Genomic DNA, 111,463 nt, shown 5'->3' on the forward strand with positions numbered 1-111,463 from the left:
TACGGCCGGGAGCCCGACTACAACGCGTACCAGCAGTCCGAACCTCCGGACCAGCAGCGATCCCGGCCGCCGCAGGGGCCGGAGGTCAACATCGGCATGTTCACCGGCGGTGTGATCGCGGCGGCGGTGGTGACCGCGCTGGCGGCCTGGCTGTGCGCCTGGATCATCGAAATCATCGCCACCAGGGTGAGCGAGAGCGGCAATTTCGGGGTGTGGAACCCGATGGCCCAGGACGCGTACTGGTTCGCGGTGGTGGCCTTCATCTGCGCGCTGCTCGGCGGGGTGCTCTGGTATCTGCTTCGCCTGGGCACTCCGTCACCGGAACTGTTCTTCAGCTGGATCGTGGGAATCCTCACCGCCGCGGCGGTGATCATTCCACTGGCCCTGTCCAGCGACCTGTGGGTGGGTATCTCGACGGGGATCGAGCATTTGGTGATCGGGCTGCCCATCTTCAGCCTGGTGCGCATGGTGGGCGCGAAGAGCATCGTGTATCCGTGACGAACGAACCGGCAGCGTAGGCGCAACCACGACGTTCCGCCGTTCCCAACAGGCATCGATGCGGTTGACGGGCCGATCAGTTCGCGGTGCCGGGCAGGCGCACGGTGAATTCGGTGTGGCCGGGTTCGCTGGCCACCGAGATGTCACCGCCGTGCGCCTTGACGACGGCCGCGGCGATCGCCAGACCGAGGCCGGTGCTGCCCGCCCGCCGAGAGCGCGAGGGGTCGCCGCGCGCGAAACGGTGAAAAACCTTGGGCTGCAATGCTTCCGGTATGCCCGGGGCCGTCGTCGGTCACCCGTAACACGGCTCCTCCGTCGCCGTGGAAGTTCAGCCGAAGCGGCTGACGACGATCACGGTGACCTGGCCGTCGGCGAGTTCGCTGCGAGCCAGAGCCGTATCGACGATGTCCTCGATCCGCCCGAGTCCCGGCACCTCGCCGATCGCGAAGTTCTCACCGTCGATGTCGTCGAAGGCCGAAACCCGCACGGGTTGCGGCGCACTGAGCGCACCGAGGGTGAACGAGTAGTCGTCGAGTCGGCGGGATCCGTCCGGATCGCGCGCCCGCAGTCGAACGGCCGCTTGCCGTGCGGTGAGATCCGGCCGAGCGGAAAGGAATCGAGTCACCTGGTTCGGCTGATCGACCGACACCAGGCGGAACCGGGTGGAATCCGGCGCGGTCAGCAGGATGACATTCGCGTGGAAATCAACGATTCCCAGACGCTCTCGCACCGCGGTGATCGCCGCTTCCGTCAGCCCGTTCACCAGTCCGCCGCCCCGCGCCCGCAAATCCTGTTCGAAGTCGCCGCGGTCGACCGCCCCGATACATCCACCGGCGCTCAGCACGACCAGACACAGTGCGGCCCTCAGCCACCTCCGACGGCCCATACCGGAGTGCTAAACGCCTACTGGTCATACGCGACGTCGATCCGGCCACCCGCACCTCATCGGCGATCCGAGCGAAGCCGTCTCGCCTCGGCTCACAAGGTGAATCGGCGTCCCTTCGCGGCCCATTCGCCTCGCCCGCGCTGCGTGATGGTCCAGCGACCGCGGTGGCGGCAGTCCATGATCAAACCGCGCGACTGCAGCCGCAGCAATGCGCTGCGTACCGACCATGCGGTCAGTCGCGCCTGCTGAGCCAGTTGCTCGACGGTGAGCAATCCGCCTGGCGCCAGCACACCCAGCACCGCGAAATCGGCGGCAGTCCTGGGTCGTCTAATCATGTCGGAGCCCTTTCCCTAGGGGGAGAAAGGCAGCCCGGGATCGACGCCGGCGCCGTGGCCCCGAGTTGCCGAATCGACGGTAGAAGCCATAGCGGTACCGCCGCCACGACTTTGCGCGACTTTGCGAAGTGCGTTGACCCGCAGAGCCTCCGGTAGGGACGATTGCACGACATCGTCCGCCAGCTCTCGCAAAGGATCAGCTATGAACCTGCGACTTCTCGGATCCGGATCCGATCATGGAGCTTGTCCCGCCGTGTACGCGAGCGACACCGGCGTGCTCGTGGTGCAGGGCGATGCCACCGACCGCACCGGGACGGTCCTGGTGCCGCACCAGCTGCTGGACTGGCTGGAGCCGGGAATGTGGCTACGGGTGGAGGCGAGCGGAACCTGTGGGTCGGTGCTGGTGGCCGGGGAACCGGTCACCGATCCCGAGTTGCTCGCCCAGCTGACTCTCGAATGTCACGAAACCGCCGTGGTGGTGCGCTGATGCTGCACGTCGTCGGCGACCGCTGCTACGAGCCGCTGTTCCGGGCGGCTCGGTTCCGCGCGTTCCATCTGGAGGTTCGGGATCAGTACCTGATGGACGACGAGCAGGAGGCGTTGCGCCGCTTCGATGCCGGAGTAGCGTACGAGCGAGAGGAACAGCCCGAGTCGTGGAAAGCCTGGGATGGCCTGATGGTCGAGTCAGCCGGTCGCGGGGTCGCGCTCGAACGACTACGTGTCGTGACGGTGCCGCACACGGACTACACCCGGTGGCTGTTGTCGGCGACCGACGACAACATCGCCACCGGCGAGGCGGTGCGCTGGCTACCGCGACATCTGGTCGATCCCGCCGATCTGCCCTACGACGATTACTGGCTTTTCGACACGAACACGGTCGCCTTCAACACCTTCGCCGAGGACGGGGCGTTCACGGGGTTGTCGATCACTACCGACCCGGCGCTGGTGGCCCGCTACTCACGGGTGCGGGAGCGGCTGTGGCCCAAGGGCATCGACCATCAACGATATTGCGAGAGTGAGCACGTAGGCGAGTGAACGGTGTGTCGGACGCACGCGAGGTGCTGGGCGCGCGCCTGCGTGAACTACGTCGCGCCGCCCACCTCACCGGCTTGGAACTGGCCGCGAGGTGCGGCTGGCATTCGAGCAAGGTCTCCCGGATCGAGGGCGGCAAGCAGACGCCTTCGGAGGCGGACCTCGCCGCGTGGTGCGAGGCGTGCGGCAATACAGCGGTGCTCGACGATCTGGTGGCCAATGCGCGCAATCTGCAGTCGATGTACCTGGAGTGGCAGCGCACCGTCGCCTCCGGACACGCTCGCAGGCAACGACAGTCGATCGACCTGGAGGCGCAGACCACGCAGATCCGCTGGTACGCGCCGGACACGTTGCCGGGACTGCTGCAAACCGAGGGCTACGCGCGGGCGATCCTGACCGCCTGCATCGCCGTCACCGGCGGACGCGACGACCTGGAGGACGCGGTGGCCGCGCGCATGGCCCGCAAGCAAGTGCTCTTCCGGGCCAAACACCGGTTCCACTTCGTGGTCAACCAGGCCGCGCTGTGGCGCACGGTCGGCGACGCCGCCACCATGACCGAGCAACTCACCCACCTGCTCGCGGTGATGGCCAATCCGAGGGTCCGGCTGGGCATCATCCCGATCTGTGCGGACTACCGCGCCCCCGCGACGAACTTCGTCATCTACGACCGGGCGCAGGTGCTCACCGAGACGGTCTCGGCCGAACTGACCATCACCCGGCCGTCGGAGATCGCCCTGCACGAGCGAACCTTCGCGATCCTCGCCGACCAAGCCGAGTACGGCGATCGCGCCAGGGCCTTGATCGCGAAGGCCCTGGAACGCAGGCGCGGCCCCTGAGCGCACCGAAGCGCGGAAACGGCAATGCCGCCGCTGTCGCCCAGCGACGGCATCGCAGTGGCCGAGGCTCGTCAGCGGACGAATGTCGCCGCCTGATCGGCGAGGTCGAGCAGCGGCTGCGGGAACACACCGAGCGCGAACGTGACCGCCGCGGTGATCGCCACGATCGTCGTCGTCATCGGCGGGGTGACCAGCACCGGAGCGTCGGCGGGCGGGTCGGTGAAGAACATCAGCACGATGACCCGCAGATAGAAGAACGCCGCGATGGCACTGCAGATCACGCCGATGACGACCAGCGCTGCCGCGCCGCCCGACGCGGCGGCCTCGAACACGGCGAACTTGCTGACGAAACCGCTGGTGAGCGGCAAACCGGCGAAGGAAAGCAGGAACAGCGCGAAAACCGTGGCCAGCCACGGGGAGCGGCGGCCGAGCCCCGCCCACCGGGGCAGGCCGGTGGCTTCGTCGCCGTCCGGTTCGCGAACCAGGCTGACCACGGCGAACGCGCCGAGCGTGCCGATACCGTAGGCCGCCAGGTAGAACAGCACCGCCGCGACACCGCGGTCGTTCGCCGCCACCGGGCCGGTGAGCAGGAAACCGGCATGTGCCACCGAGGAATACGCGAGCATTCGCTTGACGTCGGTCTGCGTGATCGCCATGATCGCGCCCACGGCCATGGTGGCGATCGCGACAGCCGCGACGATCGGCCGCCAGTCGTCGCGCAGGCCGGGCACCGCGACCTGCAGCACCCGCACCAGCGCGCCGACCGCCGCGATCTTGGTGGCCGCCGCCATGAAACCGGTGATCGCGGTGGGAGCGCCCTGGTACACGTCGGGCACCCAGGACTGGAACGGCACCGCGCCGATCTTGAACAGCAGACCGACGGCGAGCATCGCGACTCCGAGCACCGCCAGCGTCGCATTGTCCGGATGCTGGGCGATGGCGTCCGCGATGCCGCCGAGCCGCACCGTGCCCGCCTGGCCGTACAACAGCGCGACACCGTAGAGGAAGAACGCCGAGGAGAACGCGCCGAGCAGGAAGTACTTCAGCGACGCCTCCTGCGACAGCAACCGCTTGCGCCGGGCCAGTCCGCACAGCAGATACAACGGCAGCGAGAGCACTTCGAGCGCGACGAACATGGTCAGCAGATCGTTGGATGCCGGGAACAGCATCAGCCCGCCGACGGCGAGCAGCGTCAAGGGGAACACCTCGGTGGTCGCCACACCCGCGCGCAGCGCCGCCGTTTCGGCCGCGCTGCCGGGCACCGCCGAAGCCTGTGGCGTGAACGCGTCCACACCGCGCTCGCGGGTGGCGGCGGCCCGGCTCCAGGTTCCCGGCCCGGACCGCGCCTGCTGACGAGGCTCGGCGCCGCGCTCGGCGATGAGCAGGATGGCGAGGATCGACACGACCAGGATCGTGCCCTGCAGGAACAGCGTCACACCGTCGATCGCGACCGCACCGGCGACGGCGGTGGATTCGGTGCCCGCCAACGCCACCACGGCGATCAGTGCGGCGGCCAAGGCCGCCACGCTCAGCACCAGGTGAACGGTATAGCGGTAGCCGCGGGCGACGAACGCTTCGGCCAGTACGCCGAGCACGGCGGCGCCGAACACGATGAGCATGGGAGACAAGGCGCCGTATTCGATGCTCGGCGCGGGGACGCTCGCGGCGAGTGTCGTAGCGGAGGCGAGGTCGTTCATTTGTGGGCACCTCCGGGATGGTGGGCCGAGCCCGCTTCGGGCGGTGGGGGCGTCGAGGGCGCGGGATCGTTGCGGCCGATGGTGGTGAGGGTCTGGCTCACCGCGGGATTGATGAAGTCGGTGAGGACTTTCGGATAGATGCCGAGGAACAGCAGCGCGGCGATCAGCGGGACCACCACGACGACTTCGCGCGGCGCCAGATCATAGATCCGCTCGTTGCCCTCCTTCACCGGTCCGGTCATCATCCGCTGGTAGAGCCACAGCACATAGAGGGCCGCGAGTACCAGCGCACTGGCGGCGATCACGGCGGCGAACCCGTAGCGGGTGAATGTCCCGATCAGCACCAGGAATTCGCTGACGAACGGGGCGAGCCCGGGGAGCGACAGCGTCGCCAGACCGGCGATGAAGAACGTCCCTGCCAGCACCGGGGCCACCTTCTGCACCCCGCCGTACTCGGCGATGAGCCGGGTCCCCCGCCGCGAGACCAGGAATCCGGCCACCAGGAACAGCGCGGCGGTGGAGATGCCGTGGTTGACCATGTACAGCGTGGCGCCGGTCTGGCCTTGGCTGGTCATGGCGAAGACACCCAGGATGATGAAGCCGAAGTGGGAAATCGAGGTGTAGGCGATCAGCCGCATCACGTCGGTCTGCCCGATGGCGAGCAGCGCGCCGTACACGATGCCGATCACCGCGAGCGTGATCACCAGCGGCGCATAGGTGTCGGACGCGTCGGGGAACAGCAGCAGGCAGTAGCGCAACATACCGAAGGTGCCCACCTTGTCCACCACCGCCATCATCAGCACCGCGCTGGACGGCGTGGCCGCGACGGCGGCGTCGGGCAGCCAGGTGTGCAGCGGCCACAGCGGCGCCTTGACCGCGAAGGCGAACATGAAGCCGAGGAACAGGGCGTTGAGCACCGCGGGTCCGGCGCCGAGTTGCCCGGCGTTGGCGGCGGCGACCACCGTGCGGAAGTCGAACGTGCCCGACGAACCCTCACCCAGGCCTTCCCGGGCGGTGAGCACGTACAGCCCGATGACCGCGGCCAGCATGATCAGCCCGCCGAACAGGTTGTAGAGCAGGAATTTCACCGCCGCGCGGGAGCGCTGCCTGCGCAGCAGCGCGTCCCCGGTGCGCGGCCCGAACCCGCCGATGAGGAAGTACATCGGGATGAGCATCGCCTCGAAGAACACGTAGAACAGCAGGATGTCCAGGGCGACGAAGGAGATCAGCACCATCGCCTCGACGAGCAGGGTGAGCGCGACGTAGGTGTGGGCCACCCGTCTACCGCTGCCGACTTCGCGATCGTCGTGCCAGCCCGCCAGGATCAGCAATGGCACCAGCGCCGCGGTCAGCAGCACCAATACCAGCGCGATGCCGTCCAGCCCGAGGGTGTACCCCGCGCCGAACGCCGGGATCCACCGATGGGATTCGACGAACTGGTACTGCGCGCCGGCGGTGTCGAAGCGCACGGCGAGCGCGATGCCGATTCCCAGCACCAGCACCGAGAAGCCCAGCGCCACCGCACGAGCGAGGGTGCGCCGCGCGGCGGGCAGCGCGAGCACGATCGCCGCACCGACGACCGGGACCAGCCACAGCGTCGTCAACCAGGGAAACTCGTTCACCACAACCTCACCGCCAGCAGGGCGGCGGCCACCAGGGCCGCGCCGGTGAACATGGACAGGGCATAGGAGCGCACGAATCCGGACTGCACTCGCCGGGCCCGCGCGGACAACCCGCCGATCAGCGCCGCCGTGCCGTTGACGACGCCGTCGATGCCGCGGTTGTCGAGGAAGACCAGCGCCCGGGTCAGGTGCTGTCCGGGCCGCATGAACCCGGCTTCGTTGATCGTGTCGCCGTACAGATCGCGCCGCGCCGCGACGGTCAGCGCGGAGACGGATTCGGGCGCGGTCTCGGGAACCTCGCGCTGCGCGTACTGCGAGTAGGCGACCGCGACCCCGACGGCGACCACGCCGAGCGCGAGAATCGTGACCAGCGCCGCCGGAACGGTTTCGGTGCCGTGGTGGGCGCCGACGACCGGTTCGAGCCAATTCTGCAGCGAGGAGCCGAAGACGAACACCGCACCGGCTCCGATCGAGCCGAGGGCGAGCAGGATCATCGGACCGGTCATCACCGCGGGGGATTCGTGCGGGTGGGTGTCCGGTTTCCAGCGGCGCTCGCCGAAGAACGTCATCAGCATGACCCGCGTCATGTAGAACGCGGTGAGCCCCGCGCCGAGCAGCGCCGCCAGTCCCAGCGCGATCCCGCCCGGGCCGCCTTGGTTGAACGCCGCCTCGATGATCCGGTCCTTGGAGAAGAACCCGGCGAACGGCGGCACCCCGATGATGGCGAGGTAGCCGAGGCCGAAGGTGACATAGGTGATCGGCAGCAGAGTGCGCAGTCCGCCGTAGCGGCGCATGTCGGTTTCGTCGTCCATCGCGTGCATCACCGAACCGGCGCCGAGGAACAGCCCGGCTTTGAAGAACCCGTGGGTGAGCAGATGCATGATGGCGAAGGCGTATCCGGCGGGCCCGAGCCCGGCCGCCAGCACCATGTAGCCGATCTGGCTCATCGTGGAGGCGGCGAGCGCCTTCTTGATGTCGTCCTTGGCGCAGCCGATGATCGCGCCGAACAGCAGGGTGACCGCGCCGACCAGCACCACGCCGAGGCGCGCGTTCGGTGCGAGATCGAAGATCGCGTTGGAGCGCGTGATCAGGTAGACGCCCGCGGTGACCATGGTGGCCGCGTGGATGAGCGCCGACACCGGGGTGGGGCCCTCCATCGCGTCGCCGAGCCAGGACTGCAGCGGCACCTGGGCGGACTTGCCGCACGCGGCCAGCAGCAGCAACAGGCCGATCGCGGTGAGCGTGCCCTCGCTCGCACTGGGCGCGGCGCCGAACACGACGCCGAAGTCGACCGACCCGAAGGTCGCGAACATCACCATCATCGCGATCGCCAAGCCCATGTCACCGACCCGGTTGACGACGAACGCCTTCTTGGCGGCCGTTGCCGCCGAAGGCTTTTCGTGCCAGAACCCGATGAGCAGGTAGGAGGCCAGGCCGACGCCCTCCCAGCCGAGGTAGAGCACGAGGTAGTTGTTCGCCAGGACCAGCAGCAGCATGGCCGCGAGGAACAGGTTCAAGTAGGCGAAGAACCGCCGCCGTGCCGGATCGTGGCTCATGTAGCCGATCGAGTAGACGTGGATCAGCGAACCGACGCCGGTGATCAGCAGCGCGAAGCACATCGACAGCTGGTCCAGCTGCAGCGCGAAATCGACCTGGAGGCCGGTCACCGGGACCCAGCTGAACAGGTCCTCGCGCACCGCGCGGTCGGCGGTGTCGCGCCCGAGCATGTCGGCGAACGCGAACACCGCGACCCCGAACGAGGCCAGCGCCATGACGGTGCCGAGCAGATGACCCCACTTGTCGGCGTAGCGTCCGGTCAGCAGCAGGACGATCGCGCCCGCCAGCGGGAGGGCGGGCAGCAGCCACAGCGTTGCGGTGTCCACGTCAGAACTTCAGCAGGTTGGCGTCGTCGACCGAGGTCGAGCGGCGGGTGCGGAAGATGGTCATGATGATGGCCAGGCCGACGACGACCTCGGCCGCGGCGACCACCATCGTGAAGAACGCGAACACCTGACCGTCCAGGTCGGCGTGCATCCGGGCGAAGGTGACGAACGCGAGGTTCACCGCGTTGAGCATGAGTTCGATGCACATGAACACGACGATGGCGTTGCGCCGCAGCAGCACTCCGGCCGCGCCGATCGTGAACAGCAGGGCGGACAGGAACAGGTAGTTCTCGGGATTCACCGGTTGCCTTCCTCGTCGCTGGGGTTGTCGGTCCCGTCCGATGCGGGCGTGGTGCCGACCGAGATGACGGCCGCTTCGGTGAGCGCCCTGGTGCGGCGGTGCCGCAGGATGGTGCTGACCGACAGTTCCTCGAACGACCCGTCGGGCAGCCGCGCGGGGACGTCCACCGCGTTGTGCCTGGCGTAGACGCCGGGAGTGGGCAGCGGGGTCGCGCGGTGCCCTTTCTCGCGGAACCGGCGGCGCGACAACTCACGTTGATCGGTACGGGGCCCGAACTGCTCGCGGTGGGCCAGCACCATGGCGCCGATGGTGGCGGTGATCAGCAGGGCGCCGGTGAGCTCGAAGGCCCACACATAGCGCAGGAAGATCAGCTCGGCCAGTTCGGCGATCACGTTGCGGCCGGGGAATCCGTTGGCGGGAAAGGTGATTCCGGATTCGCGCACGCCGTGGGCGATTCCACCGCTGAGCAGCAACCCGAAGCCGACGCCGACCGCGGCGGCGGCGAGCCGCTGTCCGCGGATCGTTTCTCGCAGCGATTCGGCGGAGTCGACGCCGACGAGCATCAGCACGAACAGGAACAGCATCATGACCGCGCCGGTGTAGACCACGATCTGCACGACGCCGAGGAACAGCGCGTCCTGGGCGATGTAGAACGCGGCCAGCGCGATCATCGTGGCCGCCAGGCACAGCGCGGAGTGCACCGCTCTGGGGGCGAACACCATGCCGAGCGCGCCGAGCACCGCCACCGGGGCGAGGATCCAGAAGTGGACGGTCTCGCCGGTGGAGGCGCGGGTCAACGGCTCCGCCGCCAGGATCAAGTCGGTCACCGTGTCGCTCCTTCCGCGGCCGCGGCGGCGGGTTGCCGCGGCGCCTCGCCCGGGTGGGGGACCGCCGTGGCACCGTTGGTGGCCGGTGCGTCGCCGGGTACCCGGCCGAGGTAGTAGTCCGCTTCGTCGGCGCCGGGGTGCATGGCGTGCGGTGGCGCGGTCATCCCGGGCTCCAGCGGCGCCAGCAACCGATCCTTCTCGTAGATCAGGTCGGCCCGGTTGTCGTCGGTCATCTCGTAGTCGTTGGTCATCGTGAGCGCCCGGGTGGGGCAGGCCTCGATGCACAATCCGCAGCCGATGCAGCGCAGGTAGTTGATCTGATAGACCCGCCCGTACCGTTCACCGGGCGAGAACCGCTCGGTCTCGGTGTTGTCGGCGCCTTCGACGTAGATCGCGTCGGCGGGGCAGGCCCACGCGCACAGCTCGCAGCCGATGCACTTCTCCAAGCCGTCGGGATGCCGGTTGAGCTGATGCCTGCCGTGGTAGCGCGGCGCGGTCGGCGTCTTCTGCTCCGGATAGAACTCGGTGTTCGGCTTCTTGAACATGGTCGCGGCGGTGACCGCGAACCCGGCCAGCGGCTCGAACAAACCGGCCTTGGTGCGGGTGGCGTCGCGCGCGTGGGCGTCGGCGGGCAGCGGCGGCACCGGGAACCCGAGGAATACCGTCGAATCGGTGGCTTCCGCGGCCGCGGGTTCCTCGACCTGCGGCGGTGTTCCCATGGCCCGGCCCGCCCGCAGGAACTGCAGCACCAGCAAGCCGGTGACCACCAAGCCGCCGATCACCAGGATCGGAGTCTGCACCGGGTAGCCCTCGGCCTGCAGCACCCGTGCGGTGGCCACCACCATGACCCAGGCCAGCGAGGTCGGGATCAGCAGTTTCCAGCCGAGATTCATGAACTGGTCGTAGCGCAGCCGGGGCAGTGTGCCGCGCAGCCAGATGAATACGAACAGGAATGTCCAGACCTTGGCGGTGAACCACAGCACCGGCCACCAGCCGGAGTTCGCGCCGTCCCACATGTTCAGCGGCCACGGTGCGTGCCACCCGCCCAGGAACAGGGTGGTGGCCAGCGCGGAAACCGTTCCCATGTTGACGTATTCGGCCAGCATGAACATGGCGAACTTGAGCGAGGAGTACTCGGTGTGGAAGCCGCCGACCAGCTCGCCCTCGGCCTCGGGCAGGTCGAACGGCGCCCGGTTGGTCTCGCCGACCATCGAGACGCAGTAGATCAGGAACGACGGCAGCAGCAGGAACACATACCAGGTGCCCTCCTGCGCGGACACGATGCCGGAGGTGGCCATGGTGCCGCCGAGCAGGAACACGGTCGCGAAGCACAGCGCCATCGCGATCTCGTAGGAGATCACCTGCGCGGTCGAGCGCAACCCGCCCAGCAGCGGATAGGTGGAGCCCGACGACCAGCCGGCCAGCACGATGCCGTAGACGCCGATGGAGGTGATCGCGAGGATGTACAGCACCGCCACCGGCAGATCGGTGAGCTGCAGCGGGGTGGTGACGCCGAAGACCGACACCTCGGGTCCGAGCGGGATCACCGCGAACGCCATGAACGCCGGCACCACCGCGATGACCGGCGCCAAGATGTAGATCGGCTTGTCCACGATCGCCGGGACGATGTCCTCCTTGAGGGCCATCTTCACGCCATCGGCGATGCTTTGCAGCGACCCGAAGGGGCCGGTCCGGTTCGGGCCGATCCGCATCTGCATGCGTGCCACGATCTTGCGCTCCGCGAGCACCGCGATCAGCGGAATCAACATCAGATAGACGAAGATGGCCACGGCCTTGGCGATCACCAGCCACAGCGGGTCGTGTCCGAAGCCAGCGGGGGTGTACGGATCGGAGGCAGCGGCGTGCGTGACCGCCGACGCGGTGACGAGCGTGGCGAGCTCACTCATGACGGTGCTCCTTCATCCTCTCGTCGGCGTGCCGCAGATGCACGATCGCGCCGGGCTGAACGGCGAGCTGCTCGGCGATGGAGCAGCCGGGCGAGTGCTGCGGCAGCCACACCACGCGGTCGGGCAGGTCGCTGATCATCAGGGGGAGCGTGACCTCCCCGCGGCTGGTGGCGACGGTGACCGGATCGTCGGGCTGTACGCCGAGTTCGGCGGCGGTGACGGCCGACAGGCGCACCATCGGCGGCCGGGCGATGCCCGCCAGGTTCGGTTCGCCGTCCTGCATGCGTCCCGCGTCCAGCAGCATGCGCCAACTGGCGAGCACCGCGGTGCCGGGCTCGGGCCGCGGCAGCGGATGCGGCTGGTGGGTGGGCGCCGTGACGGGCGCGCCGTCCCACGCGCCGAGTTCGTCGAGTTCGGCGCGGGCGGACTCGACGTCGGGCAGGCCCAGCCGCACCGACATCTCCTCGGCGATGGCGTGCAGCACCCGTTGATCCGACAGCGGCGCGGACCGGCGGCGCACCATGTCCTCGCCGAGCGCGGCGGCGAACGGGCGCGGCCTGCCCTCCCAGGTGCGGAAGGTGCCGGATTTCTCCATGGCCGCGGCCACCGGGAACACCACGTCGGCGCGTTCGGTGACCGGGCTGCGGCGCAGTTCCAGGCTCACCACGAACCTGGCCGCGTCGATCGCGGCCAGCGCGGCGGCCGGGTCGGGCAGGTCGGCGACGTCGACCCCACCGATGACCAGTGCGCCGAGGCCGGACGCGGCCTCCAGGATGGCCGTCGTGTCGCGACCCGCGCCGACAGGCAGTTCCGGCACGTTCCAGACGGCTCGAACCTGTTGGCGGGCACGGGGATCGGCCACCGGCCTGCCGCCGGGGAGCAGGCCGGGCAGGGTGCCCGCTTCGACTGCACCGCGTTCGCCCGCCCGGCGCGGCACCCAGGCGAGGGCGGCTCCGGTTTCGTCGGCGAGGCGCACGGCGGCCGACAATGCGCCCACGACCCCCGCCATCCGCTCACCGACCATGATCACCGCACCGGGTTCGCGCAGCAGCCGGGCCAGATCGGCGAGCTGGGCGGGATCCGCTCCGGGCGTGGTGATCTCGCCGGCTCGGATGGCGTCGAGCAGATGCGGTTCGGCGCCGGGCACGGCGCGCATCAGCCGTCCGGACATGCGCTCGAGCCCGCGCGAGGAGTACGGCGCCAGCGAGTAGATCGGCAGGCGGCGCTTGCGCGCGGCCTTGCGCAATCGGAGGTAGACGATCGGCGACTCTTCTTCGGGTTCGAATCCGACGAGCAGGACGACCGGTGCGGCCTCCATGCTGTCGTAGGTCACCGTGGCGGACCGGCCCGCGACGCGGGCGGCGAGGAAGTCGGCCTCTTCCGCCGAATGCGCGCGGGAACGGAAGTCGATGTCGTTGGTGCCGAGGGCGACTCGCGCGAACTTGCCGTAGGCGTAGGCGTCCTCTTCGGTGACCCGGCCGCCGACGAGCACGCCGGCGTTGCCGAACGACGCGGCCAGTCCCTCGGCGGCCGCGGCCAGCGCCTCCGACCAGGAGGCCGGTGCGAGTTCGCCGTCCCAGCCGCGCACCAGCGGGGTGGTGAGCCGATCGGGTTCGGTGGCGTAGGCGAACGCCCAGCGGCCTTTGTCGCAGTTCCACTCCTCGTTGACCTGCGGGTCGTCCCCGGCCAGCCGGCGCAGCACCTTGCCGCGCCGGTGGTCGGTGCGCTGCGCGCAACCGGAGGCGCAGTGCTCGCAGACGTTCGGGCTGGACACCAGGTCGAACGGACGCGCGCGGAATCGGTAGGCGGTGCCGGTGAGCGCGCCCACCGGGCAGATCTGCACGGTGTTGCCGGAGAAGTAGGAGTCCAGGGGTTCGGCCTGCGCGGTCCCGACCTGTTGCAGCGCACCGCGGTCCATCAGCTCGATGAACGGATCCCCGGCGATCTGCTGGGAGAAACGGGTGCAGCGGGCACACAGCACGCAGCGTTCGCGGTCCAGCAGCACGGCTGTCGACAGCGGAATCGGTTTCGGATAGGTGCGTTTGCGTCCGTCGAACCGGGATTCGGCGCGGCCGGTGGACATCGCCTGGTTCTGCAGCGGGCACTCACCGCCCTTGTCGCATACCGGGCAATCGAGCGGATGGTTGATCAGCAGCAGCTCCATCACGCCCTCCTGCGCCTTGTCGGCCGCGGGAGAGGTGAGCTGGGTGCGCACCACCATGCCGTCGGTGACGGCCATGGTGCAGGAGGCGACCGGTTTGCGCTGTCCCTCGACCTCGACCAGGCATTGACGGCAGGCGCCGACCGGGTCCAGCAGCGGATGGTCGCAGAAGCGGGGGATCTGGATGCCGATCAGTTCGGCGGCCCGGATCAGCAGCGTGCCGGGCGGCACGCTGACGGCGGTGTCGTCGATGGTCACGGTCACCAGATCGGCGGGCGCGGGACCGCCGGTGCGGTCACCCACCGTGGCAGGCCCACTCGTCGCCCGACCGCCACCCCTGATCGAATCGCTGCGCGATACCGGTTTCATCGGACCTCTTCTCCTGACTCGGCCCACGCGGTGGAGCGCGCCGGGTCGAATGGGCATCCGCCGAGCCGCAGGTGTTCGGCGTACTCCTCGCGGAAGTACTTCAGCGAGGAGATGATCGGGCTGGCCGCGCCGTCGCCGAGGGCGCAGAACGACTTGCCGTTGATGGTGTCGCTGATGTCGAGCAGCTTGTCCAGGTCGGCGGTGACGCCCGCGCCCGCTTCGATCCGTTGCAGCAGCTGCACCAGCCAGTAGGTGCCCTCCCGGCACGGGGTGCACTTGCCGCAGGATTCGTGCGCGTAGAACTCCGTCCAGCGCAGCACGGCGCGCACCACGCAGGTGGTGTCGTCGAAGATCTGCAGGGCCTTGGTGCCGAGCATGGATCCCGCGCCCGCGACGCCTTCGTAGTCCAGCGGCACGTCGAGGTGTTCCTCGGTGAACAGCGGCGTGGACGAACCGCCCGGGGTCCAGAACTTCACCCGGTGCCCGGCGCGCACGCCGCCCGCGTAGCCGAGCAGTTCGCGCAGCGTGACGCCCAGCGGCGCCTCGTACTGCCCCGGCCGGGCCACGTGCCCGGAAAGCGAGTAGAGGGTGAATCCGGGTGACCTCTCGCTGCCCATCGAGCGGAACCACGCGATGCCGTTGCGGATGATGGGCGGCACGCTGGCGATGGATTCGACGTTGTTGACCACGGTCGGGCAGGCGTAGAGACCGGCGACGGCGGGAAACGGCGGGCGCAGGCGAGGCTGGCCGCGGCGGCCTTCCAGCGAGTCCAGCAGCGCGGTCTCCTCGCCGCAGATGTAGGCGCCCGCGCCGGCGTGCACGATCAGCTCGAGGTCGTAGCCGGAGCCGAGGATGTCGTGCCCGAGGAAGCCCGCCTCGTAGGCCTGGGCCACCGCGGCCTGCAACCGTCGCAGAACCGGCACCACCTCGCCGCGCACGTAGATGAACGCGTGCGCCGCGCGGATGGCGTAGGCGGCGATGACGACGCCCTCGATCAGCGTGTGCGGCGAGGCGAGCATGAGCGGAATGTCTTTGCAGGTGCCGGGTTCCGACTCGTCGGCGTTCACCACCAGGTAGTGCGGTTTGGTGACGCCGTCGGGCCCGGGGCCCTGCGGGATGAAGCTCCACTTCATGCCGGTGGGGAAGCCCGCGCCGCCGCGGCCACGCAGGCCCGCGTCCTTGACGGTCTGGATGATCTGGTCCGGTTCCATCCGCAGGGCGGTGCGCAGCGCCTGGTAGCCGTCGTGGCGCAGGTAGGCGTCCATCGTCCAGGACCGCGGATCGTCCCAGTGGGTGGTCAATACCGGCGTGAGCGTCATCGCGGGCCCTCCGGATCCTCTTGCGGCGCAGGGGCTTGCATGCCCTGTTCGCGGGCGATCCGCAGACCGGCGAGCGTGGCCGAGCCCGCGGCGCCGTCGAGCACGCCGGGGCGCTCGTCCGGGAACCCGGCCAGGATGCGCGCGGTCTGCTTGAACGTGCACAGCGGCGCGCCCCTGGTGGGGGTGACCTGCTGTCCGGCGCGCAGCGCGTCCACCAGGGCGCGCGCGGATTCGGGGGTCTGGTTGTCGAAGAACTCCCAGTTGACCATCACCACCGGCGCGAAATCGCAGGCCGCGTTGCACTCGACGTGCTCGAGCGTGATCGATCCGTCCGCCGTGGTCTCGCCGTGCCCGATACCGAGATGGTGCTCGAGCGTGGCGAGGATGGCATCGCCGCCCATCACCGCGCAGAGCGTGTTGGTGCACACTCCGACGTGGTAGTCGCCGGTGGGGGTGCGCCGGAACATCGAGTAGAAGGTGGCCACCGCGGTGACTTCGGCGCCGGTCAGGCCCAACTGCTCGGCACAGAACTCGATCCCGGTTCCGGTGACGTAGCCCTCCTCGGACTGCACCAGGTGCAGCAGGGGCAGCAGCGCCGAGCGCGGATGCGGATAGCGCGCGATGATCTCCTTGGCGTCGGTCTCGAGTCGCTCCCGCACGAAGGGCTGATAGGGCTCGGGCCGGGTGCCGAGCTTCAGCAGGACTCGCGTCCCATCCGGCACGCGGCCACCGCCGTCGGTGGATTCGCTGTGCGATGTCGGGTTCATCGGTCCACTCCGCCCATGACCGGGTCGATACTGGCGACCGAGGCGATGACGTCGGCGACCATGCCGCCCTCGCACATCGCCGCGACCGCTTGCAGATTGGTGAACGAGGGGTCGCGATAGTGCACCCGGTAGGGGCGGGTGCCGCCGTCGCTGACCATGTGCACGCCCAGCTCGCCGCGCGGCGACTCCACCGCCGTGTACACCTGGCCCGCGGGGACGCGGATGCCTTCGGTGACCAGCTTGAAGTGGTGGATCAGCCCCTCCATGGAGGTGCCCATGATCTTGCCGATGTGCCGCGGCGAGTTGCCGAGGCCGTCCGCGCCGACCTGGAGGTCGGCAGGCCAGGCGATCTTCTTGTCATCGATCATGACCGGGCCGGGCCGCAGCCGGTCCAGGCACTGCTCGACGATCTTCAGCGACTCCTTCATCTCCTCCACCCGGATGACGTAGCGGCCGTAGCAGTCGCACCCGCTGGTGGTGGGGACGTCGAATTCGTAGTTCTCGTAGCCGCAGTAGGGCTGCGCTTTGCGGAGGTCGTGCGGCAGGCCGGTGGCGCGCAGCACCGGGCCGGTGATGCCGAGGGCCATGCACCCCTGCAGGTCGAGATAGCCGATGTTCTGGGTGCGCGCCTTCCAGATCGGGTTGGCGGTGAGCAGGTGTTCCATGTCGCGCAGCCGTTTGGGCAGCAGTGCGAGCAGTTCGCGTACCTTGGTGACCCCGTTGTCGGGCAGGTCCTGGGCCAGGCCGCCGGGGCGGATGTACGCGTGGTTCATGCGCAGTCCGGTGATCGTCTCGAACACGTCGAGGATCAGCTCGCGTTCGCGGAAGCCGAACAGCATCGGCGTCAGCGCGCCGAGTTCCATGCCGCCGGTGGCCAGGGCGACCAGATGCGAGGAGATGCGGTTGAGTTCCATCAGCAGCACGCGGACGATCGTGGCGCGCTCCGGGATCTGCTCGGTGATGTCGAGCAGTTTCTCCACGCCCAGGCAGTAGGCCGTCTCGTTGTAGAACGGCGACAGGTAGTCCATGCGGGTGACGAAGGTGACGCCCTGGGTCCAGTTGCGGAATTCGAGATTCTTCTCGATCCCGGTGTGCAGGTAGCCGATCCCGCAGCGGGCCTCGGTGACCGTTTCGCCTTCGATCTCCAGGATCAGGCGCAGCACACCGTGCGTGGACGGGTGCTGCGGGCCCATGTTGACGACGATGCGTTCCTCGCCCGCGCCTGTCAGAGTGTCGGCCACCTGGTCCCAGTCCTGCCCGGCCACGGTGACCGTGACGGGCTCGGGTGCGACGCCCGCGGCGACGCCGGGCGCGGTGTCGGTGTCGTTCATCAGCTGTAAGCCCTCCGCTCGTCGGGCGGCGGGATGCGCGCGCCCTTGTATTCGACCGGGATCCCGCCGAGCGGGTAGTCCTTGCGCTGGGGGTGCCCGCGCCAGTCGTCCGGCATGGTGATCCGGGTCAGCGAGGGGTGCCCGTCGAACAGGATGCCGAAGAAGTCGTAGGTCTCGCGCTCGTGCCAGTCGGTGGTCGGGTACACCTCGTAGAGCGAGGGAATATGCGGGTCCGCGTCCGGTGCGGAGACCTCCACGCGCACGCGGCGGTTGTGCGTGATCGACATGAGGTGATAGACGGCGTGCAGTTCACGGCCGGAATCCTCCGGGTAGTGCACCCCGTTGACGCCGAGGCAGAGTTCGAAACGCAGGGCGGGATCGTCGCGCAGCGCGCGCGCCACCGGCAGCAGCTGCTCCCGGTGCACGTGCAGGGTGAGCTCGCCGCGGAAGACGATCACCTTCTCCAGCGCCGCGTCCGGGGGAGTGCCTGCGGCGGTTAAGGCGGCGCGCAGCGCGTCGACCACTTGGTCGAAGTACCCGCCGTAGGGGGCGGGCGTGCTGCCGGGCAGAGTGACCGGGCGGACCAGGCCGCCGTAACCGGAGGTGTCACCGGTGCCGGTGACGCCGAACATGCCGCGGCGCACCCCGATCACGTCGGCTCCGCTCTGCGCGGAATCCTCCTCCGGCAGGGTGCCTTCGGGGCCCGCTGTGGCCGCGGCGTCGATCGCGTCGTGCGCGGGCGGGATGTCGGTGTCGTCGGGGGTGTCGAAGGTCATCGCAGCAGACCCTCCATCCGGATGGTCGGCGTCGAGGCGAGCGCGGCCTGTTCGGCGGCGCGGATGGCCTCTTCGCGGTTGACGCCGAGCGGCATCTGCTGAATCTTGGCGTGCAGTGCGAGGATCGCGTTCAGCAGCATCTCCGGCCGGGGCGGGCAGCCGGGCAGGTAGATGTCGACCGGCACCACATGATCGACACCCTGCACGATGGCGTAGTTGTTGAACATCCCGCCCGACGAGGCGCAGACGCCCATCGCCAGCACCCATTTCGGTTCGGTCATCTGGTCGTAGACCTGGCGCAGGACCGGGGCCATCTTCTGGCTCACCCGGCCCGCGACGATCATCAGATCCGCCTGCCGCGGCGAGGCACGGAATGCCTCCATGCCGAAGCGTGCGATATCGAAGCGGCCCCCGCCGGTGGCCATCATTTCGATGGCGCAGCAGGCCAGCCCGAAGGTGGCCGGCCATAGGGAGCCCTTGCGCAGGTATCCGGCGAAATCCTCGACCGTGCTCAGCAGGAAGCCGCTGGGCAGTTTTTCCTCGAGACCCATGTTCTACTGACTCGCTTCCACTCGTCTGCTACGAATTCGGTTGCGCGGCAATCAGTCCCAACTGAGACCGCCGCGCTTCCACTCGTAGGCGTAGGCCACCGAGACGTTGACGACGAACAACGCCATCGCGGCGAGACCGAAGAGACCGAGCGCATCGAAGTGGACTGCCCACGGGTAGAGGAACACGATCTCGATGTCGAAGATGATGAACAACATCGCGGTGAGGTAGTACTTCACCGGGAAGCGTTGTCCCGTAACGTTTCCCGGACCCCCGGCCACGGCATGCGGGGTGGGTTCGATCCCGCATTCGTACGGTTCCAGCTTCGCCCGATTGCGCCGCTTCGGCCCGACCAGGGCCGATAGGGCGATGGAGAACAGCGCGAACGCCGCCGCGATCGCGCCGAGTACGAGCGTCGGCACCTCGATATTCACGACTGCACTTCCCCTCTTGCGAGCTGCAGCTGATAACAGCGTCCGAGGCGGGCTGACGTCGGTGTCCGCCTCGGACGGACTCGCCCCTCGGCTCCACACGGAACCGGTCATTCCTGGATCCGGTTCCATGTGAGGTAGGGCACAGCCTACAACCGAACGGTCGCTCCGCAGCGGGTTTGGGGCCGCCGTTTGATCGAATTCAGTACAAGCATTTATGACCGAAACGGTGGTAATCCGCGCGGACGCTCGCGACGTTGGGTGAACGGTCAGTTGGCTGGTGGCCGACAGCGGATATCGCGACGTCGAATGTGGTCCCGAGCGGGATCAGAGTCGGCAACGGCACTGGATGTAGGGCGCCCGTGAGGGCTACCGAGGGAAGGCCGGGAACGGGGTTTCTCCGCGCCGAAGTGCGGTCGAGGGACGGCCGCGACTAATTCATGATCGCTATGAATGGCCGAGCAGGGGCCCGGTGATCAAGCCGCGGGACGGCTGCGCAGCAGCGCCACAACGGCCTGGGTGAGCCGGAGCGGATCGATCGGATGCGCCACCGCGGCCTCCGCGCGGGACCAGCTCGCCAGCCATGCGTCGTCCGGCCGCCCGGTCAGCACCAGAAGCGGCGGGCACGCGTCCACTTCGTCCTTCAACTGCTTGGCGATACCGAGTCCACCGGTCGGGCTCGCCTCACCGTCCAGAACGGCCAGGTCTATGCCACCGGCATCCATCTGCGCGATCACCACCGGACCGGTGGCGACCTCGAGGTACTCGAACTCCGGTAACTCCGGGCTGGGACGCTTGCCCAAGGCCTGGATCACCTGGCGCCTGGTGTCGGCGTCGTTGCTGTACACGAGAACCCGCAGAGGGGTGGAACGAGGGGAATCGGCCACGAACGGCATGGTACGTCCGCGAGGGCGGACCGCGTGGCAGGTTCGGCGCAGTTGGTTCGCGCGCGTCGTGCGCCGGCAGCGGCATCATCGGCCGAAAGCCGATGGCAAGCAGTTGATAAGAATCTGCCGGTAGAGTCCGGCCAATGCGGGGAGATATCACCCAGGCCCTCGTCGACACCGACGTATGGACCGATGAAATGCTGGGCAGCGCCGGGATTCCGGTGATCGACGTGCCGTTCGTAACCATCGGCAGCGGAATCGGATCGTTCGTCACCTACGACACGCTCCGGATCTTCGGCGTGCCCGCCGAGGCGATGGCGGTGCTCGGCCCGCAGGAGCACCCCTGGGCCTCCTACGAGTACCTGACCCGGGTCTCGCAGATTCCGCGCGGCGAGCGCCTGCGCAGCGACTCGGCCTCGATGCCGGACAACATGTGGGGCTTCCCCTCGTACGCGGTGCGGGAGGCCGTCGCGGACAAGTCGATCAAACCGCTGTGGAACGTCTTCGTCGAGCCCATCTTCGCCAACTACTACACCCCGCGCGCGGGCCAGGCGTTCGCCGCCATGGAGCGGGAGTTCCACCGCATCGGCTACGCCCGGTCCCTGCATCGCGGCCAGGTACGCATGGTGCGCAAGCGCCAGGGCGGCGGATACTTCACCATCCTCACCCCGCCGGCGGGTGCGGCGCCGACCAAGCGGGTCGCCTTCCGCAGCACGTATGTCCATGTGGCGGTGGGGTATCCGGGCCTGAAGCTGCTGCCGGACCTGCAGGAGTATCGCGAGACCCATCGTGACCCGACACGGGTGGTCAACGCCTACGAGCCGCACGAGCACGTCTACCAGGCGTTGCAGCGGCGGCCCGGTACCGTGCTGATCCGCGGCAGCGGGATCGTGGCCAGCCGCGTCCTGCAGCGGCTCATCGACGACCGCGACAAGTACCGGCTGGACACCCGGATCCTGCACCTGTTCCGCACGTATGTCGCCGGCCCGCACGGCAAGAACATCTTCAGCAGACGTAAGGGCGGCGACGGCTGGGCCTATCAGGGGTTCAACTACCCGAAGTCGGTGTGGGGCGGTCAGTTGAAGCAGAAAGTGCGCAACCTGCAAGGCGAGGAACGGGCGCGGGCGTACAAGGAGATCTCCGGCACCAACACCCCGATCCGGGACAACTGGCAGGAACAGTTGCGCCGGGGCCGCAGGGAGGGGTGGTATCAGGTGATGGCGGGCACGATGCGGGCTCCGCGCCCCGCCGGGGGACGCCAGGGCGTGGTCGCGACGATTCTTCCGGACGCCACCGCGCCGCTGCCGTTTCCGCCGCCGACGCAACCGTTCGACACGACCGTCGACTACATCGTCGACTGCACCGGGCTGGAAGCCGACATCCGCGAGCACCGTCTGCTGGCCGACCTGCTCGACCACGCCGGTGCCGGGCGCAATCCACTGGGCAGGCTCGACGTGGACACCTCGTTCGAGCTGATCGGCACCCGCAGCGGCACCGGGCGCATGTACGCCTCCGGCAGCGCCACGCTGGGCGGGCCGTTCGCCGGTGTGGACACCTTCCTGGGGCTGCAGATCGCCGCGCAGGAGATCGCCGACGATCTGGCCGCGGTCGGGTTCTGCCGCAGGATGGGTCCGCTGCGCTCGACGCGGCAATGGTGGCTGTGGGTTACGAACGAGAAGATCTGAGCACATGCTTCCTACCTTGAACGGGCGAATCCAGACCCGTCTTCTCGCGCTGAGCGTGATCGGCTTCGTCGTCGCGCTGATCATCACCCCGTTCCTGCCGACCGGCTCGTTGAGCATCGGTCAGGCGTACCGGGTGACGTTGTCGGTCCTGCTGGCTACCGTTCTGGTCGGTGTGCTCTGGGAATTGCTCTACCATTTCCTGCAGCAGTTCCGCTGGGAGAAGGACTGGCCGACTCTGTTCGGTCTGGTCACCATCGTCAACGAGGGGGCGCTGATGTGGGTCCTCGTGCGCCACACCACGGTGGTGCTGCCCGAACATCTGCGTCCCTCGCCCGCGGCGTTCGGCATTCAATTCGTTCTCACGTGGATCGTCTTCTGGCTCATCGTGAACGGGCCGATGCGGGTGGTGTTCCACCGGTGGCGGTTCCAGGGCGGCCGATTCCTGTGAGCGCGCAGATCGAGGTGCTGCCGGGCACCCATCTGGTGGCGAGTGCGAGCGGCGTGGTCGTGGTCGTCGCGCACCGGGGCGAGGGCGCCGTGACGGCGGACACGATGGCGGCCCGGACGATGACGGCGCTGCTGGACATCGTGCGTGAAGCCGTCGCGCGCGACCGGCGCCGCAGCGGGCGCGCGGTGGCGCGGCTGGCCACGACGTGGCTGATGAGCCTGTCCAACGGTGAGGAGGACGAGGTCGAATTCGGGGTGATCACGCCGGTGGACGACGGCCTCGCGGTGTTCCTGCACGGTGGGGTGACCGCGGTGCTCGCCGGTCCCGGCCACCCGGAGGTGCTGCGCGGCCGGGACGCCGGATTCACCGTCGACCGCATGGTGACTCCCGCACCCGCGGGCGGCGCGGGATTGTTCGTGGACGAGGCGGGCTGGGCCGCGCAGGCCCTGCCGGGGCGCGGGATCTTCGCGCTCGGCGAGGGGACCGCCCCGGGGTCGGGCGCGGTGCGGTGGCCGGGTGCGCTGCCCGGCGCGATCGACGGCGAACCGGAGAACCGGGGCGGCACCGAGTCCATGCGGCCATCCCGATCGGCGCACGAGCCGCCCGCGGCTACATCGGCACGGGAGCCCGGCCCCGCACCCCGGCGAACGGCGGCGCCACAGCACCTCGAAGGACGCGCGGCGGCCGAACCGCCCGTCGTCCCGGAGCCGCCCTCGGTCGCGGCGCCGCGACCGCACCCTGCCACGGGGCCGCAGCTCGCGCAGCAACCGCATCGTCCCGCGACACAGCCGGGTTCCGAGCAGGTGTCCGGAGCACCGCCACGGCGGGCGCCGAGCCTGCGCAAAGGCGAGGAATCCAACGACACCGCAACGGAAGTCGATCTCCAGGCGGCGGCGCGGCGGGCCGCGCCACGTGACGGCATGACACCTCCGGTCGCGCAGCCGATACCGCCGGGTTCCGAGCAGGGTCCGGCGCGGCCCGCCCATCGCACCGATCGGGAATACGCGATCGCCAACGACGCGAATCTCGCCGAGACGATGGTGCCCTCCTCCGAGGTCGTCGCGGACGCGCTCGGCTCGACCGGCTCGAACCCGCTGGGGCATCGGGTGATCGTGCACGGTTTCCAGTGCGCCCGGCATCATCACAACGATCCGCGAGTGTCGTTCTGCGCCGTCTGCGGCATCCGGATGGATCAGCTCACCTGCGTGCTCAGCGAAGGGGTACGCCCACCGCTGGGTGTGCTGCTACTCGACGACGGCACGTCGTTCGTGCTGGACAACGACTGCGTTCTCGGTCGCGAGCCGGAGTATTCGGAGGCGGTCGCGCGTGGCGCGCGACCGATACGGCTGGAGGACAGCTCCGGCGGGATGTCGCGAGCACACGCGGAGATCCGCCTCGTCGACTGGGACGTCACGGTCGTGGACGGCGGTTCCACCAACGGCACCCACATTCGTCATCCCGGACGTCAGGACTGGGTCCGGGCGGCCCCTGGCCTGCCGGTAACCCTCGCCCCGGGCGCCCAGATCCAACTGGGCGGACGCGTCCTGACCTTCGACTCCCAGCACGGCCAGCTGTAACCGCGGGCCGCAGCCGCCGATCGGCACGGGGCCCCGGCGACGGCCTGGTCAGGCGTGACGGAAGCGGATGATGCCCGACCAGGGGTTGCGCATGGGTTTGCGGGGGTCGGGCTGGGGGAGATAGGTGAACGGGCGCAGGTACCAAGGTGCACGGCGGAACTTGCGGGCGTGCACCAGCAGGTTCTCCAGCTCGGCCGGCTGCCAGCCGAGGTCTTCGAAGAAGCGGACGCCGTTGGGCGGCTCGAACTTCATCGGCGCGTTGGCGAAGGTGTCCCCGGAACGCATCTTCCTCATGCCCAGGCTCAGGTCGAGCAGCCACCAGGCGATTTCCGGACGGGTCAGGGCGTCCGCCAGCTCGGTGACCGTAGACGGATCGAGGTACATCAGCAGCCCCTCGGTGAGTACCAGGGCCTTCGACGCGGGGGCGGTGACCGGGCCGATCGCGCCGAGCGCCTCGTCGAGGAACTTCCCGCGGGCCTCGGGGTCGGCCAGATCGACCGCTCGGCGCAGGAGCACGCAGTGCGGCGTCTCACCGGCGAGCGCGTCGTCCTTCTCGGCGACGATCCCGGGCAGGTCCGCCTCGATCCAGAGCAGCTCGGCCGGGAGCTCGAGCCGATATGGCCGGGTGTCCAGGCCGGCGGCGAGGTTGAGCACGCGGTCGCAACCCTCGGCGATCGCTTTGGCGACGAGGTCGTCGATCAGCTTGGTTCTGGTGACGATCGGCCACCCGTCGCGCATCATGGGGGGTGCGCTGTCGGCGATGGCGTGGCCGCGTTCCCCGGCCAGCCGGTCGGCGAGCGGATCGCGGAACAGCGCGTCCCGGCGCGTCGTCTCGCGCGCACGGTAGGCCGCGACCCAGCGCGCGGTGTCGGACACGTCGGACGGTACGTCCCCTCGGGTCATGGCAGCCAGTCTGTCACATCGATCCGGCGAATCTCCGCACCCGGCGTCCCGCCCAGGAGAGCGATCAACCGGGGTGGAAGGCGTCGGAGCCGACCTCTGCCGGGTCGAGCAGATGGGTGAGGAACAGCCGGGTGGTCGGCGTCGGGGTGCGAGTGGTGATGGCATGCCACGGACGGTCCAGCGGAGTGCCCTCGACCGGAAGCACGCGCAGCACACCGTTCTCCAGATCCTGGGAGATGGCATCGCTGTGGATCAGCGTGACGCCCAGACCTTCTCGCGCGGCGGCCAAGACGGCGCCGTGCGAACCGAGGGTCAGCGTGGCCGGTTCGATCCGGAGCTGGTCGAGCAGGCCGAGGGTGGCCTCGCGGGTGCCGGAGCCGCGCCCGCGCAGCAGCCAGGTGGCGTGCAGCGGATCGAATTCCGGCAGGCCGACCACGACCAGGCTGCTCGGCCGCCGGGCGCGCACCACCAGCCCGGTGTCGCGCGGTGGGCGGCCCGCGATGACGAGATCCGTTTCGTGATGCTGCAATTCGAGGAACAGCGCGTCGCGCGGATGCACCGACAGGCTCAGTTCGATGTCAGGGAACCGGCGGCGGAACGACGCGAGCGGCCGCAGCAGAACGTATTCACCCGCGGTGGCGACCACGCCGATCCGCAGGCGCCCGGTCTCGGCGCGGCGCACCGCGGCCTGCGCCTCCTTCATCAGGCCGAGGATGCCGCGGCAGTATTCGGCGTAGACGCGGCCTGCCTCGGTGAGCGTGATGCCGCGCCCGGACTTCGCGACCAGCTTGGCCCCCAGCTGTTTCTCGATATGCGCGACGGCAGCGGAGACGGCGGCTTCGGTGATGTGCAGTTGCGCCGCGGCGCGGCGAATGCCGCCGTGGCGGGCGACGGCCAGGAAGGTTTCCATCCGTGCCGCGCTCACCATACCCATCGAACGACGGTAACAAACTCGAAGAAAAGGTTGAGTATCGCGAGAAACAATCAAATTGTTTGTCGGTATCCGGCCCGTCATCCTGGAAATCCCAAGGCACGCCCGTTCGCCCGGGTGCGGGTGTCCCGCAGTGGCACAGCAGGAGGAACGATGGCCGAAGAAATCGAACGCGACCGCTGGGATCCGGGTGTCCAAACCTACGCCTCGATGGGGTATTACGCGCCCGACTACCAGCCGACGGAGACCGACGTGCTCGCCGTGTTCCGGGTGACCCCGCAGCGCGGCGTCGATCCGATCGAGGCGGCCGCCGCGGTGGCGGGTGAATCCTCCACGGCCACTTGGACGGTGGTGTGGACCGACCGGCTCACCGCGCACTCGCGCTATCAGGCGAAGTGCTACCGCATCGACGAGGTCCCCGGCCGGCCCGGTGAGTACTTCGCCTACATCGCCTACGACCTCGACCTGTTCGAGGAGGGGTCGATCACCAACCTGACCTCGTCGATCATCGGCAACGTGTTCGGTTTCAAGCCGCTGCTGGCGCTGCGGCTGGAAGACATGCGCATTCCGGTGGCATACGTGAAGACGTTCCAGGGGCCGCCGCACGGCACGGTGATGGAACGCGAATATCTCAACAAATACGGTAGGCCCCTGCTCGGTGCGACGGTGAAACCGAAACTCGGGCTATCGGCGCGCAATTACGGCCGGGTGATCTACGAGGCGTGCAAAGGCGGCCTGGATTTCACCAAGGACGACGAGAACATCAACTCTCAGCCGTTCATGCGCTGGCGCGACCGATACCTGTTCGCGATGGAGGGCGTCAACCGCGCGATGGCCGAGACCGGCGAGATCAAAGGCCACTACCTCAATGTGACCGCGGCGTCGATGGAGCAGATGTACGAGCGCGCGGAGTTCGCCAAGGAACTCGGCAGCGTCGTCGTCATGATGGACCTCACCGTCGGATTCACCGCGATGCAGTCGATGTCGCACTGGGCGCGCCGCAACGGGGTGCTGCTGCACCTGCATCGCGCCGGGCATTCCACCTACACCCGGCAGAAGACGCACGGCGTCAGCTTCCGGGTGCTGGCCAAGTGGTGCAGGCTGATCGGCGTCGATCATCTGCACGCGGGCACCGTGGTAGGCAAGCTGGAGGGCGATCCCGCGACGACCAAAGGGTTCTACGACACCCTGCGGGAGAACCACATTCGGACCGAACCGGCCAACGGGATCTTCTTCGACCAGTACTGGGCGAGCCTGCCCGGCGTGATGCCGGTGGCCTCCGGCGGTATCCATGCCGGGCAGATGCATCAGTTGCTCGACCTGTTCGGCGACGACGTGGTGTTGCAGTTCGGCGGTGGCACGATCGGGCATCCGCTCGGCATCGCCGCGGGCGCGGAGGCGAACCGGGTCGCGCTGGAGGCGGTCGTCCAAGCCCGCAACGAGGGCCGCGACCTGCTGAAGGAGGGACCCGAGGTGTTGCGCAAGGCGGCCGAGATCTGCCGCCCGCTCGACGTCGCCCTCGCTACCTGGGGCGATGTCACCTTCGATTACACCTCCACCGACGCGCCGGACGCCGTGCCGACGGCCAGCCGCTGACCATCCCGGAAGGACAAACCGATGTATCTACGGCACGGAACGTTCTGCTACCTGCCGCCGCTGACCGATGAGCAGATCGCCGCCCAGGTGCGCTACGCGCTGCTCAACAGCTGGCCGGTATCCATCGAATACACCGACGATCCGCACCCACGCAACGCCTACTGGGAGATGTGGGGACTGCCGCTGTTCGACCTGGACGAGCCCGACGGTGTCTTGGCCGAGATCAAAGCCTGCCGAGCCACTTTCCCGCGGCATTACGTGCGGGTGCTGGCCTACGACGCCCGCTACACCAGGCAGACGACAGCACTGAGTTTCCTGGTGCAGCGGCCGCCCGACGAGCCCGGCTTCGTGCTGACCCGCACCGAGGGCCCGGACCGCAGGCAGACCTACGGCCTGCACTCGTATGCCACCACCGTCCGCCCGGGAGACCGGTATGGCGGCTGAGCCCAACGGCTCGGGATTCCGTCTGCACCGGCCGGGGACCGACATCCCCGGCGCGGTGCGGACGGCGCCCGCCGAGACGGAGGCGCCGGAGATCCTGGGCGAGGACGCGGTGCTGGATCTGTCGGCCGACATCGCAGGCCACGACGTCGAGGAGACGCTGCGCAGACTGGACGCGGAACTGATCGGCCTCGCCCCGGTGAAGCGGCGGGTGCGCGAGATCGCGGCGCTGCTGCTGATCGACCGCGCGCGGCAGCGATTCGGGCTGACTTCGTCGCGGCCGACCATGCACATGAGCTTCACCGGCGGACCGGGCACGGGCAAGACGACGGTGGCATTGCGGATGGCGCAGATGCTGCACGCGCTCGGCTACATCCGCAAACCCAAGGTGCACACCGTCACTCGTGACGACCTGGTGGGCCAGTTCATCGGGCACACCGCCCCCAAGACGAAGGAGGCGCTGGCCAAGGCGGCGGGCGGTGTGCTGTTCATCGACGAGGCCTACTACCTGTTCCGGCCGGAGAACGAACGCGACTACGGGCAGGAGGTGATCGAGATCCTGTTGCAGGAGATGGAGAACGAGCGCGCCAGCCTGGTGGTGATCTTCGCGGGATACCCGGACCGGATGGACCGCTTCTTCTCCGCCAACCCCGGCCTGTCCTCGCGGGTGGCCCACCACTTGGAGTTCGCCGACTACACCCACGCCGAACTGCTGGACATCGCCGGACTCATGGTGGCCGCGGAGAACTTCCATTTCGACGACGCGGCGCGCAGCGCTTTCGGGGAGTACCTGGAACGCCGGATGGCCCGTCCGCGCTTCTCCAACGCGCGCAGCGTCCGCAACGCGCTGGACCGCTGCCGGTTGCGGCAGGCCAAGCGGCTCGTCGAGCTGCGCAGACCACTGACCAAGACCGATTTGATCACGCTCACCGATCAGGATGTATACGGCAGCAGCGTGTTCACCGACCCCGGGCCCACCGCACGAGCCCCCCGGTGACGAGATCGAGGCGCTATGCCAGAAGGACTGAAGACCCTCACCCGCTACACCATCGAGCAGGAGCATCGCCATCCCGGCTCGTCCGGTGAGTTCTCCGCCCTGGTGAACGTGATCGCGACCGCGACGAAGATCGTCGCCAATCAGGTCACCCGCGGTGCGATCGCCGGATCGCTCGGCCCCTCGGGGCCGGACAATCCCCCGCCGACGGTGCACCGCGAACTGGACGCGATCGCCAACGACATCATGGTCGCCGAAACCCAATGGACCGGCCATCTTTCGGCGTTGCTCTCCGAACAGATCAGCGAGATCCATCCGGTGCCCGCCACGCATCGGCGCGGGAAATACCTGCTGGCGTTCGATCCCTTGGACGGCTCGTCGAACATCGACGTGAACCTTCCGGTGGGCACGATCTTCAGCGTGCTGCGCGCGCCCGTGCGGGACACGGGGTCGCGGGACGGTCCGGCCGCGGAGGACTTCCTGCAGTCCGGTGTCGAGCAGGTGTGCGCGGGGTTCACGCTGTACGGGCCCGCGACCATGCTGGTGCTGACCACCGGCAGCGGCGTGGACGGGTTCACCCTGGACCGGGAGATCGGCGCGTTCGTGCTGACCCACCCGCGGATGCGCATTCCCGAGGACACCGCCGGTTTCGCGATCAACGCGGCCAACGAGCGCTTCTGGGAGCGACCCGTGCGCCGCTACGTGCACGAGTGCCTGGACGGCGTGGACGGGCCACGCGAGCGGGATTTCAACATGCGCTGGGTGGCATCGCTGGTCGCCGACACCTTCCACATCCTCACGCGGGGCGGGGTGTACCTGTATCCGCGCGACACCCGCCCACCCGCACGTCCGGGGCGGGTGGCGTTGCTCTACGGCGCCAACCCCATCGCGTTCATCGTCGAGCAGGCCGGCGGCGCGGCGACCACCGGCAGCGAGCGGGTGCTGGAAGTGCAGCCCGGGGCTGTCCACCAGCGGGTGCCGCTGATCTTCGGCTCCCGCAACGAAGTGGAGCGCATCGAGCGGTATCACCGCGAACCCGACGAGGGGCCCAGCTTCGATAGTTCGCTGTTCGGCAGACGGTCGCTGTTTCGTCCGGCCCAGCGCTGAAGAGGAGAACCATGTCGGTCAAGCACCCGGTCGTCGCGATCACCGGATCCTCCGGGGCGGGGACCTCCAGCGTGACCCGGACCTTCCAGGAGATCTTCCGCCGCGAGGGGATCACCGCGGCCGTTGTCGAGGGCGACGCGTTCCACCGCTACGACCGCAACGAGATGAAACTGGCCATGGCCGAGGCCGAGCAGACCCGCAATCTGCGGTTCTCGCATTTCGGTGAGGAAGCCAACCTGCTGAAAGAACTGGAGACGCTGTTCCGCGACTACGGCGAGACCGGCGTCGGGACCGTGCGCCGATACCTGCACGACGAGACCGAGGCCAAGCCCTACGGCCAGTCACCGGGGACCTTCACGCCGTGGGAGGAATTGACGCCGGGCAGCGATCTGCTGTTCTACGAGGGCCTGCACGGCGCGGCGGTCACCTCCACGGTCGATGTGGCCCGGTACACCGATCTGCTGGTCGGCGTCGTGCCGATCATCAACCTGGAGTGGATTCAGAAGGTGATCCGGGACAAGACCGAGCGCGGCTACTCCAGCGAGGCCGTGATCGACACGATCCTGCGGCGGATGCCGGACTACGTCACCTACATCTGCCCGCAATTCTCCCGCACCTACGTCAACTTCCAGCGCGTGCCGACGGTGGACACGTCCAATCCGTTCATCGCGCGCACCATTCCGACGGCCGACGAGAGTTTCGTGGTGATCCGGTTCGCCGATCCGAAGGTGATCGACTTCCCCTATCTGCTGTCGATGCTGCACGACTCGTTCATGTCGCGGTCGAACTGCATCGTCGTCCCCGGCGGCAAGATGGAGCTGGCCATGCAGCTGATCTTCACGCCGCTGATCCTGCGGTTGATGGACAAGCGGCCGAAACGGTCGTACTGAGGGATGGTGCGGCCGGTGCCGCGCGCGCCGTCGGCGTCAGTCGGGCAGGAGCGGGACCGAGAGGCCCTCACCCCGGTGCAGGAGGGTCGCGCGGGTGACGACGGCGGAGCCGAAGCGCTTGCGCAAGTCGTCGAGGGTCGCGTCGAGGGTGCCGGTGGCGCGGGCCTCGAAGGGCAGCGGGAGCTGGACGGTGCCGACGTCGTCGAGATTGGTCAGCGCCAGGCCGATCAGGGTGAGGCCGCGTTCCTGGATGAGCGGCATCGCGCCGGTGAGCAGAGCGCGGGCCGCGCACAGGATCGTCTCGGTGTGGTCGGTGGCCTGGGTGAGGGTGTGGGAGCGGGTGGCCCGGGTGAAATCGTCGAAACGCATCCTCAGCACCACCGTTCGGCACACCCGGTCGGCGGCGCGCAGCCGCCTGCCCAGCCGATCGGTGAGCCCGTGCAGGTAGGCCTCGATCTCGTCGGGAGGACGGCGCTTGCGCCCGAGGGCGCGCTGGGCGCCGATCGAACGCCGCCGCCTGCCGGTCTCGACGCGCCGCGGATCCCGCGCCCAGGACAGGGCATAGAGGTGGCGGGCGGCGGCGGGACCGAGTATCGCCCGCAGCGGGCGCTCGCCGAGTTCGGCCAGCTGACCGACGCGGGTGATGCCGTGCTCGTGCAACGTGCGCGCGGTGACGTCGCCGACACCCCAGAGTCTCTCCACCGGCAGCGGATGCAGGAACTCCAATTCGCCATCCGGCGGGACCAGCCGCAACCCGTCGGGCTTGGCGACCGCGCTGGCCACCTTGGCGAGGAACTTGGTGCGGGCGATGCCCACCGAGATGGGCAAGCCGACAAGGTCGCGGACTTGCGCGCGCAGCCGCGTCGCGATGGCGACCGGCTCGCCCGCGATCCGGCGCAGGCCGCCGACGTCGAGAAAGGCCTCGTCGATGGAGATGCCCTCCACCACGGGCGTGGTGTCGCGGAAGATCTCGAAGACGGCCTTGCTCGCCTCGGCGTAGGCCGACATCCGCGGCGGCACCACGATCGCGTGCGGGCACAACCGGCGCGCCTGCCCGCCGTTCATCGGGGTGCGCACCCCGAATGCCTTCGCCTCATAGCTCGCCGCCAGGACCACGCCGCCGCCGACGATCACCGGCTTGCCGCGCAGCCGCGGGTCGTCACGCTGCTCGACCGAGGCGTAGAACGAGTCGAGGTCGGCATGCAGGATCGATGCCTCCGGCCGCGCGAGTATCCGGGGCCTGCGGGGGACGGACGCATCGGACACGAACATATGTTCGCATAAGCCTCCGTCCGGCGTGTCGAACTCCCCGTGCGGCTCGGAGTAACCGCCGAGGCGCCCGAGAGCCGGCATCAGAGGTGGGGGCGAAGGCTTACCAGTACTGATGTCGCTTTCCGTCGGTGTCGGCGATGAAGATGACCGCATCGGCGCCGTCCAGATCCGCCGGGGTGAGCGGAATGTGGCCTGGCACGAAAGGTGCGCTCGTGCCGATCGACGGAGCGAGCGCGTCGCGCAGGGCCTGCGCCGGGAACAGGGCGCGGCGGGAGGTCGCCTCGGCCAGCACGCGCTGGAGGGTGCCCGGCTCACTGTCAGGACTGGCGTCGGTTGCCACGAACACGTAGCGCTCGCCGAGGGTGAGTTCGACGAGCGCGCCGGCGCTGCCCCAGTTCGCCTCGCCACGGCCGATCGGCGTGTGGGACTGCACGCGCTGCAAGTGCGCGTTGTGCGCGAACACCAGGCTCGGTCCGCGTCGCTGCTCCTGCGCGACGATCGCGAGCAGATTCTCGGCCATCATCTCGGCGCGCACGCTGAGCAGGGTCGCGATGCGATCGGGTGCGGAACCGGCCATGGCCGCGTGGTAGCGCAGCAGGCCCTGGGCGGTGCGCGCGTGCGCGAGGGCGTGGTCGTAGCCGGTCGGGTCGGCGCGACGCAGGCCGGGTGCCGCGCGGTGCAGCGCGCAGGCGAGATCGTCCGCGACGACCCGCAGGGCACGGGCGCGGTCAGAGTCTCCGATGGACGCAGCCGGGTCGTACATGGCCGCCTGGTTCGTCCAGTCCGCGTCCTCGCCGAGCAGTGCGTCAAGGTCGCGGACCGATCCGGGCCGCAGCGCCGCGGGCAGATAGTCGGTGACCGAGAACAGTGCGCGTCGCGGACTCGGCGCGCCGGAGTGCTCCACCGGAGCGTCGAAGCCGTGGAAGCGAACCCGGTCCGACGGCGCGCGGGTGGCGTTGTGCGTGCGGAGCCATTCGACGAGTTCGCGGTTGCCCGGCACCGCGCCGAACCCGTGGCTGAACCCGGTCGCGAGCACCGTGTCGAGGTCCGCGGTGGCCCCCGCCACGTAGTCGTCGACAACCGCCGCGGCGAAGACATCGGTCTCCAGCACGATCGACCGGTACCCCCGTTCGACGAGGTGACAGAGGATCTCGTTGCGTAACAACGGGAACGCCTCGACCCCGTGCGTCGGCTCGCCGAGAGCCAGCAGTGCCGTCGGCTCGGTCCGCGCGCCGAGCAGTTCGTCGAGGGCACGGCCCAGGCTTGCCGGGTCGTCGAGCTGGCGGCCGATGGCACGCAGTGCTGCGGCAGTGGACATGAAGCACCCCTTTCCGAAGGAACTGCCCTCGACAGTATCGTTGAATATTCGAGTGAAACTTTCGCGAATGATCCCTGGTATTCAGAGATCAAAGCCTCAAACGGAGGTGTGAGCTGCGGCCGATCGACCTCGCCCGGGAACACGGCTTGTCCGCACAGGCGATCCGCAACTACGACGACGCGGGCATCCTTCCGCCCGGCGAGCGCAGCGAGACCGGGTACCGGCGCTACACGGCCCTGCACGCCCAGGCGCTGCGCGCCTTCCTCGCATTGCGCGCAGGCCACGGGCACCGGCAGGCGACGGACATCATGCGCGCGACCAACCGCGGCGACTCCGAATCCGCCTACCGGCTCATCGATGCCGCGCACGTCGCGCTGCTCACCGAACGCGACACCCGCACCGAGGTCGCGACGGCCCTGGGCGGCCTGGCCCGCACGATGCCTACTCCTGTTCACGGCCGACCCCTGACCGTCGGCGAACTCGCGCGCCGGCTCGGCGTGCACGCGGCGACACTGCGCATGTGGGAGTCCCACGGCATCCTGCGCCCCGACCGTGACCGGGCGACGGGTTACCGCCACTACGGACCGGACTGCGTACGCGACGCCGAGATCGCCCGACAGCTGCGCCGGGGCGGCTACCGGCTGTCCCAGGTCGCGCGGTTCGTCGAGTCGCTGCGCGCGGCGGGCGGGGCGGACGCGTTGAGCGCCTTCCTCGACTCCTGGCAGGACCGGTTGACCATGCGCAGCCGCAATCTCCTCGCCGGCGCGGCCCAGCTCGATACCTACCTCGCCATGCTCGATCGGACGCCGCGCGACCCGGTGTGAGGGCACCGCCCCAGTCGTGCAAGGCATCCGGCAGCCCTGGTCGGCGCGGACGGATCTACTGGTTGCCTCCGTAGTAACCGGCCGTAACCGGTACCCTGTTCCCACGACGGGGCACAGCTCGGATGAGGGAGTCGGTACGGTGCGTGGATTCGGGGATCTGGAGGCGGTGATCATGGACCGCATCTGGGATCAGGACGCAGAGGACACAACGGTGCGCGAGATCTTCGACGACCTGTCGGCTCAGCGCGACATCGCCTATACGACGGTGATGTCGACCATGGACAACCTGCATCGCAAGGGCTGGCTGGCACGCGAACGCGCCGGTAAGGCCTATCGATATTGGCCGACGCTCACCCGGGAGGAGCACAGCGCCCGGCTCATGCTCGAAGCGCTGGGTTCCGGCGGACGCTCCGATCTGGTGCTCAGTCATTTCGTCGATCGGATCAGCGCCGAGGAGTCGGCCGGGCTGCGTGCCGCGCTGCGCAGACTCGCGGCGCGCAAGTCACCAGAAGTCCCGTGAACCTTGCCATCGCCCTGACGCTGTACGGCAGCGTCGTGGCCACTTTCGGTCCGCCCGTACTGCGCAGTCTGACCCATCGCGGCATCGCGCCGCGGCTGGGCGTGATCGCCTGGGTCGTCGCGATCGTCGGCGCCCTGAGCGCCTGGGGGATCGCCGCGACGGTGGTGACCATCGAGTTCGCCACCTACTGGGGACATCCGAAGGACGCGCTGCGCTCCTGCGTGTCGTTCCTGTGGACGCCCATGCATGTGCACGGCGCCGCGGCCACCCGGGCGGCCACATTCGCCGTAGCGGCGCTGGTGGCCACCGGCACGGTGGCGCTCATCGCGCGCGCGGTGGGTGTCGTGGTCGACATGCGCAGGCGCACCAGCGTCCACGCCAGGGCCGTCCGCCTGGTCGGCAGGCCGGTGCCGGGCATCGGGGCGGTCGTGCTCGATTCGCCGGAGCGGCAGGTGTATTGCGTGCCGGGACGGCCCGACACCATCGTGGTCACCACCGCCGCGCTGGACGTGCTGGACGACGACCAGCTCGCCGCGGTGCTCGCGCACGAGCGCGCGCACCTGTCCGGCAGGCACGCGGCGTTGTCGGCGGTGCTGCGCGCGGTGGCCACCACGCTGCCGGGACTGCGCTTGTTCACCGTCGGTGCGGCGGAGATCGCCCGGCTGCTGGAGATGTGCGCCGACGACAAGGCCGCCGACGAGCACGGTTCGCTGCCGTTACTGGGCGGGTTGCTGGCGATCGTCGGCATCGTCGAGCCCGCGCCCCCGGGTGCGCTGGCCGCGGCGGGCACGGCGGTCCTGGCCCGCGCCGAGCGGCTGGCCGACCCGGTCGGCGCGATCCGGCGGGCGACCACCCGCACCGCCCTGCTCGGCGTGATCGCGATGACCGTGACCGGGTCGGCGCTGGCGGCCGCGACGGTGGCCGGTGTCGGCGCGCTGCTGAGCTGAGTGGGAGAAGGAGCGCGCGTGCGGGCCACCTGGGATCAAGTCTTCGCTTGGCGCCTGGATCGTCAGTATGTCCGGTCCCGTGCGGACGAGGGCGCGATAGCCATCGCCGGGCGTTTGTGCGGCGTGCAGGCCCAGGTCGCCTCCGCGGCGGAACTGGCGGTCGGGCTGCGCAGCACGAAACCGGAACCGGGTGGGCTGGTTCGCGCGCTCGGCGACGGCGCGCTGATGAAGACCTGGGCGATGCGCGGCACGCTGCACGCGCTCACTCCGGATCTGGCCGCCGCCTGCCTCGCGCTGATCGGCTCGGCACGCACCTGGGAGAAGCCCGCCTGGCAGAAGAACTTCGGCGCCTCGCCCGCGGAGGTGGCCGCGCTGGCCGAGGCGGTCGCCGAGGTGCTCGACGGCGCGGTGCTCACCCGCGAGGAACTGGTCGAGGCGCTGGTGTCCGAGCCGGGCTTCCACCGGCTCGGCGAGGAATTGCGCTCCGGCTGGGGCGCGCTGCTCAAACCCCTGGCCTGGCAAGGGGTGCTCTGCCACGGTCCGTCGCGGGGCGCCAAGGTGACGTTCGCCCGTCCCGCCCAGCTGGTGCGCGACTGGCCCGGCCTGCCCGAGCCGGAGGCCGCGGCGCCTGCGGCGATCCTCGGCTATCTCGGCGCCTACGGCCCGGCGACGCCGGAGACCTTCGACGCCTGGCTCAGCCGCAACAGTCTGCGCAAATCCACGGTGCGGCGCTGGTTCGCCGAGTTGGGTGACCTGCTCACCGAAGTCGATGTGGAGGGCCGCCGCGGCTTCCTGCCGACCGATCAGGTCGACGCGCTGGCCGCCGCCGCGCCGAGCGCAACGGTGCACCTGCTCGGCGCCTTCGACCAGTACGTGCTGGGACCGGGCACCGGTGACACCGTCGCGCTGCCCGCCGCCCACCGTGCGAAGGTGAGCCGGACCGCGGGCTGGATCTCACCGATCGTCGTCGTGGGCGGGCGTATCGCGGGCACTTGGGAACTCACCGAGGACGCCGTCGAGATCACCATGTTCGACGACGCGCCGTTGCCGAAGCGGGGGCTGGACGCCGCTGTCGCGCACGTGGCGCTGACCGCAGGGCGCGAAAGCCTTACGGTGCGGGCCGCGTAGCGATGCAGCGGGGGCCACATAGATTCCCGGACCGGCGATTCCAGCGCCTCAGCCGCTGAGCCGTCGCCTCACGCAGACCCGGCGGATCAAGCGACGGATCAGACGACGGCCGACTCGGTGGCCGATTCCGGTTGCACGGCGGCGGGTTTCGGCATGCGGGCGGCTACGCCGACCACACCGGCCAGCACCGCGACCGCGGCCGTCACGTACCACCCGCGCCGGAACGCCTCCAGTGTCGCTTCCGGATCGGCGGGTGAGCCGAGCACGGCGACCAGCACCGCGACCCCGACCGCGAGACCGATCTGGCGCGCCATGCTCAACACGGCCGACCCGGTGGCGAACCGCTGTGGCGGCAGTCCGCTGGTGCCGGCCGCGAAGGCGGTCGGCAGGGTGAGGCCGACACCGATGCCGCTGACCACCATGCCGCCGAGCAAGCCGCCGACGTAGTCCGGTGTCGAGGTGATCGCCCGCGCCCACCACAGCATGCCCGCACCGAAGATTATCCCGCCCGCCGCGATGACCGGCCCGGCGCCGATCCGCCCGATCAGCCGCCCCGCCAGGATCGCGATCACCGGCACCATCAGCGGGCCTGGCGCGACGGCCAGACCGGTGCGTATCGCCGACCAGCCCCACACGTTCTGCGCCCACAGCACCACCGACAGCAGCATCGCGCCGAAGGCGACGTTGAAGAAGACGGCGTTGCCGGTCATCCAGGCGAAGTTGGGTGCGCGCAGCAGTGCCGGATCCACCACGGGGCTGTGGTGCCGCGCCGAGGAGACCACGAACGCCATCGTCAACAGTGCCGCCACGGCGAACGCGGTGAGCACGCCCGCCGACGACCACCCCCAGTCCGTACCCTTCACCAGTCCGAGCACCAGCCCGGCGATCGCGCCGACCAACAGCGCCGCACCGAACAGGTCGGGCATCCGCCCGCCGTCGCCTTCGGGATCGGGCAGCATCCGCACGCCGAGGACCACCGCGATCAAGCCGAACGGCACGTTGACCAGAAACACCCAGCGCCAGCCGAATTCGACGAGCAGCCCGCCCAGCACCGGGCCGAGCGCCGCGCCGAGGCCGCCGAAGGCGACCCACAGCCGCACCGCCGCGGCACGGCGCTGCGGCGGTGCGGCCGCGAGCACCAAGCCGAGCGAGGCGGGCGTCAGCAGCGCCCCGCCGACGGCCTGCAGGACGCGGAACAGCACCAGCGACCCGACGTCCCAGGCGGTCGCGCACAGTGCCGAGCCGGCCACGAATATCACCAACCCCAGCAGGAACGTGGTTCGAATGCTGCGGCGGTCGCCGAGTCGTCCTGCCGGGACCAGCAGTGCGGCGAACACGATCGCATAGGCGTTGAGCACCCAGGACAGCCCGGAGATCCGCGCTCCGCCGAGATCGGCGGACATGTCCGGAAGGGCGACGTTGACAATGAACAGATCCAGGCTCGACAGCAGTACGCCGATCGAGACGACGGCGAGCACGACCCGGAAGTCGGCGGCGGCCCGGTTCGGCGCCGCGGCAGGGGATGGCATTGGTCTTCTCCGTTTCAGCCGAGCACGCGGCGGGTCTGGCGGGCAGAGGCGACCAGCAGGCCGCTCCGGTCCCAGATCGAGGTGTCGTCTACCGACCAACCGCCGCCGGTAGAGGCGTTCACCGTGCGAACCAGCACCGGCAGGCCACCGGTGGGCGCGCCGTGCACGTGCATCGACAGCGCCACCGTGGGGACCGCGACGGGCGCGCGCAGCACGGGAAATATGGCGGGCGGCAGAGCGTCGGCGAGGATGGCGAGGGCCGCGGCGTCCGCGGGCAGTTCGGGGAGGAGTGCGATCCAGGCGCACATCATCGGTTCGTCCGCGCCGGTGAGCGGCAGCGGTCCCGCCGCGGGGCGGATGTCGAAGTGAGCGCCCGCGGGCACGAGTTCGGGAGGGAGGGCGAACCGCGCACAGGAATCGGCATCGGGCACCCGCGGTGCCGGTGCGCCCGTGTACTTCGCGATACCCGAGTCCACGGTGCGACCGAGCGTGACGGACGCCGCCGCGACCGGGCTGCCGTCCTGCTCGGCGTGCACGTCCAGCACTACGGTACTGCGACCGACCGTGTGCTCGGTCGCGCGAAAGGTCAGGACATCCTCGGTGGGGCGGCCCAGGAACCGCAGGTCCACGGCCCGCACCGGCAAAGGTTCGGCAGCCGCCGCGCGAGCCACCTCGATGAGCAGAGCCGCGATCACGCCGCCGTGCGGTCCGGTCCATCCCCGCCAGGACCGGTCGACCCGCGCCTGCCACCGGCCCGCACCGGTGTCGGTGAGCGCGAATTCCTCGGCGAGCGTCCGCGTAGTGAGTTGCTTCATGCAACGCACATTAAAGGTAGTGAGTTCTGTCAAGCAACTGAGTATGCTGACGGATATGCGCAGGACGAGCTTCGAGGACATGAACTGCTCGCTGGCCCAGTGCCTCGAGGTGGTGGGGGAATGGTGGACGCTGCTGATCGTGCGCGACGCCCTGTTCGGCGTGACGCGCTTCGACGACTTCCACGCCCGGCTCGGCATCGCCCGCAATGTCCTCACCCAGCGTCTCGAGCATCTGATGGAGCACGGCGTGCTGACCAGAGAGCCCTATCAGGACAATCCGGTTCGCTACGATTACCGGCTCACCACGAAAGGCCGCTCGTTGTGGCTGGTCGTCACCGCGATGCGGCAGTGGGGTGACGAATGGGCCGCGCCGGACGGCCCGCCGCTGCAGACGACGCACGCCGCGTGCGGCAACCTCGCGACCGTCGAGCCGGTGTGCTCGGAGTGCGGTGAGCACGTCGCGTTACGCGACCTGCGTCCCGTTCTCGGCCCCGGCGCCAAGGACTCTTCCCTCATTCCCGGGTGAGGCGTGCGCTACCCCTCCCGCGTTCGCCGTCGCGCGGCGATAGGCTGCGGCGGTGGCGGACGGGCGAGTGCGGCAGTTGATCGACACGGTGGCATGGGTGCGCATCGAGGACGGACGGATCCTGTGTGCCAGACCGCGTGGCAAGGACGTCTTCTACATCCCGGGCGGCAAGCGCGAAGGCGCCGAGACCGATCTGCAGACGCTGCTGCGCGAGATCGAGGAAGAACTCACCGTCGCGCTGCTGCCGGAGACCGCCGCGCACGTCGGCACCTATGAGGCGCCGCACGGTCCGGTGAACGGGGCGGTGGTGCGGATGAGTTGCTACACCGCGGATTACCGCGGAACGCTCGCCGCGAGCAGCGAGATCGAAGAGGTCGCGTGGTTCTCCTACGCCGACCGCCCCCTCGTCCCTCCGGTCGACCAGATGCTGTTCGACGATCTGGTGCACGCGGGCCTGCTACGGTGAATCGCGGGCCGAACAGCGCTACCGTCGGCGGTATGTCGTGGTTTCGGGCACTCCTGCGTTACGCCGCCTACGCGCTCTGGGCGCTCCCGCTGGCGGTGCGGCGAATTCCGACCCGGCTGCGGGTGCCGCGGCGACTGCTCGGTGAATCCGTTCTGCCGCACAAATTCTCCGTCACCCGGTCGGTCTCGCACTCGGTGCTCAGTGGCGCGGTCGGCCTGACGGCCTGGTTTCTGGCCTTCCTGGCGATCGTGGCCGCGTTCCGCGGGATCTTGTTTCCGGTTGTCGCGAGCGACGATCTCGAAGGATCCTGGGGCGGTCCCACTTCGGCGGGTGCGTGGGCGGTGCACGCGGCGCTCGGCGTCGGGCTGCTGCCGGTCTGGCTGCTGGTCCTCGCCGGGCTGGGCGCGTTCCAATTGCGGCTCACCCGCGGCCTGCTCGGCCGGAACGGGCCGTGGTGGCCTGCTCCGGCCGCGGTAGTGCTGGCCGTGGGTGGCGCGCTGCTTTTCGTGGCCTGGCTGCGGCAGGTGTGAGGGTGCGCAGGTCCCGAGCGCCGCGCAGCCGCCGCGCCCTCAGGTGGTGGCGTGTGCGCGTTGTGCCCGCTGGATGAGGTGTTCGACGAGGGTGAGCAGGACGTCCTTGCACGACCCTCGGTCGCGCGCGTCGCAGAGCATGACGGGGGTGGCCGAGTCGAGGTCGAGGGCGTCGCGTACTTCGTCGTTGGTGTAGCGCGGTGCGCCGTCGAAGCAGTTGACGCCCACCATGAACGGCAGACCGCGGCGCTCGAAGAAGTCCACGGACGCGAAAGAGTTGCCGAGCCTGCGGGTATCGGCCAGGACGACGGCGCCGAGCGCGCCGCGCGCCAGTTCGTCCCACAGGAACCAGAATCGGTCCTGGCCCGGTGTACCGAACAGGTAGAGCACCAGGTCGCGGTCGATGGTGAGCCTGCCGAAGTCCAGCGCGACCGTGGTCGTGGACTTCTGCTCGACGCCCGACAGATCGTCGATTCCGGTGCTCACCTCGGTGATCAGTTCCTCGGTGCGCAGTGGCGCGACTTCGCTGATCGCCGAGACCATGGTGGTCTTGCCGACGCCGAACCCGCCGGCGACGAGGATCTTGACCGACGCGGCCAATTGCGGTGTGCCGCTCGGGTCAAAGTTTTCGGATTCCATCCAGTACCGCTCGCAATATGTTGAGGTCATCGGGTCCGGCCTCCGTCGGAACGGGAGCGCGGAAGATCAGTTGCCCGTCGCCGATCAGATCACCGACGAGGATCTTCGTCACCGCCAGCGGCAAACGCAACTGTGCGGAGACTTCTGCGACGGTCTGCGAAACCCGGCACAGGCGAAGGATATCGGCGTACTCGGGTTCGCTGCGTCGCAGCGTGGCCGCGGAGGAGTCCGCGATCACGGTGGTGAGCATATCCAGTTCGGGCCCCGCGCCGCTGGTGCGCCCGCGCGTGACCGCATAGGGACGCACCAGGGGGCCGGCCGCCTCGTCGAACCAGGGCTCACGCGGATGGGTCATGGCGGGTCTTACTCGACATGTCCGACGAGGTCTTGGCGTGCGGTCGTGGACAGATAGCTGCCCACGCGCTGGACCGTCAGATTCATCTCGTAGGCCACCATGCCGAGATTGGCCGACTCGGCGGCTTGCAGTGCCAGGCAGGCGTTGTCGCCCGCGGAGGTCACGAACAGCACCGCGCGGTCGAGTTCGATGACCGCCTGGCGGACGCCGCCGCCGTCGAACCGGTTGCCCGCGCTGCGCGCCAGCCCGTAGAGCGCCGAGGACATCGCGCCGAAGTGTTCGGCGTCCTCGCGGTTCATACCGCTGGAGCGGCCGAGTAGTAGCCCGTCGGTGGACAGCACCACCGCGTGGCGCACGCCGGCCAGCCGGTCGACGAGATCGTCGAGCAGCCAATTGAGATCACCTGCGGGAGAAGCGGACACCCCTAGCCTTCCTGTTCGTCGGGGATGGTGGCGCGGCGGCCCTGCCTGGTTCCGTTCTCGATGGCGGACATCAGATCACGGGCCTGCTCGGGGGAGCGGGGAGCCTGTGCGGAGGCGGCTTGCTGCTCCTGGGCCGACTGCGCCAATTGCGGTGCGAGATTGGTCTGTCGGTGGCGCCGCGGCAACGGCGGGCGACCGTCGGAGCCCGGTTGCGTCGGAGCCTCGGTGTACGGGCGGGGGGCGTAGCGCGGGGGCGCGGCGGATTCGACCGGCAGGGTCGCGACCGACGACGACGGGGTCTGCGCGGAATTCGCCGTCTCCGTCGCGATCGCGGGCGTGGTGACGAGCTTGCGGCGACTGCCGGGATCGGTGAGCTCCGCCGGTGTCTGCGGCACGCCCGAATCGGCCGCGATGAGGGCGGACGGAACGAGCACGATGGCCTTGATGCCGCCGTAATCGGAGTCCGACAGCCGCACCGCGATACCGTGGCGCGCCGCCAGCTGCGCGACCACGAACAATCCCAACCGGGAGTCGGCCGACAGGGTCGCCACGCCGAAATCCGGTGGATTGCGCAGTGTCTCGTTCATCTTGGCCAGGTCGGCTTCGGACATGCCCATGCCCTGGTCGCCGATTTCGACCACGACGCCTTTGCCCACCACGTTGCCGGTCACCTCGACACGCGACTGCGGCGGCGAGAAAGAGGTGGCGTTGTCCACCAGTTCGGCCAGCAGGTGGATGAGGTCGGCGACCACCGCGCCGAGCACGTGGACTTCGGGCAGCCGGGTCACCCGCACCCGCGCGTAGTCGAGGGTCTCACCGACGGCGCTGCGCACCACGTCGACCAGCGGGACCGGGTTGCGCCACTGCCTGCCCGGCTTGCCGCCGCCGAGGATGGTGAGGTTCTCGGCGTTGCGCCGCTCCCGGGTCGCGAGGTGGTCGAGACGGAACAGGGTGTCGAGCAGGACCGGGTCTTCCTGTCGCTGCTCGGCTTCGTCGAGTATCTCCAGCTGCCGGTGCACCACGATCTGGCTGCGGTGCGCGATGTTCAGGAACACCGCCTTCACGCCCTCGCGGGTGCGAGCCTCGGCCACCGCCGCGGAGACGGCGGCGGAATGGGCGTGCTGGAACGCCTTGGCCACTTGGCCGATCTCGTCGCTGCCGTAGTCCAGGTTCGGGGACTCCGCGGCGGGATCGACGGCTTCGCCGTCACGCAACCTGCGCATCATGTCGGGCAGCCGCTCGTCGGCCAGCGCGAGCGTTTCTCCCCGCAACCGCTTCAGCCTGCGAATGACGCGGTTGGCCAAGGCGACCGCGACGACGAGCACCAGAACGCCGATCACGAGCAAGCCGCCACCCGTCACGGCGGATCTGGTCGCCGCCGCGGCGGCCTTGTCTTCGGCGGCCTCCTGGACATCCCTGTTGTACACCGACCAGGCGTCCAGCAACCCGCGGCTGACCTCGGCTGCCGCGCGGTGCCATTCGTCGGCGCTCAGCGGAAGCGGAGGCAGGCTCGATTGCCGTGTGCCGGTGCTCGCGCTCGCCGCGGGGGGCGATGTGGTGGCCGAAGCCGCTGCGACGCTGACGCGCTGGACGATGGCATTCTCCATCGCGGTCAGCTGTTGCCACGCCGTGCCGGTGGACAGCGCCTGCAGGCGGGCCTTGATCGGGCCGTCCAACTCGGTGATGAGCGTGGCGATCTCGGCGTGGTAGAAGCCGGTCTGGCGGGTGTACTCATCGAGCGGGATGGGCGGGGGCGTGGCGCCGTGGACGTAGACCGCGCCGAGGGCGTTGCTGCGTGACATCGCCTCGCTCACGTAGAACAAGCGGATGCCCGCCACGGTGCCCACGGCGATATCGCTCTCCGGGGCGGTCCGCGCGGTGGATTGCGCGCCCGCGGAGATCGGATCGAGCAACCGGTTGTAGAACATGTACGCGTCCGGAATCGGCAGGGCGCCCGCGTCGGCGGCGGAGCGCACCGTCGTCAGGCTCTGCGTCAGCATGACGAGGTCGGCGTCCTTCTCGGTGATCTTCGTGTCGTCGACGTCGCGCAGGTTCGCGGAGGTCGCGAGCAGGTTTCGCACCGACGCGTCCACGCGCATGCGCGCGGGGCCGAGCGCGGAGGTGAGAGTGTCGTCGCCGGACAGCTGGGCGAGGGTGAGGTAGCGTTCCTGCTCGATCGCGTCCATGACCTCGCTGGTCACCGCGATGGCCTCCTGGCTCGCCGCGGCCCAGTCCTTCGCCTTGGTTCCTTCGGCTACCAGGTAGCCGGCGGCGCCCATGCCTGCCAACAGCAGAGTCAGACTCGGAATGAGCGCGATAGCCAGAATCCGGGTGCGGACCCCGAGCCTCGCTCTGAACATCGGCATAACGTAAACCACGACCCGGCGGTACGGACAGCCGGTCCCGGTGAGTGGGACTGGATTTGACTCGACCGGGAAGACTGTGACCTACCGGGGGATCCTCGCCCGGCCACGCCCGAACCAAGAGGTATTCGGCGCCGAGGCGGCCGCGGACGAGTGCCGCGCATTCCGTCCGCAGTGGGTTCAGGACAGGCGATATCGGGCGTAGATTGTGTGTATCTCAAAGTTACTCACAAGTAGGAGGCAACGATGCCCGCGCCGGAAGCCGATGTATTCGACCGCCTCAGCGCGCTGGCCGCGATCGAGGCGCCCGCGGAACGTCCGCGCAGGACGATCGCCGAGACGTTCACCGGAAACTCCCTGGGCAGCGTGCCGGTCGGCACGCCGGCCGACGTCACCGCCGCCTTCGACAAAGCCAGGGCCGCGCAGCAGCGCTGGGCGGCCCGTCCGGTCGCCGAACGCGCCGCCGTGCTGGACCGTTACCGCGCTCTGGTGGTGGAGCACCGCGAATTCCTGATGGACGTGGTGCAGGCCGAGACCGGCAAAGCCCGCTGGGCGGCCCAAGAGGAAATCATGGGCCTGATGTTCGCGGCCCGCTATTTCGCCAAGATCGCCCCGAGCGTGCTGGACACCCACCGGGTAGCGGGCGCCTTCCCCGTGCTCAACCGCGCCTCGGTCCGGTATCAGCCCAAAGGCGTGGTCGGTGTCATCGCCCCGTGGAACTACCCGCTGCTGCTGTCGATCGGCGATTCCATTCCGGCGCTCATCGCGGGCAACGCCGTGGTGGTCAAGCCCGACAGCCAGACCCCGTTCTCCACGCTGGCCGGCGCCGAGCTGCTCTACCGAGCAGGCTTGCCGCGCGAGCTGCTCGCGGTCGTCCCCGGGCCGGGCGGCGTGGTCGGCACCGCGATCGTCGAGGACTGCGACTACCTGATGTTCACCGGTTCCTCGGCGACCGGCCGCACCCTGGCCGAGCAGTGCGGCCGCAGGCTGATCGGCTTCTCCGCCGAACTCGGCGGCAAGAACCCGATGATCGTCGCCGCGGGCGCCGATCTGGACAAGGCCGCCAAGGCGGCCGTGCGCGCCTGTTTCTCCAATGCCGGGCAGCTGTGCATCTCCATCGAGCGGCTCTATGTCGAGCGGCAGGTCGCCGCGGCGTTCACCGAGAAATTCGTCGCCGCCGTACACGCCGCGAAACTCGGCGCCGCCTACGACTATTCGGCCGACATCGGCAGCCTCATCTCCGAAGCGCAACTGGAAACGGTGTCCAAGCACGTCGCGGATGCCACCTCGAAGGGAGCGAAGGTGCTCACCGGTGGCAAGGCCCGCCCGGACCTGGGTCCGCTGTTCTTCGAGCCGACCGTGCTCGGCGAGGTGACCGACGAGATGGAATGCGGTCGCAACGAGACCTTCGGCCCACTGGTGTCGATCTATCCGGTCGACAGCGTCGAGGAGGCGGTGCGCCTGGCCAACGACACCGACTACGGCCTCAACGCTTCGGTGTGGGCGGCGAGCAAGTCCGAAGGCGAGCGGATCGCGGCGCGGCTGCACGCGGGCACGGTCTGTGTGGACGAGGGCTACGCACCGGCGTGGGGCACCACCGGCGCCCCGATGGGCGGAATGGGCATCTCCGGTGTGGGGCGCCGCCACGGACCCGACGGCCTGCTCAAGTTCACCGAACCGCAGTCGATCGTTGTCACCCGCTTCATGAATCTCGATGCGCCGAAGCTGTTCCCGAAGGACAAGTGGCAGCCGTTCCTGATGACCGTCGCACGCAGCCTGCGTTTCCTGCCCGGGCGCTGACATACGACGTCCGCCCGGGTGGTCGTGCCCACCCGGGCGGACGACCCGCCGGTTCGTGCAGGGGTCACGCCAACCGGTCGGCTCCGGTGCGCGGCGGCCCTCCGGCCGCCAGCGCCGCTGCTTCCTCGTCGGTGAGCAGTCGTGATCTGATGACGAAACGTGTGTCCTCGAGAGCGTCGGAAGCACGGCCGCCGGGTGCTTCGGCCACATCCACGGTGAGGTGGGTGTGCTTCCAGTGCTCGTACTGCTCGCCGCTGATCCACACTTCGGTGTGCCAGGGCAGATTTCCCAGCAGGACGTCGGCGCGGTCGATCCTGGACTCCCGGATGGGCAGGCACCGTGGCGAGTCGCTGTCGCGGTGTCCGGCGGACTGGTGCAGCAGCACGGCTCCGTGCTGATCGATCACGCTGCGCAAGACCGCCCTGGCGCGGTCGGTGATGTCCACCCGGTGCGTTCGATGCGTCCCCATGCCGTTCGACCGGCGTGGCGGACGTGGCCGGGCTGCGTCGGGTAGTCGGCGATGCCGCAGTCCCGCCCCCGGTCTGGTGTAGCTCATGATTCCTCGCAGATATCTCGGACAGATCCACTATGGTCCGCGGAGGTTGGTGCGAGGTTGGTGTGAAAGCGTCAGTCGCGCAACGCCGTATGCAGCCGGGCCGCGACCACCGCGCGGCGCACGTCGTCGGGCGGGAGCAATCGCAGCGCGTGCTCGTGTACCGCGACATCACGGGGCGCGCGTTCGCCGAAGGCCACCGCGTGCTCGGCTCGGTCGCCGGCGAGCACGGCGGTCCGCACGCCGACATCGAGGTAGTCGCGCCACTGCAGCACGCCGGGCGCCTCCGATCCGGGCAGCAGCGGCCCCCGGTACAGCCACACCGCCGAGGTGGTGTCACCAGCGGTGATGGCGGCGAACAGGTCGACGGCGTCGCAGGACACCGGACCGGTCAGCGCGTAGCGGCGATTGCTGATCGCACCGCCGATCGCGCGGCGCAGATGCGAGACATCGGCTTTGAGCGTGCTGCTGGACACCGAACGGTCGCCGTATAGGGCGGCGTGCAATTGCTCCGGGGTGAAGCCGTCCGGCTGCAGCGCCAGCAGGGCGAGGATCTCCAGCTGCCGAGGCGGCAGCGGCAGCGGCACCCCGTCGCGTAGCAGCCGTGCGGCACCGAGGCACTCCAGCCGGATCCCCGGCTCGGGCACGGGCTCGGCGGTGCGCAGCATCGTCTCCACGGCCGTCACCAGCGCGCGCACCGAGGTGAGCACCGCGGGATGCGAGCGGTCCCAGGAACTCGACAGATCCAGCGCGCCGACCTGCCTGCCGTCGGGTCCGTGGATCGGCGCGGAATAGCAGACCCAGCCGTGCAGCGCGGCGATCAGGTGCTCGGCGGAGAACACCGAGGCGGGGCGGTCGGTGTGCAGCGCGAGTGCCAAGCCGGTGGTGCCCATATGGCTTTCGTCCCAGCATCCGCCCGGCGCGAGGTTGACCTGCTCGGCTTGCCTGCGCAGCGTGCGGTCACCGCAGGACCACAACACGGTGCCCGCGCTGTCGGTGACCACCGCCAGATAGCCGGAATCCTCGGTGATGGCTCGCAGTTCACCCGCCAGTGCCGTCACCGGCTCGCGCAGTGGGGACGCGGCCCAGCGATCGCCGATGTCGTCCACCCCCGGCGCGATCGTGCACCCGGGATCGACGGTGTGCAGCGAGCGCCGCCAGGATTGTGCTACGTCGTTGCGCAGGACGGTGTTCCGGGGGCGGGGTACCGCCCGTGGAGCCGTCGCCCAACGCTCCCATTCTCTTTCCAGTTCGACCCGCTGCTGTGTGAGGGCGCGGAACTGTGCCACGTGGAAGACCCGTCGTCGTGTGAGCTCGAATTCTCCCTCTCATTCTGGCGTACGCCGACCGGCGTGGCGAGCGCCCGGAGCCCTACCGGCCGGTCGCCCGGGCTTTCGAGCGCAGTCGGCCACGACGCCCTAGGCTGCTGGCATGGCGACCGGGTTCGAGCGGGCACGCCTCGCCGATGTGCACGAGGTGGCCTCGGGCATGCCCCATGTGACACGCGCCGACGGACCGCGCGGTAACCCCGTCTATCAGGTCGGGGGCAAGTCGTTCGTGTTCTTCCGCACTCCCCGTCCGGATGCCGTGGACGCGGTGACCGGCGAGCGCTACGCCGATGTGATCGTGATCTGGGTGCCGTCGGAGTCCGATAAACAGGCGCTGGTGCAGGACCCGGACTCGCCGTTCTTCACCACGCCGCATTTCGACGGCCATCCCTCGGTGCTGGTGCGCGCCGCCCGCCTCGGCGAACTGAGCCGTCGAGAACTCACCGAGGTCATCCAGGACGCCTGGCTGTCGCGGGCCTCGCGCAAGCGCGCGGCGGACTGGCTGGCCGCCCATCCGCCGCGCTGAGCGGTCACTTCCGGATGAAGATCCCGGCCACGTCGGCGTTCTTGATGGGGGTGTCGGTGTTGGCCTGTGCGCCGCACAGCAGGTCGACCGACACCATCGTCGCGTCCACCGCGGTCCCCGCGGGCTCACGGTCGTCCTGGCTCTGCTGCTTGACGAACTTGGTGATCGTCGTGCGCTTGGTGTCCTGATCCTGCTTGACGTACTCGCTGCACGGGGTGTCGCCGCCGCGGTTGAGGGCGCGTTCGATGTCGGTGCAGCCGGTGAGGGCCATGGCGACCATCACGAACCCGAGGCCGGTCCGACCGGTCCGTGACAGCGTGGCGTTCATGGGCTCCTCCTGAAGGGTCGGCGGCGACACCCGCCGCGATCGGACTCCAGACTAGAGCGCTGTCCACCGAAGACGGGCGCTAGGCACGGAAGACGCACAGCGGCACCTCGACTTCCGCCGGAGTGAGCGAACCGTGCTGCCCGACCAGCGACGACTGCAATGGTTCGACGCCGCTGCGGATGACACCACGCCGCCCTCGCGCGAGCACGACCAGATCGCCGATGCGCTGGGCGATCGCGGGGTCGACGGTGGGGCCGAACCACCCTCGGGCCACGGTCTCCTCCTTGCCGAGCACCTCGAAGTCCGGGCCGAGCGTGGCCCGCCAAGCCGCAGCGACGTCGGATTCGGCGCCCGGCACGGTGTAGACGTGCCGGGCCCGTGCTTCCCCGCCGAGCGCCCGGACCCCTTCTCGCAGGACGGGGGTGGTGTCGAAATCGATGCTGTCGTCCATCTGCACCATGCCGTGGTCGGCGGTGACCAGCAGCGCCGCGCCCGGAGGCAGCTCGGCGGCGAGCGCGGCGGCGAGCCGGTCGGCGTTGGCCAGTTCCAATTCCCAGGCCCGCGACGAAGGGCCGCGCACGTGTCCGGTCAGGTCGAGATCGCCGTGGTAGGTGTAGACCAGGGAGCGTGGCCCGGCCCGTAACGCCTCGCTCACACCGGCGACGAGATCGCCGAACGACAGCTGGGGGAGGAACCGGCAACCGCGCAGCACCGCCTCGGTCAGTCCCGATCCGGCCTGATCGCGCGGCGACACCTGTGCGACGGCGATACCGTCGGCGACGGCGCGCTGGAAAACGGTTGTGCGGGGCTGGAACTGCGCCGGGATCAATTCCTTGCGCAGATCGGACTTCGGCACGCCGTGCAGCCGCCAGGACAGCGGGGTGAACAGCCGGTCGTAGCCGGGGACGTGGAACAGATAGCCGACGATCCCGTGCTCGCCCGGCGGAACGCCCACCCCGAGCGAGGCGAGGCTGGTGGCCGTCGTCGTGGGGAAACCGGCCGTGAGCCGGACCGGCGCGAGGCCGGACAGGAATGGCGCCGCCGTGGGATTCGCGACGAGATCCTGGTAACCGAGCCCGTCCACCAGCAGAACGCAGACCTGGTCTGCATTCAGGCCCAGCCCTAGCCGGTCTTCCTCGCCCGGCACGCCCAGACCGGCGAGGACGGAGGGGAACACATCGGCCAGGGAACCGGTACCGTAACGCGGCGCGACGAACACGAAGGTCAGAATGTCAATGTCGGCGGCTGCCTGGCAAGGGTATTCACGCCTGTCCGGTCTCGAAACGGCTCACCTTGCCGTCGCGCAGGACGAATCGCCAGGTGGTCCGCATCGAGCCCCATCGCGAATTGGTGTAGTCGGCAACCAGTTCGTTGCCGTTGTCGCCGACGGACTCGATCCGCATGCGGGCGTTGCTGTCGAAGATCTCCGCTCCGGTCCACTGCGCGAGGTCGCGCTCCACACCGTCGTCGGACATGGTGGCATCGTCGGTGAGCACCGCGTAGAACCGGTCCTGATCGTTGGCGTTGAGCGCGTCGACGAACTCCTGCACCGTCGGATCCAGCTGCGCGGTCATCCGTGTCGTCCTCTCGGATCGGTGGGAAGCATCGGACAGCAAATGCCTGGCGTCTACTCTAGGTCAGCGGCGTCGTGCTCGGCTCGATCAGAGCTGCGAAGGTTCGCATGACATCGTCCACCAGCACCGCGGCGTTGGTGCCGAACTGTTCCGCGCGTTTCTCCAGTTGGCCGTCCAGCCATAGCGAGGCCAGCCCGTGGCCGAGCCCCCAGAACATGACCGCCAACGTGTCGGCCTTGTCGGCGGGCAGCGCTCCCGCGCGGACACACTCCGCGATCGCGTCGGTCAGGACGCCGAACGCCGCGTCGCCCGCCCCCATGGTGTCGGGATGCTTGTCGGGCTGCGAGAGTTCGGGCCGGAACATCAAGCGGAAGTACGCCGGGTGCTCGCGGGAGAACCGCACGTAGGCGTTCGCCAGCGCGGTCAAAGCGGCCATCGGCGTTTCCGCCTCGGCGCGGGCCGCCGCCAGTCGCGTTCCGAGCAACTGGAAGCCCTGGGTGGACAGCGTCGCGAGCAGGGCGGCCCGGTCGGGGAAGTGGTGGTACGGCGCCGCCGTACTCACCCCCGCCTCGCGCGCCACGCGGCGCAGGCTGACCGCCGCGAGTCCTTCCGTCTCGATCAATCGCAGGCAGGCGGCCAGCAGCGCGTCGCGCAAGGCGCCGTGGTGGTAACTGGTCCGCGTCACCATCCGAGCGTATGCGACGCGTCCTGGACAACCTAACTATGCGGTGCTTAGATTATCTGAGCGGCGCTCAGATGGCGGCCGCGGTAGGCACCCGAGGAGAGGGATGAGCACATGAGCAAACGGATAACAGTCACCGGCGCAACAGGATTCGTCGCAGGCCACGTCATCGCCGAGTTGCTGGAACACGATTACGCCGTGCGCGCGACGATCCGCGACCTCGCCGGCGCCGGCAAACGAGCACACCTGGTAGAGCTGGCCCGCCGCACCGGCGGTGAACTGGAGTTCGCGCAAGCCGATCTGAACGGCGACGCGGGCTGGGTGGCCGCTGTGGCGGGCAGCGTCGGCGTCTTGCACGTCGCCTCTCCGTTCCCCGCCACGCCACCCGACGACGAGCGCGAACTCGTCGACACCGCGGTCGAAGGAACTCTGCGGGTGCTGCGCGCCTGCGCCGCCGCGGGCACCGTCCGCCGCGTGGTGCTCACCTCCTCGATCGCTGCGGTCGCCTACGGTCACACCGACGACGCCCTGCGCACCGAGGCCGATTGGACGGTGGTCGAGCGCAGCCCGGCCTATCAGAAGAGCAAGACGCTCGCCGAGCGGGCGGCCTGGGATTTCGTCGCGCAACTCCCGGCCGCCGAGCGATTCGAGCTGGTCGTCGTCAATCCGGGCATGGTGCTCGGACCGTTGCTGTCGGCGGCGACGAGCACCTCGCACGAGCCCGTGCGGCGGTTGCTGGCCGGAGACGTACCCGGCACGCCGCGGGTCGGCTGGGCGCCGGTGGACGTGCGTGATCTCGCCGCGGCGCACCGGCTCGCGCTGGAGACCCCGGCGGCCGCGGGCAACCGCTACATCTGCGCGGGCGAGCACCTGTGGATGGAGGATATGGCGCGCATCCTCGCCGAGGAATACGGGCCGCGTGGATTCCGGGTGCCGACCAGACGGCTGCCGAACTGGGTAGTGCGTGGTGTCGCGCTGTTCGACAAGGGCGTCCGGCTGACACTGCCGAGCCTGGGGCGCACCGAGGCGCTCAGCGCCGACAAAGCCGGGCGCGAACTCGGCTGGACCATGCGTCCGGTGCGGGAATCCGTGGTGGACACCGCGGAAAGCCTGCTACAGCGGGGGATCGTCGCGGCGCCGCGGCGCAGGTCCGCCGTTCAGGCCGCCGCGCCGCGCGCCGCGCGCGTCTGAGGGGGCGGCCATGGTGATCGCGACATTGATCATCACCACGGTCGCGATGACGCGCCGCTGGTTCGCCCGCCGGTCCCCGCGTGGGGACTCGGCCGGGCGCGGCATCCCCGGCTCGGTCCGGCGGGCGTGGCGCCGCCCGTTGCCGGTGGCCGCCACCCTCCTCGCCCTGCTCGGCGTCGCGGTGGTGGCGGGCACGCTGGCCCAGTGCTGAACCGGCCCCCGGCGTCCGGGCTTCCGGCGTGATTCGCTAGACACAACACGTGACTGCGCAGCGCCCCTTCCGGTTCGGTGTCAACATGGTGGTCCCCGAGGGCCGGTCGAATTGGATCGAAAAGTGCCGCCGGGCAGAAGAACTCGGCTTCGACGTGGTCGGCGTCGCCGATCATCTCGGCCTGCCGGCGCCGTTCCCCGCGATGATCCTGGCCGCCGAGGCGACCGAACGGGTGCGGGTGAACACCTTCGTGCTCAACACCGCGTTCTACAATCCGGTGCTGCTGGCTCGCGACGTGGCAGGCGCCGATCAGTTCACCGACGGGCGCGTCGAACTCGGGCTCGGCGCCGGCTACGTGCAGGCGGAATTCGAGGCCGCGGGCATCCCGTTCGAAAGCGGGAGCAAGCGCGTCGAGCACCTGGAGCAGACGGTGATCACGTTGCGCCGCCTGTTCTCCGACCCGGAGTATCAGCCGCAGCCCGCCCAACCGTCGGGTCCGCCCGTGCTCATCGGCGGATGGGGTGATCGGTTGCTCGCCGTCGCCGCGCGGCACGCCGACATCATCGCCTTCACCGGGGCCGCGGCCGCGCGCAACGGCGGACCGCTGCAGATGGCCGGGCTCGCCGAGATCGAGGAGCGCGTCGCCTACGTGCGGGAACTGCTCGGTGCGCGGCTGGACAAGGTCGAGTTCAACATCCTGGTGCAGCGGGTGGTCCCGCCGCAGGAACGCGCGAGCGTCCTGGAGGTCTTCGGTCCGGCGCTGCCGCCGGACGTCGCCGACTCCCCGGAGGAGCACCCGATCCTGCTCATGGGCACCCCCGAAGAGATGGCCGACCACCTGCGCGATCGGCGCGACCGCTACGGCATCAGCTACATCACCGTCCTCGAGGACAGCATGGAGAAGTTCGCCGCCGTCATCCCGTTGCTGCGCTGATCCGACGCCCGCGGTTCACGGCAGCCGGTCGACGATGACGCGCGGGTCGATCTGCCGCAGTCTTCTCGGCCTGCTGGTCAGGCAGGGCCACGTGCGTGCGACCGCCTCGCGGGTGACATGACCGGCGGCGACCATGGCGTCGGCGGCAGAGCGGGCACCGCCCGGCTCGCCGGCCGGGTTCACGGTTCGGTCGAACGCCGGGACCACGGTGTGCGGCAGGCCGACCAGCACGGCGAGGATGTCGAGCCGGTCGGCCGGGATGTGCGTGCGCGCCGCCGCGAGCACGGTGCTCGGAACGACGATGGTGTTCCCCGCGTCGACCGTCGCCCAGACGATCGCCTGGGCATAGTCGGCGCGGTTGGTGAACGCGACGACCGCCGCGGCGTCGAAGACCACGCCGCCGAAGGCTCGCAACCTCACGCCGCGCCGGCCTGAGGTGCGTCCACCTCCCGGCCGGATAACGGCGGTGGCCCTGGTGCGGCGGCCGCTCTCGGCGCGAAAAGCCTGCCGCCGTGCACGTCTCGCGGAACCGGGCCACCCGGTTGCGGCCGCGCGACGATGTCGTCGGGCAGCGTGACGGTGGCCTTTCGCGGTCTGTGCTCCCGAAGCGGCGGCATGCCCCGACTCTAGCCGTGCGTTGCGCCTCCGGGGAGGACGCTCGAGCGGGCTTGCGCCCCGGCGGGTGTGGCGTCGCACGAGCCGTCGCCGTATTGGTGATGCGATCAGGAGATCCGCTGCGGCCGAGCGGATCTCGGCGTTTACATCAGTGGATTCACGAATGCGCACGCTGCGCCCGTCGGCCCCCCGATGCGGGAAATTCGCGCCCGGGCGCAGGGTGCCGCCGGTGGGTCGTAAAAGTCATTGCGCAACGCCACCTTTCGGAGGGCGGACGCGGCCGCACCACCGGCAATTATTGTGATTTAGATCACATTTACCGGGGCATTTTGTCAGTGCGGAGTGGCATGGTGTGCGGTATGCCTTTCGCCGAATCCACCGCAACGCTCGACGCCATCCGGGTCCTCGGAGCCAGTGAGCACAATCTGCGCGACGTGTCGCTCGAGATCCCCAAGAACAAGATCACCGTCTTCACCGGCGTCTCCGGCTCGGGCAAATCCTCGATCGTCTTCGACACCATCGCCGTTGAATCGCAGCGCCAGCTCTACGCCACGTTCCCCGCGTTCATCCTCAATTTCCTGCCCCGCTACGAACGCCCGCACGCCGAGGCCATCGAGAATCTCACCGCGCCGGTGATCATCGATCAGCAGCCGGTGGGCGGTGGCCCGCGATCCACGGTCGGCACCATGACCGACATCTTCTCGATGGTGCGGGCCATGTTCGCCCGATTCGGTTCGCCCTCGGCCGGATTCGTCTACAACTACTCCTTCAATGTGCCGCAGGGCATGTGCCCGGACTGCGACGGTCTCGGGGTCACCGTGCGCGCCGACCCCGATCGGCTGCTCGACCGGACGAAGTCGCTGAACGAAGGCGCGATACTGCTGCCGGGGTACGGCGTGGGCAGCGGAGATTGGCAACTCTATGGCAAGTCCGGCCGCTTCGACCCGGACAAGAAGCTGACCGACTACACCGGCGAAGAACTCCACGACCTGCTCTACGGCACCGGCGGCAAGGTCGAGCTGACCTTCAGCAAAGGCACCTGGAAGGCGAATTACGAGGGTCTGGCCACGAAATTCACCCGGACCCGGTTGCAGCGCGACACCTCCACGCTGAGCGAGAAGACCCGCGAGCAGATGCGGCAATTCCTCACCGAGGGCGTCTGTCCGACCTGCGCGGGCGCCCGGCTGAACCAGGCGGCCCTGGCCACGAAGATCAACGGGCGCACCATCGCGGACTGGGCGCGCTTGCAGGTCACCGATCTGATCGAGGTGCTCGACGAGATCACCGATCCGGCCGCCGTCGGCCTGGCCCGCGCCGTCCGCACCGGGCTGCGGCGGGTGGCCGACATCGGGCTGGGCTATCTGAGTCTGGACCGGCCGACCTCGACCCTCTCCGGCGGCGAAGGGCAGCGGCTGAAGATGATCAAGCATCTGTCCAGCACGCTGATCGGACTGACCTACATCTTCGACGAACCCAGCGTCGGGCTGCATCCACGGGACGTGGGCCGGTTGAACGACCTGCTGAGAGCGCTGCGGGACAAGGGGAACACGGTGATCGTGGTGGAACACGATCCGGATGTCATCCAGATCGCCGACCATGTCGTCGATGTCGGGCCGCGCGCGGGCGTGCACGGCGGGCAAGTGGTGTTCCAGGGCAGTTTCGCCGACCTGCGGACCGCCGACACCCCGACCGGCGCCGGTCTGCGCAGGCCCTTCCGGGTGAAGGACTCCTTCCGCACGGGCAGCGGTGAGCTGCTCATCGAGCGTGCGGCGGTGCACAATCTCAAGAACGTGACGGTCGGGATCCCGACCGGCGTCTTGACCTGCGTCACCGGCGTCGCGGGCTCGGGCAAGAGCAGCCTCATCCGGGACGTGTTCGTCAAGGAGTACCCCGAGGCGATCTTCGTGGACCAGTCGCCCATCGCGGCGTCGTCCCGGTCCACGCCCGCGACCTACCTCGGGTTGATGGACCCCATTCGCAAGCTGTTCGCCAAGGCGACGGGGGAGTCCGCGGGCCTGTTCAGCTTCAATTCGGCGGGCGCGTGCGAGCAGTGCGAGGGCCGCGGCGTGATCATCACCGAGATCGCCTACATGGACCCCGTGACCACCCACTGCGATGCCTGCGACGGACGGCGCTTCTCCGATGACGTGCTCGCCCTCACGCTGCGCGGCAAATCCATCGCCGACGTGCTGGAGATGTCGGCCGAGGAGGCGCTCGGATTCTTCGCCGAGAAGGCGCTGCACACCAAGCTGCGCACCATGAACGAGGTGGGCCTGGACTATCTCAGCCTGGGGCAGGCGATGAGCACGCTCTCCGGCGGAGAGCGGCAGCGGATCAAATTGGCGACCCAGTTGCAGAACACCGGCAGCGTCTACGTGCTCGACGAACCCACCACCGGGCTGCACATGTCCGATGTGGACACGCTGCTCGCGCTGATGGACGGTCTGGTCGAGCGCGGCAATACCGTCGTGGTGATCGAGCACAATCTCGACGTGGTCGCCCACGCGGACTGGGTGGTCGATCTCGGCCCGGATGGCGGCAAGAACGGCGGCGAGATCGTCTTCACCGGGACGCCCGCCGAGTTGCTCGCGCATCCGTCCTCGCTCACCGGCGAATACCTGCGCCGCTACAAGGCGGGTAGCTAGCCTGCGGGCTTCGGCACCGTGAACTGCTGAGTCCCGGTCACCCGCAACAGTTCCAGCGCCGAGGCCTCCCGGCTGCCGGCCGCCGCCGAGTAGACCACGACCGCCTGGTCGGTGTCCGGGACCATCAAGGTGTCGCAGTCCAGCCGCAGCGCGCCGAGATCCGGGTGTTCGATCGTCTTGGTCGCGCTGCGCCACTGCCCGGATCGCCGTGCGGTCCACAGTTGCTCGAAGCGTGGACTGCGGGAACGCAGTTCGGAGACCAAGCGCAGGAGGCCGGGATCGTCGGGATAGCGGGCGCGGGCGCTGCGCAGGCTGGCGACGGAGAACGACGCCGCGTTCTCGGCCTCTGCGGGCGTCATCGCGACCCGTCCCGGCTCGGTGCCGAGAAAGCGCTGCCAGATGATGTTGCGCTGGGCGGGCGGCCATGCGGAGAAATCACCGAGCAGCGCGGTCGCCATCGGATTCCAGGCCAGCACGTCGGCTTTGGCCGACAGCACCAGTGCGGGCAGATCCGCCATCCGGTCCAGCAGGCGCAAGACGCTCGGCCGCACCACCATGTCGATGCGGCCCTCCTGCGGAGGCGCCGCGCCCGCGAACTGGAACAGCAGTGTGCGGTCCTCGTCGTTGAGCCGCAGTGCGCGGGCGAGCGCGGCCAGCACGGCGGTGGACGGACGGGGACCGCGCCCTTGTTCCAAGCGCACCACATAGTCCACGCTGACGCCGGCGAGCTGGGCGACCTCCTCGCGGCGCAACCCCCGCACCTGCCTACGGGCGCCCGCGGGCAATCCGACATCGCCCGGACACACTTGGTCGCGCGCCTGCCTGAGCAACGCGGCCAGTTCGGTTCGATCCACATGTCGATCATGCCGCAGTCGGTGGTCGCCGGGGTAGGACCGCTGCTCCCGGGAGGTGGCAGCCCTGGTGGACCGGTGCCGCGGTTGCCTGCCGTAGTGGGGCGCTACCGGATTTCCGCGCTCGGTGCCCAGGGAGAACAGCGAGGGAGGTCGGCTGCGCGCGCATCGTCGGCCGTTCGGCACGGCTGCGGGCGCCGCCGGAGGGGTTGACGCCCCGCTAGGCGGTGACAGCGCCGAACTCCGTCGCGAGCCAGGCGGGGAACTCGGTGAGGTCGGTGAGGACCACATCCGCGCCCGCCGCCCGCAGTTCGTCGGCCGAGCACGGTCCGGTGCTGACGCCGACCGCGAAGACATCCGCGGCGCGCGCGCCGTTCATGTCGCCGACGTGGTCGCCGACGAAGAGATCCGCGCCCTGCTCGCGCAATGTCGCCGCCTTACCCGCCGACCAGAGATCGCCCGCGAGATGGTCGATGCGCCAACCCAGTTCGGCGATGTGCAGCTGTGCCAGCGGGGCATGCTTGCCGGTGACCACGAGTACCCGGCCGTTGCGGGCCTCGACGGCGGCCAGCGCGGACTGCGCGCCGGGCATCGGGGGGATGGTCGACACGAGCGTCGGATACAGCGCCCGGTAGCGGGTCACCAGCGCTGGGACGAGTTCCTCCGGCGCGCCCGCCTCGACGAGCAGGGTGGCCAGCGGTGGGCCGAGCCGATCGGCGAACGTCGTCCCGCACAGCGGCAGGCCGAACTCCGCGCCGAGCAGGTCGATGGCCCGCGCGACGCCGGGCCGCGAGTCGATCAGCGTCATGTCGAGGTCGAAGCCCACGGTCCAGGTCACTTGATCGACCCTAATCGCCCCCGTGGCGGTGTGCCGGTCGGGCTGTTGTGATTCACAACTCCGCCGCGCGCGGGTCTGTGGGCGGTGCGGCTGTCCGAACGGTGTGGTGGTGCTGCCGTGCTTCACGTGGAACCACCGTTGCACACGATGTCACGTAACCGGATGTGCGACCGCGTATTTCGGCATCCGACGCGAACCTGCGTCAGGTGCGGGCCGGTGGTGAGCTCGGCGTAGCCGCTGCTCGGGCTGATCTCCATGCGATCTATCCCGCTCAGGGGCCGATCCGCTCGGTTGTATAGCGGAACAGGACATCGGTGTCGCGGCAGACGATGCACACCGGCAGCTTGTGCGGGCCGGTGGTGGGGCCGACCAACGCCGCCTCCGGATCGGCGCCCAGCGTGGTCGCGACGGTGAGCCAGAGCAGGCTTTGCACCGTGGACCCGAACAGTGCGGGATCGATCTCGACATCGAATCCGAGCGCCCGGCACGACGCCGTTCCTCCATCCGCACGGGCGGAGTCAGGCCCCAACCTGTGGGCCGGCGGCGGGGCGTGGCTCGGCGAGTGTGGAGCGCTTGCGTCCGTATCCGAGGTAGACCGCGATGCCGACCAGGACCCACACGCCGAACCGCACCCAGGTCAGCACCTCGAGGGTGGTCGCGAGCAGGACGCAGCCGAACAGCGCGAGCAACGGAACCACCGGCACCAGCGGGGTGCGGAACGGGCGCTCGCGCTCGGGCTCCGCCCGGCGCAGCACCAGCACGCCCACGCACACCACCGCGAACGCCGACAGCGCGCCGATGTTCACCAGTTCGACCACGATGTCGATCGGCAGCAGTCCCGCGATGACCGCGCCCAGCACGCCCAGCAGCAGCGTCAGCCGTACCGGCGTGGACCGCTTCCCGGTGGCCGCGAGGCGGTAGGGCAGCAGCCGGTCGCGGCACATCGCGAACATCAATCGCACCTGCGCGTAGACGATCAGCAGCAGGCCCTTGGTCAGCGCGATGATCGAGGCGATCACGATGACGTCGCCGATCCATCCGATCCGCACCGCGCCGAACGCGGTGGCGATCGGCGCGCCGTTGTTCAGCGTGGCGAACGGCACCATACCGGTGAGCACGGCGCTGACCAGCGCGTAGAGCACAGTGGCGATGAGTACCGTGCCGATGATGGCGAACGGTACGTCGCGGCGTGGGTCGCGGGCCTCCTCCGCCGACGCGGCGACCACGTCGAAGCCGAGGAAGGCGAAGAACGCGATCGCCGCGCCGCCGATGATGCCCCCGACGCCGAACGGCGCGAACGGGGTCCAGTTGTCCACGCTCGCGTGCGGGGCGCCGACGGCGACCACCAGCACGAGCACGCCGATGGTCACCCCGACCAGCGCCTTGGTGATGCGCGCGGTGAACGTCACCTCGCCGACCAGCACCGCGACGACGGCGGCGACGATCAGGATGGCGGGCAGGTTCACCACGCCGCCTTCGGCGGGCCCCGCGACGAGTGCGTGCGGGATGGTGATGCCGAACAGGGAGTCCAGCGCGGAGACCGTGGTCCCGGACCAGCCGATCGCCACCGCGGCGCCCGCGATGACGAACTCCAATAGCAGGTTCCAGCCGACCAGGAACGCCGGTGCTTCGCCGAGGGTCGCGTAGGTGTAGGTGTACGCGCTGCCGGAGACCGGCACCATCGCCGCGAGTTCGCTGTAGCACAGCGCCACCAGTGCGCACACCGCTCCGGCCAACACGAACGACAGCACGATGGCGGGGCCGGCCTTCTCCGCGGCGGCGACGCCGGTGATGACGAAGATGCCCGCGCCGACGATGGTGCCGACGCCCATGGCGGTGAGATCGAGTCGGCCGAGCCTGCGCGCGAGCGTGGGAGCGCCCGCCTCGGTCGTGGTGTCGGGCAGTCGGCGGCGCCATCGCCGGGCGGATGCGGTGGTCATGACTCCCTTACGAGAACGGTCCGTCGGTCACGGCCGGTGTGCCGAACCGATAACCCATTCTCGCCGCGCGGTCCCGCCTGGGAATAACTGGGGTGTTGCGCTCAGCTGCCGGAGGAGGCGGCGAAGGGCGTGGCGACGGCGACGCGGGCGGTGCGGTGCGGATGCCGCCACAAGCCCTCGCGTTCCAGGATCGGGAGCACGCCTTCGCCGAACCAGTACGCCTCCTCCAGGTGGGGGTAGCCGGAGAGGATGAAGTGGTTGATGCCGAGCCGCGCGTATTCGGCCAGCCGATCGGCCACTTCGGCGTGTGAACCGACCAGGGCGGTGCCCGCACCGCCGCGGACCAGGCCGACTCCCGCCCAGAGGTTGGGCGCGATCTCCAGCCGCTCGGTGCTGCCGCCGTGCAGTTGCGACATGCGCCGCTGACCCTCGGATTCGCTGCGCGCCAGATTGGCCTGCACCCGCTCGATGTCGGCGGGGTCGATGCCTGCCAGCAGCCGGTCGGCCTCGGCCCACGCCTGCTCGGAGGTGTCGCGGCTGATCACGTGGACGCGCAGGCCGTAGTCCAGGACGCGTCCGTGATCCACCGCCAGACCGCGGATCCACTCCAGCTTCCTGCGCACCGCGGGCAGCGGCTCGCCCCAGGTCAGATAGGCGTCGCTGTAACGGGCCGCGATCGGGCCCGCCGGTTCGGAGGAACCGCCGAAGAACACCGGCGGCACCGGATCGGGCCGGTTGCTCAGCAACGCCTGGTGGACCCGGATGTGTTCGCCGTCGAACGTCACGGGCTCGGTGGAGGACCACAGTTCCCGCACCACGTGCAGGAATTCGCCGGTGCGGGCGTAGCGCTGGGTCTTGTCCAGGAAGTCGCCGTAGGCCCGCTGCTCGTGTGGCTCGCCGCCGGTCACCACGTTGAGCAGCAGCCTGCCCCGGGAGTGCCGCTGGAAGGTGGCCGCCATCTGCGCCGCGAGCGTCGGGCTGACCAGGCCGGGGCGGAAGGCCACCAGGAATTTCAATGTCTCGGTGGTGTCGACCATCATCGCGGTGGTCAGCCAGGCGTCCTCGCACCACGCGCCGGTGGGGGTGAGCACGGCCTCGAAGCCGTTGGCCTCGGCGGCGGCGCCGATCTGGTTCAGATACCGCAGGTCGGCAGGGCGGTCACCGGACATGAAAGTGCCGTGCCCGCCCGCGACCAGTCCACGGGAATCGCCGTAGGTGGGGAGGAACCAGTGGAACGACAGACTCATGTGAGCCAACTTCCTTCCGGAGATCGCGGCCGAGCCGGTAGCGGGCAGATCGAGGTGGCGCGCCCGGGGGCGCGCCAGTGATCCATGCTGGGCGCTCGCCCGGCTCGGGTCACGGTTTGGAACCAGCCCGGTTTTAATCGCGGTGTCCGCGCGTGTCACGATTCGTGACTAGACGTAACCACGGATAACACGTAATCTGGCCTCAGCACGCACCCTCGGGTGTGCGAGGCGGAGCGGACGAAACGAGTACCTCAATGACGCGGCATGTCGACGTATTGATCATCGGCGCTGGGCTGTCCGGAATCGGCATGGCCTGCCATCTCACCAGGGAGCGGACCGGACGCAGTTACGCGATCCTGGAGCGCCGGACGGCCATCGGCGGCACGTGGGACCTGTTCCGTTATCCGGGCATTCGCTCCGATTCCGACATGTACACCTTCGGCTACGGCTTCCGTCCGTGGAACGGCACCAAGGTGCTCGCCGACGGTCCGCACATCCGGCAGTACATCGAGGAGACCGCCGCCGAGTACGGCGTCACCGAGCACATCCGGTTCGGGCGCAAGGTGACCACGGCGCGCTGGTCCGGTGAGACGGCCACCTGGACGGTCGAGGCGCTCGATGAGCGGACCGGCGAGACCGAGGTCTTCACCAGTAACTTCCTGGTCGGCTGCACCGGCTACTACGACTACGACAACGGCTACCGCCCTTCGTTCCCCGGCGAGGAGAACTTCGGCGGGCAGATCGTGCACCCGCAGCACTGGCCCGAAGATCTCGACTACACCGGCAAGCGGGTCGTGGTGATCGGCTCCGGCGCCACGGCGATCACCCTGATCCCGGCTATGAGCGACGCGGCCGCGCACGTCACCATGTTGCAGCGCTCACCGACCTACATCACCGCGCTGCCCGCCGACGACCCGGTCGCGGTGGGGATGAAAGCCGCCAAGGTGCCCGAGAAGCTCGCCTACCGGATCGGGCGGGCGCGCAACATCGCCTTGCAGCGCGCGAGCTTCCAACTCTCCCGCACCAACCCGGAGGCGGCCAAGAAGCTGCTGCTGGCCGCCGTGCGGATGCAGGTCGGATCGGGTATCGACATGCGGCATTTCACCCCGAGCTACAACCCGTGGGACCAGCGGCTGTGCGTGGTGCCCAACGGCGACCTGTTCAAGGTGCTGCGCAGCGGTAAGGCGTCCATCGTGACCGACCGCATCGAGACCTTCACCGAGACCGGCATCCGCCTGGCCTCCGGCGAGGAACTGCCCGCCGACCTGGTGATCAGCGCCACCGGCCTGAGCGTGCAGATGCTGGGCGGCATGAGCCTGGAGGTCGACGGTGAGCCGGTGGTCACCCGTGACCGGGTGGTCTACAAGGGCGCCATGCTCGACGGCGTGCCGAACGCGGTGATGGTGCTCGGCTACACCAATGCGTCCTGGACGCTGAAGGCGGACCTGGCCGCCGAGTACTTCTGCCGCGTGCTCAACCACATGAAGGCCAATGGTTTCACCCGGGTCGAGGCCGTGGCCGCCGATGGCGATCGGGGTGCCGATTCGGTGATGGGCGGCGCGCTGACCTCCGGCTACATCCAGCGCGGCGACGCGGTGATGCCGCGCCAGGGCACCAACGGTCCGTGGCAGGTGATCAACAACTATTTCCGCGACCGCAAGCTGCTGCGCAAGGGCGCGCTCGAGGACGGGGTGCTGACCTTCGACCGGGCCGAGCAGACGCCGACCGCCGCGCGTCCGCTGGAAGGCACGCGCAGCGCCTGAGCGCCGCCTACAGACCCAGCAGGGTCTCGGCGACTCTACCCATGGCGGCGCAATACTCGGCGCGGCCGGACTCGTCGGCCGTCCGGCGGGCGAGGACGCCCGCGGTGAGGGTGTAGCCGATGGTCTCCGCGATCACCCGCGGGTCCGTTACCGGCGCGATGCGGCCCGCCTCGAGCTGACGCTGGAGATAGCGGGTGAAGCGGCGGATCGGGCGCTCGGTGATCTCCTCGGCCAGTGTGGCCACCTTCGGGTCCACCGCCCCGCGCTCGTCGATCAGGCGCAGCAAGGGCCCGGCCGTGACGACCGCCGTGGCGAAGGATTCTATGGTGGCGCGCAACACTATTCGAGGATCGTCGTCCTCGATGCCCGGCTCCTGGGCGGCGAGGAAGTCGTCGCGAACCCGTTCGGCCAGCGCGAGGAAGATCTCCTCTTTCGAGGCGAAGTAGACGTACATCGTCGCGCGGGAGACGCCCGCCGCTCCGGTGATCGCTGCGACCGTGGTGTTGTCGTAGCCGCGCTCGGCGAACACCCGGGCGGCGGCGTCGAGCAGGGCGTGGTGCCGGGGGGTGTGCGAACGCTCCCGCGCTGCGCGCACCGACCAGGTGGACTGGGTCGCGCCGGTTATCGTGCCGCATGTTGACGTTGACGTCAATGTCAACGAGACTGGGCGGCATGCAGGTCGTTGTGGTCAACAGGGGAGAAGTAGCGGTCCGCGTGCTGCGCACCGCCAGGGAACAGGGCTGGCGGACCGTGGCGGTGCACACCGCCGAGGAACAAGACGCGCTGCATGTCCGGTTGGCCGACGACGCCGTGGCGTTGCCGGGCGCCGGGGCCACCGCCTACCTCGACGTGACGGCGGTGATCGCCGCGGCAAGGAAGGCGGGGCCGGGAGCGCTGGTGCACCCGGGGTACGGATTTCTCAGCGAGAGCGCCGAATTCGCGCGCGCGTGCGCGGCGGCGGATCTCGTGTTCGTCGGTCCGTCGCCCGAAGCGCTCGAGGTCTTCGGCGACAAGACCGCGGCGCGCGCGGCGGCCGATCGCGCGGGTGTCCCGGTGATCCCGGCGACCGATCGCGGCGCCGACATCGCCGCGGTCGAGTCCCTGCTCGCCGCACACCCCGACGGCGTGATGGTGAAGGCCGCCGCGGGTGGTGGAGGCCGTGGTATGCGCGCCGTGCGGGATGCGGCGCACCTTCCGCAGGTGATCGAACGCTGCCGCGCGGAGGCGCTGGCCGGATTCGGCGACTCCGGGATCTACGCGGAGGCGCTGGTCACCGGCGCCCGCCACATCGAAGTCCAGATCGTCGCCGACGGCCGCGGCGCGGCCGCCGTCGGCGATCGCGATTGCAGCGTGCAGCGCAGGCAGCAGAAACTCCTCGAGGTGGCGCCTGCGCCCGAACTCTCCGCCACGTTGCGCGAGCGGCTGCACGGCTGGGCCGTCCGGATCGCCGAATCGGTCGGATGCCGCGGGGTTCTCACCGTCGAGTTCCTCGCGCGCGGCGACGAGGCGTGGTTTCTCGAGGTCAACCCGCGATTGCAGGTCGAGCACACCGTCACCGAAGCGGTCATGGGGATCGACCTGGTCGCGGTGCAATGCGCTCTGGCCCGCGGCGCCACGCTCACCGAGCTGGCGCTGCCCGCTCCTGATGGCGCACGCGGCTTCGCGGTGCAGGCGCGCCTGAACGCCGAGACCGTCACTTCGGGCGGCGACGTGCTGCCCGGCGCGGGCACGCTGACCCGGTTCGCGCCCCCGACCGGTGGCGCGGTGCGGGTCGACACCGCCGCGTTCACCGGGATGCGGCAGGACGCGCGTTTCGACTCTCTGCTGGCGAAGATCGTCGCGAGTGGTCCGTCCTATCCGGCCGCACTGCGCCGGTGCGCGGACGCCCTGGCCGAGACCGTCGTGACCGGGGTGGACACCAATCTCGCCGTGCTGCGCGCGGTCCTGGCGGAGTTGTCGCTGGGCCGCGTCGTCTCGACCACGTGGTTCGAGCAGCACGTCGGTGAATTGGTCCGGCGGGCCGAGGATTTCGCTCTCGTCTTGCCCGCCGCGCCGGTCGGAGAGCCGGTCGCGGCGGCCGAGGTGACACTGTCCGGTGACGAGCAAGCGGTGCGTTCGCCGATGGGCGGCACGGTGGTCGCGCTCCCGGAGCCCGGGGCCGTCGTCGCGGCGGGCGGCGAGGTCGCGGTACTGGAAGCGATGAAGATGCAGCACGTGGTGCGCGCCGAACAGGACTTGCGCGTGTGCCGCCACATCGTCGCGCTCGGCGCCGTCGTCGATCCGCACGCGCCGCTGCTGACCTTCGTCGCCGCCGACTACGATGGCGCGGTCGTGGAGCACGGTGCGGTAGACCTGGATTCGGTGCGCGCCGATCTCGCCGAAGTCCACGCCCGCCACCGCGCCGGCCTCGACGAAGCCCGCCCGGAGGCGGTCGCGAAACGCCATCGACTCGGGCGGCGCACCGCCCGGGAGAACATCACCGACCTGGTCGACGCGGACAGCTTCGTGGAATACGGCGCGCTCGCGGTCGCCGCGCAGCGCCTGCGTCGGAGCCAGGAGGACCTGATCGCGAACACACCCGCCGACGGTCTGGTCGCGGGCGTCGCCACCGTCGGCGCCGGGCGATTCGGTCCCGATCGGTCCCGCGTGGTGGTGCTGTCCTACGACTACACGGTGCTGGCGGGCACCCAGGGGATGCGCAACCACGTCAAGACCGACCGCATGCTGGAACTCGCTCGCGAGCAACGGCTTCCGGTGGTCTTCTTCACCGAGGGCGGTGGCGGCAGACCGGGCGATACCGACTATCCCGGCATCTCCGGCCTGGACGTCACCACCTTCCGCGCGATGGGTGCGCTCTCCGGCCGCGTGCCGCTGATCGGGATCGTGTCCGGGCGCTGCTTCGCGGGCAACGCGGCCCTGCTCGGCATGTGCGACGTCGTGATCGCCACCCCCGACGCGAACATCGGCATGGGCGGTCCGGCCATGATCGAGGGCGGCGGACTGGGCGTGTACGCACCGGAGGACATCGGGCCGGTCGAGGTGCAGCGCCGCAACGGCGTCGTGCACATCGTCGCCGCCGACGAGGCCGAGGCGGTCGCCACCGCGCGTCGCTATCTCGCCTACTTCCAAGGCGACACCGCGGACTGGACCGCGCCGGACCCGCGCCTTGCGCGGCACGTGGTCCCGGAGAATCGCCTGCGCGCGTTCGACATCCGCGCCGCCATCGAAGCCGTCGCGGACGTCGGGTCGGTGCTGGAATTGCGGCGCGACTGGGCGGTCGGGATCGTCACCGCGTTGATCCGGGTCGAGGGACGGCCCTTCGGATTGATCGCCAACAACTGCCACCATCACGGCGGGGCGATCGACGCTCCCGCCGCGGACAAGCTCGGCATGTTCCTGCGCTTGTGCGACGCCCACGGCCTGCCGATCGTCTCCTTGTGCGACACACCGGGTTTCATGGTGGGCCCGGACGCGGAGAAGGACGCCACGGTGACGAAGTTCAGCCGCCTGTTCATCGACTCCGCCGCGCTCTCGGTGCCGCTGGGCACCGTCATCGTCCGCAAGGGTTACGGTCTGGGCGCTCAGGCCATGGCTGCCGGCTCGTTCCGTGCGCCCCGGTTCGTCGTCGCGTGGCCGACCGGGGAGATCGGCGGCATGGGCCTCGAGGGCGCGGTCCGCCTCGGGTTCGCCAAGGAACTGGCCGCGATCGATGATCCGGTCCAGCGTCAGGAGGCTTTCGACAATCTGGTCCAGCTCGCCTACGCCAACGGTAAGGCACTCACCGCCGCCACCGTGCTCGAGGTCGACGACGTCATCGACCCCGCCGACACCCGCCGCTGGGTTCGCACACTGCGTTGATGCGCGGCGGGCGTGAGGCTCCGCGGCCGACGCCGGACTGCGTACGCACAGCCCAGCCTCCGGGTCCGCGCCCGCGGCTCGACAGCCCGCAGGGCCGGTCCAGAGGGTGCGCGGCGTCAGCGCACCCCGCTCAGCGCGTCGACCAGGTTGCGGGCGCGCAGGTCCAGCGCGCCTTCGACGATGTGGTTGGTGACATAGGCGAAGGCGAGGCGGCGATCGGGGTCGGCGAAGGCGAGACTGCCGCCACGGCCCGGATGGCCGAACGAGGCGCCACCGCCGAGCGGCAGTTCCGGGGTGGGCAGCATGTACCCGGATGCATACCGGCCGGGCAGCATCAGCACCCGATCGGTGCCCGCCACCTGTTCGCGAGTGGCCGCCGCGAGGGTGTCGTCGGTGAGCAGGCGCCTGCCGTCGACTTCGCCGACGAGCGCCGCATACAGCCGGGCCAAGCCGCGGGCGGTGCCGATGCCGTTGCTGGCGGGCAGCTCCGCGGCCTGGACGGTCGGGGAATCGAAGTCGATGTCCGCGGGGTCGGTGATCTGGAAGGCCCGATTGACCAGTGCCTGCGGGTCGCGCATCGCGGCGAGCAGTGGACGCAGCGACTCGGGAACGTTTTCCTCGGGCACCTCGGACAGATCGGGCGCCGGAGCGAACACCAATCGGCTCACCCGGTGCTGCTCCGCCGGTGGGAGCCCGATGAAGAAGTCGATATCGAGTGGACCCGCGATCTCCTCGGCCAGAAACCGGCCCGGCGTGCGACCGGACACGCGGCGAATCACTTCGCCGATCAGCCAGCCGTAGGTGCGCCCGTGATAGCCGAACGCGGTCCCGGGCTGCCAGTTCGGCGCCTGGGCGGCCAGCGCCTCGACCATCGGCGTCCAGGCCAGGGCGTCGTCCAGCGGAACGGGCTCGTCCAGCGCCGCCAGGCCCGCCTGGTGGGTGAGCAGCCACCGCACCGGGATGCGTGCCTTGCCCGCCGCCGCGAACTCCGGCCAGTAGCGCGCGACGGGAGCGTCGAGGTCGAGTTCGCCCCGTTGCGCCAGCAGGTGCGCGATCGTCGCGACGACGCCTTTCGTCGCCGAGTAGACCAACTGCAGCGTGTCGCGCTGCCACGGTCGCCCGGTGCCGGGGTCGGCCGATCCGCCCCACAGATCGACCACCGGCTGCCCGTCCCGGTACACACAGACCGCGCCGCCGACCTCGCCGTGTCCGGTGAAGTTCGCCGCGAACGCCTCCCGCACGACCTGGTAACCGGCGGCGACGGTTCCTTCGACTGTCATGCGGCACAGCATGTCACGCCGCGGCAGAGCGGGCACCCGGCCCGATCTCGCGGCGGACCGCGCTCGGCGCCCGGAAGCATGCCCGGAGCATCGCTCGGAATCGGTTCTGGTGTTCGGTCACCCACTCGGCGAACGTTCGGGCGGCCGCCCCGGCATTCCCGACGACCGGCCTACGGTGGTCGGCCGGTCATGCGGCGATGGTGCGGTCGGTGTGCCGATGCGGCCGGCGGCCAGCGGTCAGGGGCCTGCCGAACGTCACGCGCAGTGCCGTCCCAGCCATAACGAGCAAGCCGCGCACTCCGGGCGCCATGGTCGCGACAGAACGTACCGTCCGGGTGCCCGCGGGCGGCAGCTGTTTGCCTGCGAATCGGTCGGCAAGCCATCGCAGGCTGATCGGCGTCGAGAGTGGCAAGAGAGTGAAATGGTCGCTGCACCGGTCGCGCAGGTAGGTGACGTGGACGCCCGCGCGGCGGTAACTGTCGACTTGTGCGTCGATTCCCTCGATGTGGACGATCTTGTCGCGCACGGGCTGGACGACCAGCAGCGGGCACCGTGGAGCGGATCCGCCGAGCCGCAAATCGTCCAGCATGCCCTGCAGTTCCGGTTCGGCCATGATTTCTTCCAAGGGCTTGTGCAGGTAGTCGTCGAATTTCTGGTTGGCCAGCCGCAGCAGCGCGGTGATGGGCGGCAGCCTCCGCGCGCGCTCGAGTAGGCGGTGGCCTTCGGGAGTGAGGTTGGCCTCGATGACGCGATCGAGGATCGGGTACAGCGGCCGCAGCGCGGCGATCACGATGGCGGGGAAGCCGGCGTAGCGGCCGCCGTTGAGCCGGATGAACACCTGCCCGGGATCGCCGACGGGGGAGCCGAGGACGGCGCCGACGATGTCGAGTTCGGGGGCATAGGTCGGCGCCATCTCGACGAGCCAGGAGCTGGCCATGCCGCCACCGGAGTAACCCCAGACGCCGACCATGGTGTCGGCGCGCAGATGTAGTGGCCCGAATTGCAGGGCGGCCCGGATGCCGTCCAAGGCGCGGTAGCCGGGCTCGCGTGGGGCGCCGAAATTGCCTGCGCGGCCACCGTGGTCGGCGATGCTCACCGCCCAGCCGCGCCGCAGGGCGCCGGCGACCAGCAACCACTCCGCCTGCGTGATGGACCCGCGGGCCTGGGCGCCGCGCTGCAGGACATAGGAGGGGTCGCAGCGCTCGGTGACGGCGTCGATCGCCGATTGGAACGCCAACAACGGCCGGTCGGGGTCGGGTACGGCCCCCGTGGGCAGCAGCACGGTCGTGACCGCGGCCTCCGCCCGGCCGTGCAGATCGCTGCTGCGATACAGCAGTTGCCATGCCGAAACCTTCTGCGGCACAACCGCGAACAGCGCCACCTCGACGGGACGGCTCCGCACGATCGCGCCCGGCCTGTGCGCGGCCAGATCGGCCGGTGGTCGGTAGAAGGGATCCTGTGCGGGCAGGAGTGGGTTGTGTCCTGCCTTCCGCCGGCCACCGATATTCGAACGCCTCGTCATCACGACCTCTTGTTTCTTCCAGCGGAGGACCGGCGGAGCCAGGCGCTCGGCGATGGTGCGGCCGGAGCGGCACACCGTAGGCCCCCGAGTGAGCACGCATTTCCCCGCGCCGACTGCCGGAATCGACGTGAATGAGGGTCGCTCGCGTTCGGCATCAGTTGACTCGGTCCGCGTATCCGGACGGTAATTCGTCCGGTGCGCAGGCGATGACGGCGTCGTCGTTCTCGCCGACATGTTCATACCACGTGATGGTGGCGAGCTCGCTGACCACATGGATCGGGTAGGTCGGGCCCTGGTCGCGATAGGAAGCCATCCGGTCGAGGAACTCGTTCTGGAACAGCACTGTTCGCTCGGGGTGCTCGTGTACCCAGCGCGGGAAGAAGATGACCCCGTGCAGAAGTCGCCGCGCGGGCAGGATGTCCACGGCGACGCTGGTGCCGGTCGGTTCGGTCCAGGAGACCTTGAAGTGGTCGGTAGTGATCCGGACGGCGTCGACATGCTGATCTTTGACCCAGCGTCCACCGACCATGCCCGAGTGGATCCGGTAGTCGATGGTGTGGCTGTTCTTCACGTACATCTCATACCGCCACCCGTTGTCGTAGCGGTAGATGAATCGATGCCCCACGAGGCCGGTCAACTCGGCTGTCGGCGGCGCGCTGTCCTCGGTGTGACGTGGGACGTTCATCGGAAAGGCTCCTGTGCGGGGTGGCCGGGGCGGTACGCGCCCGTGCAGCTAATACTTTTGTTGCAAAAGTAATGGCGGGTGCCGTGCACCGCAAGTGCACAATGAGTTCGTGGATGCCATCACCGTCCGGGCTGGAGCGATATCGGAGCCCGATGTCGAGGCTCGGCTCAGTGCTCTGCTGGGGCCGCTGCGGCGTGCGGTGCTGAACCGCACGCGCGCCGCCGAGGGGTTGCCGGATTTGCCGGAACCTCAGATCGAATTGCTCCGGTTGCTGGTGGCCACCGGTGGCCTGACGCCCACCCGTGCCGCGAGTGAACTCCGAATGGCGCCCTCGACGATCAGCAACCTCGTCAAGACGATGGCCGAAACGGGGCTGGTCGATCGCAAGCCGCTGTCTTCCGACCGGCGCGGCGCGATGCTGGTGGCGTCCTTGCGGGCGCGGCATCTGCTCGATCGGTATGACCAGGCCAGCGCCGCGATGTTGCGCGAAGCCCTTGACGCCCTTCCCGCCTCCGACCGCACGGCGATCGACTCCGCGCTGCCCGCGCTGCAGCGCTTGCTGACCATTCTGGCGAGTGGTCCCGACGCCGCGTAGTCGTCCCGCGATCCGATTCGTCCAATTCCTCCCGCCCATGGCGTCGGCCCGGTAAGTTGCTTTTGTCACAAAAGTAGGTTCCAGGTCGGTGTGGCGATGCGTCAGGCGCCGACCTCAGGTGTGCAGGAGTGTTCTCATGCCGGTCGACGTCGGGATATCCCAGCGTGTGCGCCCGCTACGGTGGTTGGTCGTTGTCGTGGTCCTGGTCGTCGGGGCGGTCGGCTTTCCCGCCGCCGGACCGGCAGGCGCCGACGACGGTCCGGCTACGAGTGTTTCCGGTGGGATGATCCGGGGTGCGCGCGTCGACGGGGTGATCCAGTATCTGGGCGTCCCGTTCGCGGCCTCCACCGGGGGCGTCAACCGTTTCGCGCCGCCGCGGCCCGCGCCGTCATGGACGGGCGTTCGCGCGGCCACCGCGCACGGCCCGCAATGCCCGCAATCCTCTCCGTTGCCGTGGGCCCCGGCGGTGCAGCCCGCGAGCGAGGACTGCCTCTCCATCGACGTCTACGTGCCGGAACATCCTGCCGGAACCGAACTTCCGATCATGGTGTGGTTCTACGGTGGTGCGTTCGTCCTCGGTTCCAACGCCCAGTACGACTCACCCGCCCGGCTCGTGCGCGATGGCCAGGTCATCGTCGCGATACCCAACTACCGACTCGGCCCGTTCGGTTTCCTGGCGCTGCCCGAACTCGCTGCGGCCGAAGGCGGGATGACCGGAACCTACGGCACCCTCGACCAGCAAGCAGCACTGCGATGGATCCGCGACAACGCTGCGGCCTTCGGTGGAAACCCGGACAACCTCACCTTGTTCGGCGAATCCGCGGGCGGCATGAGCGTCTGCACGCAACTGGCCTCACCGACCGCCCGCGGTCTCTACGCCAAAGCCATCATCGAAAGCGGTTCCTGCGCACGCAGCCCCCTCGCACCCGCCTCGAAAGAACAGGCCTATCAGCGATCGGCCGATTACGCCGCCGGTCTCGGCTGTGCCGAGGCCGCGACTCGCCTGGCGTGCCTGCGCGCGCTACCGGCCGACCGAATGCTGGATTCGCCCACGACGACTCTGCACACGATGGCCGTCACCTGGACCCCGGTGCGCGACGACGTCGTCGTCACCACCTCGCCGGAGAACGCTTTGGCCGACGGGGCCGCACGCGATATTCCGCTCGTCGTCGGCAGCAACGCCGACGAAGGGGCGACGTTCCTCGCGCTGCTCGACTTCGCTCGCGCCACCATGCCGGGCTCGGCGGACTACCTGGATTGGGCTCGGGAAATCTTCACCGGCAACGTCGATCGCGTTCTGCAGCGATACCCCGTCTCCGCCTTCCTGAGCCCGGTCGAGGCCAAGCAGCACGTGATCACCGACGGTTTCTTCGCCTGTCCGGCGTTGTTCACGACCCGAGCCGCCCGTCGCGGCGGTGCTCAGGTGTGGCAATACCAGTTCAACGAGGCGCCCCTGGGGCACAACCCGATCCTGCCCGGAGCCTTTCACGGCGCCGAAGTGCCCTACGTCTTCTCCGGATTGTTGGGCGTGCCCATCCCGCTGCCACCCGCGGCGGACCGTCTCTCCCAGCGGATCCAGCAGAGCTGGGCACAGTTCGCGCACACCGGGAACCCCGAAACGCCGGCCTTCGCCCCGTGGCCGTCGGGCTCGGACACGACCCGAACCCTCGAACTCGGCAGCGACGCCATCACCGTCGCGGACTCCTTCGCCCGACAACACCACTGCGACCTCTGGTCGGATATCGGCCATATCGGCTAGCGGCACGTTCGGTCGCCCAATGAGCGCACCCTCGGGTCGGCAGCGCCCGACCGGCCGGATCGGCGGCGAACCTGTCGTGGGTCACCGGAATACTCGGGCCGACCGATCATCGTGACGAACTGGAGGAGCGCATGGCGCGCGAACTCGACGACCTGCCCTACGCCCGGTACCTCACGGTCCCGGACGGCGACCTCGAGGCGGAAGGCGACTACGACTGCGTCCGGATGGACGGCGGTGAACTCGACGATCTCGATGTGCGGCACGCGCGGTTCAACGAGTCGGCGTTCACCTCGATCACCTTCACCCGGGGAAGTCTGCGCTACAGCCGGTTCACCGATGTGTGGCTGCGTCACGTCCGCTGGGTGGGCACCGAATTGGCCGACACGGGATGGCTCGACGGAGAGGTGGTGTCGGGCGCGATGTCCGGCGTCGATTTCGCGGGAGCGAACCTGCGGCGGGTGCGGTTCGAAGGCTGCAAATTCGACTCGGTCAACTTCCGCGGCGCCCACTTGCGCGAAGTGTCCTTCGTCGACTGCGTACTGCGCGATTGCGACTTCGCCGAGGCCGCGCTCACCGACGTCACGGTGCCCGGCTCGGCGCTCGTCCGGCTGTCGTTGCGCAAGACGCGGCTGGCGAACGTGGATCTGCGCGGCGCGACCGCCCTCGACTTCACCGAGGGGCTCGACAGCCTGCGCGGGGCGACGGTCACCAGTCTGCAACTGATCGACCTGGCGCCCGCTTTCGCGCGGTCCATCGGCATCACCGTGCGGGATTGAGCGCGTGCGAGCATCGGATTCCGCTGTTCGGGCGACGAAAAATACTGTGCGACAGGCTGTGGCCTACCGGCATTTCGGCGAACCACCGATGCGCGCGACACCCGATTGATACATTGCGCCGATACCGCGTAGTACCGCTTCATCGAGGATGCGAGCCATGGTCGATCCGGATTCTCTCCGCAGTGCCGCGGGCGTGCGCGCTCTCGTACACATCGCCGGTGAGCGGGGCATGGCGCCTGCCGAGTGCCTGGCCGGTACGGCGCTGGGACCCGCCGAACTGGACGATCCGGCCGCCGAGATCACCGCGCACGACGAACTGCGGGTAGTGCACACGGTGCTCGGTCGCTTCGGTGACGAGCCAGGGCTCGGCCTCGCGGCGGCGGTCCGGCACCGGCTGCGCTCGCGCGGGCCGTGGGGGCTCGCGCTGCTGGGCAGCCGGACACTGCGCGAGCTGATCGAAGTCGGGTTGTGCTGCGTCGGTCGTACGGTGCCGTTCGGGCGATTGACCGTCGAGGAAGCCGGCGGCGAAGCGCGGCTGGTATTCGAGGATTCGAACATTCCGCCCGGGACGCGGGCATTCTTCGCCGAAGCGAGCCTGGCCGGGTTGCCCGCCTTCGATCGTGAGCTGTTCTCCGCGGGTGTGCCGGTACGGCAGGTCAGTTTCCGGCACGCTGTTCCGCGCGACATCCGGCGATATCGCGATATCTTCGGGGTCGCGCCGATATTCGGTGCGCCGGTGAGCGCGGTGGTCTTCGACCGCGGTGTGCTGGACCGGCCGTTGCCCCCGGCGAACGACGCCGCGCGGGACAACTGCGGGCAACTGTGCCGCGATCTGCTCGACCGGCACCGGGCGCGCACCGGCGTCGCGGCTTCGGTACGCGACCGCCTGGTCCGCACTCCGGGTGAGATCCCCGATCAGTCGACGGTCGCCCTCGGGCTGTATATGAGCTCGCGCACGCTGTCTCGGCGGCTGCACGAGGAAGGCACGTCGTTCCGGGCACTGCTGGACGAGGTGCGCAGAACCATGTCGGAGGTGTTGCTCGCACACACCGATATGACCACCGAACAGGTCGCCGCGCGGCTCGGCTACGCGGAGGCGGCCTCCTTCATCCGTGCCTTCCGCCGCTGGCAGGGCTGTCCTCCGCAGACGTTTCGCTCGCGGGGCCGGCGCCCGCATCGCGCGCCCGAGTTGGTCTGAGCGTCAGCGGCTCCCCGCCGAGCCGGTCATCCGGTGGAACAAGCCATTGCGCGCGGACGCGGGCAGACCGTCGGCTATCGTGCCGCCGAGTAGCGGGCGGTCGCTCCAGCACTGGGACGCAAGCACGGGACGCTCCCGTACTATCGCGATCGGAGTCGGCCTGCCGGGGAGATGAAGGAGGACGGTGTGGAAGTTCGCACCAGCAACGAGCCACTGTGGTTACGGTTGGGCCAACGACTTCCGGAGCATGCCGGATCCGCGGCATCGTCGGCCGGGGGAGCGAACCGATGAGCGATGATGGTGCCGACCTACGCTGCGCGGGATGCTCGGCTGTCGGACTGGACGGCCCGCGGTGCCCGTCCTGCGGTCTGGAACTCGGTTACCGGTACGTCGCGCTGCCCGGTGACGATCCGACGCCGTGCGTCGAGTGCGGGGGAGACCGCTTCGACGCGGAGGGGCGCTGCGCGCGATGCGGCCGGGCCCGGACGGCGCCGGATCGCTTCGACGCCGACCTCGACGCGGTCGCGGTGCTCACCGATCGTGGCATCGCCCATGCGCGCAACGAGGACGCCGTCGCTGCCGGGGTGCTCGATGGTGCCGCGTCCGGAGCGGCCGCATCCGTCGTGATCGCGGTCAGCGATGGGGTGTCGACCTCGTCGCGCCCGCAGGTGGCTTCGGGTGCGGCGGTCCGCGCCGGTGTCGGCGCCACCGCCGCCGCGCTCGCCACCGGAGCGCCTGCGGCAGAGGCGATCATGGCCGGACTGACGGCCGCCGTGCAGGCGGTCCGCGAGGTCGACGTTCCCGACGGCCCCGCGCCCTCGTGCACCTACGTGTCCGCCGTCGTCGCCCACCACGGCGAGGAAACCGAGATCACCGTGGCCAATGTCGGTGACAGTCGCGCTTATTGGTTGCCGACCGGCCGAGACGGCCGACCGGCCGACGAGCAGGCCCAACGGCTGACCGTCGACGACTCGTGGGCCCAGGCGCTGGTCGACGCGGGCGCGATGGACGAGCGTGCGGCGATGGCCGACCCCCGGGCGCACACGTTGATCCGCTGGCTGGGCGCGGACAGCCCGCCGGAGCCGTGGGCGGACAACTGCGTACGGACGGTCCGTGTCGCCGGGCCCGGCCTGCTGCTGCTGTGCTCCGACGGACTGTGGAACTACGCTCCCTCCCCGTCCGCGCTGGCCGAGCAGATGGCGGGCGCGTCGCCCGCGGCGGCGGCCCGCGCGCTCGCGGAGTTCGCGTTGCGCTGCGGCGGCGGGGACAACATCACGGTCGCGCTGGCTCCTGTTCCGTGGGGAAGCCGTCCGTCCGTTCCATAGACAGCGATGTTCATGGTTGCGTATGGTCGTCCACTATGACGAAGTTCGCCGGCAAAATCTGCCTGATCACCGGGGCGGCCAGCGGTCTCGGTCGCAGCACGGCGCTCGCGGCGGCGGCCGAGGGCGCCGCGCTCGTGCTGACCGATATCGCCGCGGAGGGTCTGGCGCGGACTGCCGCGGACGCGCGTGCCGCAGGCGCGACCGTGCACCTGGCCGAAGCGGCCGATGTCAGTGACTACGACCAGGTCGTCGCGCTGGCGGCGCGGGTGCACGACGCGGTGGGCAGCGTCGACATCGTCATGAACGTGGCGGGCATCGCCACCTGGGGCACTGTCGACCGGCTGACGCACAGCCAATGGCGGCGCACCATCGACATCGACCTGATGGGCCCGATCCACGTGATCGAAGCGTTCGTCCCGTCGATGATCGCGGCCGGCCGCGGCGGCCACTTGGTGAACGTGTCGTCGGCGGCGGGGCTGTTCGGCCTGCCCTGGCATGCGCCGTACAGCGCGAGCAAGTTCGGCCTGCGCGGGGTGTCGGAGGTGCTGCGGTTCGACTTGGCGCGCCACCGCATCGGCGTGAGCCTGGTGTGTCCGGGTGCGATGGCGACGCCCATGGTGGACAGCGTCGACATCGCGGGCGTCGATCGCACGGCCGAAGCGGTGCAGCGAGGAATGGCGCTGTTCATGCGGCACGCGGTGACGCCGGAAGCGGCGGCGCGGTCGATCGTGCGCGGCGTCGAGCGCAACCGCTACCTGGTCTTCACCTCACCCGACATCCGGTTGGGCTTCTGGGCGCAGCGCTACTTCCCGCCCGGATACAACGTCGCGATGCGCGGGTTGAACTGGGCGATGAATCGCTATGTCGAACAGAAGGCGGGCGCCGCCGCCAACTGAACACGGCAGGGCGCCCGCCGACGGTCGAGCCGGGATTCGCGATGATCGTCGTCATGACATCGGCTGTCTATCTGATCACCGGGATCCAGGCGGCGGGCAAATCCACCGTGGCCCAGGCGTTGGCCGAACGGCTGCCGCGCTCGGCGCACGTGCGAGGGGACGTGTTCCGCCGTTTCGTCGTGCACGGGCGGGTGGAGATGAGCGCCGATCCATCGCCCGAGGCGCTGGCCCAGCTGCGGTTGCGCTACCGGCTGGCCGCCGCGACCGCCGACGCGTACGCCGAATCCGGGTTCACGACGGTGCTGCAAGACGTCGTGCTCGGCGACTTCCTGCCCTGGCTGGCGGATCTCATTGTCACCCGCCCGCTCTATGTCGTGGTGCTCGCGCCGCGCCCGGAGGTGGTCGCCGCGCGGGAGGCCGGGCGGGGCAAGGTCGCCTACGACGAATTCACCGTGGCGCAGTTGGACACGCTGCTGCGCGAGAGCACGCCCCGGATCGGACTCTGGCTGGACACCTCGGAGTCGACGGTCGAGCAGACGGTCGACCGAATCCTGATCGAGGCCAGGCCGCTGACGGACTGACGCGGGGCGTTCGATCCGGATCCGGCGGACCCGTCCGCTCAGGGGGTGTCCCGCGGCACGCGCAGGGGAGTGAGCGAACTGGTGGCCGGTCCTTCGATCAGCGTGCCGTCCGCGGCGAAACGCGAGCCGTGCAGCGGGCAGTCCCAGGTGCGTTCGGCGTCGTTCCAGTTGACGATGCCGTACAGGTGCGGGCACACCGCCGAGACCCGGTTGGTGACGCCGTCCACCGTGCACACGGCGGTCGGGTGCAGGCCCTCGCGCAGTACCGTGCCGCAGCCTTCGTCCGGAGCGGCGCCGTCGTGGTGGGTCGCGACCCGCAGCCAGCCCGCGGAGAGTTTCTGCGCCACCGCACTGTTGATCTTCGTGGCCGCCGGTAGCGCCTTGAGTTCGTCCGGGCGCCAGCTCGCCAGGGCGCCCGCCCACCGGGGCGGCGTGCCGGTGAGCCGCCCGGCCAGCGCGATGGCCGCGGCCACACCGTTGGTCAGACCCCATTTGGCGTAGCCGGTGGCCAGCTGTATGTCGTTCTGACCGGGCAGCACCGGCCCCACGTAGGGAAGTTCACCGATGGGGGAGTAGTCCTGAGCGGACCATCGGTGTGTCGGTTCGGCGCCGGGGAACCAGGTTCGCGCCCAGCTCACCAGATCCTCCACTTTCGCGCGGGTCGATCCGCCGCGGCCGACCACATGGCCGTTGCCGCCGACCAGCAGGAGCTCACCGTCCGGTCCCTGCGCGCGACGCAGGGACCTGGTCGGGCTACCCGCGCTGATGTACATGTCGCGCGGAGCGGGCCGGTCCAGGCGCAGGGCCGTCAGATAGGAGCGCTGCGGAGTCAGACGGGCGAAGAACCCGCCGCGATCGAGGATCGGCGTCCCGGTGGCCAGCACCACCCGGCGTGCGCCGAGGTCACCGTGCTCGGTGGAGACGACCAGCTCGCCGCGGCCGCCGTGGTGCACGCCGCGAACCGAGGTGGACTCGTAGATCGGCGCGCCGTGCGATTCCACGTCGGCCGCGAGGGCCGCCAGCAGCGCCATCGGGTCGAGTTGTGCCTGATCGGCGAGGCGGACCGCGCCGTGCGCCGGGAAGGGGGCATCCAGCTCGAAGAGTAGTTCGGTGGGCAGACCGGCCTTCTGCGTCGCGGCGTATTCCGCTCGCACGGCGGACATCTCGTCGTCGGTCTGCGCGTAGGTCAACGCCGCGGCCCGCTCGACGGTGACGTCATGGGCGGCGCAGAAACGCAGCAGCCATTCCTGGCCTTCGCGATTGGCCGCCACGTAGTCGCGCAGGACGTCATCGGAGTGGTGCTTGGCGATCTGCTGGGCACGGGTCCCCTGTAGCAGGCTGACTTTCCCGGTGGTCGCGCCGGTCGTTCCCGCACCCACGCGCTTGCCTTCGACCACGGCCACCTCGATGCCGTTCTCGACCAGCAGCAGCGCGGTCACCAGTCCGGTGAGCCCGCCGCCGATCACCACCGTGTCGAAGTGCGATCCCGGCGTCAACCGCAACCGCGCCGGGACCTGCGCGCCGTGCAACCATAGGGACGTCATAAGCCCGAGATAGCCGGTCTCGGCGCCCTGAAACGCCCGCGTCGCTTCCTCGTCACACCCGGACCTGACTGCTGAGCTGCCGATCCGCGGCGGCGAGCACCTCGGCGGCGCTGATCATCGCCAACCCGGGCGCAGGCGCGTTCGACCGGGGATCGCCGACGTGTCCGGCCCACAAGGCGACATGGGCCATCCGTTCCGGGGGCGGTCCCCACACCGCGGGCGAATCGGGGCCGAAGACGAGCACCGACGGGGTGCCGAACGCCGTGGCCAGCTGCCCCACACCGGTGTCGCCACTGAGCACGAGGGCGGCGTCGGCCACCGTGACGGCCAGCTGCCGCAGCGTGAGTTCGCCTGCCAACACGCTGTTTTCGGGCAATCCGGCCGCTTCGGCCACGCCGCGCGCGAGCGGACGGTCGGCCGCGCTGCCGACGACCCGCACCGGATACCCCCATTCGCGCAGGCCCGCCGCCACCGTCGCGAACCGCTCGGCGGGCCAGCGCCGAGCAGGCGCCCCGCCCGGATAGATGACGATCCAGCGGCGCTCGCCCGTGCTCTCCGGCGGCGGTGTGAGGTCAAGTCGCGCCGGATCGGCCGCGATACCCGCCCATTCCAGCAGACGGCACCACCGCACTGTCTCGTGCAGGCCCGGCTCGCACAGCGCACCCGGCAACTGCGGAAAGTCCTTGTGGCGGAAGGTGATCGTCTGCTCGGGATCGGTTGCCAGCAGCGCGCGTATGCTGTCGGCCCCGGCGTCGTGCAGATTGACCGCGAAGGCCGGCGGCGGAGCGTTCCAGCGCAGTCCGCCGACCATCGGGGTGGCATGGAGTTCGTCGACGCAATCGGCCAGTTCTACGACGGGACGCAGCCATCCCGGCGCGGCGAGTACGAGCCGGTGGCGCGGACGGACGTCGTGCAACGCGCGCAGCGCGGGAACCGCGGTCAGCAGCTCCCGCAGGCCGTGCGCGCGCAGCGCGAGCAACACAGTCACGGAAAAGCCTCCACTTCGGCGCTGAGGGCACGGCCCCGCCGCCCGGGCCGACATCGTCGGCGGCCCGGGGCGGGTGTGCCACATAGCTTCGAGTCGTTCGCGAGAATGCCGCGAAACGGGGCTCGAAGCCCGCCGCCGTGGTGCGGTCCTCGACGCCGTTGTCGAGGGGAACGCACGGATGACGGCGGTGCTCCCGAGGGGGTTCGGCGCCTGGACGCCCACGGCGGGAGCGGCATTCGGAAATCGGACGAGCAGTCCTTGCTACCTTCGAAGATGCCCGTTCTGCCTGATTCGAAACCCTCGCTATTTCGGCACGAAGATGCCGGTGAGATCGGCCTTGCGGATCGGAGTATCCGGATTGGCCTGTGCCGCGCACATCAGCTTGATCGCCGCGATCGAGGCATCGACGGTCCTGGCGTCTGGCGTGCCGTCGCCCTCGCGTTCCTGCTCGAGGAACTTCTCGGTGGTGATGCGCTGCTTGTCGTTGTCCTGGGCGACGAACTCGTTGCACGGCGTGTCACCGCCCTTGTTCACGATCTTCTCCGGCTCGTCGCCGCATCCGCCCGCGCAGAGTGCCAGCGCGGCGAGCGCGGCGATGCCCATGCGGCCCGCGGCGCTCATCGGCCGAACCCCGCCAGAGCCGAGGCCAGGTCCGGCACGTTCAGCGCCTGCACCGCCTGCTCGCGGACATCGGGGCACTTCTGCGTGGTGATGGTATCGATCGTGCCCCGGTCGGTGACGACCACGTCGTTGAGACCCCCGTTGCGGGCGGCCCAGTTGTGCACGGTGCCGTTGAACGTCACTTTGGCGACGGTCGCGCCCTGGCCACGCCAGGTGTCGATGTCGGCGCGCATCATGTCGCACAGCTGCTCGGCCGCCGCGGGAGTGATCTCGTCGGTATTCGGCACCTGCGAGCTGGACGGTCCCGGCATGGTGATCGAGACGGTCGCGGGTGCGGGCGTGTTCGCGGCCGGATCGCCGTCGTCGGCCGAACACGCCGTGAGCACCGAGCCCGCCGCCAGCGCGCCCATGAGCAGCGCGAAGCGGCCCAAGGGCCGGTTGGGCTGGTTTGTCATTCTTTCTCCTGGTTGTCGAAGCCGCGTTCTCCGGGGGCGTCACGGGGCGGCCGCACGGCCTCAGCCGAGCGGGCGGACTCGCGATCAGTGCCCGGCGGCGTCCCGCAGCCGCTTGCCTTCACGCGCCTTGATCCTGCGATGCTCGGCGATGATCACGAGGACGCCCGCGATGATGCAGACGCCGCAGACGACACCCGCGATCACCGCCCAGCCCTCGAATCCGTATCCAGCGGCGGTGAGCGTGAGCGCCATGGCCACGATGCCTACCGCGACCAGGATGATCCCCGGCCAGTTACGGGCGTCCTCGATGGATTCTCCGGCGTGCGTGCGGTTGGTGCGGGTGTCGTCCGGGAACGTGTGGGTCCGGGGTGCGTGCTGCTCTCCGGCGCCGGATCCCGCGGTCGGCTCGTTCGGTGCTGGCAGCATCGGATGTCCTTTCTGCTGAGCGGCAACGTCTTCGGTGCATGGGCGGCCCGCGGCTCGAACGTTCGAACCGGGCCCGTCCGGAGCGGCCGTACCGGTCGGATGCCCGCGTTAGCGGATCCGAAACGGGGGTACGACCTCAGCGAGCCGCCCGGTTCGGGCCGCTCTTACCGGTAAGAAAGTCCCAGGAGGGATCCCGATGACAACAGCACGGGACATCATGACCGCGAATGTGGAATGCGTCCGGTCCAGCGACACGGTGGTCGCCGCCGCGCAGCGCATGGCGGAGTTGAATGTCGGCGCCCTGCCCATCTGCGGCGAGGACGACAAGTTGAAGGGAATGCTCACCGACCGCGACATCGTGGTCAAAGTGATCGCTCAGCGCAAGGACCCGCTCGGCGTCGACGCGGGCGAACTCGGAGGCGGGGAGCTGGTCACCGTCGAAGCCGACGACGACGTGCGCAAGGTCATGTCGGTCATGTCGCAGCATCAGGTACGCCGCGTACCGGTGCTGGAGCAGGGCCGGCTGGTCGGCATCATCGCGCAGGCCGACGTGGCCACCGCCGTCGACAACACTCAATCGGGCAGCACGGTGGAGGCGATCTCGACCGACTTCTGAGTTCGGCGTTTCCTCAGACCGTGGCCGGGTGCATGTCGTAGACCGCGTACGCCGCTCGGATCACCGGCTGGGCGACATTGCGCACCCGGATGCCGCCCGGAGTGGTGCCGCGCTCGGTCCCGGCGTGCGCGTGACCGTGCAACGCCAGGTCGGCGCCTTGTTCGTCGATGGCCTCGCCGAGCAGGTAGGAACCGAGGAACGGATAGATCTCCCTCGGTTCGCCGTGCAGCGTGTCGCTGATCGGGGAGTAGTGCGTGAGCGCGACGGTGACGTCGGTGTGCAACGTGGCGAGGGCTTCGCCGAGCGCGGTGGCCACGTCCACGGTGTGCGCGGCGAACTCCCGCATCAAGGGTTCGCCGAAGACGCTCGCGCATTTGCCCGCGAACCCGCCGCCGAAGCCTTTCGTGCCCGCGACCCCGAGCGTTCTCCCGTCCACGTGCAAGGTCACCGAGTTTCCTTCCAGGACGGTGATGCCGTGGTCGGTCAGCACGGTCGTGATCTCGCGCTCGGCGTCGCCGTGATAGTCGTGGTTGCCCAGGACTGCTACGACCGGCAGGCCCAGGTCGGCGAACTCCGCCGCGACCACCCGGCCTTCGTCGGCGGTGCCGTGGCGGGTCAGGTCGCCCGCCAGCAGCAGCACATCGGCTCGCTCGGAGAGGCCGTCCAGGGCGGGCCGCCATTGCCCGCGCGAATCCACGCCGAGATGTACATCACCGACGGCGGCTATCCGCATGCGGCTCAACTCCTTTCGGGTCCGTCCTGCTCCAGCGTCTCGGTCTCGACGGGTGCCGTGGGACGGTTGACATGGACGTCGTTGTGGATCCGCGCGTGCGGAAGCTGTTCGTGCACGACGGTTTCCATCTGTTGTTTGCAGTTCTCGCTGCTCACCTCGCCACCCAGCACCACAACGTCGCCGCGGATGGTCACCTGCACGCCGAGCTCGGCGGTGCGGGGGTCCTCGGCCAGCGCCCGGCGCAATCGTGCGACCAGGTATTGCGGCTGCTCCATCTATTCCACCTTTCCGGTGCGAGTGATGCCCAGATCGTCGAGCAGGCCCATGAAGGCCCGTGCGTAGGGCGAGGCCTTGGTCTGTTCGCGCACCGTCTCCCAGTCCACCTGTTCCCGCAGGTCCCGCGCGATGTGCAGAATCGGGCTGAGATCCAGGCGGTGCGCGTCGAAGACGAGCATCTTGTCCACCATGAGGTCGGTGCCGCTGATCACCGGGGCCTTCGCGGGCCCTATCCGCATCTCGGTGGCCCGGTCGAGCAGTTCGTCGGTCACGTCCCGATCGTTCGGACGGTGGATCACATCGACGAGGATGTCGTCGGCATAGACCTTGCGCAGCCAGTTCTCCGGCGGGTCGCACACCCGCAGACCCGCGCGGGCCAGCGTGTGGATCGCTCGCCCACTGTCCTCCGGTTTGACGAAGATGTCGACATCGTGCTGAGAGGCGGGGCCGCCACGGGCATAGACCGCGCAGCCGCCCGCCACCGCGAATCGGATATCCGTCGCCGCCAACGCGTTCACCGTGCGGGTGAGCGCATGCAGCAGCTGATCGGTGGTAACGGCCATGCAGCGGTGGTACCCGGCAGACACCGGGTTAATCGGCGTTTCACCGGGTATGCGCCCGGATATCCGGAGGGCCCGCGCAGCGGCGCACCGGGCTTTCGCACTACTCCGGACCACCGGTCTCGGGACGGGAGAGGAGCGAGTTATGCCCAAGACGACAGCACGCGGCGACGTCGAGCAGTCGGAGTTGCCGAGCACGCTGCAGCGGTCGGAGGAGAAGGCTCAGCGCACCTTCGCCGAGGCGCACGACGCCGCGCTCGAGCAGTACGGCGGCGACGAGCAGCGCGCCTACCGCGTCGCCTACGCCGCGTTGAAGCACAGCTACGAGAAAGTCGGCGATCACTGGGAGCCCAAGGCTCGCCGCGGTCCCTCCGACGAGCGCGCCGAACACGGCGGCCCGGACGCGCGGGGCGAGACCGCCGAAGGCGTCGATGCCAACGCGTCCAAGGAGCACCTGCTCGGCATCGCCCGGCGACTGGACATCTCCGGTCGGTCGCGGATGACCAAGGACGAACTCGTCGAGGCGATCAAGAAGCGCAATCGCCGGGAGTCCGCGCGTGCCCGAGGATGAGGACGACGCCTGGGCGCGCCGCGCCCGTGGTGAGACCGAACTCGAACGACTCGACCGGAACTGGGGCAGCCTGATCCAGGAGCTGCGTGTCGTGCAGACCGGCGTGCAGTTCCTCTTCGGGGCGTTGCTGGTACTGCCCTTCCAGGCGTCGTTCAGCACGCTGTCCCCGGGTATGCGAGCGCTCTATATGGCCACCTTGGCCGCCGTTCTGGGGGCCACGGTGTTCTTGATCGCCCCGGTGTCCTGGCACCGCATCCTGTTCCGCCGCCACCGCCTGGGCAATGTCGTCGCGGCGGCGCACCGCTGCGCGATGGCGGGCGTCGCACTGCTGGGTCTCGCGTTGATCGGCGCGGTGATCCTCGTGGTCGACTACGTGACGGGGACGGCCGCGGCAGTGGCGACCGGCGTCGTCTCCGTCGCGTTGTTCGTGGTGACATGGCTCATCGCGCCGTGGCGCTGGCGCAGCGGCTCCGAGGATGTCCGCGCCGACCACTCCTGACACGAACACTCTCGAGTCAGCGGGCCCACGAGACGACTTCTCCCGCGTGGGCGGGGGCGCCTCGGTGATAGGCGCTGAGCGTCTCGGTCGCGACCCGATCCCAGGAATTCCGGCTCGCGGCCCGCTGATACCCCGCGGCGCCCCAGGTTTCGCGCAGTGTCGAGTCCGTGAGCAGGGGGCGCACGGCCCGGACGACCGCGTCGGGTTCGGGCGGGGCGACGAAGCGCCCGGTGACGCCGTCGACCACCGTGTCGAGCAGACCGCCGACGGGCGTGGCGATCACCGGCTTGCCGCAGGCCATCGCTTCCAGGGCCACCCGGCCGAACGGCTCGTACCAGGGCGTGCAGAGCACCACGTCCGCGGAGCGGTACAGGCGCGGCAACGTCGGCCGCGTCACCGCTCCGGCCAACCGGAGACGCTCGCGCACACCGTGATCCGAGGCGAGGCGGCGCAACCGGCGACCTTCGGCGTCGTCATCGTCGTCGGCGGCCGGGGCTCCCACGATCACCAGTTCGGTGTCCGGGAGGTCCGCCAGTGCTCGGATGACCGGGTCGAATCCGCTGCGCCGCACCAACTCTCCGGAGGCGAGCAATCGGTGTGTGGCGTGCCGATCGGCGGCCGCGCCCTCCGGGGTGAACGCGGTGAGGTCGACGCCGTGCGGCACGATCGTGGTCCGGAACCGCGGCACGCCCATCCTGGCCAGCTCCGCGACCTCGTCGGAGCAGGTCGCCACCACGTGCGCGGCCCGCGTCGCGATGAGCCGCTCGAACCGGATGCGCGAGCGCGGACTCGGGTCGGCGAGTCCTTCGCAGCGCCGCTGCACGGTGCCGAGGCCGTGGAAGGTCAGCACCACCGGGATGCCGTGGGCACGCGAGGCCAGCTCGGCGGCGAGCCCCGATTTCCAGTAGTGCGCGTGCACGATATCCGGCCGTTCGGCGGCCCAGTGCCGCCGCAGAACCGTGCCGAAATCCCCGAGGTAGGGCAGGGTCCGATCGCTCGGTAGCGGGGTGGGCGGTCCGGCCGCGACGTGCACCACGCGATAGCCGCCCTCGGTGAGCAACTCGGCGGGGGCACGCGGAGCGATGCGCCGGGTATAGACCGTCACCTCGTGCCCGCGGCGTGCGTAGGCCGCCGACAATTCGGCGACGTACGCACCGCGGCCGCCCCCATCGGCGGGGCTCCCTTCGGCGAGGGGGCTGGCGTCTTCGGAAACCATGGCAATCTTCACCGGGTGCTCCGTTCTCGTCGCGGGGCGCCGTGCGGACGCGCTCATCCGCGCGCTTGCCCTACGACCGGCATCGCGTGACGTTCGGGAATATGTCGGGGATATGCCCGGACGCGGGCCGATGAAACCCCACGTCAGCGGGCAGATCGCGAGCCGAACGGTCGGTTTTCCCTGATCTCGGGCCCTCCGGCGACGGGTCACGTTCTCCTACCGAACGCTGTCGGGAACGTGTCGACCGTGCCACACTGTAGAAAGGTTGAGATCACAGCCGACCCCGGTTCGACGCATTCGGCGCAGCCGGTCGATGGGACGGCACGGCAACCGATTCGCGCTCGCGCCGCCCTCGTCCCGGCCGCTGCGGAGGACTGGAAACCCCCTACACGGGAGGTTCGACTTGTCTGCCATTTCTCTGCTACGAGAGCATGCCGAGGGCGTGCATCTCAATGGTTCGGGACCGGGACGTCGTCGGGACAACCGGTTGTGGGCACAGCGGGTGGACCGCCGCCGCGAATGCGTCGTGGTCCGAGTCGAAGGCGAGTTGGACGCCGCCGTGTCGGCCGAGTTCTTCGAGACGGTCGACCGGGCCCTGCAGTCACCGTGCGACGCGGTGGTGATCGATCTGCGCGCGGCGAGGTTTTTGAGCCTGCGCGCGGCCGTGCGGCTCGGCGCGCTGCGCAGGGACGCGGGGGGTGGTCGTCCGGATCTGCGGATCGTCGCGGGCGGACCGGGAGTGGAGCGAGCACTCGAGGTGACCGGCGTGCGATCGTTGTTCCCCCGCTACTCGTCCATGCGGACCGCACTGGACGCCTGAGCCGAAGGCCGTCTCGAAGCCCGTGCTCGCGGTGTGACCCCCCGATCCGGTCACACCGGGCGCACCGGCATCGGATACTTCTGCGGTGAGTGAAAGCAGGTCGGTCCAGCCCGAGGAAGCGCTCGCGCTGGATCGGGTGATCGGCACGGGAACGCCGCAGAGCGTCGGCGGTTTCCGTTTCTGGTTCGCCGACCAGCGATGGGAGTGGTCGGACGAGGTCGCGTCGATGCACGGCTACCGACCGGGGTCGGTGACGCCGACGACGGAGTTGTTGCTGACGCACAAGCACCCCGACGACCGCGAGGCGGTGGCCAGCGCCTTGGCACGATCGATCGCCGACGCGGAACCGTTCTCCAGCAGGCATCGCATCATCGATACCGCGGGCGCCGTGCATCACGTGATCCTGGTCGCCGATCGGATGATCGACGAGGGGAGCCGGGTGGTCGGCACTTCGGGGTATTACATCGACGTCACCGACACCCTCGCCGAACACCGGCAGGAGACGCTGGACGACGCCCTGCCCGAGCTGTACGCCGCGCGATCGGTGATCGAACAGGCGAAGGGCGCCCTCATGCTGATCTACGGCATCGGTCCCGAGCAAGCGTTCCGGGTGCTGAGCTGGCGCTCCCAGGAAACCAACGTCAAGCTGCGGACACTGGCCGCGCGGCTGGTCGCCGATCTGCCCGGTCTGACCGGTGTCCCGCCCGGGCTGCGCACCCGATTCGACCATCTGCTGCTCACCGCCCACGAGCGCATCGACGCCGACTGACCCGCGTTTCGATCCGGTCGCGGCGGGTACGTCCTCGACGAGGAACGCGGCGGTATTTCTGCTCCACAGTCCGCGGTGCCTGCGGTGTTCCGGTGGTCGAGGAGAACCCGCAGCGGTATGCAGGCCACGGTGGAGTGGCTGTGAGGACAAGGTGGTGATGGGCAAATGGGGGAGTGGACTTCCCGATCCTTTACCGACACAACGACTATCGGTGTCCGGGTGCCCGCCCGGCTCGAGCAGCTGACCATGCTGCGCGCGCTCGCCGAGACCGTTGCCCTCATCGCCGACTTCGCCTTGGACGAGGTGACCGACATCCGCCTCGCGCTCGATGAGGTGGCGACTTCCCTCATTCTCGATGCCGCGACGGGCTCGACGATCGACTGCGAATTCACCTACGACACCGACAAGATGTTCGTGCACGTCTCGTCGGTCGCGGTGACCGAGTCGGTGATGGGCCATGCCGGGCTGGGCTGGCACATCGTGCGCACGCTGACCGACTCGATCGCCGCCGCGCAGGGGTCCCACGACAACGTGCTCGGGGGATATCCGACAGTGATCGATTTCAGCTGGGTGCGGGGTGCCCGCAATGGCGGGTGAATCGAGGTCGCGGGGGGACACCTACGACAACATCGAGCCGCTGTTCGAGAAGATCGCCGCATTGGATCCCGGCGACGCGCGGCGCGAGGCCATGCGCTTGGAGCTGATCGAACGATGCCTGCCCCTGGCCGAGCACATCGCACGGAAGTTCTCCGGGCGCGGCGAGAACTTCGATGATCTGCTGCAAGTGGCGCGCCTGGGCTTGGTGCAGGCAGCCGACCGTTTCGACGTGTCGCGCGGGTCGTCGTTCCTGTCCTTCGCGGTCCCCACCATCATGGGCGAGGTCCGCCGGCATTTCCGGGACAACACCTGGGCCGTCCGGGTGCCGCGCCGGACCAAGGAGATCCAGCTGAGCATCGGCCCCACGGTCGAAACGCTGTCGCAGCGCCTGGGCCGGATGCCGCGGGCCAGGGAGATCGCGGCGGAGCTCGAGGTCGATCTGGTCGAGGTGACCCAGGCGCTGATCGCGGGCAACGCCTACCAGTCGGCGTCCATCGACGCGGTCGCCGGAGAGGACGCCGAGAGCGCTCCGCAGCCGCTGCTGGACAGCCTCGGCATCGAAGAGCCCTCCTATCACCTCGTCGAGGACGTCATGGCCGTCCAGCCGCTGCTCGGCGAACTCCCCGAACGCGAACGTCAGGTGCTGATCATGCGATTCTTCGAATCGTTGACGCAGAATCAGATCGCCGAGCGGCTCGGGGTCTCCCAGATGCACGTCTCGCGCATTCTGTCCAGGACCTTGAATTCGCTGCGCGAACAGGCGATGCGGGACTGAGCGCGGGCGCCGGGCTACACCGGATTCGGTGGAGCCGGATCCGGCGACGGTCCGGGCAGGCCGGGGTCCGGCGAGGGGCGACCGGGGTCCGGTATCGGAGGCGCCGGCGCGGGGCCGGGTGCGGGTGGCCGTGGCGCGGGGCCGGGCACCGGCGGCAGCGGATCCGGATCGGGTTGCGGCGGAACGGGGTTCGGATCAGGAATCGGGTCCGGCTCGGGGATCGGCGGTACCGGGTCCGGCTCCGGGATGGGCGGCACCGGGTCCGGCTCGGGTGTGGGCGGGACCGGCTGTGCCGCGCTGTGACTGGACATGCCAACTCCTTCTGGTACTGGCGAACATCGGCCGGTTACCCATCGCCCGCCGGACGAACCGGTCCGTGCTCGCGCCGCCCGTGGTCCGGCCGACCAGTTTGCGGAAGATCGGGGACGGGTACCAAGACAGGAACCGGACAACAGATGCCGATGGCTCGAGGAGCTCGTCATGACCGACCAGCGCCGCCCAGGCACCCGGAATCCGCGGTTCGGACCGGGTGGGCCAGGGCTGTCGCCCCATGCTCGCGGCATTTCCGTCACGAGGAACCACGACGTCATCCGCCGCTGGGCCGAGCAGCGCGGCGCACGGCCCGCGACTGTGCCGGGCAGCGAGTACGACGGACGGCTCGGGGTGCTGCGTTTCGACTTCCCCGGGTACGGCGGAGCGGTGCTGCGCCGGGTGGACTGGGACGAGTGGTTCGCCACGTTCGATGCTCGTAAATTGCGCTTCTGGTATCAAGAGCCCGGTGCCGACCGTCCGCCGAGCAACTTCAACCGGTTGGAGCCGCCGCGATAGCCGGTGGGCCGCTGGCCCCTGCCGTGAGACCGATCACCGACGACCCTCCGCGATAGAGGCATCCGGAGTATGTGACACACGGCACGCTGCCCTGGTGAGCTTCACGTTCGGTCCCGCCCGCCGTGCAGATTACGGCTCGTTCGATCGTTCGATCGAAACTACTTAATATCAAGGGCTTTTCGAAGGAAGAGTCAACCTTCGCGCCCTGCGTCCGCCGCGCGAGAGCGGAGCCGCGTCAGCGCCCCGCTACCCGGCGAGCCGGGCGGGCGTATAGCGTCGAGGGAAGGACGAGGAGGCCCCGCGTCGGTCTGCCGGAGGTTTACCGGCCGGGCACCGGGGTACTCGAAGCCGAGCAAAGGTTGCTCGAAAAGCGGAAGGTCGCGTCGGTATGGGGATGCGGTTGTCCGCATCGTGGCGCGCTTCCGCATGTCTGCAAGGGATAGGGTCTTGAGCGCAAACCTGATGATCGTGGAAGACGACGACCGGGTCCGTGGTGCGTTGCGGCTCGCTATGGAAGATGAAGGGTACGACGTCGACGAGGCGGAGGAAGCCGAGGACGCGCTCACTCATCTGCGCAGCAATGGTGTTCCCGATGTGATGATCGTCGATCTGATGCTCGGCGGCATGGACGGCTTCGAATGTATCCGCGAGATCCGCCGCGACCATGACGTCCCGATCATCGTGGTCAGCGCTCGCGACGACACCCACGACGTGGTGGCCGCGCTGGAGGCGGGCGCCGACGATTTCGTCACCAAGCCGTTCGAGATCAAGGAGATCACCGCCCGCATGCGCGCGGTGCGCCGGCGGTCCCGGCTTTCCGCCGAACGGGAGACCCCCCAGGAGATGGTGCTCGAGGCCGACGACACGGCTCCGCTCGTCCTCGCTCAGGACAGCGGTGTGGTGCGGCGCGGCGACGAGGAGATCCGGCTCACGCTCACCGAGTTCCGTCTGCTGTGTGAGCTGGCCGAATCACCGGGCCGGGTGCTCAGCCGCACGGTGCTGCTCGAGCGCGTGTGGGACCGCGGGTTCTTCGGTGACGAGCGCATCGTCGACGTGCACATGCGCCGGTTGCGCACGAAGATCGAACGGGATCCGTCCGATCCACGCATCGTGGTGACGGTGCGCGGGCTCGGTTACCGCCTCGATGTGCGGCGCTGAGCGCTGTCTCGACGCCGAACGCTGGAATCCGAACGCTTGGAGCCTTCGCGCCCGGGTGACCGCCGTCTTCGCGACGATCGCCGCGCTGATGTCGCTGGTACTGGTCGTCTCGGTGTTCGTGATCAGCCGCGGCTATCTGGAAGCGCAGCGACCGCACGCGGGCAGCGAATCGCCGGGAGACCTCAACGCCGATCTCGATCTGCTGCGCAATGTGCTGATCGGCTGCGCCGTGGTGGTCACCCTGATCGGCGCGGCGGTCGGCTGGTGGGCGAGCAGGCGAGTGCTGACCCCGCTGCACCAGCTCGCGGGCACCGCCGCGCGGATCGCCTCCGGCGACCTCGACCAGCGGTTGCCCACCACCGACGACCAGGACCTGGCGATCACCGTCGAGGCGTTCAACACCATGGTGGACTCGCTGCAACGGCGCATCGAGCGGGAGCACCGGCTCTTCGGTGATGTCAGCCACGAGCTGCGTACGCCGCTGACCACCTTGATGGCCGGTGTCGACGTGCTCAACCGGCATCGCGGTGATCTGCCGGAACGTTCGCAGCGGGCCCTCGGCCTGGTCACGGCCGAAGTCGAGCATCTGCGCAAGCTGCTGGACGATCTGCTCGCCCTGGCGCGGGTGGAAGCGAGGATGCACCACGGCGACGCCGAGCCCCTGTCGGTGCGTGAACTGCTGGTCCACACCCTGGCCGATCGGCGCTACCCGGGTGAGCTGCTCACGGTGCGCCAAGACGTCACCGTGCGCGGCCGCAAGGTGGAGTTGGAGCGCGCGGTGGCCAACCTGCTGCACAACGCCGACCGGCACGGCGGCGGTGTGGTCGCGGTTGCCGTCGACCGCGACGGCACCGAAGCCGTGCTCACCGTCGACGACGCGGGCCCCGGAGTACCGCCCGTGGACCGCGACCGGATATTCGAACGCTTCGCGACCGCCCGCAGCGGCCGCCGCTCGCCCGACGGGACGGGCATCGGCCTGGCGCTGGTCGCCGAGACGGTCGCCACGCACGGCGGCCGGGTGCATTGCACCGATCGCCCTGGCGGGGGCGCACGATTCGTCGTGCGGTTGCCCCGGCTCGGCGACATCCAACCGTAATACGACCGTAAAGAAGTCGACTGGTTCACCTCAAAGTCGCTTCGTAAGCCTGGATGAGTACGGCTGATCGACGAGGGAGTTGTATGTCAGTGCCAACCCTGTCCCCAGCGGAGATCGAACGATCGCGCGTCGGCAACGCCGCTGCCGCCCTCGGGGCCACCCCGTCTCGCAAGGACACCGGACCCGCCGTGGTCCTGCGCACGCCCCGCCTGAGCGACGGCGCTCCGATGTGGCGCATCGCGAAGGATTCCGCGGTGCTGGACCTCAATTCGAGCTACGCGTACCTGATGTGGTGTCGCGATTTCGCCGGAACCTCGGTGGTCGCCGAACTGGACGGCCGTGTCGTCGGCTACGTGATCGGATTCGTCCGCCCGCAGGCGCCCGACACCGTCTTCGTCTGGCAGATCGCGGTGGACCGCTCGCAGCGCGGACGCGGGATCGGCGCCGAGCTGCTCCACACGTTGCTCAACAGTGTTGCCGCGCAAGGCGTCTCGGTGCTCGAGACGACCATCTCACCGGACAACGCAGGTTCCATCGCCCTGTTCACGTCGGTGGCGGCGGCCCGGGGCGCGGATCTGACCAAGCGCCCCCTGTTCGACGCAGGCGTCTTCCCCGACAGCCATGCACCCGAAGACCTGTATCACATCGCCCCGACCGCCCGCACCACCGAGGAGGATCACCGATGATCAACGCCGACACCACCGTTTTCGAAAGCCTGGAGTCGAACGTGCGCGGTTATTGCCGTGCCTGGCCCACCGTGTTCACCACGGCGAAGGGCAGCTGGCTGCGCGACGAGGAAGGCAAGGAGTACCTGGACTTCTTCGCGGGCGCAGGCGCATTGAACTACGGCCACAACAACGACGTGCTCAAGCGCTCGCTGCTGGACTACATCGCGAGCGACGGCATCACCCATGGCCTGGACATGTCGACCGCGGCCAAGCGTGAGCTTCTGGAGACGTTGCGCGACACTCTGTTCACCCCGCGCGGCCTCGACTACAAGGTCCAGTTCCCCGGCCCCACCGGCGCGAACGCGGTCGAGGCCGCGCTCAAGCTGGCGCGCAAGGTCACCGGTCGCGAGACCATCGTCAGCTTCACCAACGCATTCCACGGCATGACCCTCGGCGCGCTTTCGGTGACCGGCAACGCCGCCAAGCGCGCGGGCGCCGGTGTGCCGTTGGTGCACGCCGCGCACATGCCCTACGACGGCTACTTCGACGGCACGACCGCCGACTTCCAGTGGATGGAGAAGGTGCTCGACGACACCTCGTCCGGCTTCGACCGCCCGGCCGCGGTGATCGTGGAGACGGTGCAGGGCGAAGGTGGCGTCAACGTCGCCCGCGCCGAGTGGCTGCGGCACCTCGCCGGCCTGTGCGGGGAGCGGGAGATCCTGCTGATCGTCGACGACGTCCAGATGGGCTGCGGCCGCACCGGGCCGTTCTTCTCCTTCGAGGTCGCGGGCATCACGCCCGATATCGTCACGCTGTCGAAGTCGATCGGCGGCTACGGCCTGCCGATGGCGCTGGTGCTGTTCAAGCCGGAACTCGACGAGTGGTCGCCGGGTGAGCACAACGGAACGTTCCGCGGCAACAACCCCGCGTTCGTCACCGCGACGACCGCCCTGCGCCACTACTGGTCCGACGACGCCCTCCAGAAGGCGACCGAGGTCAAGGGCGAGAAGATCGCGCGCACCCTCGGTGAACTCGCCGGATACTTCCCCGGTGTCTCGACCCGTGGCCGCGGGTTGGTGCAAGGCGTGGTGTTCGACGATCCCTCGCAGGCGGGCAAGGTGTGCCAGATCGCCTTCGAGCGCGGGCTGCTGGTGGAGACCTCCGGTTCCACCGACGAGGTGGTGAAGCTGCTGCCGCCGCTGACGGTCACCGACCAGGAACTCGACCAGGGTTTGCAGATCCTCACCGGCGCCGTCGAGTCGGTGTGCGGCGGAATGGGGGCGATGGCATGATCGTGCGCAGCACCGCGGAGATCACCGGCACCGAGCGTGACGTGGCGGGCGAGGGCTGGCGCAGCAAGCGCATCGTCCTCGGCGGCGACGGCGTCGGCTTCTCCTTCCACGAGACCACCATTGACGCGGGGACGGTGCACGAGTTCCACTATGTGCATCACGTGGAAGCCGTGTGGCTCGTCGAGGGCGAGGGCACGCTGACCGATCTGGACAACGGCGTCACCTACGAGCTGGCACCCGGCTCGATGTACCTGCTCGACGGACACGAGCGGCACCGCTTGGAAGTGCGCACCACGATGCGGATGATGTGTGTGTTCAATCCGCCGGTCACCGGGCAGGAGGTTCACGACAGCAACGGCGTCTACCCGCTGGTCGCCGCGAACATCGGAGGTTGAGAACACCAATGGTTCTGCAGCACACCGAAACCCGGCCCGAGACGGCTCGCTACGATCGCTACCCGACCCGTCTCGGCACGCAGGCTCCGCATCTGGAGCGCGCCGACCCCGCGATGTGGGGAGAGATCGAGAGCCCGGAACTCGCCTCGTTCGACGCCGACGGATTCGCCATCCTGGACCAGCTGCTCACGCCCGACGAAGTGGCCCACTTCAGCGGCGAGATCAGCAGGCTCGCGAACGACCCGGCCCTGCGCGACGACGACCGGGTCATCGTGGAGAAGTCCTCGAACCGGGTGCGCTCGGTCTTCGAGGTGCACGAGCTGAGCGAGGCGATCGCCGAACTGGTGCGTCAGCCGCGGGTGCTCCGGCTCGCCGAGCAGGTGCTGGGGTCGCCGGTGTACGTGCACCAGAGCCGGGTGAACTACATGCCCGGCTTCCGTGGCACCGGGTTCTACTGGCATTCCGATTTCGAGACCTGGCACGCCGAGGACGGCATGCCCGCGCCGCGTGCGGTGAGCCTGTCGATCGCGCTGACCGACAACTACCCGATCAACGGCAGTCTCATGGTGATGCCGGGCTCGCACCACACCTTCGTGCCGTGCCTGGGCAGCACCCCGGCCGAGCACTATCGGGAGTCGTTGCAGGAGCAGGAGATCGGCGTGCCGACGACCGACGACATCACCGCGCTGGCGAACCGCTACGGGATCAGCCAGTTCACCGGCCGGGCGGGCTCGGCGCTGCTGTTCGACTCCAATCTCATGCACGGGTCGTCGAACAACATCACGCCGTTCCCGCGCTCGAACATCTTCGTGGTGTTCAACAGCGTGCACAACACGCTGGTCGAACCGTTCGCCGCGCCCGCCCCGCGACCGGGTTACATCGGCAGCCGCGACTTCACGCCGCTGTCGGCCTGAGCCGGAGCAGCCCCGCGCGTGTGGCCCGCCCAACCCGCTGGGCGAGCCGCACGCGCGGGGCGTTTCGCGCGGCAGCCGCCGACCTCGCCCACCCACGGGTCAGGCAAGCCGCCGGATCGCTTCCGGACCCAGATCCGCGATCGTCGGGTACCCGTCCACCGCCATCAGCAAATCCGCCTCGGCGAGCAGTGCACGCACCACGTGCACGAGGCCGTCGACGCCGCCGAGGGCGAGTCCGTACGGGTAGGGACGGCCGATCCCGACGGCCGTCGCACCGAGCGCCAGCGCCTTGACGATGTCGGCGCCGGTGCGGACGCCGGAGTCGAAGAGCACGGGCAGACCGTCGGCCGCCGCGACCACCTCGGGCAGATGCTCGATCGCCGGGATACCGCCGTCGGCTTGCCTGCCGCCGTGATTCGAGCAGTAGAGGCCGTCGACGCCCGCGTCCTTGGCTCGCCGCGCGTCGTCGGGATGACAGATGCCCTTCAGCACGAGCGGCAGTTCCGTCAGCGACCGAAGCCATGCCAGGTCATCCCACGTCAACGCGTTGCCGAAGAGCGAGATCCAGGTCAGGATGGCGGTCTTCGGGTCTTGCTCGGGTGGACTGGCCAGCAAGCCGCGGAACACCGGATCGCTGAAGTAGTTGGCCAGGCAGTGTCCCCGCAACTGCGGGAAGTTGGATATCGCCAGATCGCGCGGGCGCCAGCCGGGCACCCAGGTGTCCAAGGTGACGACGATGGCCTTGAAGCCCGCGGCCTCGGCCCGCTGGACCAGGCTCTGCGCGAGGTCCCGGTTGGTGGGGGTATAGAGCTGGAACATTCCGGGGGTGTCACCGAACTCCGCCGCCACCTGTTCCAGCGGATCCACGGTGAGGGTGGAGGCGACCATCGGGACGCCGGTGCGCGCCGCGGCCTTCGCGGTGGCGATGTCACCGTGCCCGTCCTGGGCGCATAATCCGATCACCCCGACCGGGGCCAGGAAGACCGGCGTCGGCAGCGTCATCCCGAACAGTTCGATCGAGAGGTCTCGCGTCTTGCTCGCGCGCAGCATGCGGGGGACCAGGCCCAGTTTCTCGAAAGCCGCCACGTTGGCACGCTGGGTGCGTTCATCGCCGGCCCCACCCGCCACATACGACCAGACGCCCGGAGGTAGCGCCGCCTGGGCCTTCGCTTCCAGCTCGGCGTACGTCATCGGGAAATCGGGCAGCACACCTCCGAGGCCTTGGAAATAGATCTCGTTCTGATAGTCGCCGAAGTTGGTCACGCCGCTCCTGTCCTCGTCTCGATGCATGAATGTATCGGATACGTTCCTGTAGCGAGCCCGGTTCACGCCCGCAGCGCCTTGTACAGGATCAGCCAGTGATCGGGCGAGACCAGTCCGACCTGCTGTTCGAGCGAGATCCCGGCTGCCCGGCAGGCGCCGTGCACCGCGCGAGCGGGGAACTCCCGCCGCAGCGACGCCGCCACACTGCCGCCGACCCCCGAGAAACCCAGCTCGACCAGTCTGCGGTACTCGCCGAGCCGCTCGCGCGGCAGCAGCGGAGCCGGCCGGGTGCGCAACCGGAGGATGGCGGCATCCACCCGCGGAACCGGATGGAAGCTGTGCCTGCCGACGCGCGCGCCCAGCTCGATCGCCGTCGTCGGCCAGTGGCCGACGGTGAGCTTGGTCCAGCGCCCGTAGTCACCGGAGTGCTTGCGGGCGAATTCGAGCTGGGTGAGCAGGGCGGCGGAGGTGAGTCCTCGCGCGGCCAGACACCAGCGCACGATGTCGGTCGTGCTACCGAACGGCACGTTGGCCACCACCGCGAACGGCTCGCGCGGCGGGCGCACCGCACGAAAATCTCGGTGATACAACCGAATTCGCGGATCGCCGGCGTATCGGCGGCGCAGCAGTGCCGCGTAGCGCGGGTCCTTCTCGTATGCCTGCACCCGGCTGCCCGCCTTCAGCAATTGCCTGGTCAGCATGCCGTCGCCGGGTCCGATCTCGAGGACGAGATCCTCGGCGGTGATGCCGGAGGCGCGCACGATCAGCCGGGCGGCGCCGGCATCGGTGAGGAAATTCTGCGACAGCAGTTTTCGCGTGTTCGAGGCGACGGCCGCGCTGCCGCGGGCACGCGAAAGGGAACGATGGTGGGACATGGGTGTCCTCCGAACGGAGTGGTCGAATCGGGAAGGTCGATTCGCCCGGACCCATGCCGGGGCACGAAGAACCCGGCGGCCGCTATCGGCCGCCGATGCGGATTCCGCTCGAACGGATCAGGAGATCGGAGCGATACGGTGCGCCGGCAGAGCCCGGGCCTCCGTACGCAGCCGGACGTGATACGCGCCGACCGCGTACGCTCCGTTCACGCCAGGACTGCCACACATGTCCCGCAACGTACGACACCGCGCTTCCAGGTGCCACTTCTTTTCCCGCGAGGTCGGGGTGGACCAGGTGGGATTCAGAGGGATGTCGGCTGACCCACCACGTCCGGGTCTTGCAGCTCGGCGGCGAAAGTCCGCCAGGACTTGGCCTCCGCGTGTTTGCCCAGCTGGTCGAGCAGATCGGCGAGTTCGGCGATGGCGCGCGGCTCGCGGCGGTCGGCGGCGGTGCGCCACCAGGATTCGGCTCCGGCGGGATCGCCGCGCCGTAGTCGAACCATGCCGAGTTCGTATGCGGCGCCGGCGTGCCCGGCCTCCGAGGCCTGCGCCCACAATCCGCACGCCTGGTCTTCCTCGCCCCGGCGGTACATCGCTACCCCCAGGTCGTAGAGCGCACCACGATATCCGGGATCGCCGGACTGCCCGGGCTCGCTCGACCGCCGCGGCGCATCGACCGGCGCGGAGCGTTCGGCCAGACGCCGCAGTCCGTCCGAAGCCGGCGCGGCGTCGGGAAGGATGCCGGGCGCAGCGATCGGCGTACCCGCCGCGGGAGGGGAGTTCGTCACCGGCGGGCCGATGTGCGGGGCCGGTGAATTCGTTGCGGGCGGCATCGCCCGCGACACCGGTTCGCCGGAAGATTTCGACACGTCCGGTGTGGGATCCGGCTTCGCAGCGCCGGAACCGGCGAGCGCAGTGTCCGCAGCGGGTTTCGGGTGCGTGCCGACCGGCTCGAATGCGCGAAATGGGGCCGCTGCGGTCCCAGGGTCCGCGACCGGCGAGCTGGAATCCCTGTGTGGCCCTTCCGTCGCCGAAATTTCCGCCTGGGACCGGGTGTGCCTGCCGTTGCGGGCGAATGCGTGAAAGGGGTCCGGTGCGCTCCAGGGGTTGGCGACCAGCGGGCTGGATTCGGTGCGAGTCCCGTCGGCCGCGGGGCGAGGGATGGGCGGGAATTCCGGGGCGGGTGGCGTATTGCCGGTTACCGGGCGTGCCGGGTCTTCGGGCGGATGCGTATGCGCGACCGGAGGGCCGAAGGCGCCATACGAGTCCGCCGTGGATCTCTCGGTGCGAGGACGGATGTAAAGACCTTGCGCGGGTACTTCGGCATTCGTCTGCGGATTCTGCGGGACGCCGTTCGCTTCGGACCGGCTGTCGGTGGCGCGTGGATCGGGACCACTGTGCGCGGCGTCCGTCACGGATTGTCCGGCGAGCGGGCTCGGCGCCGGGTTGTCCGGGCTGCGGGAGCCGGAAGCGGAGTGCGGAGTTTCCGGAGTGGATCGTGCGGCGCGGGACGACTGCAGATTCAGGAAAAGGCTGCCCGATCGCTGGGGCGGCTTGCTCTGGGACGCTTGTCCGTTCCCGTCGCCCACGGCCGCGGACGACTCGGCGGCAAGCCACTCGGCCGCAGCCGCGGGTTCGAGCGCTGCCGCAGTGGTGTCGATCCGCGGAACCGGCATGGTCGGCGCGGTGGGCGGACCCGCCGAAGAAGCGGCAAGCGAGGCGGGCGGGCTCATGCCGATCGAAGTCGCCGCCGGTGTGGCGGTCGCCGGCGGCTCCGGCGCGACGGGAGTGGGAGCGGTGGAGACTTCCACCACCAGGTTCGCGAAGTTCGGCGGTCCTTCGCCGATGCTGCACCACAAAACGACGCGACCGTTGGGCCGGTGCTCGACAACGATGCCGTAGTTGCCCGCCCAGGACTTCTGCGTGCCGAATTCGTCCACCCAGACCGGTGTCAGGGTCACCAGGGTCACCGGCGCGGCGGGCGTGACATCGAAGCTCACCCCCGCGGCCAGCGCGTCGCTCCACGCGTCGACGCCGGCGAGTGAACGTCCGTGCAGGTCCAAATAGCCGTCGACGACCGAGAGCCCCATTCCGAGGCCGCGCAGTCCGGCGGGTGGCGCCGCCGAGATCATCGTCAAGGTGACGGTGGTGGGTGCGGGACCGACCTGCTCGGTGTACATCGGGTAGACCATGCTGCCGTGCCAGCGAATCGGGTCCGCGCTCTGGTAGCGCGCGGCCAGCGGCAGCTCTTCGGGCGTATTCCGGGCAGCCCACGACGAATACCGCTCGTTCACTGTCGCGCGCCTGCCTTTCCACCCGATCCCGACCGCCGCCCCCGCGCCGGGCGGCGGGGTATACCGTACTCGCCGCGAACCACGACTGCGTTGCAATCCCTCGGCCGTAGGTAATGCCCCGAGGCTCAACGCTACCGGGGGGTTCGTCTCATTTCCCAATGGTGCGCAACGCGCCGTGGTCAGCAGGTGATCGCGTGGTGAGCTGGGTCGCACAGTGCTGTACTCGGCCATCCGGCGTGTGGGCTGCCGGCTCCGGAGGACCCCGCCACTGTGCGTCACAACATCGCGCCCCGCTTTCCCGGGCTATCGATCCGCAGCGGCGTCGCCCCGGAACCGGCGGGGCGGGGTGCACCATGGAGTCGTCGTCTCGCCGGAAGCGCTTCCACGGAACGCCGAACAGTCGACCAAGCGCTTGCTACGCTCGATCGATGATCTCCACGGTGGTCTGGGGGACCGGCAATGTCGGCCGGGCGGCCATCCGGGCCGTCGATGCTCACCCCGCGCTGCGTTTGACGGGGGTGCTCGTGCACGATCCGGCGAAGATCGGCCGCGACGCGGGCGAACTCGGCGGCCTCGGCTATGACCTCGGCGTTCCGGCCACCGACGACGTCGGCGGCGTTCTCGACACGCACCCGGACGCGGTGGTCTACGCGGCCTCCGGCGATATCCGTCCCGACGACGCGCTCACCGATATCCTGCGCGCACTCCGCGCGGGCGCGGTGGTCGTCACCCCGGCGCTCTACGCCCTCTACGATCCGCGCAACGCACCGCCGGAGGTCCGCGACCCGGTGCTGGCCGCGATCGCCGAGGGCGGCGGCTCGCTGTTCGTCTCCGGTATCGACCCCGGTTGGGGCAACGATGTACTGCCCCTGCTGATCAGCGGGCTCGGCAGCACCGTGGAGACGATCCGCTGTCAGGAGATCTTCGACTACTCCACCTACGACCAGCCGGACTCGGTGCGCTACCTGGTCGGCATGGGTCAGCCGATGGACTATCAGCCGCCGATGCTCGCGCCGTCGGTGCCGACCATGGTGTGGGGCGGGCAGATCCGGCTCATGGCACGGGCGCTCGGTGCCGAACTCGACGAGATCCGCGAGACGCTGGACCGGCGTGCCCTGGACGCCACCGTCACCACGACATCCATGGGCGAGTTCGCGGCGGGCACGCAGGGCGCCGTGCGATTCGAAGTCCAGGGCATCGTCGATGGGCAGCCGCGTCTGATCATCGAGCACGTCACCCGAATCCATCCCTCCTGTGCGCCCGATTGGCCCACACCGGCCGACGGCGGCGCGGGTGCGCACCGGGTGATCATCGAGGGTCACCCGCGCATCGAGGTGACCGTCGAGGCCACCGACGAAGACGGCAACCGCTCCGCGGGCGGGAACGCCACGGCCGTCGGCCGCCTGGTCGGCGCCATCGACTGGCTGGTCGCCGCGCGGCCGGGACTCTACGACGCACTGGACATCCCGCTGCGGCCCGCGGCCGGCAAACTCGGAAGGAAGCACCCATGATCATCGACGTCCCCGAGGGGAAGGATCCGATCGGCTACGTCTGGGGCGAAATGGTTCCCGGCATCGGCGTCGCCGCCTCGAATTTCTCGCTGTCGGTGTACTCGCACAGCACGCTCGGCCTGCGCGAATTCGAGGCCGCGCGGCTGCGCATCGCCCAGCTCAACGGGTGCCTGTTCTGTATGGACTGGCGCACCGAACGGGACGGCGCCAAAGTCGAGCCGGAATTCGCCGACGCGGTCACGCAGTGGCGCACCACCGACGCCTTCGACGAACGCACCAGGCTCGCCGCCGAATACGCCGAACGCTACGCCACCGACCACCACAATCTCGACGAAGAGTTCTGGAACCGGATGTTCGCCCACTACACCCAGGTAGAAGTGGTGGAACTGAGCATGAGCATCGGCTCGTGGCTCGCTTTCGGCCGGCTGAATCGTGTGCTCGGCCTCGATTCGGTCTGCGTGCTGCCCGATCATTCCGCCGGCCGATGAATCGACGCCGGAGCAGCTAAGCCGGGATTCTCGACACCCACGCCGGCTGCCCGTCGACCAAACCCAATTCGAACTCCTCGGGAGCATCCAGCACGGCGCCGAGTTGACGGAGCGCTCGATCCGCCGAGATCTCCGCCGGAAAACGGATGTATTCGAGGGTCGCGCCGGATATCCGGGCTCGGAATCGGTACCGGAATTCGACGTGACCCGCGTAGGTCAGCGCGATGCGGCCCTGCCAGTCGATGTCGTGCCTGCCGTCGGGACGCCGGGTGAAGAAGACCTCCTGGTCGGCGACCGAGTCGTGCCCGAGCAGATAGATGTTGAACGCCAGGCATTCGACGTCGTCGGCGTGCGCGAGGGGCAGGGGATCGACCGTGAGACGTTGCGGCTGTTCGGATCGCAGCAGAAAAGGACGGCCGGGGGCCGCGGCGCGCAGCCCGGTGGCGTCGTCTTCGCCCCAGTACGTGGACGACAACGTGCAGCTGTGATAGTTCTGCCAGGTGATCGGCGACATCCAGCTCTCGCCGTTGTCCTCGTCGTCAGTGGCGTCGCGTTCGGCGTTGTACGCCGCGGAGCGCAGATGCAGATCGAACCACAGGCTGCCGGCCTGGTCCATGCGGCCGGTCCACGCGAACTCTTCGATCGCGTGCCCTTCCGGCCACGGATTTCCCGGGAACACAATTCTCCCGGCGGGCGAGAAACGCACCAGGTCGGTCCTTTCCATGCCGACACACCCTAGCGACCGAGACCGACAAACTCGACATGCCAGAACCGGGAAGCCGCGCCGTGCCGGGTTCCGCCTCAGGCCTTGGCCGGTGTCTCCTCCTCCGGTCGGGCGGCCGGAGGCTCGTCCACCGTCCGCTTCGGCCCGGTGAACCAGGTCCGGGCCGAGGCCAGCCACCAGATGCCGATCGCGCCCACCACGCCCACCAGGGTGATCGGCGCGTAATTCACGGTGCTCCAGGTGAATTCACTGTGCCACGGATACCCGCGGGCGTCGGTGGGCAGGATGAACAGCACGCTGATCAGCGCGATCCAGATCAGCGCGATCCATCCGACCGGGCGGTACCACGAGCCCAGTTGCCATGGACCGGTGCGGAATCGAGCCCCGTGGCGCTGCCGCAGCAGGATCGGGATGCCGTAGGCGATATAGAGCCCGATGGTCGCGATCGAGGTGGCCGCGGCGTAGGCGGTCGGTGCGTTCGCCGGGGGCACCAGCATCGAGGGAATCAGCAGCACGAACGCGAAGAAGGAGATGAACAGCACGGCGTGCACCGGCACCTTCCGCGGGGAAAGCCTCGACCAGAACTTCGACCCGGGCACCGCGCCGTCGCGGGCGAACGCGAACAGCATCCGGGAGGCGGAGGTCACCGAGGCATATCCGCAGAACAATTGCGCGACCGCCGCGATGATCAGCAGCAGCCCCGACCAGAACCCGCTCAGCGAGTTCTCCAGGATATAGATGACGGGATATCCGCTGTTCTTCTCCGGGTCCAGCGCGTCGTCCAGATTCGGAACGGCGAACGTCACCGCCATGATGAGCAGATATCCGGCGATCGCCGATACGACGATCGTGTTGATGATCCCTTTGGCGGCCATCCGGGAGGCGTCGTGCGTTTCCTCCGACATATGCGCCGAAGCGTCGTAGCCGGTGAACGTGTACTGCGCGTGCAGCAGACCGAGCAGGAAGCTGAACGCGACCCCGCCGAATCCGATCGCGCTGTTGTCGACGGTCTCGGTGAAGACCCATCCGGCGCTCTGGTGGTGCCGCGCCCCGAATCCGAGGACGACGACGAAAATCGCCACGCCACCGACGTGCCACCACGCGGACACATTGTTGATCACCGCCGACAGATGCGGGCCGAGCGCGTTCAAGGCCGCGTGCAAGACCAGAATGGCGGCGAACACCAGGAAGATCGCGGTGCGGTCGGTGCCGATCTCGATCCCGACGACGTTCAGCACGACCGTGGTGAAGATGGCCGCGCCGTAATCGATCGCCGCGGTGACCGCGATCTGTCCGATCAGGTTGAACCACCCGGTGAACCAACCCCACACCGGTCCGCCCAGTTCGGCGGCCCACCAGTACAGCCCGCCCGAGGTGGGGTAGGCGGAGGCCAATTCCGCCATGGCGAGCCCCACGAACAGCACCATGATCGAGACCAGTGGCCATCCCCAGGACATGGTGATCGGGCCGCCGTTCGCCAAACCGATACCGTAGCTGGCCAACCCGCCGGTCAGGATGGACACGATGGTGAAGCTGATGGCGAAATTGGAGAAGCCCGACCAGGACCTGGCGAGTTCTTGTTTGTAGCCCAGTTCGGCGAGCCGACGTTCGTCGTCGGAAGGGGGTCGGGTGTCGGTCATATCGTGCTCCCGGGTGAAAACGCTGCCCTCATACCGCGTTTGCCAGAAGATCAGTGTGCGGTACCGACCGGTCGACCGCATGGCAACCAGCGAATTCGCGAAACGGCGGCCCCGGCGCCTGCCCGGGGGACGCCGAACGTAGCGTGAGGGCCATGAGCGAGCGACTGGTGGTCATCGGCGGTGACGCGACGGGCATGTCGGCGGCCTCGCAGGCACGCCGGATGAGGGACGCGAGCGCGCTGGAGATCGTCGTCTTCGAACGCGGCGGGTTCACCTCGTACTCGGCCTGCGGCATTCCGTACTGGGTCGGCGGACACGTCGCCGAGCGGGACGCCCTGATCGCCCGCACACCCGAGGAACACCGCTCCCGCGAGATCGACCTGCGGCTGTACACCGAGGTGACCGAGATCGACGTCGACGCCGGCCGGGTGCGCTACCGCCACCGGGAGACCGGCGCTTCGGCGTGGATGCCCTACGACCACCTCGTGATCGGCACCGGCGCGCGCCCGATCCGGCCACCGCTGCCCGGTATCGACGCCCAGGGTGTACACGGAGTGCAGACCCTCGACGACGGGCAGGCGCTGCTCGGGACGCTGGAGCAAGCGCGCGGGAACCGCGCCGTCGTGGTGGGCGCGGGGTACATCGGCGTGGAGATGGCGGAGGCGCTCATCCGGCGTGGTTACGACGTCACCATGGTCAACCGCGGTCCCGAACCGATGTCCACGCTCGATCCGGACATGGGCGCGCTGGTGCGCGAGGCGATGTGCGGGATGGGCATCAAGGTCGTCGGCGACGCGGAAGTGGCCGGGCTGCGGACCGCCGAGGACGGACGGGTCGCCGCGGTCGTCACCGATGCCGCGGAATATCCGGCCGACGTCGTGGTGCTGGGCATCGGCGTGCACCCGGAGACCGAGCTGGCCCGCGCCGCCGGACTTCCGCTGGGGCAGCACGGCGGGCTGCGGACCGATCTCGCCATGCGGGTGCGCGGGCACGAGAACATCTGGGCAGGCGGTGACTGCGTCGAGGTGCTGGATCTGGTCTCGGGCCGGGAACGTCACATTCCGCTCGGTACCCACGCCAACAAACACGGTCAGATCATCGGCGCGAACATCGGCGGGGGATACGCGATCTTTCCCGGCGTCGTGGGCACCGCGGTCAGCAAGGTCTGCGAACTCGAGGTGGCCCGAACGGGCCTGCGCGAGAAGGATGCCCGAGCGGCCGGTCTGCAATACGTGACCGTCATGGTGGAGGCCACCAACCGGGCGGGCTATTACCCGGACGCGGCGCCGATGACGGTGAAGATGCTCGCCGAGCGTTTCACCGGCCGCCTGCTCGGCGCGCAGATCGTGGGTCGCGATGGCGCGGGCAAACGCGTCGACATCGCGGCGGTCGCGCTGACCGCCCGGATGACCGTCGAGCAGATGACGATGCTCGACCTCGGCTACGCGCCGCCGTTCTCCCCGGTGTGGGACCCGGTTCTGGTGGCCGCGCGCAAAGCCGTCACCGCAGTGCGCGCTCGCGGCTAGCGCGTTCAGGCGCCGAAGAGTTCGAGCAGTTCGTTGTTGCCGAACATGACCGCGGCGTCGCGGGCCGACGGAGTGCCCGCGTCGGGGTCGGCTCCGGCCGCTGTGAGGTGCCGGACGATCTCGGTCTCGCCCTTGAAAACCGCCCCCGCCAGCGGGGTTTGGCCTCTGTCGTTCGCGCGGTTCGGATCGGCCGACCGCTCCAGCAGCGCCGCCACCGTCTCTGTGTGCCCGTGGTACGCGGCGAGCATGAGCAGCGTGTCGCCCGCGTCGTTGGTGAGGTCGACCGGCACGCCCGCGTCCACATAGGCGGCCAGCCGCGCGGAGTCACCTCGGCGAGCGAAGTCGAACACCTTGCCGGCCAGTTCGAGCAGTTCCGGATCGATCTCCTCGGCGCTCATCCGCTCACTCCTCTCCCGGGCCGCGCCCCGGTCAGCGCGTTGCCGCAGGCTTTCCCAGTTGTTCGCGCACTATGCGCAGATCGGCGACGAACGCATCGTAGGCCGCGGTGCGGTCGGGCGCGCGCAGCACCGACGACGGGTGCACCGTGGCGATCGCGCGGAACTCCGCCGTCTCGACGACGTCGCCGCGGCGTTCGCTGACCTTGAACGACGGGCCCAGCAGCGCCTGCGCGGCGATCGCCCCGAGACACACCACCAACCGCGGCCGCAGCAGACCGAGTTCGGCGTCGAGCCATGCCGAACAGGCGACCACCTCGGTGCGGCCGGGTTGTTTGTGAATTCGTCGTTTGCCGCGCTCGACGAACTTGAAGTGTTTCACCGCGTTGGTCACGTAGACCGCGTCGCGGTCGATGCCGACGTCCGCCAGCGCCCGGTCGAGCAGCCGTCCCGCAGGGCCGACGAACGGCTGCCCCGTCACGTCCTCCTGATCGCCGGGTTGCTCACCGATCAGCACGACATCCGCGTCCGGGGGACCCGCGCCGAAGACCGTCTGCGTGGCGTGGCGGTAGAGATCGCAGCCACGGCAATCGCACGCCGCTTCGCGCAGCCGCGCCAGGTCCGCGTCCTCGGGGACGAACATCGCGGCGCCGGGCGCCTTCATCGCTGTTCTCCTCCTGCCCTTCGCGGGGCTGCGACCGCCATTCGCCGACCTCCTTCGCCGACCGATGCTGCTGGCGGCTTACCCGGTTCCGTGGCCCTCACGCGCCCCTCGCGAATCTCCCTCCCACGTGCTGAACGGCCGGACATGGGTCGGTATAGTCGCCGCGGATGAGTAGTGTCACCGCCACCGCCACCGCCGCAACGCCGATGTCCCAGAACCGTCGACTCGGGCGTGTGCTTCGGCTGGCGCCGGTCCTCTCGATCGCGTTCTCCGCGTTCTGTCTGCTGACACCGGTCTGGCCGTTCCACAAGATCACCGGCGGGTTCATCGATCTGCAGGTGTATCGGCTGGGCGTGGACGCCATGCGGCACGGCGCCGACATGTACGGGCAACTGCCGCAGACCACCATCGGGGCGGGTCTGCCGTTCATCTACCCGCCATTCGCCGCGCTCGCGCTTGGCCCGTTCGCGATGCTGCCCTGGGATGTGGCCGCACCGAGCTTCTTCGTCTCCTCGGTGGCCGCGCTCGCTCTCGCGCTCTATCTGGTGGCGCGGCGGGTATGGCCGCACGAGTCGCAGCGCGGGCTCGCGGTCTGGGCCACCGCGTGTGCCACTCCGTTGGGATTGCTGCTGGAGCCGATCCACTCCACGCTGGACTTCGGTCAGGTCAACCTGCTGCTGATGGCCCTGGTCGCGGCGGATTGCCTCACCCACAAGCCGCGCTGGCCCCGGGGCATGCTGATCGGCATCGCCGCCGCGATCAAGCTGACACCCGCGGCGTTCGTGCTCTACTTCCTGGTCCGCCGGGACTACCGTGCGGCCGCGACCGCCGCGGTGACCGGTGCGGCCGCGACGGCGCTGGGCTTCGCGATCCTGCCGAAGGAGTCCGTCGAGTATTGGTTCGGCGGTCTCGGCAACGTGTCCGGGCTGAGCGGCTCGGCATTCCACACCAATCAGTCGATTCAAGCGGTGTTCGCTCGGTTCGAAGTGCCGGAGCCCGCCTTCACCGCGATCTGGTTGGTGCTCGGTGCCTTTGTGCTCGCGCTGGTCGTCACCGCGATGCGCCGGGCCGCGGACTTGCCCGCGCTCGCACTGGCTCTCAACGCCGTCTTCACGCTGCTGGTCTCGCCGATCTCTTGGTCGCACCACTGGGTGTGGATCGCGCCCGCGTTGTTCGCTGTCGTCGGGTACGCGACCCGCCTGCCCGTCCGGCGGGCGATCGGTTGGTGGGTGACGTTCGTGGTCGCCGCCGCGGTGTTCGTCATCGGCCCGCACAACTGGCTGCCCGACGGCGAGCACCGGGAGACCGCGTGGACGCCCTGGCAGCACTTCATCGGCAATACCTACGTCTGGTTCAGCGTGGTGCTCGTCGTGCTGTTCCTGATCAGCAGCAGGCGCAGCGTCGCTCGGGTCGCGAACCCGTTACCGGAAGAACCGGTTCACGCGTCCGATGCCACGCCTTCGGCGTTGACCGCACGCTGAGTCGGCGAGCGGCGGCTACCTCTCACCGCCTCAGCCCATGCCTGGCGCGGACGGCGCGACGAAAAGGAAGCTCTTCTCCTCGACGCGCTTCTTGATACGCCACTGTCCGTTCGCACGGACGAACGTGTCCAGGTACCACAGTCCGCACAGCATCATCGTCGGCGGCCCGTCACCGCCGGATACCAGCATCGGGTTGTGGCACATCGTCCGCCCGGTGGCCGTGTCACCGTCGACCGTGATGGACGAGTTGCTGATCAGATGTTGGAAGGCCGGGAAGTTCGGGAGGACGGAGGCGAGGAATTCCTTCGTTGCCGCCAGATCGCCCACCGAGCCGCCCATGGCCGAGTAGTCGATGTGCGCGTCGGGGGTGAACACCTCGTCCAGCAGGTCCCACTGCCGAGTGTCGACCGCGTGCGAATAGCGCACCATCAGGTCTTCGATCTCGAGTCGATCCGAAATCTCCTGCAACGACAGCATGCCTGCCTCCGAGTGACGTCGATACCCGGTAGATGCCACCAGGATTCGGCGTGCGAGGCAAGGGGCCGTGTGGTTACGCCCGGTGCGGCAGGATGTTCAGTACCAGCGTGAGTCCCGCCACAATGCTCACGCATGCCACCAGGGTGGTGAACGCGGATTGGGTGATCGTCGCTATGCCGATGGAAAAGGCAAGGCACGTGGCTAAAGCGAGCGCGCCGGTTCCCGGTTCCACACCGGCGATCCGGGTTGGTCGGTGATCCGTCATAGCTATGTAATACCCAGAGCGTGCCGTTACGAAACCGTGATAGACAGGCGGCTTTCCAACCCGGGCGTGTTCGCAGGTCAGGCGTCCCGAGCGCGGCTCAGACCGATGGGCGTACAGTACGTACGTACGGTTTGGTAGCGCGTCTCGGAGTGGCCGATGTGGGATCCCCAGCAGTACCTCGCGTTCGACGACCACCGGTCCCGGCCCTTCTTCGACCTGCTGTCCCGGGTCACGGCGCCCCGACCGCGGGAAGTGGTGGATCTGGGCTGCGGTCCCGGGCATCTCACGGCCGTTCTCGCGCGGCGCTGGCCGGAGGCGATCGTGCGGGCACTCGACTCCTCGCCGGAGATGGTCGCGGCCGCGCGTGAGCGCGGCATCGACGCGACGCTCGGCGCGGTGCAAGAGTGGCAGCCGGGCCCGGAGACCGATGTCGTCGTGAGCAATGCCGTCCTCCACTGGGTACCCGGTCACCCCGACCTGCTGGTGCGGTGGATGCGCGCGCTGTCCTCGGGCGCGTTCCTCGCCGTTCAGGTGCCCGGCAACTTCGACGCGCCCTCCCATCGGGCGATCCGTCTGGTGGCCGCCCGCGACGAGTGGCGCGACAGTCTCGGCCGAGCGGGCATCCTCGAACCCCAAGCGGTGCTCGATCCCGCCGGATACGCCGACCTGCTTGCCGCCGCGGGCGCGGCTGTCGACGCCTGGGAGACGACCTACTTGCAGCGCCTGACCGGGGACGATCCGGTGCTCGAGTGGGTCTGCGGCACGGCGCTGCGGCCCGTGCGCGGCGCGCTCGACGACCCGCGGTGGCGGGAGTTCACCGCGCAACTCGCTCCCTTGCTGCGCGACGCCTACCCTCGGCGCGCCGACGGCACGACCTGGCTGCCGTTCCGGCGGGTCTTCGTCGTCGCCCGGAAGCGGTAGCCGACGCGTCGGCGGCTGCGGACGAGACCGGACAATCAGGTGTCCGCGTCCGGCGTTCGATCTGCTCGCCGCACCGGCCCGGCGGTCCATGCTCTCGTCGGTGCGCCGGGGCGTCAATGGGCTTGCTCGTGCGCTGTGGACAGCAGCCGGTCGACGCGGTCGCGTAGCGCGCCGGAGACGGCGGGCACGCCGATCGACGGGAGCTCGGCGGCTACGTCGGCGGCGAGAAACCGCAGCTTGGTGTTGGTTTCCTGGGATCGAACGCGCAGAATGGCGAACGCTTCGTCGGCATCGAGGCCATAGACCAGCATCACCGCGCCCTTGGCCTGTTCGATCACCGCCCGGGCGGCTACCGGATCGAGATCCCCGGCTGCTGTGCCGTCACCGTCGTCGCTCACGGTGACGCACTACCCGCCCGCGATGGTCTGACACGGCCTCGCGGCGGGTGGAACGACGACACCGCCGATGTCCTCGGCCCTGCGGAAGGGTTGACGCGGGCCGCGTGGATCGCGATACTTCGAACGTCATATCGATTGCGTATAACTCGTCCTGCGGAAACGCGATGGAGACAGATCAATGATGATCCATACGGCAGTCGAAGCATTTCTCCTGGCTCAGGTGGACGACCCCGTCCCCGAGGCTCCCCCGAACTCGGAAAAAATCCTCCAGCTGTTCCGGTATTTCACCTGGTTCGTGATTCTTTCGGGTGTCACCGGAATCGCCTACGCAGGCGGAAGATTCGCCTGGGAGAAGTGGAACGGCGGTCCGCTCGCGTCGGCGAAAATGGTCGCGGGCGGCATGCTCGGCGGCGTCATCGCCACCAGTGCGGGAACGATCATGAACGCACTGATCGGGTGAGTCGGCCTGCGCGGTGCGGCGGAAGCGGTGATCCGTCCGTGGCCGCGGTTATTCGGTGACCTCCAGTTCCACCAATTGACCCGGCGTGAAAGACTTCTCGCGCCGATTGGTCTCCACGCCGAA

Annotated in this window: 118 protein-coding genes and 1 pseudogene (2 of these 119 running past the window's edge); 54 read left to right on the forward strand and 65 right to left on the reverse strand. The window is 69.3% G+C overall.

Translation table 11 applies throughout. The features are described from left to right. On the forward strand, window positions 1-498 hold the 3' portion of the coding sequence (locus ON29_RS14220) for a DUF6069 family protein (RefSeq protein WP_040866735.1). It extends 144 nt beyond the left edge of the window; only the last 498 of its 642 coding nucleotides appear in the window; its start codon lies beyond the left edge, outside the window; its stop codon occupies window positions 496-498. Window positions 499-574: 76 nt separating this feature from the next. On the opposite strand, the pseudogene ON29_RS14225 reads toward ON29_RS14220, so the two are convergent. From ON29_RS14225 to ON29_RS14235, 3 genes and pseudogenes are all read right to left on the reverse strand, one after another. After that, a pseudogene (locus ON29_RS14225) lies at window positions 575-803 on the reverse strand (sensor histidine kinase); the annotation flags it as partial. A 23-nt stretch (window positions 804-826) separates the two neighbouring features. Next, window positions 827-1,384 carry a hypothetical protein gene (locus ON29_RS14230; protein ID WP_157172776.1) on the reverse strand — a complete coding sequence of 186 codons (558 nt, stop codon included), beginning with the start codon at window positions 1,382-1,384 and terminating at the stop codon, window positions 827-829. Window positions 1,385-1,476: 92 nt separating this feature from the next. Continuing rightward, a complete protein-coding gene (locus ON29_RS14235; RefSeq protein WP_062968982.1) occupies window positions 1,477-1,719 on the reverse strand; it encodes a GntR family transcriptional regulator in 243 nt (80 codons plus the stop codon). A gap of 202 nt (window positions 1,720-1,921) precedes the next feature. Here ON29_RS14235 and ON29_RS14240 point away from each other — a divergent pair, with 202 nt between their 5' ends. Genes ON29_RS14240 through ON29_RS14250 form a run of 3 tightly spaced genes read left to right on the forward strand, consistent with a single transcriptional unit; the run spans window position 1,922 to window position 3,587 of the window. Next, the gene (locus ON29_RS14240; RefSeq protein ID WP_040866739.1) at window positions 1,922-2,206 is read left to right on the forward strand and encodes a hypothetical protein; all 285 of its coding nucleotides are present in this window, start codon (window positions 1,922-1,924) and stop codon (window positions 2,204-2,206) included. Then, window positions 2,206-2,754, forward strand: coding sequence for a DUF6879 family protein (locus ON29_RS14245; RefSeq protein WP_040866740.1), 549 nt, complete (start codon window positions 2,206-2,208; stop codon window positions 2,752-2,754). Before ON29_RS14240 ends, ON29_RS14245 begins: the two co-directional genes overlap by 1 nt. A gap of 5 nt (window positions 2,755-2,759) precedes the next feature. After that, complete coding sequence (locus ON29_RS14250) at window positions 2,760-3,587, forward strand: helix-turn-helix domain-containing protein (protein WP_245548953.1); 828 nt, start codon at window positions 2,760-2,762, stop codon at window positions 3,585-3,587. Between the two features lie 71 nt (window positions 3,588-3,658). Here ON29_RS14250 and nuoN read toward each other — a convergent pair whose 3' ends face one another. The 14 genes from nuoN to ON29_RS14320 all read right to left on the reverse strand — a co-directional run bounded on the left by nuoN (window position 3,659) and on the right by ON29_RS14320 (window position 20,423). Beyond that, entirely contained in the window at window positions 3,659-5,284 is a 1,626-nt protein-coding gene (gene nuoN / locus ON29_RS14255; protein WP_040866742.1) for an NADH-quinone oxidoreductase subunit NuoN, read from the reverse strand. Then, complete coding sequence (locus tag ON29_RS14260) at window positions 5,281-6,906, reverse strand: NADH-quinone oxidoreductase subunit M (RefSeq protein WP_083863514.1); 1,626 nt, start codon at window positions 6,904-6,906, stop codon at window positions 5,281-5,283. Before ON29_RS14260 ends, nuoN begins: the two co-directional genes overlap by 4 nt. Then, window positions 6,903-8,789 (reverse strand): NADH-quinone oxidoreductase subunit L, encoded by a 1,887-nt coding sequence (nuoL, locus tag ON29_RS14265; protein WP_040866744.1) that lies wholly within the window; start codon window positions 8,787-8,789, stop codon window positions 6,903-6,905. The genes ON29_RS14260 and nuoL overlap by 4 nt, the downstream gene beginning before the upstream one ends. 1 nt (window position 8,790) lies before the next feature. Further along, window positions 8,791-9,090, reverse strand: a complete 300-nt coding sequence (nuoK, locus tag ON29_RS14270) for an NADH-quinone oxidoreductase subunit NuoK (RefSeq protein WP_040866745.1) — start codon at window positions 9,088-9,090, stop codon at window positions 8,791-8,793. Beyond that, complete coding sequence (locus ON29_RS14275; protein WP_040866746.1) at window positions 9,087-9,917, reverse strand: NADH-quinone oxidoreductase subunit J; 831 nt, start codon at window positions 9,915-9,917, stop codon at window positions 9,087-9,089. The genes nuoK and ON29_RS14275 overlap by 4 nt, the downstream gene beginning before the upstream one ends. Beyond that, window positions 9,914-11,824 (reverse strand): NADH-quinone oxidoreductase subunit NuoH, encoded by a 1,911-nt coding sequence (nuoH, locus tag ON29_RS14280; protein WP_083863487.1) that lies wholly within the window; start codon window positions 11,822-11,824, stop codon window positions 9,914-9,916. The genes ON29_RS14275 and nuoH overlap by 4 nt, the downstream gene beginning before the upstream one ends. Beyond that, complete coding sequence (locus tag ON29_RS14285; RefSeq protein ID WP_083863489.1) at window positions 11,817-14,354, reverse strand: NADH-quinone oxidoreductase subunit G; 2,538 nt, start codon at window positions 14,352-14,354, stop codon at window positions 11,817-11,819. The genes nuoH and ON29_RS14285 overlap by 8 nt, the downstream gene beginning before the upstream one ends. Further along, a complete protein-coding gene (gene nuoF, locus ON29_RS14290; protein WP_040866747.1) occupies window positions 14,351-15,673 on the reverse strand; it encodes an NADH-quinone oxidoreductase subunit NuoF in 1,323 nt (440 codons plus the stop codon). Before nuoF ends, ON29_RS14285 begins: the two co-directional genes overlap by 4 nt. Further along, window positions 15,670-16,440: an NADH-quinone oxidoreductase subunit NuoE gene (nuoE, locus tag ON29_RS14295; RefSeq protein WP_083863490.1), complete on the reverse strand. Its 771-nt coding sequence runs from the start codon at window positions 16,438-16,440 to the stop codon at window positions 15,670-15,672. Before nuoE ends, nuoF begins: the two co-directional genes overlap by 4 nt. After that, entirely contained in the window at window positions 16,437-17,771 is a 1,335-nt protein-coding gene (nuoD, locus tag ON29_RS14300) for an NADH dehydrogenase (quinone) subunit D (RefSeq protein ID WP_040866748.1), read from the reverse strand. Before nuoD ends, nuoE begins: the two co-directional genes overlap by 4 nt. Beyond that, a complete protein-coding gene (locus ON29_RS14305) occupies window positions 17,771-18,547 on the reverse strand; it encodes an NADH-quinone oxidoreductase subunit C (protein ID WP_174371822.1) in 777 nt (258 codons plus the stop codon). The genes nuoD and ON29_RS14305 overlap by 1 nt, the downstream gene beginning before the upstream one ends. After that, window positions 18,544-19,098 (reverse strand): NuoB/complex I 20 kDa subunit family protein, encoded by a 555-nt coding sequence (locus tag ON29_RS14310; protein WP_040866749.1) that lies wholly within the window; start codon window positions 19,096-19,098, stop codon window positions 18,544-18,546. Before ON29_RS14310 ends, ON29_RS14305 begins: the two co-directional genes overlap by 4 nt. Before the next feature lie 51 nt (window positions 19,099-19,149). Further along, window positions 19,150-19,530, reverse strand: a complete 381-nt coding sequence (locus tag ON29_RS14315) for an NADH-quinone oxidoreductase subunit A (RefSeq protein ID WP_040866750.1) — start codon at window positions 19,528-19,530, stop codon at window positions 19,150-19,152. Window positions 19,531-20,003: 473 nt separating this feature from the next. Further along, window positions 20,004-20,423 carry an Rv3143 family two-component system response regulator gene (locus ON29_RS14320; RefSeq protein ID WP_040866751.1) on the reverse strand — a complete coding sequence of 140 codons (420 nt, stop codon included), beginning with the start codon at window positions 20,421-20,423 and terminating at the stop codon, window positions 20,004-20,006. A gap of 134 nt (window positions 20,424-20,557) precedes the next feature. On the opposite strand from ON29_RS14320, the gene ON29_RS14325 reads away from it, so the two are divergent. The 3 genes from ON29_RS14325 to ON29_RS14335 are packed head-to-tail and all read left to right on the forward strand — an operon-like array spanning window position 20,558 to window position 24,124. Then, window positions 20,558-22,099 (forward strand): hypothetical protein, encoded by a 1,542-nt coding sequence (locus ON29_RS14325; protein ID WP_051175192.1) that lies wholly within the window; start codon window positions 20,558-20,560, stop codon window positions 22,097-22,099. 4 nt (window positions 22,100-22,103) lie between these two features. Continuing rightward, a complete protein-coding gene (locus ON29_RS14330; RefSeq protein ID WP_040866752.1) occupies window positions 22,104-22,547 on the forward strand; it encodes a hypothetical protein in 444 nt (147 codons plus the stop codon). After that, window positions 22,544-24,124, forward strand: coding sequence for an FHA domain-containing protein (locus ON29_RS14335; RefSeq protein ID WP_040866753.1), 1,581 nt, complete (start codon window positions 22,544-22,546; stop codon window positions 24,122-24,124). Before ON29_RS14330 ends, ON29_RS14335 begins: the two co-directional genes overlap by 4 nt. 48 nt (window positions 24,125-24,172) lie before the next feature. Here ON29_RS14335 and ON29_RS14340 read toward each other — a convergent pair whose 3' ends face one another. Then, window positions 24,173-25,027, reverse strand: coding sequence for a class I SAM-dependent methyltransferase (locus tag ON29_RS14340; protein ID WP_040866754.1), 855 nt, complete (start codon window positions 25,025-25,027; stop codon window positions 24,173-24,175). A 64-nt stretch (window positions 25,028-25,091) separates the two neighbouring features. After that, a complete protein-coding gene (locus ON29_RS14345; protein ID WP_245548955.1) occupies window positions 25,092-25,961 on the reverse strand; it encodes a LysR family transcriptional regulator in 870 nt (289 codons plus the stop codon). A 150-nt stretch (window positions 25,962-26,111) separates the two neighbouring features. Here ON29_RS14345 and ON29_RS14350 point away from each other — a divergent pair, with 150 nt between their 5' ends. From ON29_RS14350 to ON29_RS14370, 5 genes are read left to right on the forward strand one after another with little or no spacing between them, the layout of a single operon-like run. Next, window positions 26,112-27,554 carry a form I ribulose bisphosphate carboxylase large subunit gene (locus ON29_RS14350; protein ID WP_040866756.1) on the forward strand — a complete coding sequence of 481 codons (1,443 nt, stop codon included), beginning with the start codon at window positions 26,112-26,114 and terminating at the stop codon, window positions 27,552-27,554. 21 nt (window positions 27,555-27,575) lie between these two features. After that, window positions 27,576-27,998 carry a ribulose bisphosphate carboxylase small subunit gene (locus tag ON29_RS14355; protein ID WP_040866757.1) on the forward strand — a complete coding sequence of 141 codons (423 nt, stop codon included), beginning with the start codon at window positions 27,576-27,578 and terminating at the stop codon, window positions 27,996-27,998. Next, window positions 27,988-28,992, forward strand: a complete 1,005-nt coding sequence (locus ON29_RS14360) for an AAA family ATPase (protein ID WP_040866758.1) — start codon at window positions 27,988-27,990, stop codon at window positions 28,990-28,992. The genes ON29_RS14355 and ON29_RS14360 overlap by 11 nt, the downstream gene beginning before the upstream one ends. A 15-nt stretch (window positions 28,993-29,007) precedes the next feature. Continuing rightward, window positions 29,008-30,096, forward strand: coding sequence for a class 1 fructose-bisphosphatase (locus tag ON29_RS14365; RefSeq protein WP_040866759.1), 1,089 nt, complete (start codon window positions 29,008-29,010; stop codon window positions 30,094-30,096). Window positions 30,097-30,107: 11 nt separating this feature from the next. Then, on the forward strand, window positions 30,108-30,986 hold the full coding sequence (locus ON29_RS14370) for a phosphoribulokinase (RefSeq protein ID WP_040866760.1): 879 nt from the start codon (window positions 30,108-30,110) through the stop codon (window positions 30,984-30,986). Window positions 30,987-31,022: 36 nt separating this feature from the next. Here the strand turns inward: ON29_RS14370 and dinB are convergent, their stop codons facing one another. Both dinB and ON29_RS14380 read right to left on the reverse strand, forming a co-directional pair. After that, on the reverse strand, window positions 31,023-32,258 hold the full coding sequence (dinB, locus tag ON29_RS14375; RefSeq protein WP_083863492.1) for a DNA polymerase IV: 1,236 nt from the start codon (window positions 32,256-32,258) through the stop codon (window positions 31,023-31,025). A gap of 100 nt (window positions 32,259-32,358) precedes the next feature. Continuing rightward, window positions 32,359-33,576, reverse strand: a complete 1,218-nt coding sequence (locus tag ON29_RS14380) for an erythromycin esterase family protein (RefSeq protein WP_040866761.1) — start codon at window positions 33,574-33,576, stop codon at window positions 32,359-32,361. Window positions 33,577-33,689: 113 nt separating this feature from the next. On the opposite strand from ON29_RS14380, the gene ON29_RS14385 reads away from it, so the two are divergent. The 4 genes from ON29_RS14385 to ON29_RS14400 all read left to right on the forward strand — a co-directional run bounded on the left by ON29_RS14385 (window position 33,690) and on the right by ON29_RS14400 (window position 36,995). Next, window positions 33,690-34,400, forward strand: coding sequence for a MerR family transcriptional regulator (locus ON29_RS14385; RefSeq protein ID WP_040866762.1), 711 nt, complete (start codon window positions 33,690-33,692; stop codon window positions 34,398-34,400). 139 nt (window positions 34,401-34,539) lie between these two features. Continuing rightward, window positions 34,540-34,920 carry a BlaI/MecI/CopY family transcriptional regulator gene (locus ON29_RS14390; protein ID WP_040866763.1) on the forward strand — a complete coding sequence of 127 codons (381 nt, stop codon included), beginning with the start codon at window positions 34,540-34,542 and terminating at the stop codon, window positions 34,918-34,920. Continuing rightward, entirely contained in the window at window positions 34,917-35,867 is a 951-nt protein-coding gene (locus tag ON29_RS14395) for a M56 family metallopeptidase (RefSeq protein WP_040866764.1), read from the forward strand. The genes ON29_RS14390 and ON29_RS14395 overlap by 4 nt, the downstream gene beginning before the upstream one ends. Window positions 35,868-35,885: 18 nt before the next feature. Then, complete coding sequence (locus ON29_RS14400; protein ID WP_040866889.1) at window positions 35,886-36,995, forward strand: DNA glycosylase AlkZ-like family protein; 1,110 nt, start codon at window positions 35,886-35,888, stop codon at window positions 36,993-36,995. Between the two features lie 98 nt (window positions 36,996-37,093). On the opposite strand, the gene ON29_RS14405 is transcribed toward ON29_RS14400, so the two are convergent. Beyond that, window positions 37,094-38,524 (reverse strand): MFS transporter, encoded by a 1,431-nt coding sequence (locus ON29_RS14405; RefSeq protein ID WP_051175193.1) that lies wholly within the window; start codon window positions 38,522-38,524, stop codon window positions 37,094-37,096. 14 nt (window positions 38,525-38,538) lie between these two features. Beyond that, entirely contained in the window at window positions 38,539-39,339 is an 801-nt protein-coding gene (locus tag ON29_RS14410; protein WP_040866765.1) for an acyl-CoA thioesterase, read from the reverse strand. A 55-nt stretch (window positions 39,340-39,394) separates the two neighbouring features. On the opposite strand from ON29_RS14410, the gene ON29_RS14415 reads away from it, so the two are divergent. Genes ON29_RS14415 through ON29_RS14425 form a run of 3 tightly spaced genes read left to right on the forward strand, consistent with a single transcriptional unit; the run spans window position 39,395 to window position 40,861 of the window. Beyond that, window positions 39,395-39,865 (forward strand): winged helix-turn-helix transcriptional regulator, encoded by a 471-nt coding sequence (locus tag ON29_RS14415; RefSeq protein ID WP_040866766.1) that lies wholly within the window; start codon window positions 39,395-39,397, stop codon window positions 39,863-39,865. 52 nt (window positions 39,866-39,917) lie between these two features. After that, complete coding sequence (locus ON29_RS14420) at window positions 39,918-40,331, forward strand: NUDIX hydrolase (RefSeq protein WP_051175194.1); 414 nt, start codon at window positions 39,918-39,920, stop codon at window positions 40,329-40,331. 32 nt (window positions 40,332-40,363) lie between these two features. Further along, a complete protein-coding gene (locus ON29_RS14425; RefSeq protein ID WP_040866892.1) occupies window positions 40,364-40,861 on the forward strand; it encodes a hypothetical protein in 498 nt (165 codons plus the stop codon). A gap of 39 nt (window positions 40,862-40,900) precedes the next feature. Here ON29_RS14425 and ON29_RS14430 read toward each other — a convergent pair whose 3' ends face one another. From ON29_RS14430 to ON29_RS14445, 4 genes are read right to left on the reverse strand one after another with little or no spacing between them, the layout of a single operon-like run. Further along, complete coding sequence (locus ON29_RS14430) at window positions 40,901-41,500, reverse strand: GTP-binding protein (RefSeq protein WP_040866767.1); 600 nt, start codon at window positions 41,498-41,500, stop codon at window positions 40,901-40,903. After that, window positions 41,481-41,855: a DUF742 domain-containing protein gene (locus ON29_RS14435; protein ID WP_040866768.1), complete on the reverse strand. Its 375-nt coding sequence runs from the start codon at window positions 41,853-41,855 to the stop codon at window positions 41,481-41,483. Before ON29_RS14435 ends, ON29_RS14430 begins: the two co-directional genes overlap by 20 nt. 8 nt (window positions 41,856-41,863) lie before the next feature. Next, entirely contained in the window at window positions 41,864-42,277 is a 414-nt protein-coding gene (locus tag ON29_RS14440) for a roadblock/LC7 domain-containing protein (RefSeq protein ID WP_040866769.1), read from the reverse strand. Between the two features lie 2 nt (window positions 42,278-42,279). After that, the gene (locus tag ON29_RS14445) at window positions 42,280-44,637 is read right to left on the reverse strand and encodes a sensor histidine kinase (protein ID WP_040866893.1); all 2,358 of its coding nucleotides are present in this window, start codon (window positions 44,635-44,637) and stop codon (window positions 42,280-42,282) included. 249 nt (window positions 44,638-44,886) lie between these two features. On the opposite strand from ON29_RS14445, the gene ON29_RS14450 reads away from it, so the two are divergent. Beyond that, window positions 44,887-46,440 (forward strand): succinic semialdehyde dehydrogenase, encoded by a 1,554-nt coding sequence (locus ON29_RS14450; protein ID WP_040866770.1) that lies wholly within the window; start codon window positions 44,887-44,889, stop codon window positions 46,438-46,440. Between the two features lie 64 nt (window positions 46,441-46,504). Here the strand turns inward: ON29_RS14450 and ON29_RS14455 are convergent, their stop codons facing one another. Together ON29_RS14455 and ON29_RS14460 are read right to left on the reverse strand one after the other, a co-directional pair. Next, on the reverse strand, window positions 46,505-46,996 hold the full coding sequence (locus tag ON29_RS14455; protein WP_245548956.1) for a DUF779 domain-containing protein: 492 nt from the start codon (window positions 46,994-46,996) through the stop codon (window positions 46,505-46,507). Window positions 46,997-47,067: 71 nt separating this feature from the next. Then, the gene (locus ON29_RS14460; protein ID WP_040866772.1) at window positions 47,068-48,282 is read right to left on the reverse strand and encodes an AfsR/SARP family transcriptional regulator; all 1,215 of its coding nucleotides are present in this window, start codon (window positions 48,280-48,282) and stop codon (window positions 47,068-47,070) included. A gap of 142 nt (window positions 48,283-48,424) precedes the next feature. Between ON29_RS14460 and ON29_RS14465 the strand changes: the two genes are divergently transcribed. Further along, window positions 48,425-48,847 (forward strand): MmcQ/YjbR family DNA-binding protein, encoded by a 423-nt coding sequence (locus ON29_RS14465; RefSeq protein WP_040866773.1) that lies wholly within the window; start codon window positions 48,425-48,427, stop codon window positions 48,845-48,847. Between the two features lie 4 nt (window positions 48,848-48,851). Here the strand turns inward: ON29_RS14465 and ON29_RS14470 are convergent, their stop codons facing one another. The 4 genes from ON29_RS14470 to ON29_RS14485 all read right to left on the reverse strand — a co-directional run bounded on the left by ON29_RS14470 (window position 48,852) and on the right by ON29_RS14485 (window position 51,437). After that, window positions 48,852-49,175, reverse strand: coding sequence for a hypothetical protein (locus tag ON29_RS14470; protein ID WP_040866774.1), 324 nt, complete (start codon window positions 49,173-49,175; stop codon window positions 48,852-48,854). Between the two features lie 79 nt (window positions 49,176-49,254). Next, a complete protein-coding gene (locus tag ON29_RS14475; RefSeq protein ID WP_051175196.1) occupies window positions 49,255-50,394 on the reverse strand; it encodes an alkaline phosphatase family protein in 1,140 nt (379 codons plus the stop codon). 43 nt (window positions 50,395-50,437) lie between these two features. Further along, window positions 50,438-50,749 (reverse strand): nuclear transport factor 2 family protein, encoded by a 312-nt coding sequence (locus ON29_RS14480; RefSeq protein ID WP_040866775.1) that lies wholly within the window; start codon window positions 50,747-50,749, stop codon window positions 50,438-50,440. 58 nt (window positions 50,750-50,807) lie between these two features. Continuing rightward, window positions 50,808-51,437, reverse strand: coding sequence for a TetR/AcrR family transcriptional regulator (locus ON29_RS14485; protein ID WP_040866776.1), 630 nt, complete (start codon window positions 51,435-51,437; stop codon window positions 50,808-50,810). A 108-nt stretch (window positions 51,438-51,545) separates the two neighbouring features. Here ON29_RS14485 and ON29_RS14490 point away from each other — a divergent pair, with 108 nt between their 5' ends. The 3 genes from ON29_RS14490 to ON29_RS14500 are packed head-to-tail and all read left to right on the forward strand — an operon-like array spanning window position 51,546 to window position 53,767. Further along, on the forward strand, window positions 51,546-52,622 hold the full coding sequence (locus ON29_RS14490) for an NAD-dependent epimerase/dehydratase family protein (protein ID WP_040866777.1): 1,077 nt from the start codon (window positions 51,546-51,548) through the stop codon (window positions 52,620-52,622). Between the two features lie 10 nt (window positions 52,623-52,632). Then, the gene (locus ON29_RS14495) at window positions 52,633-52,833 is read left to right on the forward strand and encodes a hypothetical protein (protein WP_040866778.1); all 201 of its coding nucleotides are present in this window, start codon (window positions 52,633-52,635) and stop codon (window positions 52,831-52,833) included. A gap of 49 nt (window positions 52,834-52,882) precedes the next feature. Continuing rightward, entirely contained in the window at window positions 52,883-53,767 is an 885-nt protein-coding gene (locus tag ON29_RS14500) for an LLM class F420-dependent oxidoreductase (RefSeq protein ID WP_040866779.1), read from the forward strand. Window positions 53,768-53,782: 15 nt separating this feature from the next. Here the strand turns inward: ON29_RS14500 and ON29_RS33840 are convergent, their stop codons facing one another. Then, window positions 53,783-54,187 carry a hypothetical protein gene (locus tag ON29_RS33840; protein WP_157172777.1) on the reverse strand — a complete coding sequence of 135 codons (405 nt, stop codon included), beginning with the start codon at window positions 54,185-54,187 and terminating at the stop codon, window positions 53,783-53,785. After that, window positions 54,184-54,384 carry a hypothetical protein gene (locus ON29_RS35810; RefSeq protein ID WP_157172778.1) on the reverse strand — a complete coding sequence of 67 codons (201 nt, stop codon included), beginning with the start codon at window positions 54,382-54,384 and terminating at the stop codon, window positions 54,184-54,186. The genes ON29_RS33840 and ON29_RS35810 overlap by 4 nt, the downstream gene beginning before the upstream one ends. Window positions 54,385-54,741: 357 nt before the next feature. Here ON29_RS35810 and ON29_RS14510 point away from each other — a divergent pair, with 357 nt between their 5' ends. After that, a complete protein-coding gene (locus ON29_RS14510) occupies window positions 54,742-57,027 on the forward strand; it encodes an ATP-binding cassette domain-containing protein (RefSeq protein WP_040866895.1) in 2,286 nt (761 codons plus the stop codon). Here ON29_RS14510 and ON29_RS14515 read toward each other — a convergent pair. The 5 genes from ON29_RS14515 to ON29_RS14535 all read right to left on the reverse strand — a co-directional run bounded on the left by ON29_RS14515 (window position 57,024) and on the right by ON29_RS14535 (window position 61,903). Then, window positions 57,024-57,881, reverse strand: coding sequence for a helix-turn-helix transcriptional regulator (locus ON29_RS14515; protein ID WP_040866781.1), 858 nt, complete (start codon window positions 57,879-57,881; stop codon window positions 57,024-57,026). The two genes, ON29_RS14510 and ON29_RS14515, sit on opposite strands and share 4 nt — an antisense overlap. A gap of 217 nt (window positions 57,882-58,098) precedes the next feature. After that, window positions 58,099-58,716, reverse strand: coding sequence for an HAD family hydrolase (locus ON29_RS14520; RefSeq protein ID WP_040866782.1), 618 nt, complete (start codon window positions 58,714-58,716; stop codon window positions 58,099-58,101). A 271-nt stretch (window positions 58,717-58,987) separates the two neighbouring features. Continuing rightward, window positions 58,988-59,149, reverse strand: coding sequence for a hypothetical protein (locus tag ON29_RS35815; protein WP_157172779.1), 162 nt, complete (start codon window positions 59,147-59,149; stop codon window positions 58,988-58,990). A gap of 85 nt (window positions 59,150-59,234) precedes the next feature. Then, the gene (locus tag ON29_RS14530) at window positions 59,235-60,656 is read right to left on the reverse strand and encodes an amino acid permease (protein ID WP_051175198.1); all 1,422 of its coding nucleotides are present in this window, start codon (window positions 60,654-60,656) and stop codon (window positions 59,235-59,237) included. Window positions 60,657-60,757: 101 nt separating this feature from the next. Continuing rightward, window positions 60,758-61,903, reverse strand: coding sequence for an LLM class flavin-dependent oxidoreductase (locus ON29_RS14535; RefSeq protein ID WP_040866784.1), 1,146 nt, complete (start codon window positions 61,901-61,903; stop codon window positions 60,758-60,760). 254 nt (window positions 61,904-62,157) lie between these two features. Here ON29_RS14535 and ON29_RS14540 point away from each other — a divergent pair, with 254 nt between their 5' ends. Then, entirely contained in the window at window positions 62,158-63,666 is a 1,509-nt protein-coding gene (locus tag ON29_RS14540) for a flavin-containing monooxygenase (protein WP_040866785.1), read from the forward strand. A 7-nt stretch (window positions 63,667-63,673) separates the two neighbouring features. On the opposite strand, the gene ON29_RS14545 is transcribed toward ON29_RS14540, so the two are convergent. After that, window positions 63,674-64,318 carry a TetR/AcrR family transcriptional regulator gene (locus ON29_RS14545; RefSeq protein ID WP_157172780.1) on the reverse strand — a complete coding sequence of 215 codons (645 nt, stop codon included), beginning with the start codon at window positions 64,316-64,318 and terminating at the stop codon, window positions 63,674-63,676. Here ON29_RS14545 and ON29_RS14550 point away from each other — a divergent pair. Further along, window positions 64,318-67,524, forward strand: coding sequence for an acetyl-CoA carboxylase family protein (locus ON29_RS14550; protein WP_245548957.1), 3,207 nt, complete (start codon window positions 64,318-64,320; stop codon window positions 67,522-67,524). The genes ON29_RS14545 and ON29_RS14550 overlap by 1 nt on opposite strands. A 116-nt stretch (window positions 67,525-67,640) precedes the next feature. On the opposite strand, the gene ON29_RS14555 is transcribed toward ON29_RS14550, so the two are convergent. From ON29_RS14555 to ON29_RS14565, 3 genes are all read right to left on the reverse strand, one after another. After that, complete coding sequence (locus ON29_RS14555; RefSeq protein ID WP_040866898.1) at window positions 67,641-68,804, reverse strand: serine hydrolase domain-containing protein; 1,164 nt, start codon at window positions 68,802-68,804, stop codon at window positions 67,641-67,643. A 187-nt stretch (window positions 68,805-68,991) separates the two neighbouring features. After that, window positions 68,992-70,326 carry a lipase family protein gene (locus ON29_RS14560; RefSeq protein ID WP_051175225.1) on the reverse strand — a complete coding sequence of 445 codons (1,335 nt, stop codon included), beginning with the start codon at window positions 70,324-70,326 and terminating at the stop codon, window positions 68,992-68,994. Between the two features lie 154 nt (window positions 70,327-70,480). Beyond that, window positions 70,481-71,011 (reverse strand): phenolic acid decarboxylase, encoded by a 531-nt coding sequence (locus tag ON29_RS14565; RefSeq protein ID WP_040866787.1) that lies wholly within the window; start codon window positions 71,009-71,011, stop codon window positions 70,481-70,483. Window positions 71,012-71,120: 109 nt separating this feature from the next. On the opposite strand from ON29_RS14565, the gene ON29_RS14570 reads away from it, so the two are divergent. The 7 genes from ON29_RS14570 to ON29_RS14600 all read left to right on the forward strand — a co-directional run bounded on the left by ON29_RS14570 (window position 71,121) and on the right by ON29_RS14600 (window position 78,141). Beyond that, window positions 71,121-71,606, forward strand: coding sequence for a MarR family winged helix-turn-helix transcriptional regulator (locus tag ON29_RS14570; RefSeq protein WP_217999164.1), 486 nt, complete (start codon window positions 71,121-71,123; stop codon window positions 71,604-71,606). 136 nt (window positions 71,607-71,742) lie between these two features. After that, window positions 71,743-73,365, forward strand: coding sequence for a carboxylesterase/lipase family protein (locus tag ON29_RS14575; protein WP_051175200.1), 1,623 nt, complete (start codon window positions 71,743-71,745; stop codon window positions 73,363-73,365). Between the two features lie 131 nt (window positions 73,366-73,496). After that, window positions 73,497-74,141, forward strand: a complete 645-nt coding sequence (locus ON29_RS14580; RefSeq protein WP_040866788.1) for a pentapeptide repeat-containing protein — start codon at window positions 73,497-73,499, stop codon at window positions 74,139-74,141. Window positions 74,142-74,298: 157 nt separating this feature from the next. After that, window positions 74,299-75,339: an AraC family transcriptional regulator gene (locus ON29_RS14585; RefSeq protein ID WP_040866789.1), complete on the forward strand. Its 1,041-nt coding sequence runs from the start codon at window positions 74,299-74,301 to the stop codon at window positions 75,337-75,339. Between the two features lie 287 nt (window positions 75,340-75,626). After that, on the forward strand, window positions 75,627-76,664 hold the full coding sequence (locus ON29_RS14590) for a PP2C family protein-serine/threonine phosphatase (protein ID WP_051175201.1): 1,038 nt from the start codon (window positions 75,627-75,629) through the stop codon (window positions 76,662-76,664). Between the two features lie 35 nt (window positions 76,665-76,699). Continuing rightward, window positions 76,700-77,560: an SDR family oxidoreductase gene (locus tag ON29_RS14595; protein ID WP_040866790.1), complete on the forward strand. Its 861-nt coding sequence runs from the start codon at window positions 76,700-76,702 to the stop codon at window positions 77,558-77,560. A 53-nt stretch (window positions 77,561-77,613) separates the two neighbouring features. After that, window positions 77,614-78,141 (forward strand): AAA family ATPase, encoded by a 528-nt coding sequence (locus ON29_RS14600; RefSeq protein ID WP_040866903.1) that lies wholly within the window; start codon window positions 77,614-77,616, stop codon window positions 78,139-78,141. Between the two features lie 38 nt (window positions 78,142-78,179). Here the strand turns inward: ON29_RS14600 and ON29_RS14605 are convergent, their stop codons facing one another. From ON29_RS14605 to ON29_RS14625, 5 genes are all read right to left on the reverse strand, one after another. After that, window positions 78,180-79,685, reverse strand: coding sequence for an FAD-dependent oxidoreductase (locus ON29_RS14605; protein ID WP_040866791.1), 1,506 nt, complete (start codon window positions 79,683-79,685; stop codon window positions 78,180-78,182). 52 nt (window positions 79,686-79,737) lie between these two features. Next, the gene (locus ON29_RS14610) at window positions 79,738-80,673 is read right to left on the reverse strand and encodes a glycosyltransferase family 9 protein (protein WP_040866792.1); all 936 of its coding nucleotides are present in this window, start codon (window positions 80,671-80,673) and stop codon (window positions 79,738-79,740) included. 303 nt (window positions 80,674-80,976) lie between these two features. Continuing rightward, complete coding sequence (locus ON29_RS14615) at window positions 80,977-81,294, reverse strand: hypothetical protein (protein ID WP_040866793.1); 318 nt, start codon at window positions 81,292-81,294, stop codon at window positions 80,977-80,979. Further along, complete coding sequence (locus ON29_RS14620; RefSeq protein WP_040866794.1) at window positions 81,291-81,749, reverse strand: hypothetical protein; 459 nt, start codon at window positions 81,747-81,749, stop codon at window positions 81,291-81,293. The genes ON29_RS14615 and ON29_RS14620 overlap by 4 nt, the downstream gene beginning before the upstream one ends. An 84-nt stretch (window positions 81,750-81,833) precedes the next feature. Next, complete coding sequence (locus ON29_RS14625; protein ID WP_040866795.1) at window positions 81,834-82,175, reverse strand: hypothetical protein; 342 nt, start codon at window positions 82,173-82,175, stop codon at window positions 81,834-81,836. Between the two features lie 196 nt (window positions 82,176-82,371). On the opposite strand from ON29_RS14625, the gene ON29_RS14630 reads away from it, so the two are divergent. Further along, window positions 82,372-82,791 carry a CBS domain-containing protein gene (locus ON29_RS14630; RefSeq protein WP_040866796.1) on the forward strand — a complete coding sequence of 140 codons (420 nt, stop codon included), beginning with the start codon at window positions 82,372-82,374 and terminating at the stop codon, window positions 82,789-82,791. A gap of 13 nt (window positions 82,792-82,804) precedes the next feature. Here ON29_RS14630 and ON29_RS14635 read toward each other — a convergent pair whose 3' ends face one another. Genes ON29_RS14635 through ON29_RS14645 form a run of 3 tightly spaced genes read right to left on the reverse strand, consistent with a single transcriptional unit; the run spans window position 82,805 to window position 84,363 of the window. Then, window positions 82,805-83,524, reverse strand: coding sequence for a metallophosphoesterase family protein (locus ON29_RS14635; protein ID WP_040866797.1), 720 nt, complete (start codon window positions 83,522-83,524; stop codon window positions 82,805-82,807). Between the two features lie 5 nt (window positions 83,525-83,529). Next, window positions 83,530-83,799, reverse strand: a complete 270-nt coding sequence (locus ON29_RS37060) for a BON domain-containing protein (protein ID WP_040866798.1) — start codon at window positions 83,797-83,799, stop codon at window positions 83,530-83,532. After that, window positions 83,800-84,363: a nucleotidyltransferase gene (locus tag ON29_RS14645; protein ID WP_040866799.1), complete on the reverse strand. Its 564-nt coding sequence runs from the start codon at window positions 84,361-84,363 to the stop codon at window positions 83,800-83,802. Between the two features lie 142 nt (window positions 84,364-84,505). Here ON29_RS14645 and ON29_RS14650 point away from each other — a divergent pair, with 142 nt between their 5' ends. Both ON29_RS14650 and ON29_RS14655 read left to right on the forward strand, forming a co-directional pair. After that, on the forward strand, window positions 84,506-84,931 hold the full coding sequence (locus ON29_RS14650) for a ChaB family protein (protein WP_040866800.1): 426 nt from the start codon (window positions 84,506-84,508) through the stop codon (window positions 84,929-84,931). Then, window positions 84,918-85,430, forward strand: coding sequence for a DUF6328 family protein (locus ON29_RS14655; RefSeq protein WP_157172781.1), 513 nt, complete (start codon window positions 84,918-84,920; stop codon window positions 85,428-85,430). Before ON29_RS14650 ends, ON29_RS14655 begins: the two co-directional genes overlap by 14 nt. Window positions 85,431-85,446: 16 nt before the next feature. On the opposite strand, the gene ON29_RS14660 is transcribed toward ON29_RS14655, so the two are convergent. After that, the gene (locus ON29_RS14660) at window positions 85,447-86,658 is read right to left on the reverse strand and encodes a glycosyltransferase (protein WP_040866904.1); all 1,212 of its coding nucleotides are present in this window, start codon (window positions 86,656-86,658) and stop codon (window positions 85,447-85,449) included. Between the two features lie 391 nt (window positions 86,659-87,049). Between ON29_RS14660 and ON29_RS14665 the strand changes: the two genes are divergently transcribed. From ON29_RS14665 to ON29_RS14680, 4 genes are all read left to right on the forward strand, one after another. Beyond that, window positions 87,050-87,466 carry an STAS domain-containing protein gene (locus tag ON29_RS14665; RefSeq protein ID WP_040866802.1) on the forward strand — a complete coding sequence of 139 codons (417 nt, stop codon included), beginning with the start codon at window positions 87,050-87,052 and terminating at the stop codon, window positions 87,464-87,466. A gap of 85 nt (window positions 87,467-87,551) precedes the next feature. Continuing rightward, window positions 87,552-88,235: a PAS and ANTAR domain-containing protein gene (locus ON29_RS14670; protein WP_040866803.1), complete on the forward strand. Its 684-nt coding sequence runs from the start codon at window positions 87,552-87,554 to the stop codon at window positions 88,233-88,235. 219 nt (window positions 88,236-88,454) lie between these two features. Next, window positions 88,455-88,832: an ATP-binding protein gene (locus ON29_RS14675; RefSeq protein ID WP_245548958.1), complete on the forward strand. Its 378-nt coding sequence runs from the start codon at window positions 88,455-88,457 to the stop codon at window positions 88,830-88,832. After that, entirely contained in the window at window positions 88,822-89,607 is a 786-nt protein-coding gene (locus ON29_RS14680; protein ID WP_040866805.1) for an RNA polymerase sigma factor SigF, read from the forward strand. Before ON29_RS14675 ends, ON29_RS14680 begins: the two co-directional genes overlap by 11 nt. Before the next feature lie 14 nt (window positions 89,608-89,621). Here ON29_RS14680 and ON29_RS34715 read toward each other — a convergent pair whose 3' ends face one another. Next, a complete protein-coding gene (locus ON29_RS34715) occupies window positions 89,622-89,918 on the reverse strand; it encodes a hypothetical protein (RefSeq protein ID WP_083863496.1) in 297 nt (98 codons plus the stop codon). A 169-nt stretch (window positions 89,919-90,087) separates the two neighbouring features. Between ON29_RS34715 and ON29_RS14685 the strand changes: the two genes are divergently transcribed. The 7 genes from ON29_RS14685 (at window position 90,088) to thpD (ending at window position 95,958) form a co-directional block, all read left to right on the forward strand. Beyond that, window positions 90,088-90,435, forward strand: a complete 348-nt coding sequence (locus ON29_RS14685; RefSeq protein WP_051175203.1) for a hypothetical protein — start codon at window positions 90,088-90,090, stop codon at window positions 90,433-90,435. Window positions 90,436-90,882: 447 nt separating this feature from the next. Then, on the forward strand, window positions 90,883-91,593 hold the full coding sequence (locus tag ON29_RS14690) for a response regulator transcription factor (protein WP_040866806.1): 711 nt from the start codon (window positions 90,883-90,885) through the stop codon (window positions 91,591-91,593). 55 nt (window positions 91,594-91,648) lie between these two features. Beyond that, window positions 91,649-92,689: a sensor histidine kinase gene (locus ON29_RS14695; RefSeq protein WP_051175204.1), complete on the forward strand. Its 1,041-nt coding sequence runs from the start codon at window positions 91,649-91,651 to the stop codon at window positions 92,687-92,689. 83 nt (window positions 92,690-92,772) lie between these two features. Further along, window positions 92,773-93,375, forward strand: a complete 603-nt coding sequence (gene ectA / locus ON29_RS14700) for a diaminobutyrate acetyltransferase (protein ID WP_083863500.1) — start codon at window positions 92,773-92,775, stop codon at window positions 93,373-93,375. Further along, window positions 93,372-94,649 (forward strand): diaminobutyrate--2-oxoglutarate transaminase, encoded by a 1,278-nt coding sequence (ectB, locus tag ON29_RS14705; protein WP_040866807.1) that lies wholly within the window; start codon window positions 93,372-93,374, stop codon window positions 94,647-94,649. The genes ectA and ectB overlap by 4 nt, the downstream gene beginning before the upstream one ends. Continuing rightward, a complete protein-coding gene (locus ON29_RS14710) occupies window positions 94,646-95,044 on the forward strand; it encodes an ectoine synthase (RefSeq protein WP_040866808.1) in 399 nt (132 codons plus the stop codon). Before ectB ends, ON29_RS14710 begins: the two co-directional genes overlap by 4 nt. 8 nt (window positions 95,045-95,052) lie before the next feature. Further along, window positions 95,053-95,958, forward strand: coding sequence for an ectoine hydroxylase (gene thpD / locus ON29_RS14715; RefSeq protein WP_040866809.1), 906 nt, complete (start codon window positions 95,053-95,055; stop codon window positions 95,956-95,958). A 99-nt stretch (window positions 95,959-96,057) separates the two neighbouring features. On the opposite strand, the gene ON29_RS14720 is transcribed toward thpD, so the two are convergent. The 3 genes from ON29_RS14720 to ON29_RS14730 all read right to left on the reverse strand — a co-directional run bounded on the left by ON29_RS14720 (window position 96,058) and on the right by ON29_RS14730 (window position 100,390). Continuing rightward, window positions 96,058-97,221, reverse strand: coding sequence for a lactate 2-monooxygenase (locus ON29_RS14720; RefSeq protein WP_040866810.1), 1,164 nt, complete (start codon window positions 97,219-97,221; stop codon window positions 96,058-96,060). 62 nt (window positions 97,222-97,283) lie between these two features. Further along, a complete protein-coding gene (gene erm / locus ON29_RS14725) occupies window positions 97,284-98,096 on the reverse strand; it encodes a 23S ribosomal RNA methyltransferase Erm (protein ID WP_051175206.1) in 813 nt (270 codons plus the stop codon). A 302-nt stretch (window positions 98,097-98,398) separates the two neighbouring features. After that, entirely contained in the window at window positions 98,399-100,390 is a 1,992-nt protein-coding gene (locus tag ON29_RS14730) for a tetratricopeptide repeat protein (RefSeq protein WP_040866811.1), read from the reverse strand. A 428-nt stretch (window positions 100,391-100,818) separates the two neighbouring features. Here ON29_RS14730 and ON29_RS14735 point away from each other — a divergent pair, with 428 nt between their 5' ends. Both ON29_RS14735 and ON29_RS14740 read left to right on the forward strand, forming a co-directional pair. Further along, window positions 100,819-101,901 carry an NAD(P)H-dependent amine dehydrogenase family protein gene (locus ON29_RS14735; RefSeq protein ID WP_040866812.1) on the forward strand — a complete coding sequence of 361 codons (1,083 nt, stop codon included), beginning with the start codon at window positions 100,819-100,821 and terminating at the stop codon, window positions 101,899-101,901. Next, a complete protein-coding gene (locus tag ON29_RS14740; RefSeq protein WP_040866813.1) occupies window positions 101,898-102,389 on the forward strand; it encodes a carboxymuconolactone decarboxylase family protein in 492 nt (163 codons plus the stop codon). The genes ON29_RS14735 and ON29_RS14740 overlap by 4 nt, the downstream gene beginning before the upstream one ends. A gap of 16 nt (window positions 102,390-102,405) precedes the next feature. On the opposite strand, the gene ON29_RS14745 is transcribed toward ON29_RS14740, so the two are convergent. Together ON29_RS14745 and ON29_RS14750 are read right to left on the reverse strand one after the other, a co-directional pair. Beyond that, window positions 102,406-103,113: a hypothetical protein gene (locus tag ON29_RS14745; protein ID WP_051175207.1), complete on the reverse strand. Its 708-nt coding sequence runs from the start codon at window positions 103,111-103,113 to the stop codon at window positions 102,406-102,408. A gap of 77 nt (window positions 103,114-103,190) precedes the next feature. After that, window positions 103,191-104,753: an amino acid permease gene (locus tag ON29_RS14750; RefSeq protein ID WP_040866910.1), complete on the reverse strand. Its 1,563-nt coding sequence runs from the start codon at window positions 104,751-104,753 to the stop codon at window positions 103,191-103,193. Window positions 104,754-104,905: 152 nt separating this feature from the next. Here ON29_RS14750 and ON29_RS14755 point away from each other — a divergent pair, with 152 nt between their 5' ends. Next, the gene (locus ON29_RS14755; RefSeq protein ID WP_040866814.1) at window positions 104,906-106,279 is read left to right on the forward strand and encodes an FAD-dependent oxidoreductase; all 1,374 of its coding nucleotides are present in this window, start codon (window positions 104,906-104,908) and stop codon (window positions 106,277-106,279) included. A 5-nt stretch (window positions 106,280-106,284) separates the two neighbouring features. Here the strand turns inward: ON29_RS14755 and ON29_RS14760 are convergent, their stop codons facing one another. Both ON29_RS14760 and ON29_RS14765 read right to left on the reverse strand, forming a co-directional pair. Then, the gene (locus tag ON29_RS14760) at window positions 106,285-106,677 is read right to left on the reverse strand and encodes an ankyrin repeat domain-containing protein (protein WP_040866815.1); all 393 of its coding nucleotides are present in this window, start codon (window positions 106,675-106,677) and stop codon (window positions 106,285-106,287) included. Window positions 106,678-106,708: 31 nt separating this feature from the next. Then, the gene (locus tag ON29_RS14765; protein ID WP_040866816.1) at window positions 106,709-107,338 is read right to left on the reverse strand and encodes a UdgX family uracil-DNA binding protein; all 630 of its coding nucleotides are present in this window, start codon (window positions 107,336-107,338) and stop codon (window positions 106,709-106,711) included. 167 nt (window positions 107,339-107,505) lie between these two features. Between ON29_RS14765 and ON29_RS14770 the strand changes: the two genes are divergently transcribed. Beyond that, window positions 107,506-108,819, forward strand: coding sequence for a glycosyltransferase 87 family protein (locus ON29_RS14770; protein WP_063825313.1), 1,314 nt, complete (start codon window positions 107,506-107,508; stop codon window positions 108,817-108,819). A 30-nt stretch (window positions 108,820-108,849) separates the two neighbouring features. On the opposite strand, the gene ON29_RS14775 is transcribed toward ON29_RS14770, so the two are convergent. Continuing rightward, entirely contained in the window at window positions 108,850-109,296 is a 447-nt protein-coding gene (locus ON29_RS14775) for a nuclear transport factor 2 family protein (protein ID WP_040866817.1), read from the reverse strand. A 73-nt stretch (window positions 109,297-109,369) separates the two neighbouring features. Continuing rightward, window positions 109,370-109,561 (reverse strand): hypothetical protein, encoded by a 192-nt coding sequence (locus ON29_RS14780; RefSeq protein ID WP_040866818.1) that lies wholly within the window; start codon window positions 109,559-109,561, stop codon window positions 109,370-109,372. A 156-nt stretch (window positions 109,562-109,717) separates the two neighbouring features. On the opposite strand from ON29_RS14780, the gene ON29_RS14785 reads away from it, so the two are divergent. Further along, entirely contained in the window at window positions 109,718-110,482 is a 765-nt protein-coding gene (locus ON29_RS14785) for a trans-aconitate 2-methyltransferase (protein WP_040866819.1), read from the forward strand. Between the two features lie 113 nt (window positions 110,483-110,595). Here ON29_RS14785 and ON29_RS14790 read toward each other — a convergent pair whose 3' ends face one another. Further along, window positions 110,596-110,880 carry an ANTAR domain-containing protein gene (locus ON29_RS14790; RefSeq protein ID WP_051175208.1) on the reverse strand — a complete coding sequence of 95 codons (285 nt, stop codon included), beginning with the start codon at window positions 110,878-110,880 and terminating at the stop codon, window positions 110,596-110,598. A gap of 181 nt (window positions 110,881-111,061) precedes the next feature. On the opposite strand from ON29_RS14790, the gene ON29_RS14795 reads away from it, so the two are divergent. Beyond that, window positions 111,062-111,340, forward strand: coding sequence for a hypothetical protein (locus ON29_RS14795; RefSeq protein WP_040866913.1), 279 nt, complete (start codon window positions 111,062-111,064; stop codon window positions 111,338-111,340). A gap of 48 nt (window positions 111,341-111,388) precedes the next feature. Here the strand turns inward: ON29_RS14795 and ON29_RS14800 are convergent, their stop codons facing one another. Next, window positions 111,389-111,463: the end of a hypothetical protein gene (locus tag ON29_RS14800; RefSeq protein WP_040866820.1), read on the reverse strand. 126 nt of this gene lie beyond the right edge of the window; only the last 75 of its 201 coding nucleotides appear in the window; the start codon falls outside the window, past its right edge; it ends in the stop codon at window positions 111,389-111,391.

Origin of the sequence: Nocardia exalbida NBRC 100660, assembly GCF_000308575.1 — a bacterium.
Classification (GTDB): Bacteria; Actinomycetota; Actinomycetes; order Mycobacteriales; family Mycobacteriaceae; genus Nocardia; species Nocardia exalbida.

Bases quoted from the DNA above. Each gene is read 5' to 3' on its own strand.
- ON29_RS14230 (WP_157172776.1), bottom strand. From the start codon at position 1,384: ATGGGCCGTCGGAGGTGGCTGAGGGCCGCACTGTGTCTGGTCGTGCTG.
- ON29_RS14235 (WP_062968982.1), bottom strand. From the start codon at position 1,719: ATGATTAGACGACCCAGGACTGCCGCCGATTTCGCGGTGCTGGGTGTG.
- ON29_RS14240 (WP_040866739.1), top strand. From the start codon at position 1,922: ATGAACCTGCGACTTCTCGGATCCGGATCCGATCATGGAGCTTGTCCC.
- ON29_RS14245 (WP_040866740.1), top strand. From the start codon at position 2,206: ATGCTGCACGTCGTCGGCGACCGCTGCTACGAGCCGCTGTTCCGGGCG.
- nuoN (WP_040866742.1), bottom strand. From the start codon at position 5,284: ATGAACGACCTCGCCTCCGCTACGACACTCGCCGCGAGCGTCCCCGCG.
- nuoH (WP_083863487.1), bottom strand. From the start codon at position 11,824: ATGAGTGAGCTCGCCACGCTCGTCACCGCGTCGGCGGTCACGCACGCC.
- ON29_RS14285 (WP_083863489.1), bottom strand. From the start codon at position 14,354: ATGAAACCGGTATCGCGCAGCGATTCGATCAGGGGTGGCGGTCGGGCG.
- nuoF (WP_040866747.1), bottom strand. From the start codon at position 15,673: ATGACGCTCACGCCGGTATTGACCACCCACTGGGACGATCCGCGGTCC.
- nuoE (WP_083863490.1), bottom strand. From the start codon at position 16,440: ATGAACCCGACATCGCACAGCGAATCCACCGACGGCGGTGGCCGCGTG.
- nuoD (WP_040866748.1), bottom strand. From the start codon at position 17,771: ATGAACGACACCGACACCGCGCCCGGCGTCGCCGCGGGCGTCGCACCC.
- ON29_RS14305 (WP_174371822.1), bottom strand. From the start codon at position 18,547: ATGACCTTCGACACCCCCGACGACACCGACATCCCGCCCGCGCACGAC.
- ON29_RS14310 (WP_040866749.1), bottom strand. From the start codon at position 19,098: ATGGGTCTCGAGGAAAAACTGCCCAGCGGCTTCCTGCTGAGCACGGTC.
- ON29_RS14320 (WP_040866751.1), bottom strand. From the start codon at position 20,423: ATGCCGTTCGTGGCCGATTCCCCTCGTTCCACCCCTCTGCGGGTTCTC.
- ON29_RS14325 (WP_051175192.1), top strand. From the start codon at position 20,558: ATGCGGGGAGATATCACCCAGGCCCTCGTCGACACCGACGTATGGACC.
- ON29_RS14330 (WP_040866752.1), top strand. From the start codon at position 22,104: ATGCTTCCTACCTTGAACGGGCGAATCCAGACCCGTCTTCTCGCGCTG.
- ON29_RS14340 (WP_040866754.1), bottom strand. From the start codon at position 25,027: ATGACCCGAGGGGACGTACCGTCCGACGTGTCCGACACCGCGCGCTGG.
- ON29_RS14345 (WP_245548955.1), bottom strand. From the start codon at position 25,961: ATGGGTATGGTGAGCGCGGCACGGATGGAAACCTTCCTGGCCGTCGCC.
- ON29_RS14350 (WP_040866756.1), top strand. From the start codon at position 26,112: ATGGCCGAAGAAATCGAACGCGACCGCTGGGATCCGGGTGTCCAAACC.
- ON29_RS14355 (WP_040866757.1), top strand. From the start codon at position 27,576: ATGTATCTACGGCACGGAACGTTCTGCTACCTGCCGCCGCTGACCGAT.
- ON29_RS14360 (WP_040866758.1), top strand. From the start codon at position 27,988: ATGGCGGCTGAGCCCAACGGCTCGGGATTCCGTCTGCACCGGCCGGGG.
- ON29_RS14365 (WP_040866759.1), top strand. From the start codon at position 29,008: ATGCCAGAAGGACTGAAGACCCTCACCCGCTACACCATCGAGCAGGAG.
- ON29_RS14370 (WP_040866760.1), top strand. From the start codon at position 30,108: ATGTCGGTCAAGCACCCGGTCGTCGCGATCACCGGATCCTCCGGGGCG.
- dinB (WP_083863492.1), bottom strand. From the start codon at position 32,258: ATGTTCGTGTCCGATGCGTCCGTCCCCCGCAGGCCCCGGATACTCGCG.
- ON29_RS14380 (WP_040866761.1), bottom strand. From the start codon at position 33,576: ATGTCCACTGCCGCAGCACTGCGTGCCATCGGCCGCCAGCTCGACGAC.
- ON29_RS14405 (WP_051175193.1), bottom strand. From the start codon at position 38,524: ATGCCATCCCCTGCCGCGGCGCCGAACCGGGCCGCCGCCGACTTCCGG.
- ON29_RS14410 (WP_040866765.1), bottom strand. From the start codon at position 39,339: ATGAAGCAACTCACTACGCGGACGCTCGCCGAGGAATTCGCGCTCACC.
- ON29_RS14415 (WP_040866766.1), top strand. From the start codon at position 39,395: ATGCGCAGGACGAGCTTCGAGGACATGAACTGCTCGCTGGCCCAGTGC.
- ON29_RS14425 (WP_040866892.1), top strand. From the start codon at position 40,364: ATGTCGTGGTTTCGGGCACTCCTGCGTTACGCCGCCTACGCGCTCTGG.
- ON29_RS14430 (WP_040866767.1), bottom strand. From the start codon at position 41,500: ATGGAATCCGAAAACTTTGACCCGAGCGGCACACCGCAATTGGCCGCG.
- ON29_RS14435 (WP_040866768.1), bottom strand. From the start codon at position 41,855: ATGACCCATCCGCGTGAGCCCTGGTTCGACGAGGCGGCCGGCCCCCTG.
- ON29_RS14445 (WP_040866893.1), bottom strand. From the start codon at position 44,637: ATGTTCAGAGCGAGGCTCGGGGTCCGCACCCGGATTCTGGCTATCGCG.
- ON29_RS14450 (WP_040866770.1), top strand. From the start codon at position 44,887: ATGCCCGCGCCGGAAGCCGATGTATTCGACCGCCTCAGCGCGCTGGCC.
- ON29_RS14455 (WP_245548956.1), bottom strand. From the start codon at position 46,996: ATGAGCTACACCAGACCGGGGGCGGGACTGCGGCATCGCCGACTACCC.
- ON29_RS14465 (WP_040866773.1), top strand. From the start codon at position 48,425: ATGGCGACCGGGTTCGAGCGGGCACGCCTCGCCGATGTGCACGAGGTG.
- ON29_RS14470 (WP_040866774.1), bottom strand. From the start codon at position 49,175: ATGAACGCCACGCTGTCACGGACCGGTCGGACCGGCCTCGGGTTCGTG.
- ON29_RS14480 (WP_040866775.1), bottom strand. From the start codon at position 50,749: ATGACCGCGCAGCTGGATCCGACGGTGCAGGAGTTCGTCGACGCGCTC.
- ON29_RS14485 (WP_040866776.1), bottom strand. From the start codon at position 51,437: ATGGTGACGCGGACCAGTTACCACCACGGCGCCTTGCGCGACGCGCTG.
- ON29_RS14490 (WP_040866777.1), top strand. From the start codon at position 51,546: ATGAGCAAACGGATAACAGTCACCGGCGCAACAGGATTCGTCGCAGGC.
- ON29_RS14495 (WP_040866778.1), top strand. From the start codon at position 52,633: ATGGTGATCGCGACATTGATCATCACCACGGTCGCGATGACGCGCCGC.
- ON29_RS35810 (WP_157172778.1), bottom strand. From the start codon at position 54,384: ATGCCGCCGCTTCGGGAGCACAGACCGCGAAAGGCCACCGTCACGCTG.
- ON29_RS14510 (WP_040866895.1), top strand. From the start codon at position 54,742: ATGCCTTTCGCCGAATCCACCGCAACGCTCGACGCCATCCGGGTCCTC.
- ON29_RS14530 (WP_051175198.1), bottom strand. From the start codon at position 60,656: ATGACCACCGCATCCGCCCGGCGATGGCGCCGCCGACTGCCCGACACC.
- ON29_RS14535 (WP_040866784.1), bottom strand. From the start codon at position 61,903: ATGAGTCTGTCGTTCCACTGGTTCCTCCCCACCTACGGCGATTCCCGT.
- ON29_RS14540 (WP_040866785.1), top strand. From the start codon at position 62,158: ATGACGCGGCATGTCGACGTATTGATCATCGGCGCTGGGCTGTCCGGA.
- ON29_RS14550 (WP_245548957.1), top strand. From the start codon at position 64,318: ATGTCAACGAGACTGGGCGGCATGCAGGTCGTTGTGGTCAACAGGGGA.
- ON29_RS14555 (WP_040866898.1), bottom strand. From the start codon at position 68,804: ATGACAGTCGAAGGAACCGTCGCCGCCGGTTACCAGGTCGTGCGGGAG.
- ON29_RS14560 (WP_051175225.1), bottom strand. From the start codon at position 70,326: ATGACGAGGCGTTCGAATATCGGTGGCCGGCGGAAGGCAGGACACAAC.
- ON29_RS14565 (WP_040866787.1), bottom strand. From the start codon at position 71,011: ATGAACGTCCCACGTCACACCGAGGACAGCGCGCCGCCGACAGCCGAG.
- ON29_RS14575 (WP_051175200.1), top strand. From the start codon at position 71,743: ATGCCGGTCGACGTCGGGATATCCCAGCGTGTGCGCCCGCTACGGTGG.
- ON29_RS14580 (WP_040866788.1), top strand. From the start codon at position 73,497: ATGGCGCGCGAACTCGACGACCTGCCCTACGCCCGGTACCTCACGGTC.
- ON29_RS14585 (WP_040866789.1), top strand. From the start codon at position 74,299: ATGGTCGATCCGGATTCTCTCCGCAGTGCCGCGGGCGTGCGCGCTCTC.
- ON29_RS14590 (WP_051175201.1), top strand. From the start codon at position 75,627: ATGAGCGATGATGGTGCCGACCTACGCTGCGCGGGATGCTCGGCTGTC.
- ON29_RS14595 (WP_040866790.1), top strand. From the start codon at position 76,700: ATGACGAAGTTCGCCGGCAAAATCTGCCTGATCACCGGGGCGGCCAGC.
- ON29_RS14600 (WP_040866903.1), top strand. From the start codon at position 77,614: ATGACATCGGCTGTCTATCTGATCACCGGGATCCAGGCGGCGGGCAAA.
- ON29_RS14605 (WP_040866791.1), bottom strand. From the start codon at position 79,685: ATGACGTCCCTATGGTTGCACGGCGCGCAGGTCCCGGCGCGGTTGCGG.
- ON29_RS14615 (WP_040866793.1), bottom strand. From the start codon at position 81,294: ATGAGCGCCGCGGGCCGCATGGGCATCGCCGCGCTCGCCGCGCTGGCA.
- ON29_RS14620 (WP_040866794.1), bottom strand. From the start codon at position 81,749: ATGACAAACCAGCCCAACCGGCCCTTGGGCCGCTTCGCGCTGCTCATG.
- ON29_RS14625 (WP_040866795.1), bottom strand. From the start codon at position 82,175: ATGCTGCCAGCACCGAACGAGCCGACCGCGGGATCCGGCGCCGGAGAG.
- ON29_RS14630 (WP_040866796.1), top strand. From the start codon at position 82,372: ATGACAACAGCACGGGACATCATGACCGCGAATGTGGAATGCGTCCGG.
- ON29_RS14635 (WP_040866797.1), bottom strand. From the start codon at position 83,524: ATGCGGATAGCCGCCGTCGGTGATGTACATCTCGGCGTGGATTCGCGC.
- ON29_RS37060 (WP_040866798.1), bottom strand. From the start codon at position 83,799: ATGGAGCAGCCGCAATACCTGGTCGCACGATTGCGCCGGGCGCTGGCC.
- ON29_RS14645 (WP_040866799.1), bottom strand. From the start codon at position 84,363: ATGGCCGTTACCACCGATCAGCTGCTGCATGCGCTCACCCGCACGGTG.
- ON29_RS14650 (WP_040866800.1), top strand. From the start codon at position 84,506: ATGCCCAAGACGACAGCACGCGGCGACGTCGAGCAGTCGGAGTTGCCG.
- ON29_RS14680 (WP_040866805.1), top strand. From the start codon at position 88,822: ATGGCGGGTGAATCGAGGTCGCGGGGGGACACCTACGACAACATCGAG.
- ON29_RS34715 (WP_083863496.1), bottom strand. From the start codon at position 89,918: ATGTCCAGTCACAGCGCGGCACAGCCGGTCCCGCCCACACCCGAGCCG.
- ON29_RS14685 (WP_051175203.1), top strand. From the start codon at position 90,088: ATGACCGACCAGCGCCGCCCAGGCACCCGGAATCCGCGGTTCGGACCG.
- ectA (WP_083863500.1), top strand. From the start codon at position 92,773: ATGTCAGTGCCAACCCTGTCCCCAGCGGAGATCGAACGATCGCGCGTC.
- ectB (WP_040866807.1), top strand. From the start codon at position 93,372: ATGATCAACGCCGACACCACCGTTTTCGAAAGCCTGGAGTCGAACGTG.
- ON29_RS14710 (WP_040866808.1), top strand. From the start codon at position 94,646: ATGATCGTGCGCAGCACCGCGGAGATCACCGGCACCGAGCGTGACGTG.
- thpD (WP_040866809.1), top strand. From the start codon at position 95,053: ATGGTTCTGCAGCACACCGAAACCCGGCCCGAGACGGCTCGCTACGAT.
- erm (WP_051175206.1), bottom strand. From the start codon at position 98,096: ATGTCCCACCATCGTTCCCTTTCGCGTGCCCGCGGCAGCGCGGCCGTC.
- ON29_RS14735 (WP_040866812.1), top strand. From the start codon at position 100,819: ATGATCTCCACGGTGGTCTGGGGGACCGGCAATGTCGGCCGGGCGGCC.
- ON29_RS14740 (WP_040866813.1), top strand. From the start codon at position 101,898: ATGATCATCGACGTCCCCGAGGGGAAGGATCCGATCGGCTACGTCTGG.
- ON29_RS14745 (WP_051175207.1), bottom strand. From the start codon at position 103,113: ATGGAAAGGACCGACCTGGTGCGTTTCTCGCCCGCCGGGAGAATTGTG.
- ON29_RS14750 (WP_040866910.1), bottom strand. From the start codon at position 104,753: ATGACCGACACCCGACCCCCTTCCGACGACGAACGTCGGCTCGCCGAA.
- ON29_RS14755 (WP_040866814.1), top strand. From the start codon at position 104,906: ATGAGCGAGCGACTGGTGGTCATCGGCGGTGACGCGACGGGCATGTCG.
- ON29_RS14760 (WP_040866815.1), bottom strand. From the start codon at position 106,677: ATGAGCGCCGAGGAGATCGATCCGGAACTGCTCGAACTGGCCGGCAAG.
- ON29_RS14765 (WP_040866816.1), bottom strand. From the start codon at position 107,338: ATGAAGGCGCCCGGCGCCGCGATGTTCGTCCCCGAGGACGCGGACCTG.
- ON29_RS14770 (WP_063825313.1), top strand. From the start codon at position 107,506: ATGAGTAGTGTCACCGCCACCGCCACCGCCGCAACGCCGATGTCCCAG.
- ON29_RS14775 (WP_040866817.1), bottom strand. From the start codon at position 109,296: ATGCTGTCGTTGCAGGAGATTTCGGATCGACTCGAGATCGAAGACCTG.
- ON29_RS14780 (WP_040866818.1), bottom strand. From the start codon at position 109,561: ATGACGGATCACCGACCAACCCGGATCGCCGGTGTGGAACCGGGAACC.
- ON29_RS14785 (WP_040866819.1), top strand. From the start codon at position 109,718: ATGTGGGATCCCCAGCAGTACCTCGCGTTCGACGACCACCGGTCCCGG.
- ON29_RS14795 (WP_040866913.1), top strand. From the start codon at position 111,062: ATGATCCATACGGCAGTCGAAGCATTTCTCCTGGCTCAGGTGGACGAC.